This window comes from Streptomyces sp. NPDC050121 (genome assembly GCF_044460385.1).
Lineage (GTDB): Bacteria > Actinomycetota > Actinomycetes > Streptomycetales > Streptomycetaceae > Streptomyces > Streptomyces soliscabiei.
In genome coordinates, this window is sequence record NZ_JBITJV010000007.1 from 1 (window position 1) to 115,343 (window position 115,343).

The window sequence follows — 115,343 nt, forward strand, 5'->3', positions numbered from 1 at the left end:
TTCTGCGAGTTGCTCAGCGGCAGCGCGTTGACGCCGTCCGACTTGACGTCCTTCTTCAGGTACTGGGCGTAGGAGTTCCAGAAGTCGGAGTCGGAGCGCGGCAGGTCGATCCCGATGGCGGGACTGTCGCCGCCCGCGCTGTCGGACCCCCCGCTGTCGCGGTTGCACGCGGTGAGGAGGCTGAGGGCCGCGACGACGGCGCCGACTGCGGCGGCGGTGGAGCGGGTGCGAGCGAGCTTCATGGCCGGGTTATCTCCTTAGCCAGGGCTGGGAGTCGCGCGGGGTAATTCCTCCGATGTATCTCGGAACGCCGAGGACGTTACGACGGCGTTGCCCGCGCTGACAAGGGGTCGTCCTCAACCGAATCCTTGGGCTTCTTGGGGTGTTGTCACGGAGTCGCACTGCCCCTAAAGTCGCAGTTCTGTCATTCCTCCGACCTCCGATGAATGAGTGCTGTCAAGCCAAGAGAGGCACCCCTTGACCGCAACCCCCGCCCGGATCATCGCGGTGGACACCCACGACGTCCGCTTCCCGACCTCGCGGGAGCTGGACGGCTCCGACGCGATGAACCCGGATCCCGACTACTCCGCCGCCTACGTCGTGCTGCGGACCGACGCCGGCGACGGGCTCGAAGGCCATGGCTTCACCTTCACCATCGGACGCGGCAACGATGTGCAGGTCGCCGCGATCGAGGCCCTGCGTCCGCATGTCCTCGGGCGGTCGGTGGACGAACTGTGCGCCGACCCGGGCTCCCTGAGTCGCGACCTGATCGGCGACAGCCAACTGCGCTGGCTCGGCCCCGAGAAGGGGGTGATGCACATGGCTGTCGGCGCGGTGCTCAACGCGGTGTGGGACCTGGCCGCCAAACGCGCCGGACAGCCGCTGTGGCGGCTGCTCGCCCATGCCGACCCCGAGTGGCTGGTCTCCCAGGTCGACTTCCGTTACATCGCCGACGCCCTCACTCCGCAGGAGGCCCTCAGCCTGCTGCGGGACGGGCAAGGCGGGCTGGCCGAGCGCGAGAGGGCCCTGCTGGAGCGCGGCTACCCCGGCTACACCACCTCGCCGGGCTGGCTCGGCTACTCCGACGAAAAGCTCACCCGGCTCGCCAAGCAGGCCGTCGCCGACGGCTTCACCCAGATCAAGCTCAAGGTGGGCGCCGACCTCGACGACGACCTCCGCCGGCTGCGCACGGCCCGCGCCGCCGTCGGTCCCGGGGTACGTATCGCCGTCGACGCCAACCAGCGCTGGAACATCGGCGAGGCCGTCTCATGGACCCGCGCCCTCGCCGAGTTCGGGCCGTACTGGATCGAGGAACCCACCAGCCCCGACGACATCCTCGGGCACGCGGCCGTCCGTGAGGCGGTGGCGCCGGTGAAGGTCGCCACCGGCGAACACGTCCAGAATCGCGTCGTCTTCAAGCAGCTTCTGCAGGCCGGTGCCATCGACGTACTGCAGATCGACGCGGCCCGGGTCGGCGGTGTCAACGAGAACCTCGCGATCCTGCTGCTCGCGGCGAAGTTCGGGGTGCCGGTGTGCCCGCATGCCGGCGGTGTCGGCCTGTGCGAACTCGTCCAGCATCTGGCGATGTTCGACTACCTGGCCCTGTCCGGGACCACCGAGAACCGGGTCATCGAGTACGTCGACCACCTCCACGAACACTTCACCGCGCCGGTGGTGATGCGCGACGGCCACTACACGGCCCCGCTCACCCCCGGCTTCTCCGCCGCCATGCACCCCGAGTCCCTCGCCGAATTCCGTTACCCGGACGGCACGTTCTGGGCCGCCGACCTCGCGGTGCGGCCCGCGGGCGCCTGAGCGTGAGCTGCGGGCCGGATCTCAGCCGGGCGGGATCCGCTCCACGTAGTACTCCAGGTCCTCAGTCGTGGGCCTCAGCGGCCCGTCCCGCAGGGCGAGCGCCGTCGCTTCGGCGCGCGAGGCGCTGCCGGGCTTGCGGAGCAGGTGCTCGACATGGCTGTGCACGGTCCGCGGGCGGCCGGCTCGGTCACCGTCGGCTTCATCGCAAGCAAGGGCGCGACCAACACCGCACCGACCGCGTTCACCCTCAACGGAGCTCCCTGCGCCACCAGTTGACCCGGATCCTCACCCACTGGCGGGGGCGGTGGGCGCACCGCCCCCGCCAGTCACGAATGCCGACGGGCCGACGGCCCGACCGGGAAAAGCGTTTGTCGAGGTTCGGCCCTCGCGTTAGGTTCGTCGCACTCTGAAGAAACAGCTCTCTGGAACCAACGCCGCAGTACGGGAGCAGGTCCGCGCAGGGCGCGCGGGGCCATGGAGGGGCGGCAGCTTCTGTTGTCATGCCCTCCGGAGGATTGCTCCCATGAAGATCGGTCTCGGTCTCCCCGTCGACGACCCCGCCCTGCTGCTGAGTTGGGCCCGGCGCGCCGACGCGGGTCGCTTCACCTCGCTCGGCCTGCTCGACCGGCTCGTCTTTCACAACCCCGAACCCCTGGTCACCCTGGCGACCCTCGCCGGCGCGACCTCCCGTATCCGCGTGCAGACCGAGGTGCTGATCGCACCCGTGCACAACACCGCCCTGCTGGCCAAGCAGACCGCGACCCTGGACCGTATGTCCGGCGGCCGCTTCACGCTCGGCATCGGCGTCGGCGGTCGTGAGGACGACTGCCTGGCCGCCGGCATCGACGTCCACCGGCGAGGCCGCCGCCTCGACGAGCAGATGGCCCTGCTGCGCCGGACCTGGGCCGGACAGCCGTACGGCGAAGGCGTCGGGCCGATCGGGCCCGCCCCCCTCACGCCCGGCGGACCGGAGGTGCTGTTCGGCGGCTTCGCCCCGGCGGCCGTCGAACGCGTCGGCCGGTTCGGCGACGGCTTCCTCGGCGCCGCGTTGCCGCCGAAGCTGATGGACGGCCTGTTTCGTGATGTGGAGACGGTCTGGGAGAGGTACGGCCGGCCCGGCCGCCCGCGGCTCGTCGCCCAGGTCAATGTCGCGCTCGGGCCGCCGAGCACGGTGGAGGAGGCCCGGCGGCACCTCATCGACTACTACGCCTTCACCGGCCGCGCCGACTACATCGTGAACGGGCTGCTCACCACGGCTGGGGAGATCCGCGCGGCGGTCGAGGCCTTCACCGGCATCGGCGCCGACGAGGTCATGCTCTACTGCTGGTCCTCGGACCCCGACCAGGTGGACCGGCTGGCCGAGGCGCTCTCCGTTAGTGATTGAAGTCTCAAACGTGGGGTGTCGTGGGTAATGTGTGCTCATGTCCACGACGCCCCGCTGGCTCAACGCCGACGAACGACGAGCCTGGCTGGCCTACGTCGACTTCTCCACCCTGCTCGCCGACCACCTCAACCGGCAGTTGCGGCGCGACGCCGGGATGACACACGCCGACTACAGCGTGCTGGCCTATCTCTCCATGGCCCCCGACAGCACCCTCGGCATGTCGGAGCTCGCCGAGCGGCTGAAGATCACGCGCAGTCGGCTCACCCATGCGGTGAACCGGCTGCGCGAGGTCGGTCTGGTCGACCGCAGGGAGGACCCGGCCGACGGCCGCGGCCAGCTAGCCTTTCTCACCGGCGAGGGCAAGGCCCTGCTGGAGAAGGTCGCCCCCGGCCATGTGGAGGCCGTGCGCCGTGTGGTGTTCGACGTCCTCACCCCCGAACAGGTGCGCCAGTTCGCGGAGATCGGCGAGGCGATCAGCCAGGCCCTGCACCGAGCCGAGAGCACCCACGCCAACCCCACGGTGCTGCCCTGGCGCCGCCGGTAGCGCCTGCCCGGGCGGGCAGGACCTGTCCGGCGGCGCGGGTAGGGCTGGTTCGGCCGGGCTGGTTCGGTCGGGTGGGTAGGGCCGGTTCGACGGCGTGGATAGGGGCTGGTTCGGTCGGGCGGGGCAGGGCCGGGCGGGTAGGGCCGGTCCGGCGGGGTGGGCCGGTTCGGCCGGTCCGGGGGGCTGGGTCGTCCGGCCGGGGGGTCGGGTGGGACCGATCGGCGCAAGGAATCCGTGGGGGATCGAGAAGAACCGGCCGACCGTGCGTACCTGGGGGTACCGGGGGCCGCGCGCCCCTCCGACCACGCCACCGATCCTAGGGACGTACCTCGTGAACGCAACCGCCGCCATCGGCGTCACCGGCCTCGGCGTGATGGGCCGCAACCTCGCGCGCAACTTCGCCCGCAACGGTTACACCGTCGCCGTCCACAACCGCTCCGCCGGACGCACCCGCGCGCTTGTCGAGGAGTTCGGCCACGAGGGCGCCTTCGTCCCCGCCGAGTCGGCCGCGGACTTCGTGGCCGCGCTCGAACGGCCCCGCCGACTGATGATCATGGTGCAGGCGGGTGCGGTCACCGACGCGGTCATCGAGGAGTTCGCCCCGCTCCTGGAGCCCGGCGACATGATCATCGACGGCGGCAACGCCCACTACGCCGACACCCGCCGCCGCGAGGAGGCCCTACGCGAGCGCGGCCTTCACTTCGTCGGCGCCGGCGTCTCCGGCGGCGAGGAGGGCGCGCTGAACGGGCCGGCCGTCATGGTCGGCGGCTCGACCGAGTCGTACGACGTCCTCGGCCCCATGTTCGAGTCGATCAGCGCGAAGGTCGACGGCGAGCCGTGTGCCACGCACATCGGCACCGACGGCGCCGGACACTTCGTCAAGATGGTCCACAACGGCATCGAGTACGCCGACATGCAGCTCATCGCCGAGGCGTACGACCTGCTGCGCCAGGTCGCCGGCTACACCCCGGCCGAGATCGCCGACGTCTTCCGCACCTGGAACGAGGGCCGGCTCGGCTCCTACCTGATCGAGATCACCGCCGAGGTCCTCGCCCACACCGACGCCGTCACCGGCAAGCCGTTCGTCGACATCGTCGCCGACGCCGCCGGCCAGAAGGGCACCGGCCGCTGGACCGTGCAGACCGCCCTGGACCTGGGCTCCCCGGTCACCGCCATCGCGCAGGCCACCTTCGCCCGCGCCGCCTCCAGCCAGGCCGAACTGCGCGCCGCCTACGCAGGGCTCCCCGGCGGCACCACGCCCCCGCTCAGCCGCACCGAGGCCACGCGCTTCACCTCCCAGGTCGAGCACGCCCTGTACGCGTCGAAGGTCATCGCCTACGACCAGGGCTGGAAGATGATCCTGGACGCGGCCGGCGAGTTCGGCTGGAAGATCGACCTCGGCGCGGTCGCCCGGATCTGGCGCGGCGGCTGCATCATCCGCGCCTCGTTCCTCGACCGTATCCGCGCCGCGTACGCCGCCGACCCGGACCTGGTCAGCCTGCTCGGCGAGATGGAGTTCGCCATGGAGATCACCGACGCGCAGGTGCCCTGGCGGGAGACCGTGGCCTCCGCCGCCCGCCGAGGCATCCCCGTCCCGGCCTTCTCCGCCGCGCTCGCCCACTACGACACGCTGCGCGCCGGCCGTCTGCCCGCCGCGCTCCTGCAGGGCCAGCGCGACTACTTCGGCGCCCACACCTACCAGCGCACCGACCGCCCCGGCGCCTTCCACACCCACTGGGCGGAGGCCGGCCGCCCGGAGACGTCGGCCTGACGGATCCCGGAACGAGCGGGGGCGGGGCACTCCACGAGTGCCCCGCCCTTCCGCGCGATGTCGGCGACCGCCGGCCGCATGCCCGTCGGTCAGACGGCCGGCGCCGGGTACGTCGGGTACTCCACCCCGGAGACGTGCTGGACGACGCGGACGACCTGGCAGGAGTAGCCGAACTCGTTGTCGTACCAGAGGTAGAGGATCGCGTTGTCGCCGTCGACCTTGGTGGCGCCGGCGTCGATGATCGAGGCGTGGCGCGAGCCGATGAAGTCCATCGAGACGGCATCCGGTGCCGTGGTGAAGTCGATCTGGCGCTTCAGCGGCGAGGTCAGTGACACCTCGCGCAGGTACTCCAGGACCTCGTCGCGGCTCGTCTCCCGGCCCAGGCGCAGGCTGAGGATCGCGATCGACACGTCCGGCACCGGGACCCGGATCGAGCTGCCGGTGATCGGCGCCTTGAGGTCGGGCAGCGCCTTGGCGACGGCCGACGCGGCGCCGGTCTCGGTGATGACCATGTTCAGCGGCGCCGAACGACCGCGACGGTCCGCCTTGTGGTAATTGTCCAGCAGGTTCTGGTCGTTGGTGAACGAGTGGACGGTCTCCACGTGGCCGCGCAGCACGCCGTACTCGTCGGCCATCGCCTTCAGCGGCGGGACGATCGCGTTGGTGGTGCAGGACGCGCAGGACAGGATCCGCTCGTCCGGCTTGATGGTGTCGTGGTTGACGCCGTGCACGATGTTCGGCACGTCGCCCTTGCCGGGCGCGGTGAGCACGACCTTGTCGACACCCGGCCGGAGGTGCTTGGCGAGGCCCTCGCGGTCGCGCCACTTGCCGGTGTTGTCGATGAGGATGGCGTTGTTGATGCCGTATGCCGTGTAGTCGACCTCGGTCGGGTCGTCGGCGTAGATCACCGTGATCTCGTTGCCATTGGCGATGATCTTGTTGTTCGCCTCGTCGACCGTGATCGTGCCCTGGAACTGGCCGTGGACGGAGTCGCGGCGCAGCAGCGAGGCGCGCTTCACCAGGTCCTGGTCGCCGCCCCCGCGCACCACGACGGCGCGCAGCCGCAGGCCGTTGCCGGAGCCGGACTTCTCGATGAGCAGGCGGGCCACGAGGCGGCCGATGCGGCCGAAGCCGTAGAGCACGACGTCGCGCGGCTCACGACGGTCGATCTTGTTCGCGCCCGCGGCGCCGGCCACCGCCTCGGCGGTGAAGTCGACCACCGACAGGCCGCGGTCGTCGGCCCGGTAGGTCGCGGCGAGCATGCCGATGTCGATCTGCGACGGCCCGAGGTCGAGTGTGGTGAGGGCCTGGAGGAAGGGCAGCGTCTCGGTGACCGAGAGCTCCTCGCCCGCGATCTGCCGGGCGAACCGGTGGGTCTTGAGGATGCTGACCACCGACTTGTTCACCAGGGAGCGGCTGTGCAGCAGGATCGTCACGTCCCGCTCGCGGTGCAGCTTCCCGATCATCGGGATCATCGACTCCGCGATCTCCTCGCGGTTCTTCCAGTCAGTGAACGAATCGTCGTTGAGCGTCACGGGCCTATCTTTCGAGCTAGGTGGCGCTCATATGCTAACCCCCGGGTCATTCGATCATTCAAGCGGGCCGGTGCTCAGGTGTGCAGGACGGTCGGGGCGGGCGCCTCGGCGGGGGAATGGAGAGGCGTCCGCCCCGACCGCCGGTCAGGGGAGGGAGAGCGTCATGAGGGAAGCCGGGCCGACGGGTACAACGCCTCCCGAACGCGTACGCCTGCGCCATCGCGTGCAGGTGTCACCGCCGCCGCCCGGTGCGCGGCGGCGAACAGCGCCTGCTTGTCGCGGAAGAGTCGCAGGAGGCTCCGCACTCATCCGCATCGCTCAGACCTCTTCGGGAGCCTGGCGGCGGCGCGGGATGCCGAGGGCGCACAGCGCGCCGGCGAACACCACCGCGACGCCCACCCACACCGCGGGACGCAGCCCGTCCACGAACTCCTGCGGTCCCCGCGTGCTGCCGTGCGCCACGAACACCGTGCTCAGTACGGCGATTCCGAGCGCGCCGCCGATCTCGCGGACCGTGGTGTTGGCGCCGGACGCCTTGCCCGCGTGAGACTTGGCCACCGAGCCCAGCACCACCGCCGCCGTCGGCGCGAACACGAAGCCCATGCCGATGCCGGCCACGATCATCGGGCCCACCAGCGACGAGTACTCCGTGTCGACGCCGGCCGCCAGATTGATCCAGCCCAGGCCGACGCCCTGCAGGAACAGGCCGAGGGCCATCAGCCGGCCGCCGCCCACCTTGTCGGTGAGCAGACCCGCCACGGGGGCGACGAACATCGGCATCAGCGTCCAGGCCAGGGTGCGCACACCGGCCTCCAGCGGGGTGCGCGGCGGCACGATCTGGAGGTACTGGGCCAGCAGGAACAGGGAGCCGAAGACACCGAAGTACATGGTCGCCGACACGATGTTGGTGAGGGTGAAGGCCCGCACCTTGTAGAACGACAGCGGCAGCATCGGCTCGGCGACCCGGGACTCCCACACGACGAACACGGCCAGCAGTACCGCGCCCGCCACGAACGCGCCCAGCACCTTCGCCGAGGTCCAGCCGTCCGGCTCGCCGTGCACGATCGCCCACACCACCGCGCACAGACCGGCCGCCGCCAGCACCATGCCGACCAGGTCGAGGCGGACGCCGGGCAGGGAGCTCTCCCGCAGGGCGAACAGCACCAGCGGGATCGCGATCACACACACCGGCACGTTGATCCAGAAGATCCACCGCCAGTCCAGGCCGTCGACCACCGCGCCGCCCACCACCGGGCCCATCGCCACGGCCAGACCGCTCACACCGGACCACACGCCCAGTGCCATCCCGCGCAGCCGGTCCGGCACCGCGTGGGACAGCAGGGTCAGCGACAGCGGCATCACGGCCGCCGCGCCGAAGCCCTGGATCGTACGGAAGGTGATCAACTGGGCGCTGGTGTCGGACAGTCCGCAGCCGATGGAGGCCAGCGTGAAGACGGCGATGCCGACGACGAAGACCATCCGCCGCCCGAACCGGTCGCCGAGCGCGGCGCCGGTCATGAGCAGACAGGCGAAGCTCAGCACATAGGCGTTGACGAACCACTGCAGTTCCTGTGTGTTCGCCTCCAGGTCCACGGCCAGGGTGTGCAGGGCGGTGGAGACGACGAGGTTGTCGAGCGCGACCATGAACATCGGCACGCTCGCCGCGACGATCGCGAGCCAGAGGGGTATGCGCCGGCCCCCGGTGTCGGGGGCGGAGGCGGCCGGCTCGTCGAGGACCGGGCTTTCTTCGGACAGCGTCATGGCGGGGGACTCTCCTAGGGTCTTTCGTTTGGATCAGGCCGGATCAGGGAGCGGGGTCTGGTGCCGTGCATCGCAAGGCGGAGGAGGGAGTCAGGGCGGAGCCCTGGTGACCGACGACATCGCGGCGAGGTGCGATGCCAGGGCCCGCGAGCCCGGCATGATCCAAACGAGAGGCCCTGGGCGTGGGGTGTCAGGCACCGGTGCGTTCCTGCTCGGCGAGGCGGCGCCGGGCGTCCTTCCAGTCGATCGGCAGATCCGCGGCGGGGACCTGCCAGAACGTGAAGACCGAGTCCTTCATCGTGGGCCGCAGCCCGTTCATGATCGACCGGTGCGGCTCGGTTTTCGCGTACGTGTAGAGCGCGTCCTTGTCCTCCCAGGCCGACAGGGTCCAGAAGGTGCGCTTGAAGGGCTGGGCGATCAGGGAGGCGCCGTACGCGCCGGGCGCGCCGGACACCTGCTTCCACGCGGCCAGCGATTCAAGGAAGAAGCGCGGCACGTCGCTGAGCGAGCGGACCTCCAGCCGGGACGCCATGACGAACGCCTCGGTGTCGGGTGCGGGGGTGCTGACGGTGGTCCAGCGCAGGGTGGGCATGGCTGATGCCTTCTCTCCGGCGGCGCGAAGGAATATTGGATACCTCTACTATCTATGTTAGACAGTAGAGGTATCCAGTTTTCAAGTGCAAGGCCGAACGACCGAACCGGAGCCGAACCGCATGCGAATCTCCGAGTTGAGCCGCCGCAGTGGCGTCTCCGTGACGACGATCAAGTACTACCTCCGCGAGGGCCTGCTCCCGTCCGGCCGTCAGACGGCCGCCACCCAGGCCGAGTACGACGACCAGCACCTGCGCCGACTCCGCCTGATCCGAGCCCTGACCGGCGTACGCGGTCTGTCGGTCAGCACCACCCGGGAGGTGCTCGACGCCCTCGCGGAGTACACGGGGGACACCCACCGTCTGCTGGGCGTCGCCCTCGGCGCCATCCGAGTGGGCGAGGCGCCCTCCGACGACGCATCTGAGGCCGCCGAAGTCGAGGCAATGGTCAAGGAGTTGGACTGGCACGTGCACGCGTCGGCACCCGCCCGGGCCGCCCTCGCCGAGACCCTCGGCTCCCTGCGCGCCCTCGGTGTCCCGCTCGACTGGCGGACCCTCCTGCCGTACGCGCAGCTCGCCGAGCGCACCGCGGTCCTCGACCTCGACCAACTCACCGGCCTCGACGACCCGTTGGAGGCCGCCGAGCGCGCCCTCCTGCTGACCGTCCTCCTGGAGCCCGCCCTGATGGCACTCAGGCGCATGGCCCAGGAAAACGAATCAGCCCGCCGCCACGCTCCCTAGGGCGTGTTTCGGAAGTAGCGTCGTCCGCCCGGAGGGCGGGGCCCGTGGCGTCCGGTGCGGTGCATCGCAAGGCGGAGGGTCGTCCGCGTACTGGGCGTATGCGGACGATCCCGACAACGCGGCGAGGCGCCGTGCCAGGCGTCGCGGGCCAGACGGGACTTTCGAAACACGCCCTAGCGACCCAGCTCGCGCAGTAGTTGGGCGGCGGCCTCCTTGCCCGAGGAGAACGCGGCCTCGTGCGAGCCGATCTGGTCGTGGTACTGCTGCTTGGAGTGGAAGTACGAGCCGCACAGCTTGACCCGGGGGCCGTCGTTGACGTCGTAGATGGTCGCTTGCGCGTCGCGCATCGCCATGTCGATGACCGGGTGCTCGTAGTGGAAGGTCCGGATGACCGACTCCTCACGGATCGGCAGCGGATAGTCGAGCGTGACGAAGTAGTCGGTCGTCGACTCGAAGTCGTGCAGCTTGTTCATGTAGTAGACGACGTACGTGCGCGGCTCCCCGTCCAGCGTCACCTTGCCGTAGTTCCACGCCTCCCACCGCCTCTCGTCGACCGGCATCACCGAGGCGTCGGTGTGCAGAACGACCGTGGAGGCGTTGTAGCGCAGCTCCGCGAGCAGCTTCTGCTGGGCCGGGGTGGGGTTCTCCAGCAGCGTGCGGGTGGTGTCGGCGTGGGTGGCGACGATCGCGTGGTCGAAGCGCTCCTCACCGGACCCGGTGCGTACGACGACCCCGTCCTCGAGCTGCCGGATTCCGGTGACCGGCTCGGACAGTCGCACCTTCGGGTCGATGGCGGCGAGCACCTTGCGCACATAGGAGACCGAACCCCCCGTCACGGTCCGCCAGTCGACACGGCGGCCGCCCAGGCCGCCCTCGTCGTGGGCCATGAAGAAGGCGATCACGGTCGTGGCGGGCATCTCCCAGATCAGCTCGGCCGGCACCGACCACACCGCGCTGCACAGCAGGATGAAGTAGCCGTGGCGGAACTCCTGGCTGTAGCCGTTGCGGTCGAGGTACTCGCCCATCGGCATGTTCGTGCGCTTGCGGAAGAAGTCCCGGCGGCCCTCCTCGTGGAAGCGCCGGGCCTCGCGCCAGATGGTCTGGAAGTACTCGGGGTAGCGCGCGACCACCTCCTCCTCCGGCAGGTCCAGCTCGGCGCTGCCGTACTGGAAGACGGAGTCGAGGTCGAAGAAGTTGAAGCCGGTCGGCAACGGCTGGGTCGTCACGCCCAGTTCGTCGAAGAACCCCGTCAGGTTGGGGTAGCCGGGCCGGTTGTGGACGACGAACGCGGTGTCCAGACCGAGGAGTTGGCCCCCGTCCTCCACCTCCACGGTGCTGGCGTGGCCGCCGTAGCGGTCCTCACGCTCGAACAGGGTGATCTCGGCGTGCTCGCGCAGGACATACGCTGCGGAGAGGCCGGCGACGCCACCGCCGACGACGGCGATGCTGGGCTTGGTGGGGGACATCGAAGCTCCTTACGGGGGTCAGCCGGACAGTGTGACGGTGCTCAGCCCGCCGGGGCGGGACTCTTCGGTGGCGACGGCCACCACGTGGTGCGGGGTCGGGCGCACAAGGTCGAAATGCCAGCTCCCGACGGGAAGTTCGGGGTCGTGAAGGCGAATGCGGGGGCCGGACAGGCCGGTGAACGCGAACGAGGACAGCGGGCGGCGCAGCCCGGTGCCGAGCGCCTTGAGGTAGGCCTCCTTGAGCACCCAGTGCGCGGCGACCCGCGTCGCCCGGGCCTCGGGGTCCACCACCGCCGCCAGGTCGGCCTGCTCCCGCTCGGTGAAGTGCTGCGGCAGGTGTGCCACGGCGTCGGCGCCGGCGGGCGAGACCTCGGCGTCCACACCGCAGGCCCGGCCGTCCTCCGTGACCACGCAGGCGATCAGACCGTCGGTGTGGGAGAGGTTGAAGCGCAGGCCCGAGCCGGCCGGCAGCTCCAGCTCCGGCCTGCCGTCCTCGGTGGTGCGAAACCGCCAGGCGCCGACCGGCTGGCCGGAGCGGGCGCTGAGCGCGTGCCGCGCCAGCAGCCGCGCGGCGACCCGGCGCAGTCGACCGCGCGCGACCCGCGTGCGCTCGCAGCGCGCCCGCTCGCCGTCGCTGAGCAGGGCCGTGCCGCCGAGACGGGCCACGAACGCCGCGGCGGCCGGCTCCGGCAGCAACCAGAGATGTCGGTCCGTCATCTCAGCTGTGGGCCAGCGGGAACTGCCAGTACGAGAACAGCCGGTGCTCCCGGTACTGGTGGCGCAGCACCCGCATCACCTCGTCGATGTCCGCCTGGTCGGTGATCGACTCGTGCGGGCGCAGATGCCGGCGCAGCCGCTCCAACTGGAGCAGCAGCACGGCCGCGTTGGGCAGCGGGTCCTCCAGCACCTCGTGCGAGTGGACGTAGGTGAGCACGCAGGCCGCGGTGGTGTGCAGCAGGCAGTACTGCTTGGCCAGGTCGAAGAGCTCGGCGCTCTGGCCGTACTCGCGACCGAGCCGGGCCTGGAGCGCGGTGCGCTTCTCGGCCAACTCCTCTGCGTGGTCCAGCAGTTCCTGCGCCGCGTCGGCGGCGCGCAGCAGCCTGCCGCGCTCCTCCTCCTTGGCGTCCACGGCCAGCTCCCGCAACCGGGCGAGCCCGTCGGGGGCGGCGAGCAGCGCGTCGTCCGCGCCCCGGCTGAACAGTTCCTGCTTCCACGGCTCGTACACCGGCAGTGGCCGGTGCATGCCGAACAGGGTGGCGGCCCGCTCGGCGGCCCGCGCCCTGGTCGCCGCGTCGGCGCCCCTCGCGCCGTCCAGCAGCCCGCCCAGCTGCTGGCCGAGGTTGCGCAGGTTCACCACCGTGTTGCCGTCGGCGAAGTTGGCGACCAGCAGATCGCGCAGCTTCTTCTGGAAGATGCCGTAGCGCGGATGGCCGCGCAGGAAGAAGCGGGCGCCGAGCACCACGCTGAGCTGGGACACCGTGCGTTCCAGCAGGGTCGGCAGGAAGTACTTGGCGACGGAGGTCCACACGCTGGTCTGCTCGGGGGCCGCCTGGAGGCTGCGGACCGCCCCGAGGCTCACCGCGTCGCAGATCATCAGGTCCGCGAAGGCCTCCGTGAGCTGACGGCGGCTGTAGGGAATGTCGCTGACGGCCTGACCGAAGATCATCCGCTGCTCGGTGAAGTCCAGCGTGAGGCGCAGCGCCGTGTCGGCCGCCGACATCGCCAGGCCGTTGATGACCGCGCGGGCGGCCTGGGTGGCCTTCAGGGCGATCTCCAGGCCCTGGCCTTCCGCGCCGATCAGGTTCTCCGCCGGCACGAACGCGTCGTCGGCGCGCAGCCCGCTGATGTCCATCCCGCGCAGCCCGTGCAGCTGCTCGCGGGGCAGCTCCCGGATGGTGTCGGCGGGGGTGCGCGCCTTGTCCAGCACGAGGATGGAGAAGGCCCCGGGGCCGGGCCGGTCGCCGGTGCGCACGAACAGCGTCATCCGGTCGGCCATGGTGGCGGTGCCGATCAGCCACTTCTCGCCGCTGACGAGATAGCCGCCGTCCACCTTGCGCGCGGTCATGTCACTGGCCAGGAGATCGCTGCCGTGGGCGCGTTCGGACAGCCCCCAGGACATGCTGTGGCCGTCCTTCATGTCCGCGATCAGCCGGCGCTTCTGCTCGTCGGTGCCGCCGATCCACACCGGCATGAACGCGAGGTTGTTGATCACCATGGCGGTGGCGGTGGACGAGCAGCGGCGGGCGACGATCCGCGCCAGGTTGAACCCGGTCTCCACGTTCCCGGCCCTGCCGCCCTGGGCGCCGGGCAGCGAGTACTCCGGCACGCCCCACCGGCGCACCATGCTGACCAGCGCGAACGGGTACTCCTCCCGCTCGTCGTAGGCCATCACCTGGTCGAACGGCATCCGGCTGGCCGGATCGTGCGGATCACCGAGAAAGCTTTCCAACCGCGCTGCGAGCGCCGTCAGTTCGTTCTTTGGCATGGGTGCTCCTGTCAGGAGGTCTCGTGCCGCCGGGCGGCCAGGGCGACGGGCAGGGCGGTGAACATCCGGTTGTGCTCGCGCAGCGCCAGCACCGCGTCCAGCGCGGGCAGCAGCGCGGTGCCGCGCCGGCGCGGGTCGGTGCCGTCGGCACGGGCCAGGAGATAGCCGAGGGCCGCGCCCAGCCAGCCGGGGGAGCCCGGTGCCGCGCCGTACAGCGAGCGGTCCCGGTTCGCCCACCACAGGCGTAGGCAGGCGGCGGCGCCGTGCAGCCAGGCGTACCGCTCGGCGAGGTCCACCAGGTCGTTCGGGTCGGCGCCGCGGGCGGTGGCCCGCTCGGTCTGCACACCGAGCGCGGCCACCTGCCCGGCCAGTTCGGCGACCAGCCCCGCGGTGGGGCCGTCGTCCTCCCGCAGCACCTCGCCGACGGCCTCGGCCAGCTCTCCGAGACCGCCCAGCACCGGGTCGGCGCCGCGGGTGACGAGATCGAAGAGGGCCGGCCGGTACGGCGGGAGCGGGGCGCCCGGCGTGAAGACGCTCTCCAGCACGTCCGGCTTCACCTCCGTGCCGCCGGCCGACAGCGTGCGGATCTGCCCCGCGTAGGAACGCAGGTTGGCCAGCGGGCTGGCGTCGATGACCCGCACCACCTGGGCGTCGCGCTGCAGCTTCTGGAACAGCCCGGCGCCCGGCGCCCCGGCCCGCAGCACCGAACGCGTGGCGAGCACCGTCCCACAGCGCCGGACCAGCTCATCACTCGCCTCGGCCACCACGTGCTTGGCCGCCGGACCCCACACGCTGAAGGCCTCCGGCAGTGCGTGCACCCCACGGGCGGCGGCCAGCGCGACCGCGTCCACGGCGATCAGCGCGGCCGAGGCGGCCGCCAGATCCCGGCGCGCGTACGGCGTCTCGCACAGGACGGCCCGCCCGAACCGGCGCTCGACGGCGAAGTCCAGGGTCAGCCGCACCGCGGAGTCCGCGATGCCCAGCGAGCCGGCCATGCTCATCAGCCGGACCGCCTGCTGCGCCTTGATGGCGACCTCCAGGCCCTCGCCCGCCCTGCCGACCCGGGCTGCCTCCGGCACCGGCAGCCCGCTGAACCGCAGATGCGCGAAGTCCATGCCGCGCATCCCGCCGGTGCGCGGCGAGGGCACCCGGGTCAGGCCGCTGTTCTCCGCCGACTCGTCGACGTCCAGCAGGAACGAGGAGAAGGCGCCGGGCCCGCGCTCCCCGGTCCTGGCCACCACGTAGACGGCGGCGCAGCGCTGCCCGTTGCCGACCATCCACTTCTCGCCGTGCAGCGTCCCGTCGTCGGCCAGCCGTACCTCGCCCGCCAGCAGATCGCTGCCGTGCTCCGCCTCGGACAGCCCGAACGCCACCGCCCCGCCGTCGCGCAGGATCTTCGCGACCCGCTCGCGCTGCTCCGGGCTGCCGTGGATCTGCAGACAGCTCGCGGCGATGATGCTGAACATGGTGCCAGGCATGACGTTGACGTCCCGGCGGGATGCGGCCCGTACCAGGGCGATGCTGCGGTCGAACGTCTCGAAGGAACCGCCCCACTCCTGGGGCAGATAGGCGAGATGGAAGCCCGTCGCTCGCAGCGCCGCGCACAGCTCCTCGGGAAACGCGTCGGCCTCGTCGCGGGCCACCGCAGCCGCGAACCCGTACGGATTGTCGTCGTCGTACGGATCGCCCAGCGTCTCCTCCAGCGCCTCGGGCGTCAGCGCGCTCATCGGGCACCTGCCGGGGTCTGGCCCGCCGGGGTCTCCAGCGGAACCGGCCGGTAGTCGGCGCAGGCCGACGGGATGCCCACCCCGGCGACACGCAACTGGGCCAGCCGGGTGTGGAAGGCGGCGCCCCGCAGCAGGTGATGCGCCACGTCGGCGGCCCTGCGGTTGGCGGGGTTCTTCAGATAGCTGCCGGTCACCCAGTCGTTGAAGCCGCCCATCGCCGGGCCGCACCAGATCTGGTAGTCCATGCTCCGGTCCTCGTCACCGGTCACCGCCCAGCGTGAGGCCATGCCCAGATACCAGCGGAAGACGAGCGCCATCCGACGCTTGGGGTTGCCGGCGGCGCGGGTGAGCTGTTCGGGGTCGCGGCGCTCGAAGTAGCCCACGCACTCCTGCCACACCTCCTCCAGCGGACGCCGGAAGATCTGCTGCTCCAGCTTGGCCCGCTCGTCCGCCGGGATCGCCTCCAGGCTGTCGAAGGCCTGGTAGAGCTGGTACAGGCGGCGGGCGCGCATCGGGAACAGCGTGCCCTTCTTCAGCACCTGGAGCTCCACGCCCATCTCGAACATGTCGGCGGCCGGCGCCATGTCGCAGTCGGCGATGCCCGCCTCGGCCAGCTTCGCCCGCGCGGCCGGGGACGCCCCGGACTCCAGGCACGACTGGTTGACGGACCCGGTGACGACATAGGCGGCGCCCATCGAGAAGGCCGCGGCCACCGCGCCGGGGGTGCCCAGTCCGCCGGCCGCGCCGACCCTGACGGGCACCGGGTAGCGGTGCTCGCGCTGGACGGCGTCCCGCAGCCTGAGCAGGGTGGGCAGCAGCACCGGCAGCGGCCGACGGTCCGTGTGGCCGCCGGAGTCCGCTTCCACGGTGATGTCGTCGGCCAGCGGCACATGGTGGGCGAGCCCGGCCTGCTCCGCGGTGATCAGCCCTTCCGTCAGCAGCGCGCTCACGAGGGCCGCCGGCGCGGGGCGCATGAAACGCTCCGCGGTCTCGGGCCGCGACACCTTGGCGATCAGCCGGTTCCCGGCGATCACCCGGCCGTCGGCGCCCCGGGTCAGCCCGGCCAGCCGGTAGCGCACCACATGCTGGGTGAGATCCATGTAGGCGGACGCCTCGACGCAGCGCACACCGTGCGCGAGGAACAGCTCCACCGCCTCCCGCTCGAGTCGCTGCTCGCTCGGCGAGTGGATCAGGTTGACGGCGTACGGCAGGCCGGGGATCTCGGCGGCGAACCGGGTGAGCGCCTTCGCGATCGTCTCCGGCAGCAGGCCGGCCGCGCCGTAGGACGCCAGACACCCGGCCCGGGCCAGCGCGATCACGAGGTCCGCGGAGGCGATGCCGCCCGCCATGGCACCGGCCATGTACGGCTGGCTCACCCCGTGGGCGGCGAGGAAAGCGGCGGAGCCCAGGCGGTGCGGGGGCAGCGGCTGGACCGCGGCGAGCACCTCGGGTCCCGCTCCGCCGGCCACCGCGGCTCCGCCGGACACCACACCGGTTCCGCCCGGGGTCCGGACGACGAAGCAGGGGGCCTCCAGTTCGGCCAGAGCCTGGTAGACGCTCGCGGAGTCGGTGCTCGGGTACCCCTCCCCGGACCAGCGGAGCGGGGGCACGTGCATGGTCATGAAAACGCAGCTCCTTGTGCTGGACGGGCGTCCGGTCAGGCCTCGGCGGCGGAGTCGTCGGCGCAGGAGCGCACCTCGATCGCCACATCGGTGAGTTCGTAGATCCGCAGGCCGGGCTTCCACAGGTCGGCGTCGGCGATCAGCAGCACCCGGTCCGCCTCCCGGCGGACCTCCTTGATGTGCACGTCGAAGCGGAGCTCCCGGTCGTCGCGCAGGATCTGACCCCGGTACTTCCACTTCATCTCCACGTCGGTCGCCATGGCGAAGCGCGGGCGCTCGACGCCCTCGGCGAGACCGCGCTCCAGCACGAACAGCCGCATCGCCTGGAGCACCGCCTCGACGCCGAGCGAGCCGGGCATCACCGGGTCACGGTGGAAGTGGCAGTCGAAGTACCACTCGTCGGGGCGGATCTCCCGGTAGCCGGTCAGATAGCCGGCGCCGTGCCGGCCCCCGTCCTCGACCAGGTCGACACGGTCCACGAGCTGGAAGTGGCCGCCGGGCAGCCGCAGCCGGCCCAGCGCGGGATCGGTGAACACCGGGGCGTCCGAGGGCAGTTCGATCCGGCGCACCCGGTCGTCGGCCAACCGGCCGTGCTCCCGCTCCTGTTCGAGCCACGGTGCGACGTACGTGCCGCTGTCCAGGCCCACCTGGTTGGCCAGCGCGTCGTCGCTGAAGTAGCCGAAGAGCGACTCGCCGGTGTAGAAGACCTCGCCGTCGGCGGACAGTTCGTAGGAGAAGTTCTGCAGTACGGCCCCGGAGACCGCGCTCGTCATCAGCAGCCGGGAGTGGTGGCGGATGGTCTTGCCCCGCAGGTCCACGTCCTTGACGAGCGTGGCGCGGCCGTCGAGGTTGCGGATGGCGTACTCCTCCTGCGGCTGCTTGAGGGTGGCGCCGAGGTAGTAGCCGAGGAAGATGGCCGCCTGGAGCGAGGACTCCATGTACACGCAGTTGGGCATGTGCGGGTGGGAGTTGTGCAGGTAGTACCAGGCGTCGGCCGGCGAGTCGTACTCGGTCACCATCTCCGCTCCGGGGCGCAGATCGCCGCGGGTGCCGGTGAGGGACATGACCCGGTCGACGAACTGGAAGTCCCCGTTGGGGATGTAGGGCGCCCGGCGCGTGCGGTAGACCTCGAACTCGGGGCCCATCGCCATGTCCAGCTGCCCCTTGGCCGCGTGCGCCAGATGCAGCTCGTTGATCATCGCCGGCTCGCCGTCGCGGTTGCGGCGGCCGAGGAACCGCGGCACCCCGCCGGTCTCCGGCCGGTACGGCGTGCCCTCCTTCTCCTGGATCTTCAGGCCCAGGTTCTTCATCCGGACGACCGGCTTGTCGCCCAGGTAGATGAGGACGTCGGCGACCACGGTGGGCCGGGGCAGCAGGGTCAGCTCCATGACCTCGATCTCGTAGCGGATCTCCCGGTCGCGCGGGGTGATCTGACCGCGCACCTGGACGTCGATCCGCCGGTCGGTCACGGTCTGGAACCGGGCGTCGGGCAGGGTGAGGTGCATGCCCTGGTGCAGCAGGTAGATCTGGAGCAGCTGGACCGCTCCCTCGGCGACCAGGGACCCGGCGAGCACCGGGTCGTCGGGGAAGTGGCAGGTGAAGTACCAGGCATCCGGCTGCAGTTGCTTGGTCGCGCTGATCCTTCCGATGCCGCGCGGTCCGCCGGTGCGGTCGACGGTGACCTCGTCGATCATGCGCAGCATCTCGTGCGGGAGGCGCAGCGACGGGTTGACGCCCGGGTCCTGGGCGTGGTCCGGACCGAAGACGTCACCGGGGCGGCCCTGCGCGAGCAGTTCCAGGTCGGCCCGGGTGAGGTGGTTGTGGTCGGTGTAGGCCAGCGGCTTGAACGACGTCCTGGTGAGCGCGGCGCGTGCGGCCTTCTCCTTCGCTGTCATCACGACGCCCAGCGGCGTGGCCAGCTCCGCTTCGCTGAAGAAGCCGGCGCAGGCGTCCTTGAGTTCGAGGATCAGCTCGCCGTCGGCGTAGCAGAGGTAGCTGAAGAAGAAGAGCGTGGTGTCGCCGTTGTGGACGAAGCGGTCGATGGAGATGTCGTAGCGGAGGGTCTGTCCGGTGCGGGGCAGGTCGCCGTGGAAGATCAGGGAGCTGTCGAGCAGACGGTAGACGCGGTCGCCGCGGTTCTTGAAATCGATGCCGAGGTAGCTGACCAGGAGCAGGTCGCACTGTCCGGCCTCGACGGTCACCGCGGGCGGCACACCGCCGTCCACCGCGTACCAGGCATCCTCCGGCACGTCGTACTCGGTGGTGATCGTCGCGGGCTCGAAGACACCGGTCTCGCCCTTGAGGGCCGTGACCCGGGTGACGAAGTGGTACGGGGGCGCCGGGAGACGCACGCGTTTGCCGTAGCCGTCGATGGGCGCGAACTTCTCGCCGAAGACCTTGGCGATGGAGCCGGTCGCGAACTCCAGGAGGTCGGCCTCGTCCCAGATCTCGTCGCCGGTCCTGACCGGGGGAGCGGGGGGCTGCGGCGCCGGGGCGAGGGCCTTGGGCGCGGGGACGGGCGGGGCCGGAAGGGCGGCGGGCGGGGCCGGAAGGGCGGCGGGGGTGGCCGCGGCGGGCCCGATGGCCGGACGTCGTACGGGCGAGGCGGCCGGGGCCGCCTGGGCCGTCGGGGTGCCTCCCGCGTCGAGCAGGGCCTCGGCGCGGCTGAGGGTGGCCTGCTGGAGGACCCGCTGGGTCTCCATGACCACCGAGTGCGTGGTGACGATCTGCTCGCGCAGTTCACGGATGACGTCCGCGGTCGTCGTCGTGCCGGGCGCCGCGGCCGGCTGGGGCCGGGGCGCCCGGCGGGACGGGGCCGAGGGGCGGTCGGCCGGGGTGGCGGGCTCCTGCGGCGCCCAGGGCAGGAACGCGATCGGGTCACCGTCGAAGGTGAGGGTCTCGGGGTCGGCGAGCGTCGGGTCAGCGGGCATGGGCGCTGGCTCCTCCAACGGAACAGGAACAGGAACAGGAGAGACGGGCGGTACGGCAGGCCCGGCCGGGGCTTCGGGCAGGCCGGACAGGCCGGGTAGGGACGAGGCGGCTGCCGTCGTGGACCCGGCGGATGCCGCTGGTGCGGCGGACCGTGCGGCGGGGACCGGTGCCGCGGACCGCACGGCGAGCGAGGCCAGTTCCCTGGCCCCGCGGGCGACCCGGGCCGGAATGGGCTCGCCTCCGCCCACCCGGACCTGCCGGCGGCCCGGCGCCGCGGCCGGCTCGGGGCCGAGCAGCGCGGCCAGGTCGACGGGCAGACCGTGACCGACCAGCCGGGCCACCAGCTGGGCCACCGACCTGGCGGCGGAGCTGCCCCGCCGGTCCACGGGCACGGCCACGTGCGCCGCGTCGCCCAGTGTGTCCCGCACCCAGCGGGAGCAGGTCGCGCTGGGGCCGACCTCGATGAAGTAGCGGTAACCGGCGTCGTAGGCGGTGCGCACCAGACGGGGGAAGTCGATCGTGGACCGCAGGGTGTGCGCGATCCGCCGGGAGATCCGCTTGCGGTCCAGGCCGGGCAGCGCCTGGTAGTCGTAGGCGCTGAACAGCTCCAGATCGCCGAGGGAGCCGGTCGGGTAGTCGTTCAGGCCGGCCAGACCGTCGAGTTCGGCGTCCACGGCGGGGGCGTGCATCACGGCGTTGACCGGGGAGCGGGCCGCCGGGCAGCCCACGTCCTTGATGAGGGCGCGGCACTGGGCGGGATCGCCAGCGATCACCAGTTCGCCGGGCGTGTTGACATGCGTGAGGAACACCCGGTCGTACCGGGTGAGCGCCTCGCGCACCGTCTCCGCGTCGGCCAGCAGCACATGGCTGCCCCACACCTCCTGGTCCGGGATGTCCTCCGGCAGTCCCCACAGCTCACGCACCGTGCGGCGCGGACCGCACAGACGGTCGCGGAAGATCGGCGTATCGCTGATCAGGTTGTCGCGACGGCCCTCGGACAGCCAGCCGCCGGTGGCGAACAGCATGCTGGACTCGCCCAGGCTGTAGCCGAACCCGCCCTGGACGGGGACGCCGAGGACCTCACGGACCAACTCGGTGTACAGGATGGCGAAGCTGGTGCCGGTGGCGAGCATGAACGGGATGTCGTCGCCGAGCGCCGACTCGTGCTCCATCAGTTCGCGCCGTCCGGAAGCGGTCTGCGTCCGCGGGTACAGCAGACGCTCGCGCAGCAGCCGGGCGGGTTCGTCGGTGCGGGCCTCGAACCGGTCCAGCAGCCCGGGGAAGGCGCGGAAGAAGTCCCGCCCGAGGCCGGGGTAGGAGTTGAAGGCGCCCGGATAGACCAGCGCCACCTTTCCCTGCGGGCCGATCGGGCGGCCCGTGGCGAACGACCCGGCCGGCGTGGCCCACTCCTCGCCGCGCGCGAGCGCGGCGGGCAGACCGCGGGCCGCCAGCTCCACCTGGTGGGCGAGCTCGGCCCCGTCTCCGCCGACGAGCACGGCGCGCAGCGCCCCGCCCGGCAGCGCGGCGGCGGCCGTCCGGGCCAGTGCACCGGGATCGGCGCCCTCGGCCAGCAGTTTCCGGTGCTGCTCGACCGAGTCCAGCAGCCCGTCCACCGTGCCGGCGGACAGCGGCAGCACAACCGGGCCGCCGGCCCGCCGCCAGTCGGCCGTCACCGTGCGGCCCCTGGTGGCGTCGGCGGACAGCACCAGATGACCGTGGGCGCCGTCGGCTCCGATGACGTCGACCGCCGCGTACCGGCGGTCCTCGCCGTGCGCCCGCAGCCACGGCCGGGAGTACTCCGGGACATAGAGCGCCGACGCGGCGAAGACGTCGGTGAGTTCCGCCGCGGGCCGGCTCCAGCCGGGGACGCCGGGCAGATAGCCGTGATGCAGGCAGAGCACCGTGCGGATCAGGCCGGCCATGGCGGCCGCGCAGCCGGTGTCGCCGAGCTGCGCCTTGGCGCTCCCCAGGGCCGTACTGCCGGCGCCGGCCGGGTAGACGCGGGCCAGGGCGTCGAGTTCGGCCCGGTCCTGCTCGGCGGATCCGCCCGCGTGCGCCTCCAGGTAGCCGATGTCGGCCGCGGTCACCCCGGCCTCCGCGAGGGCGGCCTCGACGGCCTCGGCCATCGGCTCCACGGCGGCCTCCGGCACGGCGCCGTCGACGGGCATGGCGTGGCGCAGGGCCAGACCGTCGAGCCGGGCGTAGACCCGGCCGCCGGCGCCGGGGCGGGTGACCACCACGGCGCCCGCGCCGTCGCCGATCCGCCGCCCCGGGACGCCCTCGCCGAAGGACAGCCCGGCCTCGGCGACCGCCCCGGGACGCAGCAGGGACTGCTCGGCGGAGCCCGCCAGGTCGACCGCGCCGACCAGGACGGCTTCGATGCCCGGGTCGAGCAGCAGCAGCCGGGCGATCTCCAGCGCCTCGACCGTGCCCGCGGCATGCGCGGAGACGGTGAAGGACGGGCCGGTCAGATTCCACAGCGAGGAGATCTTGCTGGCCATCACGTTGCCGATGAAGCTGAGCACCTCGTTGGTGCTCACGGTGTCGGCCACCGCCTCCCGGGACAGCGCGGCCAGCGCGGCCCGCTGCTCCTCGGTCAGGTCGAGGCCGGCCCGCTCGAACTCACGGCGCAGGAAGTCGCCGAGGCCGTAGCGGGCGATCCTGGCGTGGGTGTAGGGCTCGATCTCCATGTTCACCACGACGGCGATCCGCCGCGGCGGGGGCGCCGACTGCCCCTCGGCGGGCGCCCGGCTGAACCCCGCGTCACGCAGCGCCTCGTCGGCCACCTTCACCACCAGTGCCTGCTGGAGGTTGTACATCCGCAGGTCGGCCGGGGGGATCCGGAGGTCCAGCGGGTCGATGCCGACCCCGTCCACGAAGCCGCCGACCGGCAGCGGGTCCGGTCCCGTACCGGCCCGGTCCAGGGAACCGCCGGGGGTCTGCTCCAGGCCGCGCCAGCGCCGCTCGGGCAGGTCGCGGAAGGCGTCGGCGCCGTCGTGGACGGAACCCTCGAAGGCCTCCAGCGACTCGAAGGAGCCGAAGTGGGCGCCGAGCCCGATGATGTCGAGGTCGGGGGCGGTCACCGGCGGACCGTCCGCCGCCTCCGGCCGCTCGGCGGGCGCGGAGAGCACGGCGTGCGCGTTGGCGCCGCCGAAGCCGAAGGCGGACACCCCGGCCCGGCGCGGCCCGGCTCCCTGCGGCCACTCCCGCCCGGTCCGCACCAGGACGTCGGCGCCGACCCGGCCGTCCTTGGAGGTGACGGGCTGCTCGACGCCGATGGTGGGCGGGATGTGGCCCTCGCCCATGGCGAGTACGACCTTGAGCAGGCCCGCGAGACCTGCGGCGGTGAGCAGATGCCCGATGTTTCCCTTGACGGAGCCGATCAGGGGCACCCGTCCCCGGTCGCCGAAGAAGGCGCTCACGGACTCGGCCTCGGTGCTGTCGCCGACCGGGGTTCCGGTGGCGTGGCACTCCACGTAGTCGATCTCGGCCGGGTCGAACCCGGCCTGCGCGTAGGCGAGTTCGTAGGCCTGGAGCTGGCCGGCCGCCTGCGGGACGAGGAGATGACGGCCGCTGCCGTCATTGGACAGGCCGACGCCGTCCACCACGGCGTGGATCCGGTCGCCGTCGCGCACCGCGTCCGCCAGCCGTTTCACCGCGAGCATGCCGGCGCCCTGACTGGTGACGATGCCGCCGGAACGGGTGTCGAAGGGCTGACTGAACCCGTCCTCCGGGTATGCGTGCAGATCCGAGAAGGACACGTGCAGCAGGCGCGGGTCCGGGGCGCAGACACCGCCCGCGAGCACCAGGTCGACGCGCCCGGTGTCCAGGTGATGGCAGGCCAGCTTCAGCGCGTACAGGGCGGAGGCGCAGGCGGCGTCGAGGGCGTACCGGGGGCCGCCGAGGCCGAGGGCGGCGGCCGCCACCCCGGCGGGCGATCCGCTGACGCGGGCGTTCTCCGGAAGCAGGGCGCTGCGGTCGACGAGCGCCTCGGGGCCCGCCAGCCCGTCCAGCGCGGGCAGCCCGGCCTGGCGCAGACCCGCCAGCACCGCTTCCTGGAACAGCGGCACGCTCCCCTCGGCCGAGACGGGGGTGGGCAGGGAGTAGTTGCCGAGGATCAGGCCGGTCCTGGCCAGCACCTCGGGCCGGTCGGCGTGACCGGAGTCGCGCAGCGCCTCCCGGGCCACATGGAGCGACCAGTGGAAGAGCCGGTCGAGCCGGGCCAGCCGGTCGGGGGCGATGAGATAGCCGGCCGGGTCGAAGGCGAAGTCGTCGATGAAGCCGCCCTGGTGGCAGTAGATGGGGTGGTCCGGGTCGGCGTCACGGGCGTTCGGCGCCGCGCCGAAGATCTCCTCGCCTCCTTCCCGGCGGCTGTCCACCCCGGCACGGAGGTTCCGCCAGAATCCGGCGGGCGAGGCGGCGCCCGGGAACAAGCAGGAGAGGCCGACGATGGCGTAGGTGTTCATGAGAGCTGGGATCCCTTCTGAGGGGACCGCCGGTCCGGACGGTGCGGGGGTGCGGCTGGGAGAGCCGTGCGGACCGGCGATCGCCTGCGTCTGTCGCTCCTGGACGGTCAGTCGTTGACGAACTTGGCCGCGAGCTGGGGAGCGGAGACCACCGAGACCCCGTCGAGACGGGCGAGGACCTGCCCGTCGGGAGTGCAGGCGGTGATGGTGAAGGAGGCCGTCGTCTCGTCGGAGGAGACGGGCTCCACCACGACCAGGAAGGGCTCGCCGTCGGGCAGCCGCCGGTGCAGCACGGCGCCCTCCACCGACAGCGGCAGCCCGGCCGCGTCACGGAAGAGGCTGCCCCACACCAGACCGGCCTGCAGCAGCAGGTCGGCGGTGCCGGGGACGTACCGGGAACTGTCGAAGGCACCTGCCGCCGGGTGGAGTTCGGGCAGGTCGCACTCCAGGACCAGCCGGGACCGCTCCTCGGTCAGCACCCGGCGCACGCCCCGCAGCGCGGGCCCGTGGAACAGGGTGCCGTCGTGGTAGAAGTCCGAGGCGTCCCGGCCGCCGCCCAGCCGGGGCAGCCCGGCGACCTCGGTCGCGACGGGCTCCGCGCCGGGCACGACCACCGCGCCGTAGCGGGGCCGTACGGTGCCGTCCTGCTCGATGCCGCGGATGTCGATCCGTACGGCGTCCCCGGCCGGCGTCATGGTCAGCTGCCACCGCTCCGGCCGGCCGGTGTCGAAGACGACGCCCTTGTAGACGGTGAAGTCCCGCACCACGGCGGCCGTCGTGCCGAACGTGCGCTCCACCGCGGCGAGCGCCCAGCCGAGCGGAATCGCCGCCGGCAGCACCGGAACCCCGCCGATCACATGGTCGGCGACCATGGGCTCGTGCTCCAGACCGGCCAGCGGCCGCTCCACGGTGACGGGCGCCGTCGGCAGCGCCGTCTCGCGCTCGGACAGCGGCGTGGTGGGACCGAGCACGGTCACCAGGTCGTGCGAGCGCTCGGCCGCGAACTGCTCGACGAACAGCCGGGCGCCGGTGTCCGAGGGGATCAGGACCAGACCGCGCTCGGCGAAGACGGCCTTCACCTCGGGCGAGACCATCCCGCTGTCCCACGCGCCCCAGTTGAGCGAGGTGACCCGGGCCGCCGGGTGGCGCCGCTTGAAGGACGCGGCCCAGGCGTTGAGCACCTCGTTGGCCATCGCGTAGTCCGACTGGCCGCGGTTGCCGAAGAAGCCGGCCACCGAGGAGAAGAGCACCACGTGCCGCAGGGCCTCGCCGGGCAGTGCGGCCGTGACCGCCTGCAGACCGTCCAGCTTGGGCGCGAAGACCCGCTCGATCTCGGACGCCTTCTTGTTGCCGATCAACTGGTCCGCGAGGACCCCGGCGCCGTGCACCAGACCGGTGACCCGCTCCCGGTACGGGGCGAGCGCGGCGGCGGTGGCGGCGGGATCGGTGATGTCCACCGCCAGGTACTCGGCCTGGCTGCCGGCCGCGCGGAGCTCCGCCAGCGTGGCGCGGATCTCCCGGGCGCCAATCACCGCCCGGTAGAGCTGCTCGACCCGCTTCGGAGTGGGCTTCTCCCCACGCTGGTGCAACTCGCCCGCCGCGGCGGCCTTGAGACCGGACTCGGCCACGCCGGTGGCCCAGGCCGGTTCGTCGTCGAGCGGCGTACGGCCCAGCAGGAGCAGTCCGGGCCGGTGACGCCGGGCCAGCTCGGCCACGCAGACGGCGGTGATGCCGCGTCCGCCGCCGGTGACCACCAGGAGATCCTGCTCGGTGAGCTCCGCCGCGGCCGTCTGAGTCGCGGGGTGCGTCGCGTCGCCCAGGGTGAGGGCGACCCGGCGGACGCCGTCGCGGCCGACCTGGACCGGCGAGGCCGCCGCGTCGTAGGCCTCCTCCAGGACCAGTTCGGCGGCCTCGGCGGCGCTGAGCGAGCAGGACAGGTCCAGGGCCCGGCAGAACAGCTCCGGCGCCTCGACCGCGAGGGTCTTCACCAGTCCGCCGACGCCGCCGGCGGGCACCGCGTCCTCGGCGACTCCGTCGAGTCCGAAGGAGCCGTCGAGCCGGGTCACGGTGACGAACGCGGCGCGCCGGCCGCTCGCCGCCGCCTCGCTGAGCGGTCCGACCAGGTGCCGGGCGATCAGGAGGGTGTGGGCCAGCCGGCGCACGCCCTCAGCCCAGGTGAGGCCCTCCGCGGCCCCGAAGCCGAGCACGAGATGGATCTCGTCCTTGCCCAACTGCTCGATACTGGAGGACAGTTCGGTGGTGCCCCAGCCGCCGAGGGCCACGTCCGCGGCCCCGCTCACGCGCTGCGGCACGCCCGGCAGCCGCAGCACACGCACCTGCCATCCGCTCTCGACGAGCCGGGCCGCCGAGGCCCGCGCCACCTCACTGCCGTCGTCGACGACGAGCGCGGCCGCGCCGTGCGGATAGGCGTCGACCAGCTGGTCCGGTGCCGGGAGCGCCACGAGGGAGGCCTGTCCGCGGCCGATTCCGGCGGGCGCGGGCGCATCGGAGGCGCGAGGCGCTTCGGACGCCTGGAGCGTAGGAGGCACGCTCTGCGGCTCGGCGGCGGGGCCGGAGAGTCCCGCGACGAAGCCGACGATGTCGTTCAGGGTGCGCAGTTCGGCGAGCTGTTCGGGGCCGACGGGGGTGGGGCTGGGGAAGCGTTCCTGCAGGACGCCCATGATCTCGACGCGTTTGATGGAGTCGATGCCGAGGTCCGCCTCGACGTCCATGCTCAGGTCGAGCATGTCGGCCGGGTAGCCCGTCTTGGCGGAGACGACATCGAGGAGGGCGCCGCACACGTCGTCGACGGTGGCGGTCGGGGCCGCCGGGGCGGCGTGCGCTGCGGGGGCGGCCACGACCTGCGCCGGGCCGGCGGCGGACGCGTCCGGGCCGCGCAGCTCCAGGACGAAACCGACGATCTCGTTCAGGGTGCGCAGCTCGGCGAGCTGCTCGGGGCCGACGGGGGTGGAACTCGGGAAGCGTTCCTGCAGGACGCCCATGATCTCGACGCGTTTGATGGAGTCGATGCCGAGGTCCGCCTCGACGTCCATGCCCAGGTCGAGCATGTCCGCCGGGTAGCCCGTCTTCTCCGACACGACGCCGAGGAGGGCGGCGGCGACGTCCTCGGTGCTGACGGCAGGGGCGGGCTCCGGGGCGGTGAGGGTCACGGCGGCGGCCGGGGTACGGGGGTTCACGCTGCCGAGGCTCAGCACGAAGCCGACGATCTCGCTGAGGGTACGCAGTTCGCCGAGCTGTTCGGGGCCGACGGGGGTGGGGCTGGGGAAGCGTTCCTGGAGGACGCCCATGATCTCGACGCGTTTGATGGAGTCGATGCCCAAGTCCGCCTCCACGTCCATGCCGAGTTCGAGCATCTCCGCCGGGTAGCCGGTCTTCTGCGCCACCACGTCGAGCAGCGCCGCCGCGACGTCGTCCTGCGAGGGGCCGTCGGCCGACGGCGCCTGCGACGGCGCGGGAGCGGCCGGCGCCGACGCCCGCGGGCTCACCGCGACGGGGGCCGGCGGAGTCTCGGGAAGCGCGGCGGGAGGCGCCGGGACCACCGGGGCGGGGGCCGGCTCAAGGGCCGCGGGAGCAGCGGCCGCGGCCGGGGGCAGCTCCACGGGCGCGGACACGGACAGGGCGGCCGGAGCGGCCGGAGCGGCAGGCGCCGGGCCTGCCGGAGCCGCGCTCCCCAACTCCATGGCGGCCAGGTCCCGCAGGATCTCGTTGGCCCGGACGTGGGTGCGCCCGATCGCCAGCCCGTGTTCCTTGACCGAGGACACGCCCGGGATCACCGCGTCGACGCGGCCCTGCTCATCGGCGCGCTCGAGCAGCCCCATCATGCGCTGCGCGCTGTCGAGCTGTCCCTGGAGGTAGTCGTCGTGGAGGGCGAGGTGATCGGCGATCAGCGCGGAGAGCCGGTCGTCGGCGGGGGCGGCAGCGGAGGCCGGGGCGGGGGAGGGATGTTCTTCGTGCACGGGCTCGCTCTCCAGGACGTCGGCGGGGACGGGCAGGGCGGCCGCGGGCGCCGTCTGTACGGCGCCGGCCACGGCACCCGAGGTCACGGCGGCGACCGGCGCGGGCAACGGCGCCTCGGCTCGCCGCAGGACCGCAGCGGGCTGCGGGGCGGAGGGTGCGAGGGCGGGCGCCGAGAGCACGCCCGCGAGCGGCCGCGACCCGTCGGCGCCGCCCGGCGGCGGACTCACCCGGTAGCCGTTCTCGATCGCGTCGCGGTACGCCGCCTTCCGCGTCTCGGGGACATGGTTGATGCCGTTGAGCGGGATGGTCATCCCCTTGACGGGTTCGACGCTCATCGGCTCGGCGGTGTAGCGGTCGTCGGTGGCCAACGGCAGGCCCAGCACGGCCAGTTGGGCCACCGCCCGCTTCAGCGTCAGGTCCGCGTCCGCGCCGCTGCCCGGGTCGAGCTGCACCGCGAAGTGCTCGCGCTCGCCGAGGATGCGCCGGACCAGCTTGGTGAGCACGCCCTTGGGGCCGAACTCGACGAACGTACGGAACCCGGCCGCGTACATCTCCTCGACCCGGTCGGCGAACTCGACCGGCTTGCCGATCTGCTCGACCAGCGTGCGCCGGTTGGCCTCGACGTCCGAACCGTAGGCGGCCCCGGGGGAGTTGGCGTAGACCGGTCGTCGGGGCTCATGTATCTGCGCCTCGGCAACCCGGCGTCCGAAGGCCTCCACGGCGTGGGCGACGAACGGGGTGTGGAAGGCCGCCGACACCGGCAGCCGCAGTGCGCGCACGCCTGCCGCCCCGGCCGCCTCCACGAACCGCTCCACCGCGTCGGTGGCGCCCCCGACCACGATCTGGTCCGCGGCGTTGCGGTTGCAGACGGTCAACCCGTCGTGTGCGGCGAGCAGTTCGGCGACCCGCTCCTCGGAGGCGGTGACGGCGGCCATGGCGCCGGCGTCGAAGCCGGCGGGCGCGTCGGCGGGCGGCGCCATCGCGGCGCCGCGGGCCCGGGCCAGCGCGAAGTAGGTGGCGTCGTCGAGGGCGCCGGCGGCCCACAGCGCGGCCAGTTCGCCGAAGCTGTGCCCGAGGAAACCCTCGGCGTCGAATCCGAGTTCGGTCAGATACCGGTACTGGCCGGCCGCCAGGGCGCCGATCGCGGGCTGGGCGTACTCGGTGCGGCGCAGCTCGCTCTCCTGGGCGGTGCGCGTCATCTCGTCGAACGCGGGGGGCGGGAACGCCACCCGGGACAGCGGGCGTTCGTGTTCCCCGAAGGCCGCGTTGGCCTCGTCGAAGGCCGCCCGCAGCGGGGGCAGCGCCAGCACCGCCGTCCGGCCGGGCTCGACGTACTGGCTGCCCTGGCCGGCGAAGAGCGCGGCCACCTTGCCGAGGGGTGCGTCGCAGGCGCGGAAGTAGACGCCCTTGGGATGCGACCAGGAGTCGGCCGAGGACCGGGTGCGCAGCTCGGCCAGGGCGAGGGCGCGCAGTTCGGTGAGTTCGGCGTCGGAGCGGGCGACGAGCGCGAGCCTGGGGTGACCGGCCGGGGCGGGGGCGGACGCGGGCTCCGCGCCCTCGTCGAGCTCCCTGATCAGACCATTTATGTCAGGTGCATGCCACACGTAAACCCGGCTCACAGGGAACATGACCTGCAGGTCGTCCCCGACCCCGTGCTCCTCCATCACCACATGGAAGTTGGTGCCGCCGAACCCGAACGCCGAGACGGCTGCCCGGCGCCGGGGCCGACGCGGGTCGCGGATCCAGGGGCGGGTGCGGGTGCTGACGTAGAACGGGCTGTTCTCCCAGTCCACCGACGGGTTCGGCCGCTCCACGTTGATCGTGGGCGGCAGGAGCCGGTGGTGCAGGGAGAGCGCCAGCTTGATCATTCCGGCCGCGCCGGCGGCTGCCTTGGTGTGGCCGATCTGCGACTTCACGCTGCCGACCGCCGCGAACTGCCGGTCCTGGCCGTCCTGGGAGACCACCGCGCTCAGCGCGGACAGCTCGGTCGCCTCGCCGACGGCCGTCCCCGTGCCGTGCGCCTCGAACAGCTCGATGGAGTCCGGGGAGACGTCGGCGTCCTCGTACGCGCGGCGCAGCGCGGCCATCTGGCCTTCCTTGCGCGGGGCGTAGATGGACTTGAAGCGGCCGTCGCTGGAGGAGCCGATGCCGCGGATGACGGCGTAGATCCGGTTGCCGTCCCGCTCGGCGTCCGACAGCCGGCGCAGGGCCAGCATGCCGATGCCCTCGCCGATGAGGGTGCCGTCGGCGTTCTCGTCGAACGGGCGGATGCCGCCGGTCTTGGAGAAGGCGGGCGTCTTGCTGAAGCACAGGTACATGAAGATGGTGTTCTCGGCGTCGCAGCCGCCCACCAGCATCGTGTCCGAACGCCGCTCCAGCAGGTCGCTGATCGCGCTCTTCACCGCGCCCAGCGAGCTCGCGCAGGCGGCGTCGATGGTCATGTTGGTGCCGCCCAGGTCCAGGCGGTTGGCGATCCGGCCGGCGACGACGTTGCCCAGCATGCCCGGGAAGGAGTTCTCCTCCCAGGGCGCGAAGGCCAGTTTGAACTTCTCCGCGATCTCCTCCGCGTCCCGCTCGGAGAGCCCGCAGGAGCGGACGACCTCCTTGAGGACGGGGGTCTGAAGCCGGTTCGACAGCGGCTGGGTGAGCTGGTTGGCGCCGGTCACGCCGAGGATCACACCGGTGCGCGAGGCGTCGTACCACTCCTGGTCGGAGCCCGCGTCCTTGAGCACGTCGCGGGCCACGACCAGGCTCAACAGCTGTAGGACGTCGGTGACTTCGAGGGTGTTCGGCGGCAGGCCGAACTCCAGCGGATTGAAGTCGACGGTCGGGATGAAGCCGCCGCGCCGGGAGTACGTCTTGTCGGGCGCGGTGGGATCGGGGTCGTAGTGCTCCGACACGTCCCAGTGCGTCGCGGGGACGTCCTCGATGCAGTCGGCGGCGGAGACCACGTTCGCCCAGAACTCGTGCAGGTCACGGGACTTGGGATACAGCGCGGACAGACCGACGATCGCGATGGGGTCCCGCGCGAGTCGGCGGTCGAGGTCAGAAGGGTGCGAAGCGTTCACGGCGAGGCTCTCTTGGTCGGACGGCGGGGCTTTGACAGCCCGGGTCGGTTCGGGGCCCTGGGGGTGACACGCGTGGAGGAGTCAGACAGTGTGCAGAAGAGGGACGATCACGTCGAAGGCGTCGGCGCGGCCCAGCATCGTGTAGTGGTCGCCGGGCGAGCTGTGCAGCGTCAGGCCGTGCGCGGCGAGCGGCTGCCAGCCGAGGTACGGGTCGTCCGGAACCAGGCTCCGCTCGGCCTTGACCAGCACGAGCGGGAGCGGAGCGGGGGCGGCTCGGTGCGGGGCCACCAGACGGTTGTTGCGCAGCAGCCCGTCCACGTAGGTGTCGTAGAGCTTGCGCAGGCCCGGCAGCGGGGTGTCCGGGAGCAGTGCCCCGGAGGCGACCGCCGTGTCGAGGACGACGGGGAGTCCGTCGTCGACGCCGCAGCCGGTGAGCCGGCCGGGCGGCAGGTCGACGGGGCGGCCCCGCTTCGCGCCCAGATACATGGCGAACCAGCCCAGGAGCAGGTCGGGTTCCAGCGAGTCGTCGGGCTGCTTGTACTCGTCGGTCGGGGCGATGCTGTCGAGCAGTACCAGGCGTTCGGGGCGTCGGTCGGCGGGCATCGCATGGATCATCGCGAGGGCCAGAGTGCCGCCGAAGGACCAGCCGGCCAGGGTGTACGGTCCGTCGGTCGGCCCGAGGGCGACGAGCAGCCGGTCGGCGAGGGCCTCCACGGTGGTCGCAGCCCGGCCCCCGGTCAGCGCGGCCTCCGCGTATTCGGCGACCGCGCTCAGGTCCAGCACGGTCAGCCCGTCGCCCTCCGGGAGCGCGTTCGCGAGGCCCCGGTACACCTGGGCCGCCAGCGCGCCGGGGTGGACGACGTACACGGTGCGCCGACCGGGCGCGGCGGCCCGGAACGACCGGGCGACCGGCGGCGCTGTCTCACGCGGCGGACGCACGCTGAGCGCTCTCCTCGGCCAGGTACGCTGCCAGATCCTTGACCGTCGGGTGGTACCACAGCGTCGTCGTGCTCAGCTCGAAACCGAGCCAGCTCTCCAACTCGCCCGCGAGGATGAGGGCTTCGGTGGAGTCGAGGTCCAGCTCGTCGAAGTAGACCTCGCGCGAGACCTCGGTGGCCGCCACGCCGAGTCGGTGGGCGATCTTCTCGATCAGCCAGCCCTCGGCTTCCGGTGCGGTGACTGCGGGCATGATGCGACGTCCCTTCCTTCGGGCACACCTCCGACAGGGATTGCCGGAGGGCGGATGGATGCTGGTGCAAACGGGGGTGGGTCCGGTGGGCGGCGGCGGACGGCGCGCCGACGGCGCCTCACCGCTCGCGTGTGCGCTGGGGACCGCCCGGATTTATCACCGGGACGACGCACACATGGCGTGAAAGCGGGGGGTCGAAAGTCCGGACCAGGCTAAATTTCGGGGATTTGAGCTATGCGCAAACTTTCCGGTGAACGCCGTGGGGGTGCGGCGACTAAAACTCGTCAGTAAGCCGTCGATCGTTCGGTCGTGCTCGATGGTGCAGACCTGCGAGTCCGCAGGTGTGGGGAGTGCCTCGGAGTGGCCGCCCGAAGCACGCAGGCCAAGTCTTGCCAGTTTTCGGAATCTTGAACAAGCACTCTTCCGAAGAGTGGAAAGAAATCGAGGTTTACGGGCGTAGACCTGGTGGGGGACTTGTGAAGGCAATAGGTGAAGCGGGGGTGAAGTGCCGGTCGGCACGGACGCATTACGCCCGATTTCCCACCTTTGCCACCCGTCGGAAGGCACCCGGCGTCATCTGGACGCGCCGTGCGAAGAACTTGCCGAAGTTGGTCACTTCGGAAAATCCGAGCTGTCGGGCGATGGCGCTGATCGGCAGGTCGGAGTGGACGAGCAGGTGGCGCGCTTCCAGTGCGACCCGGGCGTCGATGATGTCCTTGGTGGAGGTGCCGGCGACCTCGCGGCAGGCCCGGGCCAGGGCGCGCGTGCTGCAGTTGAGGGCGGTGGCGTAGTCCTCGACCAGCCGGCTGGAGCGGAAGGAGCGGTCCAGCTCCTGGCGGAAGCGCAGGAACAGATCGCCGTTGTCGCCGCTGACCGCCAGGCCGGCGTCGTGGCGCCGGCGGCACATCTGGTCGATGTGGAGCAGCACGACGGCCAGCAGATGCTTCAGCAACTCCTCGCCCAGCCCTTGGTCGGGCCGGTGGAACTCCTCCTCAAGGAGGCTCAGAACCCGCTGCAGCATGCCGAGTTCCTCGCCCTGGAGTTGCCAGTGCGAGGGCCGCAGCACATCGTCGAGCATCTGCATGTGGGCGCCCATCCGCAGCGGGAACGCCGTTTCGAACATGATGACGTCGGCGGTCATGCACGCGTCGGGGAGGAGCTGGATCACCTGGTTCGGCCGGGTCCACACCAGCGTCCCGGGCCGGCAGTCGAACTCCGTGGAGTCCACCGTGTAGATGCCCGTGCCCCGCCTGACCAGCATGATCTGGTGGAACTCGAGCCGGTGCGGCGTGGTCAGCAGTGGGGAGAGCGTGAGCAGTTCGTCCAAGGTCGTCGCCGTGATACCGAGACCGGGTCGGCAGACAGGTCTGTAGGGGACGACGGGGATCGGTAACGATGCGAAATCGACCATGAGCGTTCCGGAATCGACCTTTCAATGGCCACTTGAGGGTTCAATGATAGAGGTGGTCGCCCGATGCCAGATCACTCCTGGTGCATGTGTGTGCACGTATCTGTGCACGCACGTGTCAGCACGCACCCCAGAACTGAAGGTTGAAGGGACTCTGAACGGGATGACCACTCCCCACTCCGCCACTCCGGAGCGCTCAGTCGTGGACCGGACGCTCAGCATCCTCGGCGCCTTCGACCGGGACAACCGGACCCTGTCGCTCAGCGACCTCAGCCGCCGCTCGGGGCTGCCCGTCGCCACCGTTCACCGCATCGTCAACAAGCTGCACGGCTGGGGCGCCCTCGAACGGTGCGCCGAGGGCGGATACAGCATCGGCCTGCGCCTTTGGGAGACGGCCGTCCTGGCGCCGCGCTGCTCCTCCTTGGCGGAGACGGCGCAGCCACACCTCGTCGCGCTGCACGGGCAGACCTCGGCGGCGGCGACGATCGCCATCCGCGACGGCAAGGAGAGCGTGTGCCTGGCGTTCGTCTCCAACGACCCGGACGCGCCCTGCACGTACGGCACACCGGGCCGCCGGCTGCCGCTGAACGTCACCGCGGCGGGACTGGTCCTGCTCGCCTACGCGGGCAGCGCCGTGCAGAACGAGGTGTGCTCCGCCCCCTCGCGCACCCCGACGGGCTTCGCCCCCGGCACCCAGCAGCTCAAACAGAGCCTGGCCAAGATCCGCCGGGAGGGCTACGCCGTCGCCCACAGCACGCTGACCGAGGGCCGCAGCGGCCTCGCGGTCCCGATTCGTGACAGCCGCGGCACGGTGATCGCCACCGTCGGGGTCGTGGGCCCCGCCGACCTGATCCAGCCGGCGCGCGTGGCGGCCCCCGTGCGCGCCGCCGCCGTGATGATCCAGCGGTGTGTGCGCAGCGAGGGATTACGCATCACGGAGGTCGGTGCCTGAGCCGATTCCGGGCGGGCCGGGGACTCCACCCCAAGTGGACCCCCGGCCGGCCCCTCCGTGGATCGCGGGGACTCCGACGAGTAGCACTGTGACGACAAGCTCCCGCCGCGCACCCACCCGTACAGGCAGGTCGACGATGACGGACTCCCGAGCCGGCACACCGGCGGAGCGACCGCTCCAGGTGGAGACCTACGGAGCTACGGGGCATTCGCGCTGGGCTTCGGCATCTCCTTCCGGCAGGCCCTGGCCGCCGGCGTGATCGGCATCGTGTTCTCGTTCCTGCTCCGCGGCTTCATAGCGGTCGCCGGCAACCGCGGCTCCCCGCCCACCATGGTCCTCGGCCGCGCCGCCTAAGGCCTGCGCGGCAACCGCCTGCCCCCGGCGATCTCCTGGATGCTCACCGTCGGCTGGGAGACCGTCCCAGTCGCACTCGCCGCCATGGCCACAGCCACCGTCTTCGACCGCCTCGGCGGGGGTGGCGGCACCGGCCGCGCGTGCGCGTCACGACCGTCTCGGAACTGCTGCGCACCCCGGCGACCCGACTCCTCGGCCCCCACCAGGGGGATTGATCCCCCGCCCCTCGGGTACGCGAGGTCGGACCGCCGCTACCAGGGGAGCCTGTCATGGAGACACCCGCGCACGACCGCACGAACAACCCCGCCGCGCTGGCGCTGGACGCGCTGGCCCGCGACACCGAGGACACGGCGGCACTGGACACGCTCGCGCACTGCGACGTCCTGGTGCCCGTGCCCGACGACGCCACCGACGAGGACGTCACCGACCCGACCACGGTCGCCCTGCCCGTGCTGGAACAGACCGGCGGCGCGCCCGTCGTGCCGGTGTTCACCTCCGAACCCGAGATGGCGGACCTGCTCCCGGACGTCGCCCGCTACCGACTGGTGCCCCTCGGCGCGCTCGCCGCGCAGTGGCCCACCGGTGAGCTGTCCCTCGCCATAGACGCCGCCGGCGACCATCCGCTGACCCTCACCTCGGAAGGGGTCCGCACCCTGCTCGCCCGCTGACCCGTCGGAGGCGGTGTACGGGGCGTACCGCCCGCCTGATCGACAATGGCCGCATGATCTGGCTCTCCGGTCTGGCCGGCGGACTCGTGCTCGCGTTGGTCCTCGGCAGCATCCTGCGCACCCTCGTCGTACCGCGCGGCCTGTACTCCGTGGTCGTCTACCGGCTGTGGTGGACGCTGCGCCGGCTGCTGCACCTCGCGGCCCTGCGCCGCGGCTACGAGACCATCGACCAGCTGCAGGCCTGGCTCGCCCCGCTGATGCTGGTCGGCATGCTGACGATCTGGCTCGGCGGCGCCCTGACCGGCTACGCGCTGGTGCTCTACGCCCTGTCCCCGCTGTCCTGGACCACCGCCTTCCGCGAGGCCGGATCCAGCCTGCTGACCCTCGGCTTCGCCGGCGGCGCCCGTCTGCGGCTGTCGGCGCTCGACTTCGCCGCCGCGGCCACCGGACCGGTCGTCATCGCCCTGCAGATCGCCTACCTGCCCACCCTGTACGCCGCCTACAACCGCCGCGAACTCGAGGTCACGCTGCTGCAGTCCCGGGCCGGGGAGCCCGCCTGGGGTCCGGAGATCCTGGCCCGGCAGTGGCTCGTCGACACCGAGACCGCGCTGCCCGAGCTGTACCGGTCCTGGGAGCGGCTCGCCGCCGACATGGGGGAGAGCCACTCCACCTACCCCGTGCTGCTGGCGTTCCGCTCCCCGCGCCCGTACCGCAGCTGGCTGGTCGGACTGGTCGCCGTGATGGACGCGGCGGCCATACAGCTGGCGCTGTCACCGCGCAGCGCCCCACCTCAGGCCCGGCTCGTCCTGCGCGCCGGCTTCACCGCCCTGCGTGACATCGCCCGCGTCCTGCGCTTCCCCTTCGACTCCGACCCCGACCCGGACGCCCCGATCCGGCTCACCTTCGTCGAGTTCGAGGCGGCGGTGGCGATGCTGGAGACGACGGGCTTCAGCGCCGAACGCGGCACCGAGGAGGCCTGGCCGCACTTCCAGGGCTGGCGGGTCAACTACGAGGCGATCGCCTACGAGCTCTGCCGCCGCTGCGACGCCGTTCCCGCCCTGTGGACGGGCCCCCGGGACTTCCCGACGACCCCGATCCCCCCGCGCCGCCCGGCGGACCGAAGACCGGGCGAAAAGAGCGTCTAGCGGACAGGCGCGCCTCGGGCCCTAGCCCTGTTCCGGGGCGGCGCCCAGCATCCGGTCGAGTACTGCCCGCTGCAGCGGCAGCACCTCGGTGTGCAGGTTGCGGCCCTTGCGGGTGAGGGCGACATACACGCCGCGCCGGTCCTCCGCACAGACGGAACGCTCCACCAGGCCTTCCTTCTCCAGCCGGCCGATGAGGCGGGACAGCGCGCTCTGGCTGAGATGCACCCGGCCGACGAGGTTCTGCACCCGACACTGGTCGCCCTCGCGGGGCGCCTCCAAGGCGAGGATGTCGAGCACTTCGAAGTCGCTCGCACCGAGGCCGTGCGGATGCAGCGCGCGGTCGATCTCGCACATGGTGCGCGCGTGCACCGAAAGGATGTCCCGCCATCGTTCCTCGAGGCCCGCACCGGCCGTCTTCGCTGCCATACCCGCACGGTAACACCGTTCCGCGCATTCGTTTACAGTGCAACTAGTGCGGGTGCAAGCAGTTTTTCCGAGGCGTCCGGCGAGGGACCTGCGCCGAGGTACTGCGCCGGGCCCTACGACGGGTCCTGGAGCAGCCCCACGAGGTTGCCGTCCGTGTCCTTCACAAAGGCGATGAGCCGGCCGTTGCCCACGTCCTGGGCGTCCTGCAGCAGCTCCGCGCCCGCCGCCACCAGCGCGGCGAGCCGGTCGCGCAGGTCCGTGACGTGCCAGTACGGGACCGCTCCGGTCATTCCCTTGGCGTGTCCGTTCGGGTCGAGGCCGACGTCCTGCCCGGCGGCCTTGAAGCCGACGTAGTAGGGCGTGTCGGCGTACGGCTCGACCTCCAGCAGTGCGCTGAACAGGGCCTTCGCCTGGTCGAGGTCCTTGACGGGGTAGATGATCGTCTGCAGGCCGGCAGTCATGGCGTCCTCCTGAATGAGATGCGGTACGCGGTGTCCGCGTCCGTGTTCTCACGCTAGGCCGGGGGAGCGCGGGACGGCTTCTCCGATCCTGACCGTCCCGCCGACGCGCCGGAGCGCTGCGGTCAGCTCACGTCGAGTCCCGCTTCACCAGCTCCGTCGGCAGGATCACCGCCGCCGGGTCCTCGCCGCCTATCTGGGCGAGCAGCACCCGCACCATCTCGGCGCTGATGCGGTCGTAGGGCTGGCGGATCGTGGTGAGGGCGGGGACGGCCTCCGTCGCCGCGACGGAGTCGTCGAAGCCGCCCACGGACACGTCCTCGGGAACCCGGCGCCCCGCCTGGCGCAGCGCTGTCAGCGCACCCCGCGCCATCAGGTCGGAGGCGACGAACACGGCATCCATGTCCGGGGCCTGCACGAGGAGTCGTTCGGCCCCCGCCTTGCCGCTGGCCCGGCTGTAGTCCCCGGAGACCACGAGCCGCTCGTCGACCTCGAGGCCCGCCTCCATGAGCACCTCCTTGTAGCCGGCGAGCCGGTCCACCCCGCCCGGTGTGTCCAGCGGGCCGCTCACCATGCCGATCCGGCGCCGGCCCAGCGACACCAGATGGCGCACCATGTCACGGGCGCCGTCCCGGTCGTCCGCGGCCACATAGCTCACCTTGGAGCGCAGCCCCATCGGCTTGCCGCACTGCACGAGGGGCACCCCCGCCTCCCGCAGCTCCTCCGCGACCGGGTCGCCGGAGTGGCTGGAGACCAGCAGCACCCCGTCGACATGGCCCGCGGTGATGTACCGGGTGATGCGCCGCCGTTCGTCCTTGGTGCCCGCGAGCATCAGCAGCAGGGGGATGTCGTGCGCTGCCAGCGCCTGGGTGCAGCCGCTGAGCAGCACATTGAAGTTGGGGTCCTCGAAGAACCGCTCCTGAGGCTCTGTCAGCAGGAAGCCCACGGAGTCGGAACGGCCGGTGATCAGTGAGCGGGCGTGCCGGTTCACGACGTACCCCGTCCTGCGGATCGCGGCGTTGACCGCCTCCGCCGCCGACGGGCTGACATAGTGCCCGCCGTTGAGGACGCGCGAGACGGTGCCTCGTGAGACTCCTGCCTCGCGCGCCACGTCGTGGATGGTCGGCGGTTTGCGCCGACCCCCCGCACCATTGTTCATGGTCATGACTTTACGGCTCCGGACAGCAGATCCAGGCTCCAGAAGCGCTGAATGATCAGGAACAGCGCCACCAGCGGGAACACGGCCAGGAACGCGCCGGTGATCACCAGCGTGTAGAGCGCCGGGGTGTTGGCGCCCTGTTCGAGGAGCGTGAACAGGCCGAGCGTGATCGGGAACTTCTCGTCGTCGCTGAGCATGATGTACGGCAGCAGGAAGTTGTTCCAGATCGCCACGAACTGGAACAGGAACACCGTCACCATGCCGGGCACCATCATCGGCAGCGCGATCCGGGTGAAGATCCGCCACTCGCTCGCCCCGTCCATCCGGCCGGCCTCCACCACGTCGCTCGGTACGGCCGCGGCCGCGTAGATGCGCGCGAGGTAGACGCCGTACGGCGAGAGGATCTGCGGCAGCAGCACGGACCAGTAGGAGTCCGTGAGGTCCGCGTTCGCCATCAGCAGGTACTGCGGGACGGCGAGGATGATCGGCGGCATCAGCACGCCCGCGAGCAGCACGTTGAACATCGTCTCGCGGCCCCGGAAGCGGTACGTCGCCAGCGCGTAGCCGCTGAAGGCCGACACACACGTCGACAGCAGCGCGCCGAGGATCGCGTACAGGGCGGAGTTGCCCATCCACTGCCAGTAGATGCCGTCACGGTAGGCGTTGAGGTCCGTGAGGTTGTCGGCGAAGCCGGTGCCCGGCAGGAACGTGAAGGTGGAGAACAGCTCACTGCCCGACTTGGTGGCCGCGATCACCACCCACGCCACCGGCAGCAGGCAGTAGATCGCGCCCACCAGCAGCGTGATCGTCGGCACCAGCGCGATCCGGCTGCGCAGCGGCGGACGGCTGTGCGCCGTGCCCGTCGCGCCGGCCGCCGAAGGGGCTTTCTGTACGGCAAGAGAACTCATCGTGCTGCCTCCTGCTTGTTACGACGGTTGGCGGCCCGCAGAAAGCCGAACGACAGCACCAGCGTGGCGATCGCGATGATCACGGCCTCGGCGGCCGCCTGGTAGATGTCACCGGTGCCGAACGCGTCCCGGTACACCTTCATCAGCGGACTCCAGGTCGTGGACACGGAGTTGGTGAGCGGCTTCAGGGTGGTCGGCTCGTTGAACACCTGGAGTGTCGCGATGATCGAGAAGAAGAAGGTCAGCACCAGCGAGGGCGCCACCATCGGGATCTTGATCCTCAGCGCGATCTGCAGCGGGGTGGCGCCGTCCAGCTTCGCCGCCTCGTACACCTCGGCCGGGATGGCCTGCAGCGAGGTGTAGATGACGATCATGTTGAAGCCGGTGCCGCCCCAGACCGCGATGTTCGACAGGGCGAGGTACAGCGGACCGCCGTCCAGCAGGTCCGGCTGCGGCATGCCCAGCTTCTGAAGCACGTAGTAGAAGGGGCTGACGTCCGGCAGGTACAGGAAGCCCCACAGCAGCGCCGCCACCACGCCGGGGATGGCGTACGGCAGGAAGATCGCGAGCCGGGTGAAGGGCGCGAGGCGCACCTTGTCGGAGTCGAGCATCAGCGCGAACAGCAGCGCCAGGCCCAGCATCACCGGGACGACGATGCAGCCGTAACCGAGGACCCGCAGCGCGCCGTCGACCAGCTCGCTGTCGGTGAGGGCGTCGGTGTAGTTCTCGATGCCGGCCCAGACCTCCTTCCGCGCGCCCGACCCGAGGCCCAGGCCCAAGACGTGCACCTTGTGGAAGCTGAGCCAGACCGCGTACCCGATGGGCAGCGCGAAGAACAGGGCGAAGAGGACCGTCGCGGGGAGGAGGAAGAAGTAGGGGGCGCTTCGCTCTCGTTTGAGGGTGGTGGTGGGAGACGGGTGGGCATACGGGGCCCCCTTGACCCCGTACGACTTCCGGCGTGCGGTGGTCACTCGGAGACCTCGAAGCCCTGCTTCTTCATGTCGGCGACGGTGTCCGACTGCATCTTGTCCAGAGCGGCGGAGAAGTCCGACTTGTTCTTCGCGGCGGCGCCGAACGCGTCCTTGAAGGTCGTGTAGGCGACGTTCACGTTCGGGCCCCAGGCCGACGGCGCCGTCGTCTTCGCGATCTTGGCGGCGGTGGTGTAGAAGTCGGCCTGGTTGGAGAAGTAGGCCGGCGGGGTGGTGAAGGCGCCGCTGAGCTGGGCCGAGGTGGAGGCCGGGTAGATGCCGCTCTCCTTGGCCAGCGCGTTCAGGGCGTCGCCGTCGGTGTTCAGCCAGGCGGCGAACTTGGCGGCGGCCTCCTTGTGCTTGGAGTCCGTGGTCACGGCCGTGGAGGAGCCGCCCCAGCTGCCGGTGACGTTCTCGCCGTTCGACCACTGGGGGAGCGGGGCCATCGCCCACTTGCCCTTGGTGTCGGGCGCGGCCGTGGTCAGGGTGCCCGGCGCCCACACGGCGGAGACCCAGGCGATCTGCTTACCGGTGTTGAGCGCCTTGTTCCAGGCCGGGGTGTACATCGGCTGGTTGTCGATGGCGCCCTCCTTGACGAGGCCGCCCCAGAAGTCGGCGACCTTCTTGGTGGCCGTGTCGTTGACGCCGACCTTCCACTTGTCGCCGGAGGTGGTCCACCACTTGGCACCGGCCTGCTGGGCGAGGCCCGCGAAGAGACCGGAGTCGTTGGCGGAGAACGTGGTGAGGTCGAGGTCCGGCGCCTTCTTCTTCAGCGCGCGGGCCGTCTCGGCGAACTGCTCCCAGGTCTGCGGAACCGTCAGGCCGTACTTCTTGAAGAGGTCGGCGCGGTAGTAGAACATCATCGGGCCGATGTCCTGCGGCACCGCGTAGACGGCGTCCGTGCCCAGCGTCGTCTGCTGCCAGACACCGTCGGCGAACTTGGCTCTGGCGTCGCCGACGTTCTTTGCTATGTCCGCCAGCGCGTCATTGCTGACCAGCGTCGGCAGCGCCTGGTACTCGGCCTGGACCAGGTCCGGCGCCTTGCCCGCCTTGTGCGCGGTGAGGATCTTGGTGACCAGCGTGTCGCCGGACGCCTGCTTCTTCGCCGTGACGGTGATCTGGTCCTTCTTGCCCTGGCCCTTGTTCCACAGGTCCACGACCTTGTCCATGCCGGGCGTCCAGGTCCAGTACGTCAGCGAGACCGGACCGGACTCGGCCTTGCTGTCGTCGTCGGACGAGCCGCACGCGGCGAGCGCGGTGGCGCCGAGCGTGACGGCGATGGCGGAAGCTGCACCTCTGACAATGAGCCGCCGACGCTTCGTGTTGGGCATGGATCTCTCCCCTGACCTGGGTCCTGGTGTCTGTGAGCGTTCACAGTAGAGAAACATCATGGACACTTGTCAATGGTTGTTGCTGTGCGGTTATGTTGGGCCCGCACCGCCAAACTGATGTGTGCACGTTCCCATATGTTCGATCAAACGGGAGAAAATCCATGCCGGAGACCACCCCCAGGGGCCTCACCGGGCTCGCCTTCGGTGGGGACTACAACCCCGAACAGTGGCCGGAAACCGTCTGGCAGGACGACGTCCGGCTGATGCGGGAGGCCGGCGTCACCATGGTGAGCGTCGGGATCTTCTCCTGGGCCCTGCTGGAGCCCTCGCCCGGGGTGTACGACTTCGGTTGGCTGGACCGGATCATCGACCTGCTGCACGAGAACGGCATCCGTGTCGACCTGGGCACCCCCACCGTCGTCCCGCCGGTCTGGTTCTTCCGCAGCCACCCCGAGGCGCTGCCGGTGACGCCCGAGGGCGTCCGCTACGAGTTCGGCTCGCGCGGGGCCATCTGCCACAGCAACGCGGACTACCGCGCCGCGGCGGCGAACATCACCACCCGGCTCGCCGAGCGCTACGGCGACCACCCGGCGCTGGCGATGTGGCACGTGCACAACGAGTACGGCGTCCCCGTCTCGGCCTGCTACTGCGACTCCTGCGCCGCCCACTTCCGCCGTTGGCTGGCGACGACGTACGGCACGGTGGAGGCGGTCAACGAGGCCTGGGGCACCGCCTTCTGGGGCCAGCGCTACGCGGACTTCGAGGACATCAACCCGCCGCGCGCCACCCCGACCGTCGGCAACCCGGGCCAGGCCCTGGACTACAAGCGGTTCGCCGACGCCACCATGCGCGAGAACTTCTGCGCGGAGCGGGACGTCCTGCACCGCCTCGCGCCCGGCGTCCCGGTGACGACGAACTTCATGACCGCCCTCAGCCAGTGCGACTCCGTCGACTACTGGGCCTGGGGCCGCGAGGTCGACCTCGTCACCAACGACCACTACCTGATCACCGACGGCCGCCGCACCCACGTCAACCTCGCGATGGCCGCCGACCTCACCCGCTCCGTCGGCGCCGGCGCGCCCTGGATCCTGCTGGAGCACTCCACCTCGGGCATCAACTGGCAGCCGCGCAACCCGGCCAAGGCCCCCGGCCAGATGGCCCGTAACTCCCTCGCCCATGTGGCCCGCGGCTCCGAGGGCGCCATGTTCTTCCAGTGGCGGCAGTCCCGGCGCGGCGCCGAGAAGTTCCACTCGGCGATGGTGCCGCACGGCGGCACCGACACCCGCGTGTGGCGCGAGGTCGTCGAGCTCGGCGCCTCCCTCGACTCCCTCAGCGTGATCGGCGGCACCCGCACCGACGCCGACGTGGCGATGCTCTGGGACTGGCACTCCTGGTGGGCGCAGAACCTCGCCTGGCGCCCCAGCGAGGACGCCGACCCGCGCGAGCGCGCCGACGCCTTCTACGAGGTCCTCTACGACCGCCACCTCACCGTCGACTTCGCCCACCCCGAGGCCGACCTCGCGCAGTACCCGCTGGTCGTGGTCCCCGCCCTGTACCTGATGACCGAGGCGGCCGGGAACAACCTCAGGGAGTACGTCGAGAACGGCGGCACCCTCGTCGTGTCGTACTTCTCCGGCATCGTCGACGAGCACGACGCCGTCCACGAAGGCGCCTACCCCGGCGCGCTCCGGGACGTCCTCGGCCTCACCGTCGAGGAGTTCTCCCCGCTGCTCCAGGGCGAGGGCGTGCGCCTCACCGGCCCCGACGGCTCCGAGCTCGGCGGCGACGTGTGGACGGAGTTCGTCGTCCCGCAGGGCGCCGAGACCGTTTGGACCTACGCCGACGGCCTCACCGCCGGGCATCCGGCCGTCACCCGGCACCGCCTCGGCGAGGGCACCGCCTGGTACGTCTCCACCCGACTCGGCCACGAGGGCCTGGACGCGGTGCTCGGCTGGGCCGCCGAGGACGCGTCGATCGCCCCGCGCGCCGACCTGCCCCACGACGTCGAGGTCGTGCGCCGCTCCGGCGAGACGGGCAGCTACCTCTTCGCGATCAATCACACCGCCACCGACGCCAAGGTGTCGCTGGAGACCTCCGGCACCGAACTGCTGACGGGCGAACGCGCCGCCGGCCGCCTCGCGGTCCCGGCGGGAGCCGTCCGGGTCGTACGACTCGACGGCTGAGCCGACTCCCCCTTCGCCCGTGGAGCCGCGAGCCGCGGGCGAAGGGGGTCCCTCCCGCACGAGGGAACCCCACCCCCATCACGTCGAAGGGACGACGGACGACGATGTTCCATCCCAGACGCACCCTCAGGGCCCTGCTGCTGCCGCTCGCCGCGGGACTCGCCCTCACCGCCCTTCCCGCGCAGACCGCCCAGGCGGCGAGCACCCTCACCAACGGCGGCTTCGAGTCCGACGGCACCGGCACCGCGACACCGGCCGGCTGGTCCACATACTCGGCGGCCGGCCAGAACTCCGCCTCCTTCACCGAGGCCGGAGGCCACGGCGGCAGTTACCGCCTGTCCCACTGGGCGTCCACCGCCTACAAGGTGGAGACGTACCAGTACCTCTCGGGCCTGACCAACGGCTCCTACAAGCTGACCGCCTGGGTCCGCTCCGGCGGCGGCCAGAACGCGGCCTACATAGCCCTCAAGAACTGCGGCGGCCTGGACCAGCGCACCGACCTGCCGGTCTCGTCCAGCGGTTGGGTGCACATCGTCACTCCGGTCAGCGTGACCAACAACCAGTGCACCATCAGCATCAACAGTGACGCGAACGCGGGCAACTGGATCAATGTGGACGACCTGGCCTTCACGTCCGGCACGACCGGACTGTCGATCAAGGGCGCCGACATCTCCTCCCTCGCCAAGAGCGAGGCCAAGGGCGGTGTCTACAGGACCGCTTCGGGCGCCACCGGCGACGCGGTCACCATCCTGAAGAACGCCGGCATGAACTACGCGCGCCTGAAGGTCTGGGTCAACCCGGCCGACGGCTACAACAACAAGACGCGCGTCCTCGCCATGGCCAAGCGCGTCAAGGCCGCCGGGCAGAAGCTCCTGGTCGACTTCCACTACTCGGACACCTGGGCCGACCCGGGCGCCCAGTCCAAGCCGGCCGCCTGGGCGAGCCACTCGTACAGCCAGCTCAAGACGGACGTGTACAACCACACCTACGACGTGTTGAACGCGTTGAAGGCCCAGGGCACCACCGCCGACATGGTCCAGGTCGGCAACGAGATCAACGGCGGCATGCTGTGGTCCGAGGGCTCCACCGACAACTGGAGCCAGCTGGCCGGTCTGCTCAACTCCGGCTACAACGCCGTCAAGGCGGTCAGCTCCTCCACCACCGTCGCCCTGCACCTGGCCAAGGGCGGCGACCTGAGCGGCACCCGCTGGTGGTTCGACAACGCCGTCTCCAACGGAGTGAAGTTCGACTCGATCGGCCTGTCGTACTACGGCTACTGGCACGGCACCCTCGCCGACTTCCAGACCACCCTGGACGACGCGGCCTCCCGATACTCCAAGCCGGTGTTCGTAGCCGAGACGGCCTACCCGTTCCGTCTCGACAGCGACGACTCGCTCACCAACCAGATCGACCTGTCCTCCGAACTGGTCTCCGGCTACCCGGCGACCGCGGCCGGCCAGCTGGCCTGGATGAACGCCGTCGCGAACATCGTGGAGGCCGTCCCGAACGGCCGTGGCCTCGGCGTCTTCTACTGGGAGGCGACCTGGACGGCCGTCACCGGCAACGGCTGGGACCCGACCGACGCCGCCTCCGGCAACGGCTGGGAGAACCAGGCCCTGTTCGGCTACGACGACAAGGCCCTGTCCTCCATGTCCTGGTTCAGCCACCGCTGATCCCCGACCCCGTCGAGCAGGGGTCCGGCCGCGCCCCGCGGCCGGGCCCCCGCCCGTTTCGCGACACACTGTCGAAGCGGCACACCCGTTCGGCGGAGAGTGGTGGGGAACTTCGGGAAGAGGCGACAGAGGACAGAGAGATCACCTTCCGGAAAAGCCCGGCAAAAGACCACGGGTACGACCCGCCGCCCACTTTCCCGCCTGCGAGGATGACCGCCTCCTCAAGGAAGGGCGGACCCCTATGGACCGTCGGGCGCCTCTCGTCCCCCTCAGGTACATCACTCTCCCCGGTCACGGCCCCGAAGACGTCGTCGCCGACCCCAGAGGGCGGATCCTGACCGGGGTGTCGGACGGGAGGATCCTGCGCGTCGAGGGTCTCGAGGATCCGCCCACGGCCCGCGTCGAGCACATCGGCGAGATCGGCGGCCGTCCGCTCGGCCTCGAACTCCTCCCGGACGGCGACCTGTTGGTCTGCTGCGCCGACGGCGCCCTGCTGCGCGTCGACCCCGAGGGCGGTTCAGGCAACGTGCGGGTCCTGACCGAGTCGGCGGCGGGGGAGCGGCTGCGTTTCTGCAGCAATGTCGTCGCCCTGCCCGACGGAACCGTCTACTTCACCGTCTCCAGCCAGGTCCACCCCTTGGCGGACTGGATGGGCGACCTCGTCGAACACACCGGCACCGGACGTCTGTTACGCCTCGCCCCCGGTGCCCGTGAGGCCGAAGTCGCCCTGGAGGGTCTGCAGTTCGCCAACGGCCTCGCGCGCAGCGCCGACGACTCCTTCCTGATCGTCGCCGAGACCGGCGCCCGCCGCCTCACCCGCTACTGGCTCACCGGCCCCCGGGCCGGGCAGGCCGAACCCCTCGTCGAGCACCTGCCGGGGTTCCCGGACAACCTGTGGCGCGGCGCGCCCGACGGCCCCGTCTGGGTGGCGCTGGCCGGGCCGCGCGTCCCCCCGCTCGACCTTCTGCACCGGACCGGCCCCGCGGTCCGCGGGCGCGCCGCCCGGCTGGCCCTGAAAGCGCCGTACCGTCCCTCGGCGTGGGCCGGTGTGCTGGCGATCGATGACGAGGGCCGCATCCTGCACCACCTCACCCGCCGCCGCTCCGGATTCCGCATGGTCACGAGCGTCTGCGAGACCGGTGGCCGACTCGTCCTGGGCAGTCTCTGGGAGCGCGGCATCGCGGTCTGTGAGGCGCCCGTGTCCAAATGAGGCGGCGCTACGCTGGTGCCCGGCCGAGATCACCCCGACGAGGGGGGTGGTCCCGGACCGGGCAGGAGAGGTACGACATGACAACCCCGCAGGCCGAGAGCCTGCGCACCAGCGCACCGCGGCGCACCGCCGGGACGGGTCAGCTCCCGGTGGTCGCCGTCGTGTCGGCCGGCGGCGGCATCGGCGCCGCCGCCCGCTACGCGGCCTCCCTGTGGTGGCCCACCCCAACCGCTGGCTTCCCCTGGACCGTCTTCTGGGTGAACGTGATCGGCTGCGCGGTGATCGGCGTCTTCCTGGTCCTCGTCACCGAGGCCATGACCGCCCACCGGCTGGTGCGCCCCTTCTTCGGCACCGGCGTGCTCGGCGGCTTCACCACCTTCTCCACGTACGCCGTCGACCTTCAGAAGCTGTTCGACGGCGGTCGTCCCGGCACCGCCCTGGCCTATCTCGCGGGGACCCTGTGCGCGGCGCTCACAGCGGTGTGGCTCGCGGCCACGGCGACCCGCCGCACTCTGCAGTGGAGGCGACCATGACGAGACTCACCGGCGGCGCCCTGAGGCTGACCGTCTTCGTCGGCGAGAACGACACCTGGCACCGCAAGCCCCTCTACACGGAGATCGTGCACCGCGCCCACGCGGCCGGTCTCGCCGGGGCCAGCGTCTTCCGGGGCATCGAGGGGTTCGGGGCGTCGTCCCTCATCCACACCGCCCGGCTGCTCTCGCTCAGCGAGGACCTGCCGGTGGCGGTCGTCGTCGTGGACACCGAGGAACGGGTGCGGGCGTTCCTGCCCGAGCTCGACGAACTGGTCACGGAGGGCATGGTCACCCTCGATCCGTGCGAGGTGATCAGGTACGTCGGCCGGGGCGAGAAGCAGGGCGAGAAGCGGAGCCGAAGCCGGAGCGGGAGCCGGAGCGGGAATCCGGACGATTCGGGCACGGAGGGTAAGAAGTCGTTGTGAACTGGCTGGTCGTCGTCACCGGCGGCATGATCGGCGCCCCGCTGCGCTATCTGACCGACCGCGCGGTGCAGTCCCGGCACGACTCCGTCTTCCCCTGGGGCACCTTCGTCGTCAACATCACCGGCTGCCTGATCCTCGGCACGCTGACCGGCGCCGCCGGTGTCGGCCCCGACCTGCGGTTGTTTCTGGGGACCGGGCTGTGCGGGGCCCTGACGACGTACTCGACGTTCTCGTACGAGACGCTCCGGCTCACCGAGACCGGCGCGGGCCTGTATGCCGCCGCCAATGCCGTGGCGAGCGTCGTCGTCGGCCTCGGGGCCGCTTTCGCCGGGGTGGCGGTCGGCCAGTCGGTGTGGCCATGAGCGGCTGAGCCGGCTGCGGGCCTGGTAGGACTGTGTACGACACCGGAGCGTCTACAACGCTGTCGACCGATTCGTCTCCTCAGAACTGGATTCCATGAGCGCCATCTCCGTCGGCCAAGCCGTCGTCCTCGGAGCCGTCGAGGGAGTGACCGAGTTCCTCCCCGTCTCCTCGACCGGACATCTGAAGATCACCGAAGGCCTGATGCACATCCCGGTCGACGACGACGCCGTCGTCGGGTTCTCGGCCGTGATCCAGGTCGGGGCGATCGCCGCCGTGCTCGTGTACTTCCGCAAGGACATCGTGCGGATCGTGTCGGCCTGGTTCCGCGGACTGCGCCACCGCGAGGAGCGACAGCACCACGACTACAAGTTCGCCTGGTGGGTGATCTACGCGACCATCCCGATCGTCGTCGTGGGCCTCGCCGCCAAACCGCTCATCGAGGGCCCGCTGGCCTCGCTGTGGGTCGTCGCGGGCTCGCTGATCGTCGGCAGCGGCGTGATGTGGGCGGCCGACCAGATGGGCCGCCACAAGCGGGGCGAGGACGACACCTCGTTCAAGGACGCGATGCTGGTCGGCAGCTCCCAGATCCTCGCGCTGCTCTTCCCCGGTTTCTCCCGTTCCGGCGCCACCATGTCCACCGCGCTCATGCTCGACCTGGACCGGGTCGCCGCCACCCGGCTGTCGTTCTTCCTCGGCATCCCCGCCCTGACCGGCGCCGGAATCTACGAGCTGAAGGACGCCCTGGGCACCGGCGCGGGCGCGGCGCCCCTGGCCGTCGGCACGGCCGTGTCCTTCGTCGTCGCCTACGCCTCCATCGCCTGGCTGCTGAAGTTCGTCGCCAAGCACTCCTTCAACGCGTTCGTCGTCTACCGCATCGTCGTCGGCCTGGCCCTGTTCGGCCTGCTGGCCACCGGAGTCCTCGACAGCTGAGCCCCCACCAGGGCCACACCACCCGGCCCCCGATACGCCCCCCGCCCTGCCCAGCACCCACCGGTTCTGGTCAGCGGCGACCGGCCCTGAGCAGCGCCCACCGGCCCTGAGCAGTGCCCACCGCACCGGTTCTGGCCAACGGCGACCGGTGTTGAGCGGTGGCCCCCGCGCTAACCGGTGGCCACCGGTTCTGGCCGACGGCCACCCGTTCTGGGCAGGGGCCACCGGCGCTGTGCAGTGCCCGCCGGTCTGGGCAGCGGCGACCGGCCCTGAGCAGCGCCCACCGGGCCTGCCCAGCACCCACCGCGTTGAGCAGCGCCCGCCCCGGTCTGGTCAGCGGCGACCGGCCCTGAGCAGCGCCCACCGGCCCTGAGCAGTGCCCACCGCACCGGTTCTGGCCAACGGCGACCGGTGTTGAGCGGTGGCCCCCGCGCTGACCGGTGGCCACCGTAGTGCTCCGCGGCGAAAGTCCTTCAGGGGGCGGGAAGTTGTCTTTCAGGGATCCCGCTGCCTGAATTTTTTGTTTCTGGGCGTCTTGACAGCGGCCTTGGGCCACCCGGAGTATCACTCCCGTGAACCTGTCAGACAGCCAGACAGGTGGTCGGGGCCCGCGGCGCGTCAGCGCGATGGAAGCGGTCCTCACCCACCTCCGCGGCGCCATCGAGCGCGGCGAGTACGCCATCGGCGACAAGCTTCCCTCCGAGGCCGAGCTCTGCCGCACCCTCGAGGTGTCCCGGCCCGTCCTGCGGGAGGCGCTGCGCGCCCTGCAGACCATGGGCCTGACGGTCGCCAAGACCGGCAAGGGCACCTTCGTGATCGCGAACACCGTCGAGGACCCCACCTTCGGCGACTACGCGGCCAGCGACCTGCTCGAGGTGCGCCGCCACGTCGAGATCCCGGTCGCCGGGTACGCGGCGCTGCGCCGCACCCCGGAGAACCTGGACCACCTGGCCCATCTGCTCGACCGCATGGAGCGGGAGACGGACACCACCGCGTGGGTCGCGATGGACACCCTCTTCCACCTGGCCGTCGCCGAGGCCGCCCAGAACCCGGTCTTCCGCCGGGTCATCGAGGAGATCCGGGACGCACTGGCGCGTCAGTCGGCCTTCCTCAACGAGCTGGGCGGACGGCGCGAGCAGTCCAACCGCGAGCACCGGGCGATCGTCGAGGCGCTGATCGACGGTTCCGAGCCCGACGCGGTGGAGGCGATGAGCCACCACCTCGACCGCGTCGAGACGACCCTCACCGACATCGTGCGCGCCCCGCGCACGAACCCTCACCTGGAAGGCGGACCCGCGGCGTGAGCGACCAGCACCTCAAAGACGAGACGCGTACCTCCCCCCGTCACGTCGACGCCGGAGACGAGGGCTACAGCAAGTCGCTGAAGTCCCGTCACGTCAACATGATCGCCATCGGCGGCGCCATCGGCACCGGCCTCTTCCTGGGCGCCGGCGGCCGGCTCGCCGACGCCGGACCCTCCCTGTTCATCGCCTACGCGGTCTGCGGCGTCTTCGCCTTCCTCGTCGTGCGCGCCCTCGGCGAACTCGTCCTGTACCGCCCGTCCTCCGGCGCGTTCGTGTCCTACGCCCGCGAGTTCCTCGGCGAGAAGGGCGCGTACACGGCCGGCTGGATGTACTTCCTGAACTGGGCCACCACCGGCATCGCCGACATCACCGCGGTCGCCACCTACACCCACTACTGGGGCATGTTCTCCGACATCCCGCAGTGGGTGATCGCGCTGATCGCCCTGGCCGTGGTGCTCACCGTGAACCTGATCTCGGTGAAGATCTTCGGCGAACTGGAGTTCTGGTTCGCCATCGTGAAGGTCAGCGCACTGGTGATCTTCATGTGCATCGGCATCTTCCTGCTGGTCACCCAGCACCAGGTCGACGGCACCACCCCCGGCCCGTCCCTGATCACCGACAACGGCGGCGTCTTCCCCAACGGCCTGCTGCCCATGCTGCTGATCATCCAGGGCGTCGTCTTCGCCTACGCCTCGGTCGAACTGGTCGGCGTCGCCGCCGGTGAGACCGAGAACCCCGAGAAGATCATGCCGAAGGCGATCAACTCGATCATGTGGCGGGTCGGCCTGTTCTACGTCGGCTCGGTCGTCCTGCTGTCGATGCTGCTGCCGTGGAACAAGTACACGTCCGGCGAGAGCCCCTTCGTGACGGTCCTGTCCAACATAGGCATCCCGGCGGCGGGCGGCGTGATGAACCTGGTCGTGCTCACCGCGGCCATGTCCTCGCTCAACTCCGGCCTGTACTCCACCGGCCGCATCCTGCGCTCCATGGCGATGTCCGGCTCCGCCCCGAAGTTCACCTCGGTCATGAGCCGCAGCCAGGTCCCGTACGGCGGCATTCTGCTCACGAGCGGTATCTGTGTCCTGGGCGTCGGCCTGAACTTCGTCGTCCCGGCGGACGCCTTCGAGATCGTCCTCAACTTCGCGGCGATCGGCATCCTCTCCACCTGGGGCATGATCATGATCTGTCACTTCCTCTTCTGGCAGAAGACCCAGAAGGGCGAGCTGACCCGCCCGAGCTACCGGCTCCCGGGCTCCCCGTGGACCGAACTCGTGACCCTGGTCTTCCTCGTCTCGGTCCTCGTCCTCATGTACGCCGACGGCGGCGCGGGCCGCACCACGGTGCTGTGCCTGCCGCTGATCGTCGCGGCGCTCGTCGCCGGCTGGTACGCCATCCGCCGCAACCTCGCGCGCACCGCGGCCAAGGCCGACGCGTGAGTCCGGCGCCCGCCCACGACAACCCACAAGTGATCCAGGCAGTGATGTACAGCAGTTCCCTCGCGCACGCCCCCGCGATCCGTGAACCCCTCCACGCCCCCGTCGCCCACCTCGTGCGCGGCGGCGTGACGGAGGGGATCCACTACGGCTCCGTCGTCGTCCTCGGCACGAGCGGTCAGGTCGACTTCCAGCTCGGCGACATCGAGGCCGCGTTCTACCCGCGCTCGGCGCTCAAGCCCGTCCAGGCCGTCGCCATGCTGCGGGCCGGCCTGCCGCTCGACGGCGAGCTGCTCTCGCTCGCCGCCGCCAGCCACTCCGGCGAGGAACGCCACCTCGCCGGCACCCGGCGGATCCTCGAGCTGGCGGGCGTCACGGAGGAGGACCTGCGCAACGTCAAGGACATGCCGTACGACCCGGCGGTCCGCGACGCGTGGACACGCGAGGGCCGTGAGCCCTCCCGGCTGGCCCAGAACTGCTCCGGCAAGCACGCGGCCATGCTGTACACCTGCAAGCTCAACGGCTGGTCCCTCGACGGCTACCTCGAGCCGGAGCACCCGCTCCAGCAGGCGATCGCCGAGATCGTCGAGGACCTCACCGGGCAGCTGATCGCACGGGTCACCGTCGACGGGTGCGGCGCCCCTCTCTTCTCCGTCTCTCTGCACGGCCTCGCCAGGGCCGCCGCCCGCATCACCACCGCGGCCCCGGACACCCCGGAGGCGCGGGTGGCGGACGCCATGCGCGACCACGCCGAGATGGCCTCGGGCGCGGGCCGGGACGTCGCCGCCCTGATGCGGGCCGTCCCCGGCCTGCTCGCCAAGGACGGCTTCGAGGGCGTCGAGGTCGCCGCGCTCCCGGACGGCCGCGCCGTCGCAGTCAAGATCTCCGACGGCGCGAACCGCGCCCGCGTCCCGGTGACGGCGGCCGCCCTCGCCCGCGCAGGCGTGGACCCCGCCCTCCTCATCGAGTTCGCGGGCGAACCCCTCCTCGGCGGCGGCGAACCGGTCGGCTGCGTCCACCCGGTACGCGCGCTGGACCCGGTCACGGTACGGGCCTGCGCCTGACGGTTTCCGGCCGCCACCGTGGGTGTCGCGCGGCGCGGGAGGGCGCCGGTCGGGCCGTCCGTCCGGCACGGACCAGCAGACCGAGGCGGACGGCGTCCGTCCGGGCCGTCGGGCCGCCGCGACGCGGACCCGCTGGTCTGGCGCCCCCCGCCTGCCACCGCGCCGCCTGCCTGCCCGGCCCCCGGAGTACGGCACCCGGCCAGGCACCGGCCCCCGGTGGCCGCCGCTCCCGCGCGGCCCGGTCGTCGGGTGTCCTCCCGGCGCCCGGCTCCTGAACCCGCCGGTCCGGTCACCACCGGACCGGTGCCCGGTCGGCTCGGGCGGGCGTCATCCCGTACCGCCCGAGCCGACCGCCACCAACCCCCGGACGTCACCCGCTCCCCTCACCCTCACCCCTCAGAAAGAGGCCGCACCCTCATGACCGTCGCCGCCACCCGCAGTGAACACGATCTGCTCGGGGACCGGGACGTCCCCGCCGACGCGTACTGGGGTGTCCACACCCTGCGCGCCACGGAGAACTTCCCCATCACCGGGACGCCGATCTCCGCCTACCCCCACCTCATCGACGCCCTCGCCGCCGTCAAGGAGGCCGCGGCGCTCGCCAACCAGGAGCTCGGTCTGCTGGCGTCGGACAAGGCGGCCGCCATCGTCGCCGCCTGCCGTGAGATCCGGGCCGGGAAGCTGCACGACCAGTTCGTCGTCGACGTCGTCCAGGGCGGTGCCGGGACCTCGACCAACATGAACGCCAACGAGGTCGTCGCCAACCGTGCGCTGGAGCTGCTCGGCCACGCCAAGGGGGAGTACCGGTACCTGCACCCCAACGAGGACGTCAACCTCGGGCAGTCCACCAACGACGTGTACCCGACCGCCGTCAAGGTCGCGACCGTGTTCGCCGTGCGCGGGCTGCTCAAGGCGATGGCCGTGCTCCAGGACGCCTTCGGCCGCAAGGCGGTCGAGTTCCGGGACGTGCTGAAGATGGGCCGTACCCAACTCCAGGACGCGGTGCCGATGACCCTCGGCCAGGAGTTCTCGGCGTACGCCGTCATGCTCGACGAGGACCGCAGCCGCCTCGCCGAGGCCGTCGAGCTGATCCACGAGATCAACCTCGGCGCCACGGCCATCGGGACGGGACTCAACGCCCCGGCCGGATACGCCGAGTCGGCCCGCCGTCACCTCGCCGAGATCACCGGGCTGCCCCTCGTCACCGCCGCGAACCTCGTCGAAGCCACCCAGGACTGCGGTGCGTTCGTCCAGATGTCGGGGGTGCTCAAGCGCGTCGCCGTCAAGCTCTCCAAGAGCTGCAACGACCTGCGGCTGCTGTCCTCCGGGCCGCGCGCCGGCCTCGGCGAGATCAACCTGCCGCCGGTCCAGGCGGGTTCGTCGATCATGCCCGGCAAGGTCAACCCGGTGATCCCCGAGGTCGTCAACCAGGTCGCCTTCGAGGTGATCGGCAACGACGTCACCATCACCATGGCCGCCGAGGCAGGACAGCTCCAGCTCAACGCCTTCGAGCCGATCATCCTGCACTCCCTGTCGGAGTCCATCACCCACCTGCGCGCCGCCTGCCTCACCCTCGCCGAGCGCTGCGTGAACGGCATCACCGCCAACACCGAGGCGCTGCGCGCGAGCGTGGAGAACTCCATCGGCCTGGTCACCGCCCTCAACCCGCACATCGGGTACACGGCGGCCACCGACATCGCCAAGGAGGCCCTCGTCACCGGCCGCGGCGTCGCCGAACTCGTCCTGGAGAAGGGCCTGTTGCCCGCCGAGCGACTCGCCGATCTGCTGCGCCCCGAGGTCCTCGCCGGCAGCGGCTCGCCCCTCGGGTAACACCTTCTGGACCTGCGACGAACGCGCCAGGACCAGCACGGAGGCACAATGGTGATCATGACAACGACGTCGTCCCTGCCCTTCCAGCCGGTCCTGGAACGCATCGCCGAGGAGATGGAGCGCACCCCCGGCCGCGGGCGGCCCGCCGACTACATCCCGGCGCTCGCCGCCCGCGATCCGCGCAGCTTCGGCATGGCCGTCGCGGAACTGGACGGCACGGTGTACGGCGTGGGGGACTGGCGGGAGCCGTTCTCCACCCAGTCCCTCACCAAGGTCTTCACCCTCGCCCTCGACCTGGCCCGCGAGGGCGACGAGCTCTGGGAGCACGTGGGCCGCGAACCCTCCGGCAACCCCTTCAACTCCCTGGTCCAGCTGGAGTACGAGAACGGCATCCCGCGCAACCCGTTCATCAACGCGGGCGCGCTCGTCGTCACCGACCGCCTCCAGGCCCGTACCGGAGACGCCTGCGGCGAACTCCTGGATTTTCTGCGCGCAGAGAGCGGCAACCCCGCGCTCGACTTCGACGAGGCGGTCGCCGCCTCCGAGTCCGCGCACGGCGACCGCAACGCCGCCCTCGCCCATTTCATGGCGTCCTACGGCAACATCGACAACGACGTGCCGGTCCTCCTCGACCAGTACTTCCGTCAGTGCTCCCTGACCGCCTCCTGCGCCGACCTCGCCCTGGCCACCGGCTTCCTAGCCCGGCACGGCGTCCGCGCCGACGGCTCCCGGCTGCTCACCCGCAGCCAGGCCAAGCAGGTCAACGCGGTGATGCTGACCTGCGGGACGTACGACGCCGCCGGCGACTTCGCCTACCGCGTCGGACTGCCCGGCAAGAGCGGTGTGGGCGGCGGCATCATCGCCGTCGTGCCGGGCCGCTGCACGCTGTGCGTGTGGAGCCCGGGCCTGGACGAACGCGGCAACTCCGTGGCGGGAGTGGCAGCCCTGGACCGGTTCACGACCCTGACCGGGCTGTCGGTGTTCTGACCCCGGCGTATAGCCCGACTCGTCTGCCGCCATCTGTGGCTTTGCTTGGGAAAGGGCCTCTGACCCGCGTCGGAGGCCCTTTCCGGTCTTTCGGGGGTTTGCCGTGTTAGGCGGCGAAAAGTCCCTCGGAAGTCCCTCGGACAGGGCTGAAAGTCCCTGAAAAGTCCCTGGAGCGGAGGGGCGGACGACGCCTCTGAGCTGGTTCGGGTCGATGGGACATCACGCTGTCCCGCCCAGTGCCGGGACGACCACCGGTAGCAGAGCGACGAACACCGCCACCAGAAATGGTCTCTGGCCACGCCCGCGGACCAGGTGTCGGATGCCGCCCGTGACGGACACCGCGGCTGCCAGGAGAAGGTGCAGGCGTAGAGCGGCAGTGGGATCAGCGATCCAGGTCACTCATGCTGTGACCGGGGGCGATGACGGACACCCGTCTGCACGTGCTTCGACGTGGGAGGTGCACAAGCCCCTTGCGTGGGCGGGCACTTGGCCGCCGAGGGCCCTGCGTCAGAGCGGGAGGTCGTCGGGGAGTACCCGGAAACGCCTTGTAGCGGCCCAACGGGCGTATGGCCCGGAAGTCTCGTCGGTCGAGGTTGAGAATCGCGTTCGGGCCACGTGCCGCGAGGCTCAGCGTGGGCAGTGGCGGCGCCACGATGTGTCACTGGACTCGCCGCCCGTTGCCTGCCGGCGCACGGATGACGGGCCGTTCCGTCCGGTGCCCCGTACCCGGAGTGGGGGCGCCGGACGGAACTACGCCGTCGGGGAGGTGGGCACCGCTCAGGAGGTGAGCAGCGAGAGGTTCACTGTGTTGGCGATGGCCTGCATGCCCGCGCTGTTGGGGTGCAGATGGTCGCCGCTGTCGTAGGCGGGGAGCAGTTGCGCCGGGTTGGCCGGGTCCCGGAGTGCCGCGTCGAAGTCGATCACCGCGTCGAAGGCGCCGCTGGTGCGGATCCAGTTGTTGACCTGGGTGCGGATGGCGGCCTTGGCGGCGGTCTGCGTGGAGTTCGGCAGGATCGTGCCGCCGATGATCCGGACACCGGCCGTGTGCGCCTGGTTGATCATGGTCTGGTAGCCGGCGATGATCTGGTCGGCGGTGACGCTGGTGTTGTTGATGTCGTTGATGCCCTCCAGCACGATGGCGTTCTTCACGCCCGGCTGGGTCAGGACGTCGTGGGAGAACCGGGTCACGGCCGCGATGCCCGCGTCGACCACGCCGAGGCGCTGGCCGCCGGACTCGGCCTGCAGCCGCCGGGCGAGGTAGTCGGGCCAGCGCTGGTTGGCGTTGTCGGTGGCGCTGGAGCCGTCGGTGATGGAGTCGCCGATGGCCACGACGGTTCCCTTGGCCGTGGGTGACACGACGTCGAGTCCGGCGACGTAGAACCAGCGGGCCGTGGTGGTGGTGAAGTTCGGCGGGGCGCCCGCCGCCGCGGCTGCGCGAGCTGTTCGGCATCCGCACGCTGCACGAGTGGTGGCCGCTGGACGCCGGGGAGAGCGTCGCCTGCGAGGGCTTCCACGGGTCCCTGTGGTCCGAGGAGCTGGAGGCCGACGGCACCGCCGACGAGACCGTGCCGTACAAGGGCGGTGAACTCGACGGACTGCCCGCCGTCCTGCGCAAGGACCGGGCCTGGTACGTCTCCACGCTCCCCGAGCCGGACGCCCTGCGCGACCTGCTGGCCCGTATCGCGGCCGGCACGGGCGTGCGCCCGGTCCTCGACGGCCTCCCCGAGCAGGTCGAGGCGGTACGGCGGGGCGAGGTGCTGTTCGTGCTCAACCACGGCCGGGAACCGGTGACCGTGGAGGTACCCGGCACCCACCGCGACCTGCTGACCGGAACGGCCGTCACGGATCGGGTCACCCTCGGCCGCTACGACGCGGCGGTGCTCTGCCCATGACCGCGATCGACGGGCTCGTCCACGGCACCCGGGAGGCACACCCGGCCACCCACCGCGCCCTCGAACTGCGCGGCGCCGAGGACGACTCCGCGCACGGCCACCTCCACCACGCGCTCATCGCGGCCAGGCTCAGGGACCTCTACGAGGCGGACGCCGCGCACACCCTGCCCGCCGTACTGATCGAGATGCTTGTCCAGTCGACCCCCCACCGGCTGGTTCTCCTGCCCGCGCTGCCGCCCGAACTCCCGGCGGGCCGACTCACTAGCCTGCAGCCGACGCGCACCGTCCGTATCGAAGTCAGAACTTCTCCCGGCGCGGCCGAGCCGATCGATCTCGTCGCCGGAGAGGACCACGTCCTCAGCACGAGGGCGTGGTAGCAACCCCTGCATTTCCCCCCACCCATGGAAGGGACACCATGGACAGAAGTGGAATACGCAAGCTCACGATGGCGGTGCTCGCCCCGGTGATGGCTCTCGGTGCCACCGTCGGCCTGGCCTCCGCCCCTGCCTCCGCCGCCGTCTGGAACTCCTGCGACCAGTGGGGCAACACCAGCCTCGACGGCTACACGCTCTACAACAACATCTGGGGCTCCGGCGCCGGCGGCCAGTGCACCTGGGCCAACTCCGGGACCAACTGGGGTGTGTGGGCCGATCACCCCAACACCGGCGGCATCAAGTCGTACCCCAACTCGACGAAGACGATCAACAAGACGATCGACTCCCTCGGCTGGCTCACCAGCAACTACAACGTCAGCGTCCCGTCGTCCGGCGCGTACAACACGTCGTACGACATCTGGGACAACGACCACGACTACGAGATCATGCTCTGGGTCAACTACAACGGAGCGGTCGGCCCGATCGGCTCCTACCAGGGCAACGTCACGCTCGGCGGCCACAACTGGAACGTCTACAAGGGAAGCAACGGCTCCAACGAGGTCTTCTCGTTCCTGCGGACCTCCGACTCCACCTCCGGCACCGTGGACATCAAGCCGGTCCTCAACTGGATCGCCTACACCAAGGGCTGGATGCCCGGCAACGAGGTCATCGGCGACGTCCAGTTCGGCTATGAGATCACCTCGTCGGCCGGCGGACTCAACTTCAACACCAACAACCTGACCATCAACGGAGGCTGACCCCAGTGGCCTTGTAGGGCCCCGCCCCGCACGCGGGGCGGGGCCCATGTGGTCAGCAGGTCGAGTTGGTCTGGGGACCGAGTCTTGCGGGGGTGCGACAATGGCGGCCGCAGCGGCTAGGGATGGGGGCAGGGCTACCGTGCCGGACAACCGAGAGGGAACACCTTCGGCGGAGGAGCAGCGGGATCGCGGCGCGGGCCCCGTATCGGTGACGATCGCGTACATCGCCGAGTCCGCGGGCGTCTCGGTGCCCACGGTGTCGAAGGTGCTCAACGGCCGGTCGGGGGTGTCGGACGAGACGCGGGCCCGCGTCGAGGAACTGATCCAACAGTACGGTTACCGCAAGCCCCCCAAGAACCGCACCAACCTCGTGGAGCTGGTGTTCCGCGAGTTGGAGAGCATGTGGGCCGTGGAGATCATCCGCGGCGTCGAGCGCGTGGCCCGCAAGAACCGGGTCGGCGTACTGGTGTCGGAGTTCGGACTCCATGACACCTCGGGCATGACCATCGACGACACGGTCGGCCGACGCCCCCAGTGCGTGCTGTCAGTGGCGCAACTCTCCGAAGCGGAGCGGGAGCAGCTGACGGCGAAGGGCATCCCGTTCGTCGTCTTCGACCCGATCGACGAGTTGCCGGACGATGTTCCGTTCGTGGGTGCCACGAACTGGAGAGGCGGTCAGGCGGCGACCCGGCATCTGCTCGGCCTGGGGCACCGGCGCATCGCCATGATCAGCGGCCCGGACCACCCCTTCTGCCTCGCCCGGCTGTCCGGTCACGTGTCGGCTCTCGCGGAAGCCGGACTGCCGCTGGAATCCGACCTCGTGGTGAAGACCCAGCTCACGCGCGAGCACGGGTACACCGCGGCGCGGGAGCTGCTGTCCCGCCCCGATCGTCCCACCGCCGTGTTCACCGCCAACGACATGCAGGCGCTCGGCGTCTATCAGGCAGCGCGCGAGCTGGGCCTGCGCATCCCGCACGACCTCAGCGTCGTGGGCTTCGACGACGTACCGGCCGTGGCCTGGATGGATCCGCCCCTGACCACCGTCCACCAGCCGTTGGCCGAGATGGCGGCAGCCGCCACCGAGTTGGCGCTGGCGCTCGGCCGGGGTGAGCAGGTGCCGCAGGTGGGGTTGGAGATCGCCACCACTTTGACCGTCCGGGAGAGCACGGCTCCGCCGAAAGCGGAGTGAGTGACTGCGGAGCAGCCGTGCATCGCCTGGAACGCGGGGTCAGTGGCGCCCGGCGCCGATGTGCCCCCCGGAACCGGAGCCCGGAAAGGGCTCCAAATCCCGGGAGGCGCGGGGTTCATCCGGCGGTCAGAGTGGTCCACTTCTGGTTGGCACCGCCGTTGCAGTCCCACAGGTGGAGCTGCGTGCCGTCGGTCGTGGAGGAGCCCGGAATGTCGAGGCAGCGGCCGGAGGCGGGGTTGCGGTAGCCGCCGTTGTAGGGCTGCCAGACCTGGTTGGAGCCGCCGTGGCAGGACCAGATCTGCACCTTGGTGCCGTTGGCGGTGCCGCCGCCGGCGGCGTCGAGGCACTTGCCCATGGAGCGCAGGGTGCCGTCGGTGTAGGCGGACCAGAGCTGGTTGGCACTGCCGGTGCAGCCCCAGATCTGGGCCGCTGTCCCGTCGGCGGTGTTGGCACCGTTGACGTCCAGGCACTTGCCGCCGATGCCGGACTCCACGCGGGCGGGGGCGGGGGCGGGGTTCTTCAGCCACCCGGCGCTGTCCGCGGTCTGGACGCCGCGGTGGAAGGCGTCGGCCATCTTCTGGTAGCCCGAGTCGTTGGGATGCAGGGTGTCGGCCAGGTCCGCCGTGGTCAGGCTGCTCATGTCCACGTACGCGACGCGCTTGCCCGCGGCCTGCGCGTCGCTCACGATCCGGGGGATGGCCTGGTTGTACGCGGCCCTGTACTGCTCCTCCGAGCCGCTGGTGGACACGACCAGGGAGGCCACGAGGACGGTCGCGTCGGGGGCGGCGGCGGTGATCTGGTTGACCAGCGACTTCAGCCGGTCGGTGGCGGTGGAGACCTGGTAGCTCTCGTTGAGGTCGTTGGTGCCGAGATGCAGCGTCACGACGTTGGGCCGGTAGCGGGTCAGTGAGGCGTCGGCGAGTGCGGCGATCTGGTGGATCTTGTACCCGGAGTGGCCTTCGTTGTCGGGGTCCGACATCGAACCGGCCCGCCCCGTGCCCACAAAGTCCAGCGGATGGCCGTCTGCCGCAAGCCTGTTCCACAACGGAGCCCGGTAGCCGTTGCCCGTACTGCTTCCCACACCCCAGGTTATCGAGTCGCCCAACGGCATGACCCGCAAGGGCGTGGTCGAGGCGGCGGAGGCAGGGGCCACACCAGCTGCCGTCACCCCGAGTGCGGCGGCGACAAGCGTGACCAGGGGAACAAACCAGGATCTTTTCATGCAGGTGTCCTCTTCGGTGAGTGAGTGCTGAATCGACGGAACTGATCGCCGTATGTGTCGGTGACACGGGTGAGTTCGTCACCGGCACGAGAAGGCCGGGCCGCTGCCCGGTGTCACCCGTCCTGTGCGGGAGGCACCGGCGCGGTGGCGAGGACGCGGACGTCCCAGGCGCCGAGCTGCACGGGTGTCCCGGCCGGGACCACGCTGCCGTCCAGGGCGTCGGTCAGGTCAACCGGGGCTGGGGCGGTGGCCGGCTGCCAGCTCCAGTTGTGGACGACGTGGACGCGCCGGCCGTCGGGGGCGGTGCCGGTGGCGACGGTGACCGAGTCCGGCAGGCCCTGCCAGCCGCTGCGCGGGGAGGGCGCGAGCCACGCGGCGAGCGCGCGGGCCAGGTCGCGGCCGGGCACGGTGCCGACGCAGGTGACGCGGCCCGCGCCGTGGCGGCGGGTGGTGACGGCGGGCCAGCGTCCGAAGTGCGGGTGGTCGTACTCGGCCAGGACGTCGGCGTCCTCGACGGCCAGGCCCTCCACCCAGCGGGTGGCCACCGCCTCGCCCGGCAGCTGGAGCGGGCTGTCAGGCGCGGTGCGCAGCGGCAGGTCGGCGTGGAGGTTGCTGAACTCGTCGTACCGGACGCCCGCGGCCTGAACCAGCCGCGCCGGTGTCACCTCGTGGCGTGCCCGCGCCTCGTGGTCGCCGTAACCGGTGCGGGGGCCGAGGACGAGGTGGCCGCCCGCCGCCGCGTAGGCGCCGAGCCAGTCGAGCATCCCGTCGTCCGCCACGTACAGCGCGGGGGCGATGAGTACGGGATGCAGCTCGGCCGCCGACTCCGGGGCCAGTCCCGGGCGTTCGCCGCGCGGATCGTGCAACTGGCGGGCGTGCAGGATCCGCACCTGGCGCCCCGCCTCGAACGCACCCCGGTAGAACGGGTCGAAGACGCCCTCGTACGCACCCGCGTCCGGACCGCCGTCGGCACCGGCGAGCGGCGGGTGCTTGCGCATCAGCCACTTGCTCGGCGCCGAGTACACCATCGCGATGTCGGCGTCCGGTGTGATCCCGGCGACCAGGTCACCGGCCCGCTCGAACTCGGCGCCCAGCCGGGCGAGTTCACCGTAGACGCGACCCGGTCGTCCGCTGTGCGGGAGGATCCCGCCCCAGTACGTCTCGGCGCCGAAGTGCAGCGTGTGCCAGTGCCAGTACTCGATCATGCGGGCGCCGCGCGCGACCAGCGCCCACGCAGCCTGCCGCCACTGACCGTCGAAGGCGGGCCGGTTGTCCGAAGGGCCGCCGATGGCCTGGGCGTTGGTCTCCGTGATGAGGAACGGCTCCTGGCGGGAGGAGTAGATCCGGTCCGCGCTCTGGTGCAGGGCCCACGCCCCGTACGCCATCCACTGCTGCGGCAGCTTCTCGCGCGGCGGCTCGGGCATCGTGAGGCTGTCCTGCATGTCGTAGTACGGGTTGCCCGCGGTGACGTCCAGGCTGTCGGTGAGCTCGTCGTCCTCCAGGCCGGGAGAGCCGTAGGCGAGGCAGGTGGTGACGAACTGGCCGGGCCTCGCGTACTCGCGCACGATGCCGGCCTGCCGCGCGATGAACTCGGTGGTCTGGCGTACCTGGAACGCCTGCCAGGCCAGGTCGTACTGCGGCTGCGCGTTGCCCTCCGGCTTCCACAGGTCGGCCCAGGTGGACAGCCGGTGCGACCAGTACACCAGCCCCCACTCGCGGTTGAGGGTCTCGACGTCGCCGTACCGCTGCCGCAGGTCGTCGACGAACCGCTGGAAGACACCGTGGTTGTGCGGCAGTCGCGGGCCCGGCTCGTTGTCGACCTGGAAGCCGATCACCGCGGGATGGGCGGCGTAGCGGGCCACGACCGCGCGGATCACCCGCTCGGCGTGGAAGCGGAAGGCGGGGTGCGTGATGTCGACCTCCTGCCGGGCGCCCCACGCGGCGCGGCGCCCGGCGGCGTCCTCGGCGGCGATCTCCGGGTACTGCCGGGCCAGCCACGGCGGCACCGCGTAGGTGGGAGTGCCGAGCACGACCGAGATGCCGCGCTCGTGGGCGCCGTCGAGGACGGGTTGCAGCCAGTCGAGTTCGAAGCGACCGTTCTCCGGCTCCCAGGTGGACCACACCGACTCGCCGACCCGGATGACGGTGAACTTCGCCTCCGCCATGAGATCGAGGTCGGTCTTGAGCCGTTCGTACGGCTGGTACTCGTGGTAGTAAGCGGCGCCGAACAGGACGCGTGCGGGCAGATGAGTCATGCGGAGTCCTTGAGGAGGCGGAGGGTCCGGGGCAGGGGGTGGTGGCTGGCCGGTCGGAGGTCGAAACGGCTTACGACGGCTGTGCCGGACCGGTGCTCTGACGCACCGTCAACGTGGGTGCCAGCAGTACGCGTTCGTCTTCCGGTGCGGTGTCCTGTGACACGGCGTCCAAGCGGCGCAGTACCTGCTCGACCGCCATCCGGCCCAGTTCCGTGGCCGGTCCCGACACGGAGGTGAGGGCGGGCGTCTGCTGCTCGGCGAGCTGTTCCGGGCAGAGGGCGACCACCGAGGCGCTCTCGGGGACCGTCCGCCCGCCGGTGCGCAGCAGATCGAGCAGCGGGCCGATCGCCCCCTCGTTCTGTACGACGAACCCGGTGGTTGCCGGCCGCTCCGCGAAGACACGGTCGAGCACCTGGGCGGTGCTCGCGTACGTGCCCTCGCACGGGCGGTGCAGAAAGCGCAGGCCGCGTTCCGCGGCCCGTTCGGCGAACCCGGCGAGGGTGCGTTCGGCGTACCCGGCGTGCCGTTCGTAGATCCGGGAGCCGTAGCCGATGAAGGCGATGTCCCGATGGCCGAGATCGGCGAGATGGTCCGCGCACAGGCCCCCGGCGGTCGCGAAGTCGTGGTCCACGCAGGACAGTTGGCGCGTGTCGTCGGGCAGGCCGATGAGCGCGGCCTGCGTGCCCTGCTCCCGCAGCACCGGGATGCGCGGGTCGTCGAGCTCGACGTCCATGAGGATCACGCCGTCCGCGAGGCCGCTCGCCGCGACGCGCCGCACGCCCTCGGGGCCTTCGTCGCTCGTGATCAGCAGGACGTCGTACGCGTGACGGCGGGCGGTCGTGGTGACGGAGAGGGCGATCTCCATCATGACCGGGACGTACATGTCGGCGCGCAGCGGCATGACCAGGGCGATGATGTGCGAGCGGCGACCCGCCAGCGCCCTGGCGCCGGCGTTGGGGTGGTAGCCGAGCTCGGCCACGGAGCGCTGCACGCGGCGCCGGGTCGCCTCGGACACCGAGGTCCGGCCGTTGAGCACGTAGCTGACCGTGCTCGTCGAGACGCCCGCGCGCCGGGCCACGTCCGCGATGGTCACCATGGTGGCCTCTCGGCTTCCTTCCGGTCGAAGAGCGTCGAAGCGCTTCACCCCGCGACGCAAGGTAATGGGATGTTTCCAGGGAAACAAGGGTCCCAGCTAAAAGAAACTTTCATCAATTCGGGCATTGACATCCAATCAAAAGGGATGGCAGCGTCGAAGCGCTTCACCAGCTGTCTCTCCCGCTCATCGAGGGGTTCCTCCCGTGGGTTCTGCTGTCCAGTCCGAAGCCGACCGGCTGCCGTTCCGTGATCCCGCGCTCCCGTGGGACAAGCGCGTCGACGACCTGCTGCAACGGCTCACGCTCGACGAGAGGATCGCGCTGCTGCACCAGTACGCTCCGTCCGTCGAGCGCCTGGGCGTCGCCTCCTTCCGCACCGGCACGGAGGCCCTGCACGGCGTGGCCTGGCTCGGCGAGGCCACCGTCTTCCCGCAAGCGGTGGGGCTCGGCGCCACCTGGGACGAGGACCTCGTGCACGAGGTCGCCACGGCCGTGTCGGTGGAACTGCGCGCCTTCCACCGGCACCGCCCGCCCGCGACCGGCTCCGGCACCAACAGCCTGCAGGCGTGGGCGCCCGTGGTGAACCTGCTGCGCGATCCGCGCTGGGGCCGCAACGAGGAGGGCTACTCCGAGGACCCGCTGCACACCGGTCGGCTGGCCACGGCCTACTGCCGGGGCCTGGCCGGGGACCACCCGGACTATCTGCGCGCCGCACCGGTGCTCAAGCACTTCCTCGCCTACAACAACGAGGACGACCGCTGTGTCACCTCCTCCGGCGTCCGGCCCCGCGTGCTGCACGAGTACGACCTGGCAGCGTTCCGCCCGGCCGTCGCCGACGGCGCGGCCACCGGCGCGATGGCGGCGTACAACCTCGTCAACGGCCGCCCCTGCCACGTCAGCCCGCTCATCGAGACGGAACTACGGCGCTGGGCGCAGCCGACCGGCCACGAGCTGTTCGTGGTCAGCGACGCCGAGGCACCCTCCAACCTGGTCGACCCGGAGCACTACTTCGACGACCACGCCGCGGGCCACGCCGCCGCCCTGAAGGCCGGCATCGACAGCTTCACCGACCAGAACGAGGACAGCGCGACCGTGATCGGCCGGCTGCGCGAGGCGCTGGACCGCGGCCTGATCGACGAAGGCGACATCGACCGGGCCGCCCGGCGCCAGCTGCTGCTGCGCTTCCGGCTCGGCGAGTTCGACCCCGGCCTCGACCCGTACGCGAGCATCGGTGTCGAGGTGATCGACAGCCCGGAGCACCGTGCCCTCGCGCGGCGCGCCGCGACCGAGTCGGTGGTGCTGCTCAAGAACGAGGGACTGCTGCCCCTGGCCACGCGCAACGCACCCCGCGTCGCGGTCATCGGCCCTCTCGCCGACATGCTCTGCGAGGACTGGTACAGCGGCACCCTCCCCTACGGGGTCACCGCCGCGGCCGGGTTGCGTGCGGCCCTGGCGGAGCACGGCGGCGAGGTGGTGTGCGTCGAGGGCGTCGACCGTATCGGACTGCGCTCGCGCACCAACGGCCGTCTGCTGTGCGGGACTTCCTTCGACGTGGCCGACTGGGGCGGCGGTGCGCTCACCCTCCGGGACGCCGGCACCGGCCGTTACCTCAGCCTCAAGGACGACGGCTCACTCGCGGCGGACCAGGAACGGATCAAGAGCTGGTTCGTGTACGAAGCCTTCTTCCTGGAGCCCGTCCCCGGTGGCGATCCGGACACCGTGCTGCTGCGTAGCCGCCATACGGGCCGCTATGCCGCCGTCGACCCCGCCGACGGCCGGGTGACGGTGACGGCCGAAAGCCCCGAAACCGCCGAGCACTGGCGACGTGAGCTGGTGCGCGACGGTTTGGCCGAGGCCCGTGCCGCCGCCGAACGGGCCGATTCCGCGGTCGTCGTCCTCGGCAACCACCCGCTGATCAACGGCCGCGAGACCGAGGACCGCACGGACACCGCCCTGCCCGACGGACAGGAGGCGCTGCTTCGCGCGGTCTTCGCGATCCGCCCGCGGACGGCGCTGGTGGTGATGAGCAGCTACCCGTACGCCGTCGACTGGGCCGATGAACACCTGCCCGCCGTGGTGTGGACCTCCCACGGCGGGCAGGAGACAGGTCATGCGCTGGCAGCCGTGCTGCTCGGCGACGCCGAGCCCGCCGGTCGTCTGCCGCAGACCTGGTACCGGGGCGACGACCCGCTGCCGAAACCGCTGGACTACGACATCATCAAGGCCGGCTGGACCTACCAGTACCACCGGGCCGCACCGCTCTACCCCTTCGGCCGCGGGCTGTCCTACACCGACTTCGCCCACCGCGACCTGCGGCTGTCCCACTCGTCGATCGCCCAGGACGGCGAGGTCGAGATCACGGTGACAGTGGCCAACACCGGCGCACGGACCGGCAGCGAACTGGTCCAGCTCTACGCCCGTGCCCTGGACGCCCGTTACGAGGCACCCCGCCGGCGCCTCGCCGACTTCCGCAAGATCCGCCTGGAGCCGGGCGAGAGCCGGGAACTGACCTTCCGGCTGCCGGCCGAACGGCTCGCCCACTGGGACGTAGTCACCGGCGCCTTCACCGTCGACCCCGGCGACTACGAGATCACCATCGCCCGCTCCGCCGAACACCCGGCCCTGACCGCGCCGCTCACCGTGACCGGGACGGCCCCCGCGCCCCGCACGGTTCTCGACCGGCGCACCCTGGCCGTCGACTTCGACGATCACACGGACATCGAGATCGTCGACGCCACCCACACCAGCGGTGACGCCGTCACCACGGCCCGCCCGGACCGGCCCGCGACGCTGCTCTTCCGCGGCGTCGATCTCACCGGCGCCCTCCGGGTGGAGGCCGAGACCGCCCGCGAGGACGCGGAGGCCGGTGAGGCCCGGCTGGAACTGCGGGCCGGCGACCGGCTGCTGGGCGAGATCGGCGTGCCCGTCAGCGGTGACCGCCACACCTGGACGACCAGCGCGGCCGAGCTCGCCACCCCGCCCGACGGCGTCCACGACCTCACGCTGACGCTGCACGGCGCTTTCCGGCTGGCCGCCTTCAGCCTCGGCACATCCGACTGAGATCGCATCCCCACCCGTACCCGCACCAGCGCGACCTGCGGCCCGCCCGGGAACGGCGGGCCGCCAACCGTCCCGACCGGCGCGGCACCGCACCACACCCTGACACCGCCTCACCCAAAGGAAGCCCCATGCCGCTCACGGACTTCGGTCTGGACGAACTCGACGGCTACCGGCCCGAGTCGCCCGCCCCGAAGGACTTCGACGCCTTCTGGCAGCGAACCCTCGCAGAAGCCCGCTCGTACGACGAGGCGGTCAAGGTCGAGCGGGTCACCTCCCAGCACCGGCTGCGCACCGTCGAGGTCGACGACGTGCGCTTCCCCGGCTGGCGGGGTGAGCCGGTCGCCGCCTGGCTGCTGCGCCCACGTGACGCGGCCGGACCGCTGCCGGTCGTCGTCACCTACATCGGCTACTGCGGCGGACGCGGACTGCCCACCGAACACCTGTTCTGGCCCGCCGCCGGCTACGCCCAGCTCGTCGTCGACAGCCGCGGCCAGGGTCACGACACCCCGGACCGGGGTGAGGGCGACGGCACCCAGTGGGTCAACGGCTTCATGACCCGCGGCATCGACTCGCCCGACCACTACTACTACCGGCGGCTGATGACCGACTGCGTGCGCGCCGTCGACGCGGTCGCGCAACTGCCCGGACTCGACACCCGCCGGATCGTGCTGGCCGGCGGCAGCCAGGGGGGCGGCCTGGCACTCGCCGTCGCCGGCCTCACCGGGGACCGCGTCGCGGCGGTGATGCCGGACGTGCCGTTCCTGTGCCACTTCCGCCGAGCCGCGCAGATCAGCGGCGAGGGCCCGTACCCGGAGATCATGCAGTACCTGCGCTGGCACAGCCGCCACCGGGTGGAGGAGACCTTCGCCACCCTCGACTACTTCGACGGCGTCCACTTCGCCCAACGGGCCACCGCTCCGGCACTGTTCAGCGTCGGCCTGATGGACCCGGTCTGCCCGCCTTCCACGGTCTACGCCGCCTTCAACCACTACGCGGGCCAGGACCGCACCATGACCGTGTGGCCGTTCGCCGACCACAGCGGCGGCTGCGGCTCCACCCCGCCCACCCAACTGGCCTGGCTGCACCAGCACGACCTGGTACCGGAACTGTGAGCACCGTGTCCTCCGCACCCGGGCCCCCAACGGGCCCGTTCCCCGAACTGCCCGCGGGGTTCCGCTTCGGAGCCGCGACCGCCGCCTACCAGATCGAGGGCGCCCACGACCAGGACGGCCGCGGCCCGTCCATCTGGGACACCTTCAGCCACACCCCCGGCCGCACCCTCGGTGGCGCCACCGGCGATACCGCCTGCGACCACTACCACCGCTACCGCGAGGACGTAGGTCTGCTGCGCGGGCTCGGCGTCGACGGCTACCGGTTCTCGATCGCCTGGCCCCGCCTGCTGCCCCGGGGCACCGGGCCGGTCAACGCCAAGGGCCTGGACTTCTACGACCGGCTGATCGACGAACTGCTGGCCGCCGGTGTCGCACCCGCCGTCACGCTCTACCACTGGGACCTGCCTCAGGCACTGGAGGACCGTGGCGGCTGGCGTGTCAGGGAGACCGCCGAGGCGTTCGCGGAGTACGCGGCCCTCGCGGCCGGTCGCTACGGGGACCGGGTGGAGCGCTGGATCACCCTCAACGAGCCGTACTGCTCCGCCTTCGTCGGCTATGCCGAGGGGCGGCACGCGCCCGGAGCCGAAGAGGGGCGCGGCGCGCTGGCCGCCGCCCACCACCTGCTGGTCGCCCACGGCCTCGCGGTACGGGCGCTGCGCGCCGCGGGCGCCCGGAAGGTCGGAATCACCCTCAACCTCGACCGCATCCACGCCGCCTCCTCCCTCCCCGAGGACCAGGCCGCCCTGCGCCGGGCCGAGGTCCTCCACAACGAGGTCTGGACCGAGCCGCTCCTCGCTGGACGTTATCCCGCGCACGAGGAGCAGACCTGGGCCGGGCTCGCCGCCGGGCCCTGGCGGTTGCCCGGGGACCTGGAACTGATCGGCGCCCCCCTGGACTTCCTGGGCGTCAACTTCTACCGCCCCCTGACGGTCGCCGCCGCCCCGCACCGCGCGGCCGACCCCGAACTGCGCAGCGCAGTGGACATCGGCGTCACCGAGCTGGACCCGTACGGGACCCGGCACACCACCATGGGCTGGCCCGTCGTCCCGGAGGCGCTCACCGAGTTGCTCTGCGGACTGCACGCCCGCTACCCGAAGCTTCCAACGGTCTGGATCACCGAGAACGGCTCCGCCGAGGCCGACACCGTCGGCCCGGACGGCCAGGTCCACGACACCGCGCGGATCGACTACCTCGCGGACCATCTCGCCGCCGTGGCCGCCGCCGTCGCCGCCGGGGTCGACGTGCGCGGCTACTACGTCTGGTCGCTGCTGGACAACTACGAGTGGGCGCGCGGTTACAGCCAACGCTTCGGCCTCGTCCACGTCGACTACGGCACCCTGACCCGAACGCCCAAGGACAGTTACCACTGGTACCGACGGCTGATCACCGCGCACCGCGCGCGGACGGAGGAATCCACCCCATGAAGTTCACCGACGGCTACTGGCTGCTGCGTCCGGGCGTCACCGCGCGCTACGCCACCGAAGTGGCCGACGTCCGGGCCGACGAGCACCGGATGACCCTCTACGCGCCGGTGAAGCAGGTGTTCAGCCGCGGCGGCACGCTCAACAGCCCCCTGCTGACCGTCGAGTGCTGGTCGCCGGCGGAGGGCGTGATCGGGGTGCGCGCCACCCACCACGCCGGTTCGGTGCGGCGCGGGCCGCAGTTCGTGCTGCCGGGCGCGCAGCCGAACGCCGGAAAGGTGCACCGGGACGGCGCGGTGGTGGAGCTCAGCGCCGGTGAGCTGTCGCTTCGGGTGGACACCTCCCAGCCGTGGCACCTGGAGTTCACCGCCGGCGGACGGGTGCTGACCTCCGTGGGCGAGCGCGGCACCGGCTTCGTCACCCGCGCCGACGGCCGGCACTTCATGCTCGGGCAACTCTCACTGGACGTGGGGGAGTTGGTGTACGGGCTGGGGGAGCGGTTCACCCCGTTCGTCAAGAACGGGCAGGTGGTGGACATCTGGCAGGCCGACGGCGGCACCAGCAGCGAGCAGGCGTACAAGAACATCCCCTTCCACCTGACCAACCGCGGCTACGGCGTCTTCGTCAACCACCCGGGCAAGGTCAGTTATGAGGTCGGCTCCGAGTCGGTCGGCCAGGTCCAGTTCAGCGTCGAGGACCAGTCGCTGGAGTTCTTCGTCGTCCACGGCCCGACCCCGAAGCAGATCCTGGAGCGCTACACCGCGCTGACCGGACGTCCTGCCCTGCCTCCGGCCTGGGCGCTCGGCCTGTGGCTGACCACGTCCTTCACCACCGACTACGACGAGGCCACCGTCAACCGCTTCGTCGACGGCATGGCCGAGCGCGGCATCCCGCTGAGCGTCTTCCATTTCGACTGCTTCTGGATGCGCGCCTACCAGTGGTGCGACTTCCACTGGGACAGTGAAACCTTCCCCGACCCGGCCGGCATGCTGAGCAGGCTCAAGGAGCGGGGACTGAAGATCTCGGCCTGGATCAACCCGTACATCGCGCAGAAGTCGGCGTTGTTCGAGGAAGGCATGCGCGAGGGCCACCTGGTGCGGCGTCCGGACGGCAGCGTGTGGCAGTGGGACCTGTGGCAGCCCGGCATGGCGCTGGTGGACTTCACCGACCCGGCCGCGCGCGACTGGTACCTCGGCAAACTGAAGACGCTGCTCGACCAGGGCGTGGACTGCTTCAAGACCGACTTCGGCGAGCGCATCCCCACCGACGTCGTCTGGCACGACGGCTCCGACCCCGAGCGGATGCACAACTACTACACCCACCTCTACAACCAGGCCGTCTTCGAACTGCTGCGCGCCGAGCGCGGCGAGGGCGAGGCGCTGCTGTTCGCCCGCTCCGCCACGGTGGGCGGCCAGCAGTACCCGGTCCACTGGGGCGGCGACTGCGAGTCCCACTTCAAGGCCATGGCCGAGTCCCTGCGCGGCGGGCTCTCCCTCGGCCTGTCCGGCTTCGGCTTCTGGAGCCATGACATCGGCGGCTTCGAGGGCACCCCGACCCCGGCCGTGTTCAAGCGCTGGGTGCAGTTCGGGCTGCTCTCCTCGCACAGCCGGCTGCACGGCAGCAAGTCGTACCGCGTGCCGTGGGACTACGGCGAGGAAGCCGTCGACGTCACCCGCGAGTTCACCCTTCTCAAGCACCGCCTCGCCCCGTACCTCCAGCGCGCCGCGCAGCAGGCGCACACCACCGGTGTCCCGGTGATGCGCGCCATGGCGCTGGAGTTCCACGACGACCCCGCCGCCGCCACTCTCGACCGGCAGTACATGCTCGGCGACGACCTGCTCGTCGCCCCGGTCTTCACCGACGACGGCACGGTCGAGTACTACGTGCCGGAAGGCACGTGGACCAATGTGCTGACGGGCGCTCAGGTCACCGGTCCGCGCTGGGTCCGCGAGCAGCACGGCTTCCACACCCTGCCGCTGCTGGCCCGCCCGGACTCGGTCATCCCACTGGCCGCCGACGACCAGCACCCGGTCTCCGCCTGGGCGGACGGCGTCGAACTGCGGGTGCACGCCTTCGCCGACGGCGCCGACCACACCGTGGTGATCCCGGGCACCGACGGCCCCGGTGAGACGGCCCGCTTCCACCTGCGCCGCCAGGGCGGCCGACTGCACGTGACCACCGACAGCCCGCACCCGTGGCAGCTGCGGATCGGCGGCCCGGACGGAACCGTACACACCCGGCCCGCCGACACCCCGGAGGCGGACCTGCCGTACCCGGCCTGAACCGAACAGCCAGGACAGGGGCCCCGCGGGACGAGCACGTGAGCTGGGGTGACGCGCTCAGGGCGCGCCACCCCAGGGCCGGTCGTGGCCGCGGTGATCCGGTGCCCGTGCTCGGCCGCGCCCTGACGGGCGTCGCGCAGGACCACGCTCCTACCCTCGGGGCCGAGCCTGCTGTAGCTTCCCGTCGCGTAGCGGCCGGTGAGGTCGCCGGGCAGAACGAGATCAGCCGCGGCCGGAGGCAGCCTGTAGAGGCCCAGTCGCTCGCTCGGGTGAAATGTCCGTCGGGGTGCGTCTGCCTTGTGGTGTGGCACTGTGGGGTCGTCTCGCAAGGACGTGGACGCCACCCAGGCCCGCTAAAACCACGGGTGGCATCCGGCACCGACCTCCAATCGGTGCCAAGAGAAGCCTCCAGGATGGCCGTCCTGGAGGCCTTCGTATGCCTGGCTCCTCAGCGGAGGCAGGCGTCCCCATCGCGGTTCGACCGAGATCGACTCGGAGTACCGCCTGAGGAGTCGTGACCCGTCCGACACCGCTCCGACCTCGGCCGATTCGGGGTCAGACAGAGGGCGATTGCCTCTGACTGGCTCCGAGCAGCTCGGGTCGAATCAGAGCAGTTTCCTCTGACTGCCTCCGATCGTCTCTGCAACCCGTCCTAGCAGGTCACAGCTGGTCCGATCCAGCAAAGTCGCAGGTCAGAAAGGTGCTCCAGGAATACCCGCGGTTCAGCTCGTTCGGTCCAGGAACTCGGTCAGCAAGGGCAGCAGCAGGGACGTGCGCCGCATCAACGCCATGTGTGTGGTGGCCGGCAGCACGGCCAGCTGCGCCCCGGGGATCAGCCGGTGCATCTCGGCAGCGTGCTCGATCCGCACGAAGTCCGTGTCGCCGATCACCAGCAGCGTGGGCGCCCGAAGTCCGCGCAGGTCGTCGGCCGTCCAGGGCAGCGGGGAGTGGGCCGCCGCCGCGCACTTGGCGATGAAGTCCTGGAAGTGCTCCGGGTGCGGGGCGGCGGCCGCGTAGGCGTCGGTCATTTCCTGGAAGTTCTCCTGGCCGGGCAGTCGCGGCGAGGTGTAGTCGGGGGTGCGAACCTCCTCGTGGTAGCCCTCCTGGGTGTACTGGGTGGAGGCGAGCACCAGCCGTCCGACGCGCTCGGGGTGGGCGAGCGCGAGCTGTAGCGCGACCAGCCCGCCCAGGCTGAACCCGAGCACGTCGGCCCGCTCGATGCCGAGTTCGTCGAGCAGTGCCACCACGTCCGAGGCCAGGTTCTCCGGCGTCAGGGCACGGTCGGTGTCGGCGGTGTGGCCGTGGCCCTGGAGCTCTGGAGCCACGACGCGACGGCCAGCGGCCAGCGTGGGCAGCACGGCCGCGAAGGTCAGGCCGACCGTGAGGACGCCGCCGTGCAGCAGCACCAGCGCACGCCGCGAGTCGCCGTCGAAGCCATGGACCTCGTAGTACATCTCCAGGCCGTTGACCTTGGCGTAGTCGGAGCCGGTCGGCACGGTCACCACATCCGTTCGGTAGGAGTCGGTCACAGGGGAGACCGGCCGGACCCGCGGAACTCATCGTCGCGGCGACGAACTCACAAGCCGGTCACACGCAGGCCGCCGCCCGGAGGCCGGAACGTCGCTCTCCGGCCACCCGGCGTCGACACCATGACGGAGTGTTGGCCAAGGCATTCCCCATCGATCTCCGTCGCTGTCAGGTGCTGGGCCTGGCCGGCACGGCCTGTCTCACGCTCGGCGGCGAGACGGCCGGCGCGCTGCCCGCCCGCGAGCTCCTGGCCCCGGCGTCGGTGCACGCCGCGCTCGGTCTGGTCGGCGTGTACTGCGGACTGGTGCTGCTGACCGCGGCCTGGATCCTGCTCGGCCGTCTGGTGCGCAGCGCGGATCCGCCGACCCCACGCGCCCTCGTCCTGGTCCTGGTCGTCTGGGCCGCGCCCCTGCTCATCGCGCCGCCGCTGTTCAGCCGGGACGTGTACAGCTACCTGGCCCAGGGCGCCATGGTGGACGCGCACCTCGATGTGTACGCGCACGGTCCGGCCCGGCTCGGCGGTCCGCTCGCCGACGAGGTCTCCCCGCTGTGGCGGCACACCGCAGCCCCGTACGGCCCGGTCTTCCTCGCCCTCGCCGGCGCCCTGGCCGGCCTGACCCGGGGCGCCCTGTCCGCCGGGCTGCTCGGCATGCGATGCGTCGCGCTGTTCGGGGTGGCGCTGATGACCGCCGCCCTGCCCCGGCTCGCCCGGCACTGCGGTGCCGACCCGGCCGCCGCGCTCTGGCTCGGCATCCTCAACCCGCTGGTGCTGCTGCACCTGGTGGCCGGCGCCCACAACGACGCGATCATGCTGGGCCTGCTCGGCGTCGGCCTGGTCGCCGCGCTCGGCCGCCGCCCGGTGCCGGCCACCGTCCTGGTCACCCTCGCCGCCCTGGTCAAGGCGCCCGCGGCCCTGGGCCTCGTCGCCATCGTGGTCCTGCAGCTGCGCGCGGGCCGCCGCCCGGCTCCGACCCTGCTGACGACGGGGGCCGCGGCCGCCGCCACCACCGTCGCGGCGACGGCCGTCGCGGGCACCGGATACGGCTGGACAAGAGCCCTGGACACCCCGGTCTCCGCACAGAACTGGGCGCTCACCAGCCTGCTCGGCCGCGCCACCGGCGCCCTCCTCGAGCACCTCGGCAGCGATCTGGCGCCCCTGGCGATCCCCGTCTGGCATGTGCTGGGACTCGCGTCGACGGCCGTCGCCCTCGTCGTCATCTGGTGGCGGCTGCGGCCGCGCCCGGTGTACGCGCTCGGTCTGAGTCTCGCCACGTTGGCCGCGTTCGGCCCGGCGATCCGCCCCTGGTACGCGCTGTGGGGACTGTTCCTCATAGCCGCGGCCGCCCCCGACACGCTGATACGTCATCGGATGGCCGCCGTCGCCGGCGTCCTCGCCCTGGCCGTCCTGCCCGACGGCGACCCGGCCGACGCGGGACGCCTGGTGCTCGCCGTCTCCGGCGGGGCGCTCGCCCTGGTCGTCCTGTGGCAGGCCCATCTCGCGGCACGGACGCCGGCCGCCCTGGGGCGTCCGGCATGAGAGCGGTCGCCGTCCGGGCTGTGAAACCGCCCCGCACCGAACGAGGCCGTCTCCTGCTGCTCGTCGCCCTCGCCGTCGGCGTCGCCGTCTTCACCGCGACGGTCCCGCTGCTGCGGGACTGGTTCGATCTGCGCGTCTACTACGGCACCGTCAACAGCTGGATCCACGACGGCGGCCGCGTCTACGACTACCGCGTGCCGGGCACGTCGTACGGCTTCACCTACCCGCCGTTCGCGGCCGTCGTCATGCTGCCGATGGCGCTGATCGGCCTGCGCACCGCGATCCTCGCCGCCTTCCTGCTCAACCTGACGGCGCTGACCGTGGTCGTCCGCGTGCTGGTCGGACCGCAGTGGCGGCGCTACGGCTGGTACGGCGCCGGCCTTGCCGCCTGCGCCCTCGCACTGTTCGAACCGTTGCGCGACACGTTCAGCTTCGGGCAGGTCAACCTGCTGCTGCTGGCTCTCGTCCTGACCGATGCCTGGCTGCTGGCGACCGGCCGGACCCGCTGGGCAGGGGTCGGGATCGGCCTGGCGGCGGCGGTGAAGCTGACGCCCGCGCTCTTCATCGGCCTGCTGCTGGTCGCCCGCCGCCGACGGGAGGCCGCCGTGGCGACGGCCGTGGCAGCGGCCGCCACGGGGCTCGCGGCCCTGATCGCCCCGGACGCCTCGCGCTTCTACTGGACGTACGCCATGTGGGACACGAACCGGGTGGGCCGGCTCGACTACGTCTCCAACCAGTCGCTCCAGGGCGTGCTGGCCCGGCTGGGCGTGGAGAGCCGGGCCGTCTGGGCGGTGCTGGTCCTGGTGGTGCTGTGCTGGTGGGCGTGGCGGGCCCGGCGGGCGCCGGCCGTGGGCGACTGGCAGGCGGCCTTCGCCCTCACCGGCCTCACCGCCTGTCTGGTCAGCCCCGTCACCTGGGTACATCACCTGGTCTGGCTGCTGCCGTCGTTCGCCGTGCTGATCCGCGCGGGGCGCCCACGCGTGGCGGGCGCCCTGTACGCGGTGCTGTGCACCAGCGTGGTGTGGCTGTGGTTCCACGACGCGTCCGGGGTCGACGGGTTCCTCGGCAGCAACATCTACACGTGGATCACGCTCGGTCTGCTGGTGTGGCTGCCGGTCGGTCATCTCCCGCAGACGCGGCGATCCGCGAGCCGCAGCGCGAACACCACGGCGGCCCCGCCCAGTACGGCGGCACCCGCTACGCATGCGGCCTCCGACCAGCCGGGAGCGTCGTCGACCGCGGTCGCGGCGGCGACGGGCGCCGACACGGACGCCGGCGTCGGGCCCGGCCCCGGCTGAGGACGCGGGTGGGCCCGCAGCGCGTCCAGCGAGCCCACCGCGTCGACCCGCCCGGCGGCCGCGAACCCCCAGTCCAGCAGCTCGCGGGCCTCTTCGTAGACGGCGAACCCGTCGCCCGCCCGGGGGTTGAGCACCGTCACGACGAGGGTGCGTCCGCCCCGGCGGGCGGCGGCGACCAGGGTGTTGCCGGCGTTGCTGGTGTAGCCGTTCTTGATCCCGATCAGCCCCGGATACGGCTCGACGCCGTCCGCACCCGTCAACAGCCGGTTGGTGTTCGTGATCTCGTAGGCCGAGCCGTCGTCGCCCGGGAAGGCCGCCTCCGCGGTGCCGCAGTACCGGGCGAAGTCCGCGTTGCGCAGTCCCGCTCGCCCGAACACCGCCAGGTCGTACGCCGACGACACCTGGCCCGGGGTGTCGTATCCGTCGGGCGAGCGTACGTGTGTGTCCAGGGCGCCCAGGGACCGTGCCTTGTCCTGCATCCGGACGGCCGTGGCCTGCCAGCCGCCGCTGAGCGCCGCCAGGACGTGCACGGCGTCGTTGCCGGAGTTGAGGAACACCCCGCGCCACAGGTCGGCGACCTGGTACGTGTGTCCCTCGGCGACCCCGACGAGGCTGCTGCCGGGCCCGAGGTCCATGAGTTCCTCCTCGCCCACCCGGTGCCGGATCCCGCCGGGCAGGACCGGCAGCACCGTGAGGGCGAAGAGGGTCTTCAACGTGCTGGCCGGGGGCAGTTTGCGGTGCGCGTTCGACGCGGCGAGCACCGCGCCGCTCCGCGCGTCCGCCACCAGCCACGACAGGGCGGAGACGTCCGGGACCTCGGGGGCGCCCCGGTGGGGCCTGACCTGCGTGCCGGAGCGGTACAGCAGGGACGGCCGCGGCGTCTTCACCCGTGGCGCACCGGCGCCGGCGGCTCCGCCGGGCGCTCGGGGGTCCGGGCCGGTCCGAGCGGCGACCGCGGTGGGCCCGAGGAGCAGGGCGCCTGCCGCACAGAACGTGCAGGCCGCCACAGCGACCCGGGAAGAGAATCCGATCGTCATACGATCAACGTAGGAATGAAGGCGGCGTTCGCCGTGCTGCCCGTGCCGAGCGGGTACCCGTGAGCACCCGGATGCCGCACGTGCGGCGTCGGACGGCTTGAGGCGACGTCAGGCGGCCGGCAGTGTCGGCTGGATGCGGCGCAGGAAGGTCGCGTTGTCCGGGGTCGTACGCATCCGCTCCAGGAGCGTCTCCAGGTTCGCCTGGCCGTCCCGTGTCTGCAGAGCTCGGCGCAGGCCGCGCATGGCCGTCAACTCGCCGGGGGAGAGCAGGAGTTCCTCGCGGCGGGTGCCGGAGGTGTTGATGTCGACGGCCGGGAAGACGCGACGCGAGGCGGGCTCGCGGTCGAGGCGGAGCTCCATGTTGCCGGTGCTCTTCAGTTCCTCGAAGTAGAAGTCGTCGGCGCGGGAGCCGGTTTCGACGAGCGCGGTGGCGAGGACGGTGAGCGAGCCGCCTTCCTCGGCGCCGCCGGTGGCCGCACTCCCGCCTCGACGAGTCGCTTGGCACGCTCGATGACGAGTTCGGCCAGCGCGATGTGCTGCCTGGGCGTCCGGTCGAAGGTCGAGGCGTACACCTCGCCGCGCACGGAGCGCCGCATGTCGGTGACCTCCTCGGGCCGCTCGTCGAGCAGGACGACCATCAGCCGCGACTCGGGATGGTTGCCGGCGACGGCGGCGGCGAGCTGCTGGAGCAGCACGGTCTTGCCGGTCTTCGGCGGGGCGACGATCAGCCCGCGCTGGCCCTTGCCGACGGGCGCGATGAGATCGGCGACGCGCCCGGCGAGCCCGGCCGCCGGGTGTTCCAGGCGGAGCCGCTCGTGCGGGTGGACGGGGGTGAGGTCACGGAAGTGACGGCGGGCGGGCAGCGCGTCGGGCGTACGGCCGTTGACGCGGGCGACCTCGGTCAGCGCGCGCTGGGTGCCGCGCACCCCTTCGACGAGGTCGCCCTTGCGCAGGCCGTGACGGCGGATCAGCGCGGCCGGCACCTGGACATCGGCGGGCGTGGGCAGCCAGTCCGCGGAGCGCAGCTGCCCCTTCCCGCTCGCGTCGATGTCGAGGACACCGGCGGCGACCCGGGCCAAAGGCTGCTGTTGCACAGCGGGGTGTTCGAGAGTGGTGGTCATGAGTCGGTCCTTTCACGGACGGAAGGCGTGAGGCATGCGGAGCAGAGGGGGGCGGCCGCGAAGGGAGGGCGCACGGCGCACCTCGGGCGGCGGGGGACAGCACCTCGGTGACGGCGGAAACGAGCCGTTGGTGAGGTGGTGCGGGAAAGCCGTCGCACCGGCCGGAAAGGGCGGGTGATGCGGCGAACTGAAGAGGAACTGGCACCGGCGCCCGGACAGGGGGCGTACACAAGTGCTACCGGCACTGTAGCACAGCGGTCGATTCCGAGGCGTCAACGCGCGCACGGCATCGCTTGTTCCGCGCGGCACATACGGCCCGGGGCGCACACAGGAGAGGTCGGGGACAACTCGACCTCTTCGAGGTTTACCGTACATGTCCCCAGAGGGTAACGATCCGTCACAGCAAGGGACTTGACTGCTATATCTGCCCTATCTTCACGACATGTCCACGCCGCCTCAGCCTCCGCAGCAGCCGGAGCAGCCGTCCGAGGCGCCGGCCCAGCCGAGCGCGTACCCCTACCCGCATCCGCAGTCGCCGGCCCCCGGCGGGCCGCTGGGTTTCCCGCCCGCGGCGCCCGCGACCCCCGCCGGCCCGCACAGCGTCCATGCCCAGCCGACCCTGGTCGGGCAGCCCGTCCAGACCCAGCCCGGCAACCCGTACGCCCAGCCGGGCCCGTACCCCGTCGTCGGCCCGCCGCCCACGGGGGGTGGCGGCGCCGGGCGGGCGGTCCTGTGGGCCGTGGTCGGCGCGGTGGTGGCATCGGCCGCGTGGGCGGCCGGTGTCTTCCTGATCGGCGCCGGAGCCGATCCGGACCTGCGGGGCTACCCGGCGCCGGCCAACCTGTGCAACTCCACCGACTACTCGTCCTTCAAGGAGGAGTACCCGCAGAGCGACGGCGCCCCGACCCACAACAGCCTCAAGGACGACGCCCTCGACGAGGGGCTCTGCAACCTCAGCCTGAAGAAGACCGGGTCGAGCTACTCGGACGCGTACCTCTCCGTCCAACTGGACCGGCACAAGAAGACCGACCCCGGGCCCGAGTTCACCGCCACCTGGAAGAACTACGCGGACAGCCATACGGGTTACGACGTGGACGCCGTCACCGGCATAGGCGACGAGGCCTACCTCGTCAGCGACGACACCACGTCCGGCTCGTCCAGCGGTTCCCTCTACGCCACGCTCGCCGTGCGCGACGGCTGGGTGACCTACACGATGAGCTACAGCGCCTACTACTCCTCCTACAGCACCGACACCGATCCGCCGAAGCTCCAAGAGGTCTCCGACTGGCTGAAGGCGGATACGAAGACGACCCTGGGAGACCTGAAGGGCTGAGGCCGGACGGTCAGGAGGCGGCGGCCGACCGGGCCTCCGCCTCCTTCGCGATCTCCTCGAACCGCGCGCCCATGGCCGCCGCGAGAGCCTGCGCACCGGACAACGGGCGCACCATGACGGTGAGTTCGTCGATGAGTCCGTCCTCGTTCAGATGGATGAAGTCGCAGCCGGACAGCTGCCGTTCGCCCACCCGGGCCGTGAACACCAGCGCGTGGTCGCGGCCGTCGCCGCCGCCGAGTTCCCGCTCGTACCGGAAGTCCTCGAAGACCCGCACCACGGCGCGCAGGATCGCCGCGGTGATCGCCTTGCCCGGGTACGGCTTGAACACGACCGGGCTGGTGAACACCACGTCCTCGGCCAGCAGCGCCTCGACGGCGTCGAGATCGCCGGCCTCGACCGCCTCACGGAACGCGCGCATCGGATCACCCCATTTGGATAGTAAATTTGTTGAGTAGACGCAGATGAGAATAATCATCTGCTGCTACCGTGTCCATATGTCTCTCAAGTACGCCGTCCTGGCCGCCCTCCTGGACGGCGAGGCCTCGGGCTACGAACTGTCGAAGGCCTTCGACGCCTCCCTCGCGAACTTCTGGCCCGCGACCCCGCAGCAGCTCTACCGCGAACTGGAGCGCCTCGCGCAGGACGGCCTGATCGAAGCGCGCGTGGTGCGGCAGGAACGCCGGCCCAACAAGCGGATGTTCACCCTCACCGAGGCGGGCCGCGAGGACCTGAGCGCCTTCGCCGCCACCCCGCCCCGCCGGCCCACCGCCCTTCGCGACGAACTCCTCATCAAGATCCAGGCGGCGGACTCCGTCGACCCCGAGGTGACCCGCGCGCTCATCGAGGAACGCATGACCTGGTCGCGCGCCAAGCTCGACCGCTATGAGCGGCTGCGTGACCGCCTCCTCAGAGGGCGCACGGAGGAGGTGTATCTGAGCGAGGCCGACCGGATCGGCCCCTACCTGACCCTGATGGGCGGCATCGCCTTCGAGGAGACGAACCTGCGCTGGTGCGAGCGCGCCCTCGCGCTCCTGAAGCGGCGGACCGCCGTAGGGTGACGCAGATGTTCAGCCCCGAAGGCCCCACCCTGCGCGAACTCGCCGTCCAGGCCCTGTCGTCCGTCGAGCGCGGCTACGACCTCCTCGCCCCGAAGTTCGACCACACGCCGTTCCGCACCCCGGACTCCGTCCTGGACGCGGTCGCCTCGGCCCTGAAGGAGTCGGGGCCCTACGAGGACGGCCTCGACCTGTGCTGCGGCACGGGCGCCGGGGTCGACGTCCTGGCCACGGTGTGCCACGGCCGCGTGACCGGGATCGACTTCAGCGCGGGCATGCTCGACGAGGCACGCGGCCGGAGCCGCCCGGCGGGCCCGCGGGTGTCCTGGGTGCGTGCGGATGCCCGCGCCCTGCCGTTCACCGCCGGCTTCGACCTCGTCGTCAGCTTCGGCGCGTTCGGGCACTTCCTGCCCCGTGAGCTGCCGGGCCTGTTCGCCCAGGTGCACGGGGTGCTGCGGCCGGGCGGCTGCTTCGCGTTCCCCCTCGTCGCGCCGCCCCGGCCGTACTCTCCGGTCTACTGGATGCTCCTCGGCTTCGACACCGTGATGCGGGTGCGCAACGCCCTGTGGCGGCCGCCGTTCGTGATGTACTACCGCGCCTTCCGGCTCGGCGAGGTCCGGCGCGAACTGGAACACGCCGGGTTCCGCGTGGACCTCCGCGCCCTGCCCGAGTTCGGGACGAGGAGCGACGGAAGTCCACGCGTACGCATGGTCGAGGCGCGCCGGGCGGACTGAGGCCACGGCCCCCGCGCTGCCGCGACCGGCACCCGGGTGGTCACAGCACGCTGTACAGGGCGTCCACCAACGCCCTCTTGCGCGGGTCGTCGGCGATGTGCGGCCCCATACGGTTCATGACGTACCCCAGCGACACCCCCGCCTCCGGGTCTGCCAGCCCGCAGGAGCCGCCGAAGCCGTCGTGTCCGAACGCGCGCGGGTTGGGTCCGTACGATCCGTTCGGACCGCTGAGCCACAGCCCGAGCCCGATCTCGGTCTCGTGGTCGAACCCGGCCCCCAGCACGATGTCCCGGCAGCTGCCCTGCCCCTGCCGGACCCGCTCGGCCGCCTCCGCGGACAGGACGCGGCGGCCGCCGTACGCGCCACGGCCGGCGAAGATCCCGTACAGCGCGGCGACCGCCCGCGCCGTGCCGTGGCCGTTCGCGGCCGGGAGCTCCGCGGCCCGCCACCGCGGCGAGTTGGCCTCGGCCGCGCCGGCCAGGGGGTTGGCCAGAGCGGCCAGCGCCACGGGCGCCAACTGGCCGAAGACCGCGGCCTGTTCGGTGGACGAGGCGGTCGGCGGATGCACCAGTTCGGCCGCCCGGTCCGCCTCCTTCTCCGGCAGTCCGATCGTGAAGTCGAGGCCCAGCGGGCCGGTCACCTCCCGCTCCAGGAAGGCCCCCGGCAGCAGCCCCGAGACCCGCCGCACGACCTCGCCGACCAGGAAGCCGTAGGTGTGGGCGTGATAGCCGGACCGGGTGCCCGGCTCCCACCAGGGCTCGGTGGCCGCGAGGCGGGCGGTGGTCAGCTCCCAGTCGTAGAGCTGCTCGAGCGAGTGCGGCTCCCGCAGCCCTGCCAGGCCCGCGCGGTGGGAGAGCAGATGACGGACGAGGATCCGCTCCTTGCCCGCCGCGGCGAACTCCGGCCAGTAGGCGGCCACCGGCGCGTCGAGGTCGAGCAGCCCCCGGTCGGCGAGGATGTGCGCGCACAGCGCCGTCGGGCCCTTCGACGTGGACCAGACATTGACCAGCGTGTCCCGCTCCCACGCGCGCGTGCGCGCCGGATCGGCCCAGCCGCCCCACAGGTCGGCCACCGGCACGCCGTCGACCGTGACGCACACCGCGGCGCCCAGCTCGTCGCGGTCGCGGAAGTTCTCCTCGAAGGCGGTGCGCACCGCGGTGAACCGTGGATCGCAGTGGCCGTGAACCTGTGACACCTGCTCGGACATGGGGCCTCCGTGGTCCGCGGGACCCCGGACCGCGACGGTGCGGCCCGGGCCCCCCGAACGTACCGACTGGTCGGACGGGAGGGAAGCCCGCCCGGCGGGGTCACAGGAGGAAACGACGCCCCGCCGGTTCCCGGTGACCCTCGGCCGTATGCCAGTAGTCCCGTGTCTCTACCGCCAGACCGGCGTCGTCGAACCGGACGAAGACACAGCCGGCCAGCGTCACGGCCGCCCCGTCCTCCTCGGACAGCACCCGGAACTCGGCCACCGCCACGCCGTTCGCACCGACCGCCGGGGGCGAGAACCGCACGTCGACCACCCGCTCCGCCGCGAACGACCAGCGCAAGTACGCCGCCAACTCGTCCCGCCCCCGGTGCGGTTCTCGAAAGGGCATCGAGCGGTGGACGCAGGCCTCGGCGTACAGCTCCAGCAGTGCGTCCACGTCGTGCGCCGCCCAGGCCCGCTCCCACACCGCTGCGAACCGTTCGGCGGCGGCACGCGTCTCCACCGGCCGGCCGCTCAGACGTGCGTGCTCAGCCAGCGCAGCTTGGCCCGCTCGTGGTGGGGGCCGCCGCCCTCGTGGTCGTTGAAGTCGTACACCTCGATCGTCTTGTCCTCGTGCGCCCAGGCGTTGAAGGCGGCGAACACGGTCGACGGCGGGCAGGTCTGGTCCTCCAGGGCCGCCGAGAACAGGGCGGGAGCCGAGGCGCGGGACGCGAAGTGCACGCCGTCGAAGTACGCCAGCGTGCGCAGGGTGTCCTGGGTGCGGCCGCGATGCGTCTTGAGGAACAGGCCGATCTCACGGTACGGGTGACGGTCCGTCAGGATCGTGGCGCGCGGGAAGTCGCACAGGAACGGCACGTCCGGGGCGACCGCCGCCAGGTCGGGCACCAGTCCGCCGACGGCGATCGAGAGACCGCCGCCCTGGCTCCCGCCGAGCGCCACGGTCCGCGACGCGTCGGTCAGCGGGTGGGAGCGGGCCGCCTCGATCGCGCGCACCGCGTCCGTGATCACCCGGCGGTAGTAGTAGTTCTCGGGAGCGTCGATGCCCTGGGTCATGAAACCGGGGTAGGCGGGCGCGCTGCCCACCGGGTCCGCGGTCCCGCCCCCGCCGCCCCATACGCTGCCCTGGCCACGGGTGTCCATGACGAAGTACGCGCGGCCCGTCGACGCCCACAGCAGGTGCTCGTGCGGCAGACCGCGTCCGCCGCCGTAGCCGACGAACTCCACGACCAGGGGCAGCGGTTCCTCGGCCCCGGCGGGCACCATCAGCCAGCCCTTCACCGGGTGGCCGCCGAACCCGGCGAACGTCACGTCGAAGACCCGCACGGTGCTCAGGCCCGTGTCGACCGGCTCGAAACGGGCGTCCAGGTCGTGATCGCGGGCTTCCTGGAGGGTCTTGGACCAGAACGCGTCGAAGTCCTCCGGCTCGATGGATGCGCTGCGGTACTCGTGGAGCTCCTTGAGGGACAGGTCGAACAGGGGCATGAAGGACCGCCTTTTGTTAAGTGCCCGTACGAATACATCCACCCTATGTGGGCGGCGGAAGGCCTCGCCAGATCCTGGTCAGGAGCTTCAGGCGGGCCGGCGACGGGTCCACTGCGGCTCGGTACGGGTCCACTCCTGCTCCCACTCGTCCAGCCGGTGACGCATCGCCACCCGGCGGACCACGGCGTGCCCGAGCAGCACCGCGGCGCCCGTGCCGCCGGCCGCGCACGTGCCCATCGTCACGGCGTGCTGCCACACCATCGTGTCGTTCGGCGGCGGCGCGACGCTCCGTCCCCGGTCGTCGAACCACACCTCCACCACGTCGCCCTGGCGGGTGCCCGCGGGCACCCGGGCGGCCGCCGTCCGCACGTGTTCACCGGGCGGCGTCCAGCGCACGCTCACCCGGACCGTCTGCCGGCTGCCGCCCTCCACCGAGGGCACGGCATCGGGTGGACGGCCCACGACCTCGGCCCGCACCCGATGACGTTCGGCCCGCTGCCGGTCCGCGGCCGCCTGGGCGTCGCCATGTGCCCACCGGCCGGCGAGCACCCCGGCCAGCGGCACGGCGACCAGCAGGAGCACGGCGACGGCCAGCGCCGTCCACGCCTCCACGACGTCCGACCGGCGCCGCAGCGGATTGTGCCGCCAGCGCCAGCCCCGCACCCGGGTTCGCATGTCGACCTCCTCGCCGTCACGCGTACGAGTGCCCACATGAGTGTCGTACTCCGTTCGGAGTACATCGTTTCACGCATCGTTCACGACGGCTCCCTGGAGCCGGGAGAGCGTCAGCCGAACCGTTCGATGCGGATGCGGTCCACCGGCTGCCCGGCCTCCACCAGCAGCCGCGAGGCGTGCTCGGCGAACCCGTTGGAACCGCACACATACGCCTCCCAGCCGCCCTGCGGCGCCTGCGCGAGCAGCGGAGCCACCTGCTCGGCGGTGAGCCGGCCCACCGGAACGCCCGCCGGCGCGCTGCGGGTGAACACCGGCGTCGTCTCCGTGCCGTACTCGCGCGCGTAGATCAGTTCCTCGGGGCCGCGCGCGGACACCAGCAGCCGCAGCGGCACGTCGAGGCCGCGGGCTCGGTGGTGGCGGACCATCGACATCAGCGGGACGACCCCGGAGCCGGCGCCGATCAGCAGCGCGGGCCGGTCGCCGGGCCAGGCGAAGAAGCCGCTGAGCGGGCCGCGCACCTCGACCTCGTCACCCGGCTCGGCGACGGTGTGGAACCAGCCGGAGACCTCGCCGCCGTCCACATGGTCCAGGGTCAGCTCGATGTGGCCGGCGTCGTCGGGCGCGGAGGCGATCGAATAGTGCCGCTGAGCGGTGTAGCCGTCGTCGGCCGTGAGCCGCAGCATCAGGTGCTGGCCGGGCAGGTGCCCCGCCCAGGCCGGCACCGCGAACCGGAAGGTGGCCGCCCGCGGGGTCTCGCGGCGGATCTCGGTGAGCGTGGCCGTCTGCCACACGGCGGCGTCCCGGTTGCTCACGGCGATCCGGCCCGGCACGGCGAACCGCGTCGGGGGCGTGAAGGCAGGGGCGGTGAACGTCTCAGTCACCGGAGTACCTCTGCTCCTGCCAGGGGTTGCCCCGCGCGTGGTAGCCGTTCTGCTCCCAGAAACCCGGCTCGTCGTGGTCGAGGAGGCGCAGGCCCGCGATCCACTTGGCGCTCTTCCAGAAGTACAGGTGCGGCACCAGCAGCCGCGCCGGACCGCCGTGCTCGGCCGTGAGGGGCTTCCCGTCGTACTCCCAGGCGATCCAGGCCCGGCCGCCGGTGAGGTCGGACAGGGGGAGGTTCGTGGTGTACCCGGTGTGCGAGTAGGCGACGGCGTGGGTCGCCGACGCGGCGGGCCGGACGGCCGCCAGGAACGCGTCCAGGGACACGCCCGCGAACCGCACGCCGAACTTCGACCAGCTGGTCACACAGTGGATGTCGCCCTCGTACACGGACTCCGGCAGCGTGTGCGCCTCGTCCCAGTCCCAGGTGCGGGGCGCCGCCACCAGCCCGTCCACGCGGAAGGTCCAGTCGGCGGGCGCGAGGTCGGGTGTGACCTCGGCGGACAGCACGGGCCAGTCGTCGCCCGCGTCGTACTGGCCGGGGGGCAGCCCCGGATTGTGGAGGCGGGGGCGTCCGGCGAAGCCTCGGGTGACGTTCATACGGTTCCAGCGGGAATGCGGCGGCGGTTGGTTACGCAGTCAACCGTACGTGCACGTCGGGAGTGCTCCGCACCGGGTCCGCCCGCCGATCATCAAGCCCGTATGAACACTCCCGACGGCCGGGAATACCCCCTCGGCTCCCCGCTCTTGAACGTGTCGTCCCGGATCCAGCGATCCAGCGGTCCGGTGCCGGCGAAGGAGAGTGGGAGCAATGCCGAAGGCGTACGTCTTCACCCGGTACGGCGGCCCGGAGACCGAGGCGCTCGTCGACCTGGACCGGCCCCGTCCCGGGCCCGGCGAGGTGCTCGTCGCGGTGCGGGCGGCGGGAGTGAACCCCGTGGACTGGAAGCAGCGCACGGGCTACCGGCGCCCCGGCGAGACGGGTGAGCGGGTGTTCCCCTCGGTCCTGGGCAACGAGGCGGCCGGCGTCGTCGAGGAGATCGGCGAGGGCGTCACCGGGTTCGCGCCCGGCGACGCGGTGTTCGGCACGGCGGTCGCCGGCGCCTACGCCGAGTACGCCCTGCTGGCCGCCGGCATCACCGCCCACAAGCCTGCAGAGCTGTCCTTCACCGACGCGGCCACCCTCCCCGTGGCCGCCGCGACCGCCTACGACGGCGTTCACCAGCTCGCCCTGCCCAGCGGGGCGACGCTGCTGGTCACCGGCGCGGGCGGCGGGGTCGGGGCCGCCGTCGTGCAGATCGCGAGCGCCCTCGGGCTGCGGGTCGTGGGCGTCGCGAGCGAGGGCAAGAAGGACTTCCTGGAGTCGCTGGGCGCGGTGCACGTCCCGTCCGGCGAGGGCTGGGCGGACGCCGTGCGGTCGGCCGCCCCGGACGGCGTCGACGGCGTCTACGACCTGGTCGGCGGCGATGTGCTCCACGAGGCGGCCGGGCTGCTGCGGGACCGCTCCCGGCTGATCACCGCCGGCGCCCCGGCCGAGGAGGTCGAGCGGCTGGGCGGCGCCCGGGTGGCGCGCGCCCGCAACGCGGCCGTCCTGCAAGCGGTGGCCGACCTCGTCGTCCGCGGCGCGCTGAACCCGCACGTCACCCTGACCCTCCCGCTGGCACGGGCGGGCGAGGCCCTGCGCGAGGTGGAGAACGGCCACGCCCGCGGCAAGGTCGTCCTCGAGATCGGAGCGGCGATATGACCGTCCCCGATCCTTCAGGCATCCCGGATCCGAGGAGCGAGGAGCCGCGCGACGTTTCGGGCGCGGACCTCTGGCCCGTCCCTGCGCGGCACGGCGCCGAGCCCCGTGAGCCGCGCGGTCCGGAGAGCACCGAGCCCCGGCATGTCCTCGACCATCCCGCCCTCGCCTCCCTCACCGGGCCGCACGCCCGGTTCGCCGAGCGTCGGGGGCGCATCCTGCGCTACCCGGTCGACGTGTCGCCCTGGCTGGCGTTGCCGGAGGACCTGGACGCCGACGACTGGGCGGACCTCGCCGCGCTCGCCGGCCCCGGCGCGGAGGTCCCGCTGCTCGGCTTCCGCGGCGAGGTCCCGCCCGACTGGGAGATCACCTTCCACGGCGAGGGCGTACAGCTCGTCGACGACGGCCTGGCCGCCGCGCCCGACCCGGAGGCGATCCGCCTCGGCTCCGCCGACGTACCCGAGATCCTCGACCTGGTCGCCCGCACCCGGCCGGGCCCGTTCGAGTCCCGCACCATCGAACTCGGCACCTACCTGGGCATACGCCGCGACGGCGCCCTGATCGCCGTCGCCGGTGAACGTCTGCATCCGCCGGGCTGGACCGAGATCAGCGCGGTGTGCACCGACCCCGCCTTCCGTGGCCAGGGCCTGGCGACCCGGCTGATCCTCGCCGTCGCCCACGGCATCCGCGAACGCGGCGAAACCCCCTTCCTGCACACCGGCGCCGGCAACACGAACGCCATCCGCCTCTACGAGTCCCTGGGCTTTCGCGTGCGCCGCACCACCCAGTTCCTGGCAGCACGGGTGCCGGAGCGGCTGGGGGAGGGGCGGGAGGCGATGCCGGTGGCGTAGCCGGGGCGAGGAGAAGGGCTACGGGCCTGTGGGCGAGGAGAAGGGCTACGGGCCTGTGGTGGGGCGGGTCCATGCGTTGTACCGCGTCAGGTACTCCGCGAAGCGGGCCAGATCCTCCGGCGGCCACTGCGCCAGACGTTCACGGAACGCCGTGCGGCGGCTTTCGGTGACCTGGGCGAGGATGTGGCGGCCGACGTCGGTGAGGTGGAGTACCTGGACGCGGTGGTCCTCGGGGTCCTGGCGCCGTTCGATCAGGGCGGCGCGCTCCAGGGCGGCGACCTGGCGGCTCACCGTGGACTTGTCCAGGGCGTAGTGCGCGGCGAGGTCGGTGGCCCGGCAGCCGCCAACCTCCTCCAGGTGGCCGAGGAGCGTGTACGACACCAGCGACAGCTCGGGGTGCAGCCGGCCCGCCGACGCGCGGGCCCGCCGGGCGAAGACCGTCATCTCCCGCTGGATCGTCTCCACGGCCTCGGCTGCTTCCACTGGCTCTCCCTCACTCTCCTGGTTGCATAGTACAACCGGAGTCATTGGGGTAGGGTGGCCGTCCGGCTGCGGATGCTCCCAGTCGTGCGAGGCCGAGGAGGTGAGACCCATTACCGCTGTGTCAGGTCGGGTGCTCTCACCTCGTGTCGGCGTGGATCGCTGCCCGTAGGCGACCGCGAGAGCGCCCTTCGGCTTCCGAAAGGCTTCTCGGCTCCATGCCCTCTTCTTCTTCCGCCTCTTCTTCTTCGCCTTCCTCTTTCTCCTCCTCCCCTTTGTCCTCTTTGTCCTCGCCCTCTCCTTCAGAGCGTCAGCCGGCGCCCGCTTCCTCGGTCCGTGACGGCCTTGTCGCCGTTCTGCGGGCCGCTGGTTGCGTCTTCGCCGAGGACGAGGCCGAGTTGATCCTCGCCGCGGCCCGGACCCTGGATGAGGCCGCCGCCATGGCGGAGCGCCGTGCCTCGGGTCTGCCCCTCGAACACGTCGTGGGCTGGGCAGAGTTCCACGGTCTGCGCATCATCGTCGAGACGGGCGTCTTCGTGCCCCGCCGCCGCACCGAGTTCCTCGTCGACCAGGCCCTCGCCGCGGCGCCGCACGCCTGCGTCGTCGTCGACCTGTGCTGCGGCTCGGGCGCGGTCGGCGCCGCCCTCGCCGCCTCCCTGGACCAGGTCGAGCTGCACGCCGCCGACATCGACCCGGCGGCCGTGCGCTGTGCGCGGCGCAACGTCGCCGGGCACGGCGGACACGCCTACACCGGCGACCTGTTCGAGGCACTGCCCGCCCAACTCCGCGGGCGCGTCGACATCCTTGCCGCCAATGTGCCGTACGTCCCCACCGGCGAGGTCCCGCTGCTGCCGGCGGAGGCTCGTGAGCACGAGCCGCTCACCGCTCTCGACGGCGGCGGCGACGGGCTGGACGTGCTGCGCCGGGTGGCTGCCGAGGCGCCGCGGTGGCTCGCCCCCGGCGGCTGCCTCCTCATCGAGACCAGTGAGCGTCAGGCCCCGGCCGCCGTCGAGGCGTTCACCGATGCCGGCCTGGCGGTGCGTCTGGCGCAGGACGAGGAGCTGTACGCCCACGTGGTCGTCGGCACCAGGGTCAGGTAGCGGCGCCGCTGCCCGTGGGGCTGGGGGAGCGGTCCTCGCCGCGGTCCCACGGGCCGTGCCCCGGGAAGCCGCCGCGCCGGTGGCCCGGGCCATGGTCGTCGAAGGCGCCCGACAGGACGCGGTCGGCCGTGTTGGTGTCGCCGGACCGGGACCCGACGACGTACACCGTGTCACCCTTCTTCAGCGAGCCTGCCCCGGAGCTGGAGCCGCCGTCGGACCGGACGGAGGTGTCCGAAGGCACGGTCCACGTCCACGACGTGCCGTCCTCGCTCTTGACGGTGACACGGTCGTCGTTCACCTTCTGCACCGTGCCCCGCTGCCATACGCGGACGACCCACTTGCCGGTGTCGGGGTCCTTGACGGTCGCCTCACCGTGCACCGCGTCGCCGCCCATGCCGAACCACGGGCCACCGTGACCGTGCCGTCCGCCGGGGCCCTCGGAGGAGGAGGCGGACGGCGACGCGGAGGGTGAGCCGCCGTCCGAGCCGTTCGTCGCCGCGTACGCGACGGTGCCGCCGAGCGCCAGAACGGCGACGGTCGTGGCCGCGATCACCGCCCGCCCGCGGGCGGACCGCCGCTGCCACAGTGCGCGCAGGTGGGCGTGTTCGCGTTCCTCGTCGCCCGGTCCCGACAGCAGTTCGACCTCGTGCGGCTCTTCCGGGCCGTCCGGCTTCTGCGGCTCCTGCATCACGGCTCACTCTCCTCGGCCACGACGGCGGCACCACTGCCACGCCTCACTGTGATTGTCCGAGGTGCCCGATAAGGAACCGGTAACAGAAGCCTGTGAATCGCGGCGAAGGGCGGGCTAGGCGGTGGACCGCGCCCGTGCCACCAGCAGCGCCACGTCGTCGTGGTTGTCGGGGTGGTGCAGCGCGCTCAGCAGCAGGTCGCACAGCTCCTCCAGGGGGCGCGCGGGGTCGTCGAGCAGCGCCAGCAGCGCCTCCAGGCGCTCGTCGAGGGAGTGCACGCGGGTCTCGACGAGGCCGTCCGTGTACAGCACGAGCTGGTCGCCGGGCGCGAAGTCGACGTCGGTCGTGGAGAACGCCACCCCGCCCACGCCCAGTGGCGCCCCGGTGGGCAGGTCCAGCAGCTCCGGCGGCCGGCCCGGACGCACCCGGGCGGGCGGCAGATGTCCCGCGTTGGCGATCCGGCACTGCCCCAGCCGAGGGTCGTGGACTGCGTACACGCAGGTGGCGATGGAGTGGTCCAGGCCCTGGGTGATCCGGTCGAGGTGCTCGAGGAGGACCGCCGGGTCCAGGTCCAGGGAGGCCAGCGTGGTCGTCGCGGTGCGCAGCCGGCCCATCGTCGCGGCGGCGTCGATGCCGCTGCCCATGACGTCGCCGACGACGAGCGCCGTCTTGCCGTCCGGCAGCGGGATGACGTCGAACCAGTCGCCGCCGACCTCGGTGGTGGCCCCGGCCGGCTGGTAGCGGGAGGCGACCTCCAGGCCGCCGGTGACGGCCGGATGACTCGGCAGCAGGCTGCGCTGCAGGGTGAGCGCGGTGGTGCGGGCGTTCTGGTACCAGCGGGCGTTGTCGATCTGCACGGCGGCGCGCGCGGCCAGTTCGCGGGCGAGCAGCAGGTCGTCCCGGCCGAAGGGGAGCGGATGGTGGATCCGCTTCAGGTCGAGGGCGCCGAGCACCTCGCCCCGTGCGATGAGCGGCACGGCCAGATAGGAGTGGACACCCGCCCGGGCCAGCAGCTCGGCCGACTCGGGGGAGCGGGCGATGCGCGTGAGGTCCTCGTCCTTGACCTGCGCGACCATGACCGGCCGGCCGGTGCGCACGCACTCCGTGATGAGCCGCTGCGGCCCGTAGCGGGCGACCTGGCCGGGCGGGTCGGAGGCCTGCAGGGCGTCGGGTGCGTTGTACACCCGGACGGCCAGGGCGCGGATCACCGCGTCCTCCGCGGGGCCGAGGCTGGTGCGCCGGCCCGCCACCACGGCGTCGAGCAGTTCCACCGCGGCCACGTCCGCCAGCTCCGGTACGGCCACGTCGGCCAGTTCGCGGGCGGTGCGCTCCAGGTCCAGGGTGGTGCCGATCCGGGCCGAGGCGTCCGCGATCAGCGCCAGCCGGCGGCGCGCCGACTCCGCCTCGACGGCCGCCCGGTGCCGGTCGGTGACGTCGACGACGGAGGCGGCCACGCCCAGCACGGTGCCGCGGGCGTCCTCCAGGCGGTAGAGGGAGACCGACCAGGCGTGGTCCTCGTCGGGGTCGGCGGGGGTGCGGCCGACCGTGAACCGGTCGACGAGCGGCTTTCCGGTCCGCAGCACCTGGCGCGCCGCGGACTCCAGGAGCTCCGCATCCCCCCGGGGCAGCACCTCGGGGACCGTCCGCCCCAGGTGCTCCTCGGCGGGCACACCGTTGAGCCGTTCCATCGCGGAGTTGACCGAGACGTACCGCAGGTCGGTGTCCAGGACGGCGAGGCCGTTGGGTGACTGTTCGACCATCCGCTTGGACAGGGCCACGTCCCGCTCCAGTCGGCGCACCGTCGTGCGGTCGGCGGCGAGGCCCAGGGCGTACACATCGCCCCGGTCGTCCATGAGCCGCATGTTGCGGAACTCCACCAACCGGGTGGTGCCGTCCTTGCGCCGGATGGGGAACGCCCCCGCCCAGCTCCGGCCGGTGGCCATGACGTCCGCGAACAGTTTCACCACCAGGTCGACGTGCTGCTCGTTGACCATCACCCGGGCCGCGTAGCGCCCCAGCGCCTCCTGCGCCGAGTAGCCGAACAGCTCTTCGGCCTGCGGACTCCACAGCGCGATACGGCCCTCGGCGTCGAGTACCACCGAGGCCACGTTCAGCACGTCCAGCAGCCCGCTGGGGCCTGTTGGGCCGCCACCCTCGGCCGCGGACGATCCGCCTGCACTCATGCCACGCACCGCCTCCGGACATCGACGCGGCACGCCGTCCCCCGTGCCGACTCCCCCTGTTCTACCGCGCTCAACCCTTTTCTCCCACGTCTTGAGGGCCCTTCCCCATGCTCCTCCAGTACGGCTTCGCGCGCCGTTCTCCTCAGGGTCCGCCCCTGTCCATCGTATTGGTCTGTACATGACCACGGTGCCGGGCCAGACTGTCCGCCGAGCGCGCCCCACCCCCCGCTGCCGAGGAGACCCATGCCCCTGCGCCCTGCCCGCCTGCGCCGTCCCCTGTCCGGGACCGCACGTACCGCCCGCGCCGCCTTCCTCGCGCTGGCCGTCGCCACGGTCACCGCCCTCTCCGCGGCCCCGCCCGCAGCGGCCGCCGACACCTGGACCGAGGTCGGCTCCGACCGCGCCGACCCGCTGACCGAGAGTCAGGGACTGGCCTCGGTCGAGACCCCGGCGAACAGCGCCAACCGCTACACCGGCATCGGCACCATCCCGTTCTCCGTCTCCACCCGGGGCTGGAACCACGTCGGCGACCCCGACGCCTCCTACGACGGCTACTACGTCGAGCCCTACCAGAGCGACTCGGGCACCTCGAAGATGTACCGGGTGCAGGCGCCGGGCGGCGCCTGGTCGGAGTACGTCCACGCGCTCGGCTCGGGCGAGGCCCTCAACAACTCCTGGGTGGCGATCACCCCGGACAGCAAGTGGATGCTGTCGGGCGAGTGGGGCACCATGACCCGGTTCCTCGTCTTCCCGACGCCCGGCGCCAACGCCGCCACTTCGCCCTCGGCGAACCTGCCCCAGGTGTCGACCGTCCGCCTCGACCACGCCGTCCGTGACGTCCAGGGCTGCGACTTCACCGGTCCGACCACCCTGCTGTGCTCCTCCGACGACCCGGCCGGCACCCTCTTCGGCATCACCAAGCCGCTCCTGCGGATCGACCTGTCCGCCGAGCCGAACGGCACGGCCGACGTCACCGGTCAGGTGACGGCCCTGCGCCAGCTGCCGCTGCGCAGCTCCTGCTCCGGCACGTTCGAGGCCGAGGGTGTCGACTACGACCGCCGCAGCGGCACCCTGCGCGTGATCGTCGTCTCGCCCGGCTTCTGCGTGCTGACCGACAGTAAGACGTACCGCTTCACGCGGAGCTGAGCCCAGCGGCCGGTGGCGGCGGCCGCCGTCGCTGGTCCCGCTCGGAAAGTGGTGCTTTTCTGGGGATGTGGCGCGGTTCGCGGGGAACCCGCACTGCCGCGCCACCGCCACGAGAGGAGCGATCACGATGGATCGCGAACGATCGCACGAGGAGTCCGTCTCCGTCGAGATCAGCGGATGCAACAAGGAGGACGCCCGGATCGTGTTCGACACGCTCAACGCGTGCTTCGAGTCGGACCGTGGCGCCGACGAGGTGCCGCAGCAACTGCACGAGACGCGCCCGATGGTGTGGCTCGGCACCTTCGAGGTCACCGAGGCGCACGACTGCGCCCGCCCGGCCCGGCTCTCGTCCTCCGTCGAGGCCGATGCGCAGGGCAGCTACTGGGCGATCGAGCGGCTCCGTTCGACGCTGGACTCGGTGTTCGCGGTACGCGACCTCTCCTCGGCCTCCGGGGACCAGGAGCGGGAGCTGCACGTACGGCTCGAAAGCCGGTGAGGCGGTGACCTGCGGCACATGAGCCGGAGTCTATTGTGCAACTAGTTGCATAAACCGGGTGCGGTCCTCTAGAACTGGAGGGACTACCGCCGCGCACGGAGGCCTGCCCTGCCATGAGCCGTTATCCGCACCTGCTGAGCCCGCTCGATCTGGGCTTCACCACGCTGCCCAACCGCGTCCTGATGGGCTCGATGCACGTCGGCCTGGAGGAGGCCGAGCGCGGCTTCGAACGCATGGCCGCCTTCTACGCCGCCCGCGCCCGCGGCGGAGTGGGCCTCATCGTCACCGGCGGCATCGCCCCCAACGACGAGGGACGGCCGTACGAGGGCGGCGCCAAGCTCACCACGGACGCGGAGGCCGACCAGCACCGGCAGATCACCGACGCCGTGCACCGCGAGGGCGGCCGCATCGCGATGCAGATCCTGCACTTCGGCCGCTACGCCTACCACCGGGACCTGGTCGCCCCGAGCCCCCTCCAGGCCCCCATCAGTCCCTTCCCGCCCCGCGAGCTCACCGACGCCGACGTCGAACGGACGATCGACGACTATGCCCGCGCCGCCCGCCTCGCCCGGCAGGCCGGCTACGACGGCGTCGAGATCATGGGCTCCGAGGGCTATCTCATCAACGAGTTCATCGCCGCGCGCACCAACCACCGCACCGACCGCTGGGGCGGCGCGTACCAGAACCGGATGCGGTTCCCCGTCGAGATCGTCCGCAGGGTGCGCGAGGCGGTCGGCGAGGACTTCATCGTCGTCTACCGGCTGTCCATGCTGGACCTGGTGCCCGGCGGGTCCACCCTCGACGAGGTCGTCACCCTCGCCCGGGCCGTCGAGGCGGCCGGCGCGACCATCATCAACACCGGCATCGGCTGGCACGAGGCCCGCATCCCCACCATCGCGACCTCCGTGCCGCGCGGCGCCTACACGTGGGTGACGAAGAAGCTGATGGGCGCGGTGAGCATCCCGCTCGTCACCACCAACCGCATCAACACCCCCGAGGTCGCCGAGGAGTTGCTCGCCGACGGCTGCGCGGACATGATCTCCATGGCCCGGCCGATGCTGGCCGACCCCGACTTCGTGAACAAGGCCGCCGCCGGCACGCCCGAGGCGATCAACACCTGCATCGGCTGCAACCAGGCCTGCCTCGACCACACCTTCAGCGGCAAGATCACCTCCTGCCTGGTCAACCCGCGCGCCTGCCACGAGACCGAGCTGGTCCTCGCTCCGACCCGGCTGCGCAAGCGCGTCGCGGTGGTGGGCGCGGGCCCGGCAGGCCTCGCCTGCGCCGTCAGCGCCGCAGAACGCGGTCATGCGGTGACGTTGTTCGACGCCGCGAGCGAGATCGGCGGCCAGCTCAACGTCGCCCGCAAGGTCCCGGGCAAGCAGGAGTTCGACGAGACGCTGCGCTACTTCCGCCACCAGCTCGACGCGCACGGCGTGGACGTACGCCTCGACACCCCTGTCACGGCAGGCGACGTGGAGTCCTACGACGAGGTCGTCGTCGCCACCGGCGTCAGCCCCCGCACCCCCGACATCCCCGGCGTCGACCACCCGAGCGTCGTCGGCTACCTCGACGTCCTGCGCGACGGCGCGCCCGTCGGCGACCGCGTCGCGATCCTCGGCGCGGGCGGCATCGGCTTCGACGTCGCCGAGTTCCTCACCGACGGCGGCGACAAGGCGAGCGAGGACCCGGCGACGTACTTCCGCCAGTGGGGCGTCGACATGGACTACCGGGCCCCCGGCGGTCTCGTCGCCCCCGAGCGCCCCGCTCCGCCGCGCACCGTCCACCTGCTCCAGCGCAAGACGACCAAGGTCGGCGCGGGTCTCGGCAAGACCACCGGCTGGATCCACCGCACGGAGCTCAAGCACCGCGGCGTCACCATGGTCCCGGGCGTGCGCTACGACCGGATCGACGACGCAGGACTGCATGTCACCGTCGGCGAGCAGAGCACGGTCCTGGAGGTCGACACCATCGTGCTGTGCACCGGCCAGGACCCGCGCCGGGACCTGTACGAGGCGCTGATCGCCGCCGGCGTCAACGCGCACCTCATCGGCGGCGCCGACGTCGCCGCCGAACTGGACGCCAAGCGCGCCATCCAGCAGGGCACCGAGCTGGCGGCGGCGCTGTAGGGGGCGGGAGGCGGTTGGCGGGAGGCGGCTGTGGGGACGCGGGCCGTTCGGCCGCGTCCCTAGGATGACCACATGTCACTCCCGCACGCGATCCTCACCGCCCTGCTCGAGAGGCCCTCGTCCGGGCTGGATCTGACCCGCCGCTTCGACAAGTCGATCGGCTACTTCTGGTCGGCGACGCACCAGCAGATCTACCGCGAGCTGGGAAAACTGGAGGCCGAGGGCCACATCAGGGCGCTGCCCACCGAGCAGCCCGCCCGCGGGCAGAAGAAGGCCTACGAGGTCCTGCCCGCGGGCCGCGCCGAACTCGCGCGGTGGACGGCGGCCACCCAGGACCCGAAGCCGCACCGCGACGCCCTGCTGCTGCGGCTGCGTGCCGCTGCCGTCGTCGGCACCGCGGGCCTGGAAGCCGACCTGCGCCGCCATCTCAAGCTGCACCGGCGGCAGTTGACCGAGTACGAGGAGATCGAGAAGCGCGACTTCCCGCCCGGCCCAGGCAGCGCCCAGGCCAGGCTCCAGCACCTGGTCCTGCGTGCGGGCATCGAACTGGAGACCTTCTGGACCCAGTGGCTCACCGAGGCACTCCAGGAGCTGCCCGCCGCGGAGGAAACAGCGGGCCAGGACAAGGACAAGGACCCGGACGAGGAGCCGGACCAGGCCCAGGCCCAGACCCAGGCCCAGGCCCAGGCCCAGGACCAGGAACAGGGCGGATTGCCTCCCGGAGCCGGTAGAGCCGGAGCCGCTGGGGCTAGAGCCGGTAGGGCTTCGAGCGGCGGCGCAGGAACCAGGCCAGCGCGATGACGCCGCCGCCCACCAGCGCGCCGCCCACCCCCATGGTGACGGGACCGTAGTCGCGGGCCGCGCCGCCGAGGCCGCCCATGACCCCGCGCGAGGGCGAGGCGGTCGCGGAGATCGTCGGGGCGGACGGGGCCGAGACGATCACGGACTGGGTGCCCGCGGTGACGCCGCTGGAGCACATGACGACCACGGTGTACGTGCCCGGGGAGACGCCGGACCAGGCGGCGGACTGGCTTGCCGTCGTCCCGGACAGCGCCACCTGACGTCCCTGGGCGAAGCTCCCCTGGCTGCTGGTGAGCAGCGCGGCCGTGCCCCAGCTCCCGTTGAGCTGGGTGCAGGCGCTGGTCACCACCGAGACCGTGGAGCCGGTCGTGCTGACGGAGATGCCCGAAACCCGGGCGACGGCCGGTCCGGGGGCCAGGGCGAGGGGGAGCGCGGCGGCTGCCACGGTCAGTCCTGAGCGGGCGAGAAAGCGGGAAACGCGCATCGGATGTCCTCCGGCGGCGGCACGGTTGGCGGTACATCCCTTGCGCCGCCGAGGGTCGGGTACGCCCGTGCTGCCTCAGAGGCAGCCAACGGGCCCCGGGCCCGCCCCGCATCCGGACCGCCCCCGGGCAGGTGACGGATTCCTTCGGACGGCCCATGCGCCGAGCGGTCGGCGGGGCTCGCCCGTCGTCACCGTCCGCTCCGTCGAGAACGCGCCCCACGTGCCGTCCGGCAGCCGCGCCCGCAGCCGCACCCGGTGACCGATCCCCGCCTCCCGCCCCGCGTAGAAGCTGTACGTGGTGGACGGTGTGAGGCGGACGACGTCCAGCATGTGCGCGGAGCCGGGCACGCCCCGACCTTTGTGCGGCCCCGGTACACCTCGTACCCGCTGACCGCGGGGTTCGCGGCGACCGCGTTCCACATGACGTGCACACTCGTCGCGCTCCCGGCCTGCGCGGTCGAGAGGGCGGGAGCCTCCGTACGGGACGCCATTGGTGACCGCTTCCGGAGGTTACGTATGCTGAAGTTCCTTGCGGCTGAACTCTCCCTGAGGGCTGAGGAGTTCATGCCCGTGGCGCGGACCGCTGTCGTCGCAGATCCCGCGCCGGCAAAGTGGCCGGGGGCCCGGGGCCGAGACGGCGCCCGGGCCCCCGGCCCCTGTTGCCCGCTCCCTACCGCTGTCGGCCCGTCAGAAACCGCACCCGTACACCGCACCCGCACGCCGTGCGTGATCAGCCGTGCGCCGCCGGCCGTGCACCGTACGGCCCCCTCGAAGTGGCCTCGTGATGCGGTCGGCACCAAATTGTTCTGAGTGTCCGTCAATGTCCCACGAGAGGGTCCCATATCGTGCGCGCCCAGTCGCTGACCCTGGCCGCGGCCGGCCTTGCCCTGCTGGCCCCGACCACCCCCACCGCCGCCGCGCGCCCGTCCCTGGGTGCTGCCGGACCACCGGTGCTCCGGCAGGAAGGCACCGTCCGCGCCGCCGACCTGTTGTCCCGGGTCCGTGACTGCGCTCCCGTCTCCCGCGGCCGCTACCGCACCGACGAGGGCACGCCCGCCACGATCCCGGTGTGCGGCACCGACGAGGCGGTGTTCTGGACGGCCGACATGGACATCGACTGCGACGGCCGCCCGGGCACGCAGTGCAACAGCGGCACCGACCCGCTGTTCTCCGACACCACGGCCTACCAGCAGTCCGACGGCCGCTGTCTGAGCGCCGAGACGCTGCCTTACATCGTGGTGCCGGGGGTGAGCGACATCTGGAACCACCGGGACCACGGGGTGCGCGGGGGATCCGTCGCGGCCGTCGTCTACCGGGACCGGGTGCAGTACGCGGTCGTCGGCGACACGGGACCGCGCGAGATCATCGGCGAGGCGTCCTACGCCACCGCCAAGGCACTCGGCATCCGGCCCGACCCCCGCGGCGGCGGCACGCCTTCCGGCGTCACGTACATCGTCTTCAAGAACTCCCTGGCGACCCCCATCGAGAGCCACGCGTCCGCGGTGGCCGTGGGGGAGCGGCTGGCGCGGCTGTTCGTGCGGGGGGCGGCCGTGAACGAGGAAACGCCGACGCAGCCTCAGGAGCAGCCGGAAGCGTCGGAGGGCCTGGAGTGGTCGGCTGCGGCGCGAAGGGCGGCGGGGGCGGCGTCGACCGGTACGGCAGCCGCCCAAGGGGTGGTCGCCCAGAAGGAGTTGGCCAAGTCGCCGGAGTCGGAGGCGTCGGCGGCGTCGGCGGACGGCGAGGCTCAGGAGGGCTCGGAGGTTTCGGAAACCCTGCAGACCCCTGAGACCTCGCAGGGGCAGGAGCATGCAGGGGACCAGGAGGGCCCGGACGCCGCGTCCGCTGACGACGGGAGCGCGTAAGCGAAGGGGGCGGCCCGTTCGCGTCGAGCGTCCGAACGGTGGCCGCCGAGGCCGCCGGCGATCGCCGGTGATCGACGGCCGAGGCGGGCCGCCCGCGCGTCGGACCGCCGACCATCCGCCGGCCCGCGCGGCCTGGCTCCCTACCTACGACGAGGCCGAGCCGGTGTTCGCCCGGGCCCTCGCCGGCCGGGCCGGGCTGCCGGTCGGCGATTCCCGGCCGGCCGTCCAGGCGGCGTCGGAGGGGGTCACACCTTCCGGTAGGTGTACGCGTCCGCGGCGGCCGCTGCCACCGCGTCGAGGTCGGCTCCCGTGGCCGCCGTCACCACCGCGGCCACCGCGCCCTCGACGAACGGGGCGTCCACCAGGCGGGCGGTGTCGGGGAGTTCGTCGCCTTCCGCGATCAGCGCCTTGACCGTGAGGACGGCGCTGCCGAGGTCGGTGAGGACCGCGACCCCGGCCCCCCGGTCCACCGAGGCGGCAGCAGCGGTGATCAGCTCGGCGCTCGTGCCCAGCTCGCCGCGCTCCGTACCACCCGCCGCGGCGACCGGCACGGCCGCGCCGCCGCCCGCCAGCCGCCGGGCCAGCTCGGCCACGGCCGAGGCCACCTCCGCGCTGTGCGACACCAGGACGATACCGACCAGTTTCTCGTCGCTCACCGCGCCTCACTCCCCGCACCGTCGGCTTCGACGAGGGCGGCGATGAGCAGCGCCGCCGAGGTGGCGCCCGGATCCTGGTGGCCGATGCTGCGTTCGCCGAGGTAGCTGGCCCGGCCCTTGCGGGCCTGCAGTGGTGTCGTCGCCTTTGCGCCCTGTTCGGCGGCGGTCCGGGCGGCGCGGAAGCCGTCGGAGAGGGCCTCCACGGCCGGCACCAGGGCATCGATCATGGTCTTGTCGCCGGGCGCGGCGCCGCCCAGCTGCATCACGGCGTCCACGCCCACCCGCAGCGCCGCGGTGAACTGCGCCTCGTCCACCTCGGCCGCGTCCCCGAGCGCCTTCCCGGTCCGGCGCAGCAGCGTGCCGTACAGCGGCCCCGAGGCCCCGCCCACCTTAGAGATCAGTTGGCGTCCGGCGAGGACCAGCACGGCGCCTGGAGTCTGGGGCGCCTCCTGCTCCAGTGCCGCGGTCAGCGCGGTGAAGCCGCGCCGCATGTTGCTGCCGTGATCGGCGTCCCCGATGGGCGAGTCGAGGGCCGTGAGCCGGTCCGCCTCGCGGTCGACGGCCGCGGCGGTCGCCGTCATCCAATGGCGGAAGAAGTCGGCGTCTAGCACTGGATCTCCTTGCGTGGTCGGTACGGTCGCAGCGCCGGCCCCTGGCTCAGACACCCCAGCGCAGCCCGGGAGTCCTCACCGGCGCGTTCCACAGCCGCAGCAGTTCCTCGTCGATCTGGCACAGGGTCACCGAGACGCCCGCCATGTCGAGGGACGTCACGTAGTTGCCGACGAGCGTATGGGCGACGGCCACCCCCCGCTGCGCCAGCACGCGCTGCACCTCGGCGTTGAACCCGTACAGCTCCAGCAGCGGCGTCGCGCCCATGCCGTTGACCAGCACAAGGACGGGGTTGCGGGGTGTCATGTCCTCCAGGATCGCGTGGACCGAGAAGTCGGCGATCTCCCCGGACGTCATCATCGCCCGCCGTTCCCGGCCGGGCTCCCCGTGGATCCCGACGCCCAGTTCCAGATCGCCGTCCGGCAGGTCGAAGGTCGGGCCGCCCTTGGCCGGTGTCGTGCACGCGCTGAGCGCCACGCCGAAGCTGCGGGAGTTCTCGTTCACCTGCCGGGCGAGCGCCTCGACCCGCTCCAGCGGCTGCCCCTCCTCGGCCGCGGCCCCCGCGATCTTCTCGACGAACAGCGTCGCGCCCGTACCGCGCCGCCCGGCCGTGTAGAGACTGTCGGTGACGGCCACGTCGTCATTGACCAGTACCTTCGCGATCTGGATGCCCTCGTCCTCGGCCAACTCGGCCGCCATGTCGAAGTTGAGCACGTCGCCGGTGTAGTTCTTGACGATGAACAGCACACCCGCCCCGCTGTTCACGGCTGCCGCCGCCCGCAACATCTGGTCCGGCACCGGCGACGTGAACACCTCGCCGGGGCAGGCCGCCGAGAGCATCCCGGGTCCGACGAACCCGCCGTGCAGCGGCTCGTGCCCCGAGCCGCCACCGGACACCAGCGCCACCTTCCCGGCCACCGGGGCGTCCCGCCGCACGATCACCCGGTTCTCGACGTCGACGGTCAGCTCTGGGTGAGCGGCCTCCATTCCGCGCAGCGCGTCCGCGACCACGGTCTCCGGAACGTTGATCAGCATCCTCACGGATACCTCCTGATGAGATTGACGGATCGGCTCATGACCTCTGTATGTGCGGGTCACATCGGGCTTGGTCAATTATCGGTCCGGGCGGGTGACGGCGCTCGGGGACGGGCTGTGGAGGTACTGATGATGCCTTCGTGCTGCCTTCGCGCTGTCTACGTGCTGTCAGACGATCGTTCTGGCCCCCCCCAGAGCCGGAACGCCGTGTTCGTTCACCGGATGTGGTGGGTCTCCCAGAAGGGGCCGAGGTCCCGACCGGTCATGGACTGGGCGGCCTTCTTGAAGTCGGCGGTGGTGGAGACGCCGTACCAGTGGTCTTGGGCGTACCGCTTGAGGAGTCGTGCCATGGTGTCGGCGCCGAGGGTGCGCTCCAGATCGGCCAGGGCGCAGGGCCCGGCGGTGTAGACGAGGTGGTATTCGCCGCGGTGCTGCGACCAGTAGGCCATCGAGGAGGTCAGCAGCGCTGTGCTGTCGTCGGGCCAGTAGACGTCCGACCAGCAGTCGCGGGTGTCCCAGCCGTAGAAGCGGGCGTTGGCGTACTGGGCGAAGCTCTCGTCCAGCCACGGTGAGGTGTACTCGTCGTTGCCGACGATGCCGTACCACCACTGGTGCGCCACTTCGTGGACGACGGCGCCGCCCTCCTCGGTGGTGCCGAGCAGGACGAGGCCGGGGTACTCCATGCCGCCGCCGAACTGGCGGGTCATCACGAGGTCGATCTCGCCGTACGGGTAGCGGCCGAACTCCCGGCCGAACCGGTCGATCGCGGCGACGGCGTCCGCGCGGTTGAGACGCACGCCCGCGGCCGGGGTGTCGGACGCCCAGTACGACTTCACGCGCACGCCTTTGGGCGTGGTCTGCATCGCCGTGCGGAAGGGGCCCGCGGCCCACGCGAAGTCGCGCACCCGGTCCGCGACGCTGAGGGTGACCGTACGGCCGGGCCGGCCGGGCAGGGTCCGGGTACGACCGGTCGCGGGCACCTTCAGGGCCGACGGGTGATCGAGACGGACCCGGAAGTCGCTCGTCAGGGCGTAGAAGCTCTCACCGACCGCCACATACGGGTCGAGGTGCCACCCCTTCGCGTCGTGCACGGCGAGCACCGGCAGCGCGTTGCCGAGGAAGCGGTAGGCGCCTTCGCGGCCGAAGCGGGCATTGCGGTCGGGCACGGCGATGGAGACGTCGAAGGCGACCGACGTCCGCTCGCCGCGCGCGAGCGGCTTCGGCAGGGCGATGCGCAGGGCCGTGCAATCCACGGTGAGCGAGCCCGGCGCGCCGCCGCCTACTCGCGACACGATGACACGGGCAGGCGTGTCGGGCGTGCCGCACCCGTCCTCGCCGTTGCCCCACAGCCGCAGGTACACCTCGCGCAGCGGCCGGTCGGACGCGTTACGGAACGATACCCGCTGCCGTCCGCTCCAGTGGCTGCCGTCGGCGTCGGAGCGCAGAACCACGTCGTAACGGGCGCGATCGGGCGTCGCCGCGGCCCTGGACACCCCCGACCGGGCCGCCGCGCCGACATCACCCACTCCGGCGCCGACCGCCACGAGCAGCATGAGCAGTACGACGAACAGACGACGAGCGGGCATGGGCGACCACACGGGTAACGGTGACATGCCAGCCGATACTGCCACAACGCACCGACGACGGAACAGAATTGGGCGGACCGTCAGGTGGTGATGACCTTGGGGCAGGTGTAGAAGCGGATGCCTTCGGGGCCGTGGATGGGGGAGTCGCCGATGAGGGAGTCCTTCCAGCCGCCGCAGGAGTAGTAGGACATCGGCACGGGGACAGGGACGTTGATACCGATCATGCCGATGTGGATGTTGCGCTGGAAGCGGCGTGCGGCTTCGCCGGCGGCGGTCAAGAGGGCGGTGCCGTTGCCATAGGGGTTGGCGTTGATGAGGGCGATCGCCTCGTCGAGGGTTTCCACGCGGAGGACGGCCAGGACGGGGCCGAAGAGCTCTTCGGTGTAGGCGTCCATGGTGGTGGTGACGTGGTCCAGGAGGGGTGGGACCGGTGAAGAACCCTTCTTCGTGGCCGTTGATCCTCAGGCCGCGGCCGTCGACGACGAGGGTGGCGCCCTGTGCGTGGGCGGTGCCGACGGCGTTCTCGACACGTTCCTGCGCGGCCTTGGTGACCAGGGGGCCCATGTCGGTGCCGGGGGCGTCGCCGGGGCCGCCCTTGATCTCGCGGGCCTTGCGCTCCAGCACCTCCACGAGCCCGGTAGACCGCGACCGCGCCGAGGAAGACACCCGTTTCGGGGCGTGCCAACAGGCTTAGAGCGAGGGGGCGTTGCACGGTCCGGCCGTCGGTCTGCTTCGGGCCGGAGGCCGCCGGTGTGGTCACCGTCGGCGCAGCCTGCTGAGTGGCTATGGAGCCGCCCACGAGGGATGTCAACAGGTATGTCAGGACGTCCAACAAAAGCGCGCCGCGCGGATCCTCCGGGGTCAGGCCCCGCCTTCGACAGGCGCGCGGGTCACGCGTGCGGTCGGCGAAGGGCGCGGGCTGCCAGCGCCTCCAGCAGGAGATCGACCGCCTCCTCGAAGGAACTGTTTCCCATGGTGTGCAGTTCCTGGCGCACGGTGGTCAGTGCGGGATACGAAGCGGGGTCCAGCCCCTGGTAGACCTCGCGCCATGCGCGGAGGTCGGCTTCGCGCTGCTGTCGCGGGAGCGCATGGAACGCGGCGTCCATGGCGGCATGGCTGAGCACGGTGTCGATGAACGTCAGGTACAGGCGCGTGGCCTCGGCCGGTTCGAAGCCCGCGGACAGCAGCAGGCCGACGCCGGTCTCCACGGCGCGGATCTCGTTCTCGCGCCGGGTCACCCGGTACGAGGCGAAGGCCGCCGCGCGCGGATGGGCGAGGTATCCGGCGCGGACCCGCAGGGCCATCTCGCGCAGGTCGGCCACCCAGTCGCCCGTCGAGGCGAACCCCGCCATGGCATCGCCGATGATGCGGTCGGCGATGGCGAGCACCAGATCGTCGGTGCCGTGGAAGTAGCGGTAGAGGGCGGTGGGGTCGCAGCCCAGGGCGGTGCCGAGCCGGCGCACGCTGAGCGCCTCCGGACCGTGCTCACCGATCAGCCTGAGCGCGGTCTCCACGATCAGGTCCTCCGACAGCAGGACCCCCGATCGGGTGGGCCGTCGGCGGCTGCGCTCCTGCGGGACTCGGGTGGTCATGCCGGGGCTCCTGTCGCTTCGGACCGCCATCGGACCGCTTCGGGCGGCTTCGGACATCTTGGGACTGCTCGGGATCGCCGGGACCGTGGGCGCCGCAGGGGCCGTGGGGACCGCGGGACCGCGTACCCGCAGTGAAGAGGCCCCGGACGCCTTATGTCAACAGGATTGACGCAACGCGAAGGCCAGGTGTTTCATCACAGTCCCGCGCGGCTCTTCCCGCCTCCCCTCCCTGCGAGGAGCCTTCCATGTCATCCACACCACTGCGCCGCTCCCTCGGCGTCATCGACGGTGTCGCCATCGCCGCCTCCAGCACCGCCGCCACCACCAGCATCGCCATCGGCATGGGCACGATCGCCACCATCGTGGGTCTGCAGGCCCCGGCTCTGCTGCTCCTCGCCTTCCTGCCCGTGCTGGGCATCGCCACCGCCTACGCCCGGCTCAACCGCTCGGAACCCAACTGCGGCAACGGCTACACCTGGGTCGGCAAGACCCTCGGGCCGTGGCCCGGCTTCCTGACCGGGTGGGTCACCATCGTCGGCTCGGTCATCTTCTGCGCCTACACCAGCGCGGTCATGGGCTCCGTCGTCCTGATCTTCGCCAACAAGGCCGGCCTGCACTCCGTGGCGGGCATCGCCCTCGATCCGTCGTCCACCGGCGTCAGCACGGCCGTCGGGCTGGTGCTTCTGCTCGGCCTCACCGCTCTCGCCGTCACCGGCACCCGCGCCACCACCCGCTTCCAGTTCGTGCTGCTGGTCTTCGAGTACGCCGTGCTGCTGGGCTTCTGCGGCTGGGCCCTGATCACCGGCAAGCAGTCCTTCTCCCTCTCCTGGTTCAACCCCTTCGAGATCACGGACGGCACCACCTTCGCCCAGGGCATGGTCCTCGCCGTGTTCTTCTTCTGGGGCTGGGACGCGGCGTTCAGCGTCAACGAGGAGACGAAGAGTCCGGGCGACGCGGCCCGCGGCGGTCTGATCGCCCTGTCCGCGATGCTCGGACTGTTCCTCTTCGCCTCGGTCGCCTTCCAGCGGGAGATGAGCCTGCCCGAACTCATCAAGAACGGCCCGCAGGCCCTGCCGTACCTCGGTGAGAAGCTGGCCGCCGAGCCCTGGGCCACCCTGCCCGTGGTCGCCCTGATGTGTTCGGCCGCCGCCTCGGTCCAGTCCACGCTGATCCCCACGGCGCGCGGGCTGCTCGCGATGGGCCGGGACCGCACCATGGGTCCGGTGTGGACCCGGGTGCATCGCCGGTACGGCACCCCTGCCGCCGGAACCGTCGCCGTGCTGTCGATCGCCTTCGTGATCGCCCTGCTGGCCGTCGCCATCCCGCGGCTGAGCGACATGCTGCTGGCCGCCGTCAACTCCATCGGCCTGCTCGTCGCCCTCTACTACGGCCTCACCGCTCTCGCGTGCGCCGTCCGCTTCTGGCCCGACCGCCGCGAGGGGTTCCGTACGGCGTTGCTCGCCGTGGGCGTGCCGGCCGTGTCCGGTCTGGTGCTGCTCGGTCTCGGCTGCTATCTCGGTTACTCCTACCTGACCAAGAGCGACCACTTCGAACTGAGCCCCGACAACGGGTGGTTCATGTTCTCCCTGCCCGCCGTCATCGTCCTCGCCGGGCTCGGGATGGCCGCGATGGCCAAGTACGTCCGCCGGTCGCCGTACTTCAGCACCGGACGCGGCACCGACGCCGAGGCGATCGCCCTCCCCATGGACCGCGCGGCCGTCTGAGCGCCCGTCCGCCCCGACCCGTTCCCCGGCCCCACTCGCACCCCCACCACGGAGTCAGCTCCCATGTCGCAGTCGCAGGCCACCGGCCCCGCCGATCTCGTCCTCACCGGAGGGCCCGTCCACACCGTCGATCCCGCCCGCAGCCGGGCCACCGCCGTGGCCGTGCACGGCGGGCGGATCACGGCCGTCGGCCACGACGAGGTGCACGCACTGATCGGGCCGGGCACGGAGGTCGTCGACCTCGCCGGGAAACTGCTGCTGCCCGGCTTCCAGGACGCCCACGTCCACCCCCAGGGCGCAGGTCTGGAACTCGGCCTGTGCCATCTCGCCGACACCGTCGACCCCGCCGAGTACCTGCGGCGGATCCGGGCGTACGCCGACGACCACCCGGACGCCGAATGGATCACCGGCGGCGGCTGGTCCCTGGAGGCGTTCCCCGGCGGTGCCCCCACCGCCGCAGCCCTGGACGCGATCGTCCCCGACCGGCCCGTCTTCCTGCCCAACCGCGACCACCACGGCGCGTGGGTCAACACCCGGGCGCTGGAGCGGGCCGGCATCGACGCCCGCACCCCCGACCCCGCCGACGGCCGCATCGAACGCGACGCCGACGGCAACCCGACCGGCATGCTCCAGGAGGGCGCCGTCCATCTGGTGGGGCGGCTCGTGCCCACCCCCACGCCCGAGGATCAACTGGCCGCCCTGCTGCGCGCCCAGGCCGTGCTGCACTCCCACGGTGTCACCGCCTGGCAGGACGCCATCGTCGGCGCCTACGCCAACATGACCGACCCCGCGCCCTCCTACCGGGCGGCACTGGACCGGGGACTGCTCACCGCCCGCGTCGTCGGCGCGCTGTGGTGGGACCGCGAACGCGGCGCCGAGCAGATCCCCGAACTCGCGGCGCGACGCGAGGAGTTGAGCGGTGACCGGTTCCGCGCCGGCACGGTGAAGATCATGCAGGACGGCATCGCCGAGAACCACACCGCGGCGATGCTCGACCCCTATCTCACCGGCTGCGGCTGCTCCTCGGGAGGCAGCGGCATCAGCTTCGTCGAACCCGGCGAGCTGAGGAAGTACGTCACCGAACTCGACGCGCTCGGCTTCCAGGTCCACTTCCACGCCCTCGGCGACCGCGCGGTGCGCGAGGCGCTCGACGCCGTCGAGGCCGCCCGCACCGCCAACGGCCACCGCGACACCCGCCACCACCTGGCACACCTCCAGGTCGTCCACTCCGACGACGTACGACGCTTCCGGGCGCTCGGCGCCACCGCCAACCTGCAGATGCTGTGGGCCGCCCACGAACCCCAGATGGACGAACTCACCCTGCCGTTCCTGGGCCCCGAACGCGGCGCCCGGCAGTACCCCTTCGGCGACCTGCTGCGCGCGGGGGCGACCCTCGCCGCGGGCAGCGACTGGCCGGTCAGCAGCCCCGACCCGCTCCAGGCCATCCACGTCGCCGTCAACCGGGTCTCCCCGGGCGCACCCGAGGGCACCCCCGAGTTCCTGCCCGGACAGCGCCTCGACCTCGGCGCCGCCCTCGCCGCATACACGGCGGGCAGCGCCTACGTGAACCACCTCGACGCTCTCACCGGCAGCATCACCGTCGGCAAGGCCGCCGACCTGGTCGTCCTCGACCGGGACCTGTTCACGGGCCCGCCCGAGGAGATCGCCGCCACCCGGGTCCTGCAGACCTTCGTGGCGGGGGAACGCGTCCACACGGCTCCCGACGCCTGACGCCAGGCGCGGCCGGAAGCACCAACCGACCCGCGACACCGGCATCGGGCACGACCTCGCGGCTGACGGACCGCCCGGCGGGTGGACGCCACCGCGCCCACCCGCCGTCGTACGGACTACTCGCCCTTCGGCGCCGCCTGCTGGACGACCTCGAAGGACCACAGCGTGGCGGCGGAAGCCGCGGGCTTGGGGCGGTCCCCCTCCGCGCCGCCCCGGTGCGCCCCCTGCATCGGGCCGTCCCGCCACGCCTGGAACGACTCCTCGTCACGCCACCGCGTGTAGACGAGGTAGGTGTCGGTGCCCTCGACCGGACGGAGAAGCTCGAACCACTCGAAGCCGTCGGAGTTCTCCACGGCGCCGGCGCGTGCGGCGAACCGCTTCTCGAGGGTCTCCCGCTGCTCCGCCGGGACGGTCAGTACGTTGATCTTGACTACGCTCATGGTCCCATCCTGCCTGCCACCACCGCCCCTCCCGCGCACCACCCCGCGCGGGAGAGAAGAAGGAGAAGAAGCGAGAGGGGGGAGAGAGGGGGGAGAGGGGGGAGGGAGAGGGAGAGGGGGACCGGGGACGCCTTATGGGTCATCAGCAACTGCGGGGCGGGCCACCGCAGCAGATGCTGGTGGCGAGGGCGAGCTCCGGGTCAGGAGGCCAGCGTGGGACGTCTCGACGGACGCGTGGCGATCGTCACCGGCGGAGCCCGTGGCATCGGCGCCGCCGTGGCACGGCTGCTCGTGACGGAGGGCGCCCACGTCGTCGTCGCCGACACCCTCGAAGCCGAGGGCCGCGGCCTGGTCGCGCAGCTCGGCGGACGGTCCCGCTTCCAGCCCCTGGACGTCAGCAGCGAGGGCGGCTGGCAGCGGACGGCAGCCGAGACCGAACGGGAGCTGGGGCCGGTCTCCGTGCTGGTGAACAACACGGGGATCATGGAGTGGGGAACGATGGAGGAACAGACCCTCGCCTCGTTCCGCCGCGTCATCGACGTCAACCTCAAGGGTGCCTGGCTGGCATGCGCGCCGTCGCGCCCTCGCTGCGCCGCGCGGGCGGCGGGGTGATCGTGAACATGTCCTCCCTCGCCGGGCTGATCGCCTACGCCGGCATCGGAGCGTATGTGGCCGGCAAGTGGGGGCTGCGCGGGCTGACGAAGACCGCCGCGCTGGAACTGGCCCCCGACGGGGTCCGCGTCTGCTCCGTTCACCCCGGCGCCATCCGCACCGGCATGACCGCCACCTTCTCGACGGGGGCACGAGTTCGTTCTGGACGGCGCAATCCTCGCAGGGCCGCCCGCCGTCCTGACCCCCGCCGAACAGGGCCCGGCGTGACCGGCCGGGTGCGGGAACCGCGGATGCGGGCGCCGCTCGCGGGCGGGCGGACGCTCCGACGGGTGCGCGGTCCGCTGGCCGTCGTGGTCCTAGGTCGTGGCCGCCGGATGTGTACAGATGCGGAAACAGCCATACCGGTGCCGGATCAAGGGCAGGTGACACCATGCGCGTGATGTTCACCGCCATCCTGCTGATCATCGCCGTCGGCCTCGCCTACCTCGCCGCCCTCGGACTGATGCAGCGATGACGCGAACTCCTCCCGGCCCGAGGCCTCGGGGCGCGGACGCGTGCGGGGATTCGTGCGGGACAACGGGCTCGGGCTGTTCTTCACCGTCACGTTCCTGTTCGCCCTCGTCGGGCAGGCGATCGCCGGTCACGCCGACTTCAACAACCAGCTGGCCGTGGAACAGCTCCAGCAGATCAGCTTCGCCGAGTACCTGACGACGTCCGACTTCGCGGTCGACGTGGCGGAGAACTGGCAGTCGGAGTACCTGCAGTTCTTCCTCTACGTCGGCGCGACGGTCTGGCTGCTGCAGCGCGGCTCGCCCGAGTCGAAGAAGCTGGACAAGGCCGACGCCGAGTCCGACAAGGAACAGCGGGTCGACGAGCACGCCGAGGAGAACTCGCCGAAGTGGGCCGCGGCCCCGGGGTGGCGGCGCGTGGTGTACTCGCACTCGCTGCTGCTGGTCATGGGGACGATCTTCGTGCTGTGCCGGCTGGTTCAGTCGATCAGGATGCGGCCGCCTTCAACGAGCAGCGGCTGCGGCAGCTCCAGGCCCCCATGAGCTGGTCGCGGTACCTGGGCTCGGCCGACTTCTGGAACCGTACGCTGCAGAACTGGCAGTCCGAACTGCTGGCCGTCGCCTCGATGGCGGTGTTGTCGATCTACCTGCGGCCGCGGGGCTCACCGGAGTCGAAGCCGGTCGGAGCCGCCCACGACGCCACCGGCGTGGAGGGCTGACCCCCGTGGACGTGTCGTGTCGACCCCCGGATGCGGGGCACTCGGGGGCTGGCGGGCCCCGCTTCCGGGGCCGTCGCGCTGAGGCTGGAGGCGAATGACATGGGTCATGGTGGAAACGTCATCGACGAGCTGGTGACCGATCACCGAGAGGTGGAGGAGCTCTTCGGACGGATCGAGGCGCTGCCGTCCGGCGCCAAGAACCGCAAGCTGTACGCGGACCAGGCCACGATGGAGCTGGTCCGGCACTCGGTGGCCGAGGAGGAGTACCTCTACCCGGCCGTACGCGAGCACCTGCCCGGCGGCGCGGCCCTGGCCGACAAGGAACTCGCGGACCATGCGCGGGCCGAGCAGATCATGAAGGACCTGGAAGCCCGCGAGCCGGACGATCCCGAGTTCGACCGGCTCATCGGCATGCTGATGCGGGAGATCCGCGAGCACCTGGTCGACGAGGAACAGAACCTGTTCCCCAGGCTGCTCGCGACATGCCCGGCGGACGCCCTCGACGACCTCGGCGACAAGGTCCGCAGGGCGAAGAAGACCGCCCCGACGCGTCCCCACCCGGCCGCCCCGGACAAGCCCCCGGCCAACAAGCTGCTGTCCCCGGGCGCGGGCCTGGTCGACCGGCTCCGCGACACCCTGACAGGCCGAGGCAAACACGCCTGACCCCGCCCCGCCCCGGCCAGGTCGGCGCTGTCGTCGGCCGGGTACCTGGCTGGATCGTCGGGGCTTCAGGCCATGAGGGCCTGGCCTCGGCCGAGGCGGGCGAGGAGCTGGGGGTGGTGGAGGGCGGCCACGGGGGCGACGAGGTCGGGATGACGCAGAAGCGCCGCGGCCTGGCGGTCCCGGTTGTCGGGGGAGACCAGGCGACGGAAGTCCGGCGGCGCACCGCGCGTGTGGTCGCCTCCGGTGAGACCGGCCACCGCTCCCGCGGCGAGTCCGGCATCGGTGAGCAGGCAGGCCGCCCAACTCGCCACGACCTCGTCCACCCAGCTGCGCCAGGCCGAGTCGTCCCCGTCCCCGTTCCCGTCGGCGTCCGGGTCCGCCGGGCCGCTGGTCCAGTCCAGCCGGGCCGAGCCGCCGGGGCCCACCAAGCCGACCAGTGCGGCGTCCGTGGTGGTCGGATAGCGCAGCCAGGCCGCGACGGTCACCGCCTGGCGGGCCTGCGCCTCGCACAGGGCGTGGGCGAGCGCGCCGCCGCTGGCCGGATAGGCCCGGGTCAGCCATTCGGTGGTGGCGGCGATGAGCGGGGAGAGGTCTGCGAGCACGGGGCCGTCCGGGATCTTCGGCGAAGCGACGAGTGACGAGGCAACGAGGTGACGAGGTGACGAAGCGACGAGGTGACGAAGCGGCGAGGTGACGAAGCGACGAGGTGACGAAGCGGCGAGGTGCGAGCCATCGTGCTTCGGGGTCTCCTGAACCGTAGCCTGCGGCTCCCCGGGAGGACACGGTCCGGGTCTCACCGTCGACGTGGTCTCAGCCACAGTTCCCGGCGACGGGCGACGGCGAGGGGTCGCGCCGGGGCGCCGGTGGTGATACTGGCGCGGTGCCGTCGACACCACAGCCACAGGACCTGGCCACCCCGCACCCCATAACGCCTGACGCGCCGGACGCGATAGCGCGCCCGCTGCTCACCCAGTCCTGGCTCGACCTCGCCTTCCTCCACTGGGCCGCGGACCCGGCCGATGTGGCGGGGTTGCTGCCGCCCGGCACGGTCCCGGACAGCCTGGACGGCGTCACCTACGTCGGTCTGGTCGCGTTCCGGATGCACCGCGTGGGCTGGTTCCGTCTCCCGGGTGTCCCCTACCTGGGGTCCTTCCCCGAGACGAACGTCCGTCTCTACTCGGTGGACGCACAGGGGCGGCGCGGCGTGGTATTCCGGTCGCTGGACGCCTCCCGCCTGCTGCCGGTGGCCGTGGCGCGGATCGGTTTCCGGATGCCGTACGTGTGGTCCCGTATGGCGATCGACGCCGACGGCGACACCGTCACGTACACCAGTCGCCGCCGCTGGCCCGGCCCCCGCGGTGCCCGCAGCCGGCTCACCGTGCGGGTGGGCGAGCGGATCTCGCGACCCACCGCGTTGGAGCACTTCCTGACCGCACGCTGGGGTATGCACAGCGCCTTCTTCGGCCGGCCGATGTACCTGCCCAACGCCCATCCGCGCTGGCCGCTGCACCGGGCGGAACTCGTGGAGTGCCAGGAGGACCTGGTGGTGGCGGCCGGTCTGCCGAAGCCGGTGGGGGAGCCGGTGAGCGTCCTTTGCTCGCCTGGCGTCCCGGCCCGCTTCGACCGCCCCGCCCGTCCGAACCGCCCGGCCGGCATTCCGACCCCCTGACTGGCATTCCGCTCCCTGACCGGTCCGCTCACGGACGGACGGAACGGATCAGGCGAACATCACCGACACGTTGCCGATGCCGCCGAGCGCGCCTCGACGTGCCGACCGGAGTCGACGAACGGCGCGCCGGTCATCGTGCCGAACAGGAGCACCGGCGGCCGGCCCGGCTCCTGCGGGGCGGCTCCCGCGACGGACACCGGCGGCCGTCCGCATGAGGTCGGCTACTGGTCGGGGGCTGCCAGGCCCGGGCCCGGGTCCGGCTCGGGGTTGAACACCGGGTGGTAGCTCTCGGGCGGCGCGAGATAGGCGGCGGCCGGCAGCCCGCCGGTGTCGATCACGATCTGGTCCACGGCGATCGCCGGGTCGACCATGAACACCCGCAGGACATGCTCGCCGGGTTCGCCGACGGTCACCGTCGTGGTGAGCTTCTCGATGCCCTCCTCCACGTTGCGCGCCCAGGCGTCACCGCGGTTGCCGGTGGCGACGGCCTGCCCCGACAGGACG

General features: G+C 71.7%; 89 protein-coding genes and 12 pseudogenes (1 of these 101 running past the window's edge). 50 read left to right on the forward strand and 51 right to left on the reverse strand.

What is annotated here, in order from left to right; genetic code table 11:
• Positions 1–242: pseudogene (locus ACIBTS_RS12775) on the reverse strand (sugar ABC transporter substrate-binding protein); the annotation flags it as partial.
• A gap of 235 nt (positions 243–477) precedes the next feature.
• Between ACIBTS_RS12775 and ACIBTS_RS12780 the strand changes: the two are divergent.
• On the forward strand, positions 478–1,815 hold the full coding sequence (locus ACIBTS_RS12780; RefSeq protein WP_399318899.1) for an enolase C-terminal domain-like protein: 1,338 nt from the start codon (positions 478–480) through the stop codon (positions 1,813–1,815).
• A gap of 21 nt (positions 1,816–1,836) precedes the next feature.
• Here ACIBTS_RS12780 and ACIBTS_RS12785 read toward each other — a convergent pair whose 3' ends face one another.
• Positions 1,837–1,980: a hypothetical protein gene (locus ACIBTS_RS12785; RefSeq protein WP_399318901.1), complete on the reverse strand. Its 144-nt coding sequence runs from the start codon at positions 1,978–1,980 to the stop codon at positions 1,837–1,839.
• Between ACIBTS_RS12785 and ACIBTS_RS12790 the strand changes: the two genes are divergently transcribed.
• From ACIBTS_RS12790 to gndA, 4 genes are all read left to right on the forward strand, one after another.
• Positions 1,969–2,091 (forward strand): hypothetical protein, encoded by a 123-nt coding sequence (locus ACIBTS_RS12790; protein WP_399319313.1) that lies wholly within the window; start codon positions 1,969–1,971, stop codon positions 2,089–2,091. The two genes, ACIBTS_RS12785 and ACIBTS_RS12790, sit on opposite strands and share 12 nt — an antisense overlap.
• 247 nt (positions 2,092–2,338) lie before the next feature.
• Entirely contained in the window at positions 2,339–3,199 is an 861-nt protein-coding gene (locus tag ACIBTS_RS12795) for an LLM class flavin-dependent oxidoreductase (RefSeq protein ID WP_399318903.1), read from the forward strand.
• Positions 3,200–3,236: 37 nt separating this feature from the next.
• Positions 3,237–3,743 carry a MarR family winged helix-turn-helix transcriptional regulator gene (locus tag ACIBTS_RS12800; RefSeq protein ID WP_319677441.1) on the forward strand — a complete coding sequence of 169 codons (507 nt, stop codon included), beginning with the start codon at positions 3,237–3,239 and terminating at the stop codon, positions 3,741–3,743.
• 331 nt (positions 3,744–4,074) lie between these two features.
• A complete protein-coding gene (gndA, locus tag ACIBTS_RS12805; protein ID WP_079664357.1) occupies positions 4,075–5,514 on the forward strand; it encodes an NADP-dependent phosphogluconate dehydrogenase in 1,440 nt (479 codons plus the stop codon).
• 89 nt (positions 5,515–5,603) lie between these two features.
• Here gndA and ACIBTS_RS12810 read toward each other — a convergent pair whose 3' ends face one another.
• The 3 genes from ACIBTS_RS12810 to ACIBTS_RS12820 all read right to left on the reverse strand — a co-directional run bounded on the left by ACIBTS_RS12810 (position 5,604) and on the right by ACIBTS_RS12820 (position 9,402).
• Entirely contained in the window at positions 5,604–7,049 is a 1,446-nt protein-coding gene (locus tag ACIBTS_RS12810; RefSeq protein ID WP_399318905.1) for a glyceraldehyde-3-phosphate dehydrogenase, read from the reverse strand.
• A 318-nt stretch (positions 7,050–7,367) separates the two neighbouring features.
• Positions 7,368–8,810, reverse strand: coding sequence for an MFS transporter (locus tag ACIBTS_RS12815; RefSeq protein WP_399318907.1), 1,443 nt, complete (start codon positions 8,808–8,810; stop codon positions 7,368–7,370).
• A gap of 190 nt (positions 8,811–9,000) precedes the next feature.
• Positions 9,001–9,402: a DUF3291 domain-containing protein gene (locus tag ACIBTS_RS12820; protein ID WP_399318909.1), complete on the reverse strand. Its 402-nt coding sequence runs from the start codon at positions 9,400–9,402 to the stop codon at positions 9,001–9,003.
• A 121-nt stretch (positions 9,403–9,523) separates the two neighbouring features.
• Between ACIBTS_RS12820 and ACIBTS_RS12825 the strand changes: the two genes are divergently transcribed.
• The gene (locus tag ACIBTS_RS12825) at positions 9,524–10,141 is read left to right on the forward strand and encodes a MerR family transcriptional regulator (RefSeq protein WP_399318910.1); all 618 of its coding nucleotides are present in this window, start codon (positions 9,524–9,526) and stop codon (positions 10,139–10,141) included.
• A gap of 173 nt (positions 10,142–10,314) precedes the next feature.
• Here the strand turns inward: ACIBTS_RS12825 and ACIBTS_RS12830 are convergent, their stop codons facing one another.
• The 10 genes from ACIBTS_RS12830 to ACIBTS_RS12875 form a co-directional block, all read right to left on the reverse strand.
• The gene (locus tag ACIBTS_RS12830; RefSeq protein WP_399318912.1) at positions 10,315–11,607 is read right to left on the reverse strand and encodes an NAD(P)/FAD-dependent oxidoreductase; all 1,293 of its coding nucleotides are present in this window, start codon (positions 11,605–11,607) and stop codon (positions 10,315–10,317) included.
• Between the two features lie 18 nt (positions 11,608–11,625).
• Entirely contained in the window at positions 11,626–12,324 is a 699-nt protein-coding gene (locus tag ACIBTS_RS12835) for a 4'-phosphopantetheinyl transferase family protein (protein ID WP_399318914.1), read from the reverse strand.
• A gap of 1 nt (position 12,325) precedes the next feature.
• Entirely contained in the window at positions 12,326–14,092 is a 1,767-nt protein-coding gene (locus ACIBTS_RS12840) for an acyl-CoA dehydrogenase family protein (protein WP_399318916.1), read from the reverse strand.
• An 11-nt stretch (positions 14,093–14,103) separates the two neighbouring features.
• A complete protein-coding gene (locus tag ACIBTS_RS12845) occupies positions 14,104–15,819 on the reverse strand; it encodes an acyl-CoA dehydrogenase family protein (protein WP_399318918.1) in 1,716 nt (571 codons plus the stop codon).
• Positions 15,816–17,441 carry a PfaD family polyunsaturated fatty acid/polyketide biosynthesis protein gene (locus ACIBTS_RS12850; protein WP_399318920.1) on the reverse strand — a complete coding sequence of 542 codons (1,626 nt, stop codon included), beginning with the start codon at positions 17,439–17,441 and terminating at the stop codon, positions 15,816–15,818. Before ACIBTS_RS12850 ends, ACIBTS_RS12845 begins: the two co-directional genes overlap by 4 nt.
• Positions 17,442–17,476: 35 nt before the next feature.
• Positions 17,477–24,838: a beta-ketoacyl synthase N-terminal-like domain-containing protein gene (locus ACIBTS_RS12855; protein ID WP_399318922.1), complete on the reverse strand. Its 7,362-nt coding sequence runs from the start codon at positions 24,836–24,838 to the stop codon at positions 17,477–17,479.
• A gap of 107 nt (positions 24,839–24,945) precedes the next feature.
• Entirely contained in the window at positions 24,946–31,884 is a 6,939-nt protein-coding gene (locus ACIBTS_RS12860) for an SDR family NAD(P)-dependent oxidoreductase (RefSeq protein ID WP_399318924.1), read from the reverse strand.
• A gap of 81 nt (positions 31,885–31,965) precedes the next feature.
• Positions 31,966–32,823, reverse strand: coding sequence for a thioesterase domain-containing protein (locus ACIBTS_RS12865; RefSeq protein ID WP_399318925.1), 858 nt, complete (start codon positions 32,821–32,823; stop codon positions 31,966–31,968).
• Positions 32,807–33,073, reverse strand: a complete 267-nt coding sequence (locus ACIBTS_RS12870) for an acyl carrier protein (protein ID WP_399318927.1) — start codon at positions 33,071–33,073, stop codon at positions 32,807–32,809. Before ACIBTS_RS12870 ends, ACIBTS_RS12865 begins: the two co-directional genes overlap by 17 nt.
• A 526-nt stretch (positions 33,074–33,599) precedes the next feature.
• On the reverse strand, positions 33,600–34,400 hold the full coding sequence (locus ACIBTS_RS12875) for an AraC family transcriptional regulator (protein WP_399318929.1): 801 nt from the start codon (positions 34,398–34,400) through the stop codon (positions 33,600–33,602).
• Positions 34,401–34,644: 244 nt separating this feature from the next.
• Here ACIBTS_RS12875 and ACIBTS_RS12880 point away from each other — a divergent pair, with 244 nt between their 5' ends.
• The 4 genes and pseudogenes from ACIBTS_RS12880 to ACIBTS_RS12895 all read left to right on the forward strand — a co-directional run bounded on the left by ACIBTS_RS12880 (position 34,645) and on the right by ACIBTS_RS12895 (position 37,600).
• Positions 34,645–35,433 carry an IclR family transcriptional regulator gene (locus ACIBTS_RS12880; RefSeq protein WP_399318931.1) on the forward strand — a complete coding sequence of 263 codons (789 nt, stop codon included), beginning with the start codon at positions 34,645–34,647 and terminating at the stop codon, positions 35,431–35,433.
• A 195-nt stretch (positions 35,434–35,628) separates the two neighbouring features.
• Positions 35,629–35,919 (forward strand): annotated as a pseudogene (locus tag ACIBTS_RS12885) (cytosine permease); the annotation flags it as partial.
• Positions 35,920–36,056: 137 nt separating this feature from the next.
• On the forward strand, positions 36,057–36,455 hold the full coding sequence (locus ACIBTS_RS12890; protein WP_334582511.1) for an SseB family protein: 399 nt from the start codon (positions 36,057–36,059) through the stop codon (positions 36,453–36,455).
• A gap of 53 nt (positions 36,456–36,508) precedes the next feature.
• Complete coding sequence (locus tag ACIBTS_RS12895; protein WP_399318933.1) at positions 36,509–37,600, forward strand: hypothetical protein; 1,092 nt, start codon at positions 36,509–36,511, stop codon at positions 37,598–37,600.
• 21 nt (positions 37,601–37,621) lie between these two features.
• Here the strand turns inward: ACIBTS_RS12895 and ACIBTS_RS12900 are convergent, their stop codons facing one another.
• The 6 genes from ACIBTS_RS12900 to ACIBTS_RS12925 all read right to left on the reverse strand — a co-directional run bounded on the left by ACIBTS_RS12900 (position 37,622) and on the right by ACIBTS_RS12925 (position 42,850).
• The gene (locus ACIBTS_RS12900) at positions 37,622–38,026 is read right to left on the reverse strand and encodes a MarR family transcriptional regulator (protein WP_319676054.1); all 405 of its coding nucleotides are present in this window, start codon (positions 38,024–38,026) and stop codon (positions 37,622–37,624) included.
• Positions 38,027–38,139: 113 nt separating this feature from the next.
• Positions 38,140–38,487 carry a VOC family protein gene (locus tag ACIBTS_RS12905; RefSeq protein WP_399318935.1) on the reverse strand — a complete coding sequence of 116 codons (348 nt, stop codon included), beginning with the start codon at positions 38,485–38,487 and terminating at the stop codon, positions 38,140–38,142.
• 127 nt (positions 38,488–38,614) lie between these two features.
• Entirely contained in the window at positions 38,615–39,649 is a 1,035-nt protein-coding gene (locus ACIBTS_RS12910; RefSeq protein WP_399318936.1) for a LacI family DNA-binding transcriptional regulator, read from the reverse strand.
• Positions 39,646–40,551 carry a carbohydrate ABC transporter permease gene (locus tag ACIBTS_RS12915; protein ID WP_399318938.1) on the reverse strand — a complete coding sequence of 302 codons (906 nt, stop codon included), beginning with the start codon at positions 40,549–40,551 and terminating at the stop codon, positions 39,646–39,648. The genes ACIBTS_RS12910 and ACIBTS_RS12915 overlap by 4 nt, the downstream gene beginning before the upstream one ends.
• Entirely contained in the window at positions 40,548–41,522 is a 975-nt protein-coding gene (locus ACIBTS_RS12920; RefSeq protein WP_399318940.1) for a carbohydrate ABC transporter permease, read from the reverse strand. The genes ACIBTS_RS12915 and ACIBTS_RS12920 overlap by 4 nt, the downstream gene beginning before the upstream one ends.
• Complete coding sequence (locus tag ACIBTS_RS12925; RefSeq protein ID WP_319676058.1) at positions 41,519–42,850, reverse strand: extracellular solute-binding protein; 1,332 nt, start codon at positions 42,848–42,850, stop codon at positions 41,519–41,521. Before ACIBTS_RS12925 ends, ACIBTS_RS12920 begins: the two co-directional genes overlap by 4 nt.
• A gap of 161 nt (positions 42,851–43,011) precedes the next feature.
• Here ACIBTS_RS12925 and ACIBTS_RS12930 point away from each other — a divergent pair, with 161 nt between their 5' ends.
• The 12 genes from ACIBTS_RS12930 (at position 43,012) to ACIBTS_RS12985 (ending at position 56,785) form a co-directional block, all read left to right on the forward strand.
• Positions 43,012–45,033 (forward strand): beta-galactosidase, encoded by a 2,022-nt coding sequence (locus tag ACIBTS_RS12930; protein WP_399318942.1) that lies wholly within the window; start codon positions 43,012–43,014, stop codon positions 45,031–45,033.
• Between the two features lie 104 nt (positions 45,034–45,137).
• The gene (locus ACIBTS_RS12935) at positions 45,138–46,706 is read left to right on the forward strand and encodes an arabinogalactan endo-beta-1,4-galactanase (protein ID WP_399318943.1); all 1,569 of its coding nucleotides are present in this window, start codon (positions 45,138–45,140) and stop codon (positions 46,704–46,706) included.
• A gap of 241 nt (positions 46,707–46,947) precedes the next feature.
• Positions 46,948–47,916, forward strand: a complete 969-nt coding sequence (locus ACIBTS_RS12940) for an SMP-30/gluconolactonase/LRE family protein (RefSeq protein ID WP_399318945.1) — start codon at positions 46,948–46,950, stop codon at positions 47,914–47,916.
• A 77-nt stretch (positions 47,917–47,993) separates the two neighbouring features.
• Positions 47,994–48,449 carry a fluoride efflux transporter CrcB gene (gene crcB / locus ACIBTS_RS12945; RefSeq protein ID WP_399318947.1) on the forward strand — a complete coding sequence of 152 codons (456 nt, stop codon included), beginning with the start codon at positions 47,994–47,996 and terminating at the stop codon, positions 48,447–48,449.
• A complete protein-coding gene (locus ACIBTS_RS12950; RefSeq protein WP_319676063.1) occupies positions 48,446–48,874 on the forward strand; it encodes a DUF190 domain-containing protein in 429 nt (142 codons plus the stop codon). Before crcB (ACIBTS_RS12945) ends, ACIBTS_RS12950 begins: the two co-directional genes overlap by 4 nt.
• Complete coding sequence (crcB, locus tag ACIBTS_RS12955) at positions 48,871–49,236, forward strand: fluoride efflux transporter CrcB (RefSeq protein ID WP_399318950.1); 366 nt, start codon at positions 48,871–48,873, stop codon at positions 49,234–49,236. Before ACIBTS_RS12950 ends, crcB (ACIBTS_RS12955) begins: the two co-directional genes overlap by 4 nt.
• A gap of 94 nt (positions 49,237–49,330) precedes the next feature.
• The gene (locus tag ACIBTS_RS12960; protein WP_079664389.1) at positions 49,331–50,167 is read left to right on the forward strand and encodes an undecaprenyl-diphosphate phosphatase; all 837 of its coding nucleotides are present in this window, start codon (positions 49,331–49,333) and stop codon (positions 50,165–50,167) included.
• A gap of 626 nt (positions 50,168–50,793) precedes the next feature.
• Complete coding sequence (locus tag ACIBTS_RS12965) at positions 50,794–51,471, forward strand: FadR/GntR family transcriptional regulator (RefSeq protein WP_079664390.1); 678 nt, start codon at positions 50,794–50,796, stop codon at positions 51,469–51,471.
• Positions 51,468–52,907, forward strand: a complete 1,440-nt coding sequence (locus tag ACIBTS_RS12970) for an amino acid permease (protein ID WP_319673511.1) — start codon at positions 51,468–51,470, stop codon at positions 52,905–52,907. Before ACIBTS_RS12965 ends, ACIBTS_RS12970 begins: the two co-directional genes overlap by 4 nt.
• A 44-nt stretch (positions 52,908–52,951) precedes the next feature.
• On the forward strand, positions 52,952–53,968 hold the full coding sequence (locus tag ACIBTS_RS12975) for an asparaginase (protein ID WP_399319290.1): 1,017 nt from the start codon (positions 52,952–52,954) through the stop codon (positions 53,966–53,968).
• Positions 53,969–54,385: 417 nt separating this feature from the next.
• Positions 54,386–55,798, forward strand: coding sequence for an aspartate ammonia-lyase (gene aspA, locus ACIBTS_RS12980; protein WP_399318953.1), 1,413 nt, complete (start codon positions 54,386–54,388; stop codon positions 55,796–55,798).
• Positions 55,799–55,846: 48 nt separating this feature from the next.
• Positions 55,847–56,785, forward strand: a complete 939-nt coding sequence (locus ACIBTS_RS12985) for a glutaminase (protein WP_399318955.1) — start codon at positions 55,847–55,849, stop codon at positions 56,783–56,785.
• Between the two features lie 507 nt (positions 56,786–57,292).
• On the opposite strand, the pseudogene ACIBTS_RS12990 reads toward ACIBTS_RS12985, so the two are convergent.
• Both ACIBTS_RS12990 and ACIBTS_RS12995 read right to left on the reverse strand, forming a co-directional pair.
• Positions 57,293–57,392 (reverse strand): annotated as a pseudogene (locus ACIBTS_RS12990) (VapC toxin family PIN domain ribonuclease); the annotation flags it as partial.
• Positions 57,393–57,562: 170 nt separating this feature from the next.
• Positions 57,563–58,141, reverse strand: a complete 579-nt coding sequence (locus ACIBTS_RS12995) for an SGNH/GDSL hydrolase family protein (protein ID WP_399318957.1) — start codon at positions 58,139–58,141, stop codon at positions 57,563–57,565.
• A gap of 71 nt (positions 58,142–58,212) precedes the next feature.
• Between ACIBTS_RS12995 and ACIBTS_RS13000 the strand changes: the two are divergent.
• From ACIBTS_RS13000 to ACIBTS_RS13015, 4 genes and pseudogenes are all read left to right on the forward strand, one after another.
• Positions 58,213–58,677 (forward strand): annotated as a pseudogene (locus ACIBTS_RS13000) (Beta-galactosidase C-terminal domain); the annotation flags it as partial.
• Positions 58,678–58,697: 20 nt separating this feature from the next.
• Positions 58,698–59,054 (forward strand): annotated as a pseudogene (locus ACIBTS_RS13005) (hypothetical protein); the annotation flags it as partial.
• 38 nt (positions 59,055–59,092) lie between these two features.
• Complete coding sequence (locus tag ACIBTS_RS13010; protein WP_399318959.1) at positions 59,093–59,809, forward strand: hypothetical protein; 717 nt, start codon at positions 59,093–59,095, stop codon at positions 59,807–59,809.
• Positions 59,810–60,017: 208 nt separating this feature from the next.
• Complete coding sequence (locus ACIBTS_RS13015; protein WP_399319292.1) at positions 60,018–60,998, forward strand: LacI family DNA-binding transcriptional regulator; 981 nt, start codon at positions 60,018–60,020, stop codon at positions 60,996–60,998.
• Between the two features lie 115 nt (positions 60,999–61,113).
• On the opposite strand, the gene ACIBTS_RS13020 is transcribed toward ACIBTS_RS13015, so the two are convergent.
• The 3 genes from ACIBTS_RS13020 to ACIBTS_RS13030 all read right to left on the reverse strand — a co-directional run bounded on the left by ACIBTS_RS13020 (position 61,114) and on the right by ACIBTS_RS13030 (position 65,571).
• Complete coding sequence (locus ACIBTS_RS13020) at positions 61,114–62,220, reverse strand: ricin-type beta-trefoil lectin domain protein (protein WP_399318960.1); 1,107 nt, start codon at positions 62,218–62,220, stop codon at positions 61,114–61,116.
• Positions 62,221–62,333: 113 nt separating this feature from the next.
• Positions 62,334–64,475: a beta-galactosidase gene (locus ACIBTS_RS13025; RefSeq protein WP_399318961.1), complete on the reverse strand. Its 2,142-nt coding sequence runs from the start codon at positions 64,473–64,475 to the stop codon at positions 62,334–62,336.
• Positions 64,476–64,545: 70 nt separating this feature from the next.
• Entirely contained in the window at positions 64,546–65,571 is a 1,026-nt protein-coding gene (locus ACIBTS_RS13030; RefSeq protein WP_399318962.1) for a LacI family DNA-binding transcriptional regulator, read from the reverse strand.
• A gap of 202 nt (positions 65,572–65,773) precedes the next feature.
• Here ACIBTS_RS13030 and ACIBTS_RS13035 point away from each other — a divergent pair, with 202 nt between their 5' ends.
• The 4 genes from ACIBTS_RS13035 (at position 65,774) to yicI (ending at position 73,444) form a co-directional block, all read left to right on the forward strand.
• Positions 65,774–68,629 (forward strand): glycoside hydrolase family 3 C-terminal domain-containing protein, encoded by a 2,856-nt coding sequence (locus ACIBTS_RS13035; RefSeq protein WP_399318964.1) that lies wholly within the window; start codon positions 65,774–65,776, stop codon positions 68,627–68,629.
• A 128-nt stretch (positions 68,630–68,757) separates the two neighbouring features.
• Positions 68,758–69,741, forward strand: coding sequence for an acetylxylan esterase (locus tag ACIBTS_RS13040; protein ID WP_399318966.1), 984 nt, complete (start codon positions 68,758–68,760; stop codon positions 69,739–69,741).
• 5 nt (positions 69,742–69,746) lie between these two features.
• Positions 69,747–71,165 (forward strand): GH1 family beta-glucosidase, encoded by a 1,419-nt coding sequence (locus ACIBTS_RS13045; protein ID WP_399318968.1) that lies wholly within the window; start codon positions 69,747–69,749, stop codon positions 71,163–71,165.
• Entirely contained in the window at positions 71,162–73,444 is a 2,283-nt protein-coding gene (gene yicI, locus ACIBTS_RS13050; RefSeq protein WP_399318970.1) for an alpha-xylosidase, read from the forward strand. The genes ACIBTS_RS13045 and yicI overlap by 4 nt, the downstream gene beginning before the upstream one ends.
• Positions 73,445–74,166: 722 nt before the next feature.
• Here the strand turns inward: yicI and ACIBTS_RS13055 are convergent.
• A complete protein-coding gene (locus ACIBTS_RS13055) occupies positions 74,167–74,973 on the reverse strand; it encodes an alpha/beta fold hydrolase (protein WP_399318972.1) in 807 nt (268 codons plus the stop codon).
• A 29-nt stretch (positions 74,974–75,002) separates the two neighbouring features.
• Here ACIBTS_RS13055 and mptB point away from each other — a divergent pair, with 29 nt between their 5' ends.
• Both mptB and ACIBTS_RS13065 read left to right on the forward strand, forming a co-directional pair.
• Entirely contained in the window at positions 75,003–76,508 is a 1,506-nt protein-coding gene (gene mptB, locus ACIBTS_RS13060) for a polyprenol phosphomannose-dependent alpha 1,6 mannosyltransferase MptB (protein ID WP_399319294.1), read from the forward strand.
• A gap of 254 nt (positions 76,509–76,762) precedes the next feature.
• Positions 76,763–77,356 (forward strand): annotated as a pseudogene (locus ACIBTS_RS13065) (glycosyltransferase family 87 protein); the annotation flags it as partial.
• A gap of 272 nt (positions 77,357–77,628) precedes the next feature.
• Here the strand turns inward: ACIBTS_RS13065 and ACIBTS_RS13070 are convergent.
• Together ACIBTS_RS13070 and ACIBTS_RS13075 are read right to left on the reverse strand one after the other, a co-directional pair.
• Complete coding sequence (locus tag ACIBTS_RS13070) at positions 77,629–78,843, reverse strand: D-alanyl-D-alanine carboxypeptidase family protein (RefSeq protein ID WP_399318974.1); 1,215 nt, start codon at positions 78,841–78,843, stop codon at positions 77,629–77,631.
• A 108-nt stretch (positions 78,844–78,951) separates the two neighbouring features.
• Positions 78,952–79,964, reverse strand: a pseudogene (locus tag ACIBTS_RS13075) (transcription termination factor Rho).
• A 442-nt stretch (positions 79,965–80,406) separates the two neighbouring features.
• Between ACIBTS_RS13075 and ACIBTS_RS13080 the strand changes: the two are divergent.
• On the forward strand, positions 80,407–81,297 hold the full coding sequence (locus ACIBTS_RS13080; RefSeq protein ID WP_399318976.1) for a hypothetical protein: 891 nt from the start codon (positions 80,407–80,409) through the stop codon (positions 81,295–81,297).
• Between the two features lie 10 nt (positions 81,298–81,307).
• On the opposite strand, the gene ACIBTS_RS13085 is transcribed toward ACIBTS_RS13080, so the two are convergent.
• Entirely contained in the window at positions 81,308–81,715 is a 408-nt protein-coding gene (locus ACIBTS_RS13085) for a nuclear transport factor 2 family protein (protein WP_079664397.1), read from the reverse strand.
• A 76-nt stretch (positions 81,716–81,791) separates the two neighbouring features.
• On the opposite strand from ACIBTS_RS13085, the gene ACIBTS_RS13090 reads away from it, so the two are divergent.
• Together ACIBTS_RS13090 and ACIBTS_RS13095 are read left to right on the forward strand one after the other, a co-directional pair.
• Complete coding sequence (locus tag ACIBTS_RS13090; protein WP_399318978.1) at positions 81,792–82,355, forward strand: PadR family transcriptional regulator; 564 nt, start codon at positions 81,792–81,794, stop codon at positions 82,353–82,355.
• A gap of 5 nt (positions 82,356–82,360) precedes the next feature.
• Positions 82,361–83,086, forward strand: a complete 726-nt coding sequence (locus tag ACIBTS_RS13095) for a class I SAM-dependent methyltransferase (protein ID WP_319673503.1) — start codon at positions 82,361–82,363, stop codon at positions 83,084–83,086.
• Positions 83,087–83,126: 40 nt separating this feature from the next.
• Here ACIBTS_RS13095 and ACIBTS_RS13100 read toward each other — a convergent pair whose 3' ends face one another.
• The 6 genes from ACIBTS_RS13100 to ACIBTS_RS13125 form a co-directional block, all read right to left on the reverse strand.
• The gene (locus ACIBTS_RS13100; RefSeq protein ID WP_399318980.1) at positions 83,127–84,293 is read right to left on the reverse strand and encodes a serine hydrolase domain-containing protein; all 1,167 of its coding nucleotides are present in this window, start codon (positions 84,291–84,293) and stop codon (positions 83,127–83,129) included.
• A 100-nt stretch (positions 84,294–84,393) separates the two neighbouring features.
• Entirely contained in the window at positions 84,394–84,798 is a 405-nt protein-coding gene (locus ACIBTS_RS13105) for a nuclear transport factor 2 family protein (protein ID WP_399318982.1), read from the reverse strand.
• Positions 84,799–84,809: 11 nt separating this feature from the next.
• Positions 84,810–85,778, reverse strand: coding sequence for an acetylxylan esterase (locus ACIBTS_RS13110; RefSeq protein WP_399318984.1), 969 nt, complete (start codon positions 85,776–85,778; stop codon positions 84,810–84,812).
• 87 nt (positions 85,779–85,865) lie between these two features.
• Positions 85,866–86,453, reverse strand: coding sequence for a hypothetical protein (locus ACIBTS_RS13115; RefSeq protein WP_399319296.1), 588 nt, complete (start codon positions 86,451–86,453; stop codon positions 85,866–85,868).
• A 110-nt stretch (positions 86,454–86,563) separates the two neighbouring features.
• Positions 86,564–87,334: a ferredoxin reductase gene (locus ACIBTS_RS13120; protein WP_399318986.1), complete on the reverse strand. Its 771-nt coding sequence runs from the start codon at positions 87,332–87,334 to the stop codon at positions 86,564–86,566.
• Positions 87,327–87,932 (reverse strand): sulfite oxidase-like oxidoreductase, encoded by a 606-nt coding sequence (locus ACIBTS_RS13125; protein WP_399318988.1) that lies wholly within the window; start codon positions 87,930–87,932, stop codon positions 87,327–87,329. Before ACIBTS_RS13125 ends, ACIBTS_RS13120 begins: the two co-directional genes overlap by 8 nt.
• Positions 87,933–88,143: 211 nt before the next feature.
• Here ACIBTS_RS13125 and ACIBTS_RS13130 point away from each other — a divergent pair, with 211 nt between their 5' ends.
• Both ACIBTS_RS13130 and ACIBTS_RS13135 read left to right on the forward strand, forming a co-directional pair.
• Positions 88,144–89,076 (forward strand): NADP-dependent oxidoreductase, encoded by a 933-nt coding sequence (locus ACIBTS_RS13130; RefSeq protein WP_399318990.1) that lies wholly within the window; start codon positions 88,144–88,146, stop codon positions 89,074–89,076.
• Positions 89,073–89,924: a GNAT family N-acetyltransferase gene (locus ACIBTS_RS13135; protein WP_399318991.1), complete on the forward strand. Its 852-nt coding sequence runs from the start codon at positions 89,073–89,075 to the stop codon at positions 89,922–89,924. Before ACIBTS_RS13130 ends, ACIBTS_RS13135 begins: the two co-directional genes overlap by 4 nt.
• Positions 89,925–89,969: 45 nt before the next feature.
• Here the strand turns inward: ACIBTS_RS13135 and ACIBTS_RS13140 are convergent, their stop codons facing one another.
• Positions 89,970–90,407 (reverse strand): MarR family winged helix-turn-helix transcriptional regulator, encoded by a 438-nt coding sequence (locus ACIBTS_RS13140; protein WP_399318993.1) that lies wholly within the window; start codon positions 90,405–90,407, stop codon positions 89,970–89,972.
• A 215-nt stretch (positions 90,408–90,622) separates the two neighbouring features.
• On the opposite strand from ACIBTS_RS13140, the gene ACIBTS_RS13145 reads away from it, so the two are divergent.
• Entirely contained in the window at positions 90,623–91,504 is an 882-nt protein-coding gene (locus ACIBTS_RS13145) for a putative protein N(5)-glutamine methyltransferase (RefSeq protein WP_399318995.1), read from the forward strand.
• Here ACIBTS_RS13145 and ACIBTS_RS13150 read toward each other — a convergent pair.
• Together ACIBTS_RS13150 and ACIBTS_RS13155 are read right to left on the reverse strand one after the other, a co-directional pair.
• Positions 91,497–92,192, reverse strand: coding sequence for a hypothetical protein (locus ACIBTS_RS13150; protein WP_399318996.1), 696 nt, complete (start codon positions 92,190–92,192; stop codon positions 91,497–91,499). The two genes, ACIBTS_RS13145 and ACIBTS_RS13150, sit on opposite strands and share 8 nt — an antisense overlap.
• A gap of 117 nt (positions 92,193–92,309) precedes the next feature.
• Positions 92,310–94,376, reverse strand: a complete 2,067-nt coding sequence (locus ACIBTS_RS13155) for a SpoIIE family protein phosphatase (RefSeq protein WP_399318997.1) — start codon at positions 94,374–94,376, stop codon at positions 92,310–92,312.
• Positions 94,377–94,619: 243 nt separating this feature from the next.
• Here ACIBTS_RS13155 and ACIBTS_RS13160 point away from each other — a divergent pair, with 243 nt between their 5' ends.
• The 4 genes and pseudogenes from ACIBTS_RS13160 to ACIBTS_RS13175 all read left to right on the forward strand — a co-directional run.
• Positions 94,620–95,522 (forward strand): hypothetical protein, encoded by a 903-nt coding sequence (locus ACIBTS_RS13160; RefSeq protein WP_399318999.1) that lies wholly within the window; start codon positions 94,620–94,622, stop codon positions 95,520–95,522.
• Positions 95,523–95,649: 127 nt separating this feature from the next.
• Positions 95,650–96,018: a hypothetical protein gene (locus tag ACIBTS_RS13165; RefSeq protein WP_399319001.1), complete on the forward strand. Its 369-nt coding sequence runs from the start codon at positions 95,650–95,652 to the stop codon at positions 96,016–96,018.
• Positions 96,019–96,131: 113 nt separating this feature from the next.
• Entirely contained in the window at positions 96,132–98,147 is a 2,016-nt protein-coding gene (locus ACIBTS_RS13170) for an FAD-dependent oxidoreductase (RefSeq protein WP_399319003.1), read from the forward strand.
• Between the two features lie 72 nt (positions 98,148–98,219).
• A pseudogene (locus tag ACIBTS_RS13175) lies at positions 98,220–98,744 on the forward strand (PadR family transcriptional regulator); the annotation flags it as partial.
• Positions 98,745–98,895: 151 nt separating this feature from the next.
• Here ACIBTS_RS13175 and ACIBTS_RS13180 read toward each other — a convergent pair.
• Positions 98,896–99,432 (reverse strand): hypothetical protein, encoded by a 537-nt coding sequence (locus tag ACIBTS_RS13180; protein ID WP_399319004.1) that lies wholly within the window; start codon positions 99,430–99,432, stop codon positions 98,896–98,898.
• A 75-nt stretch (positions 99,433–99,507) separates the two neighbouring features.
• Positions 99,508–99,780, reverse strand: coding sequence for a hypothetical protein (locus tag ACIBTS_RS13185; RefSeq protein ID WP_399319006.1), 273 nt, complete (start codon positions 99,778–99,780; stop codon positions 99,508–99,510).
• Positions 99,781–100,277: 497 nt separating this feature from the next.
• On the opposite strand from ACIBTS_RS13185, the pseudogene ACIBTS_RS13190 reads away from it, so the two are divergent.
• Positions 100,278–100,982, forward strand: a pseudogene (locus ACIBTS_RS13190) (glycoside hydrolase family 75 protein); the annotation flags it as partial.
• A 557-nt stretch (positions 100,983–101,539) separates the two neighbouring features.
• Here the strand turns inward: ACIBTS_RS13190 and dhaM are convergent.
• From dhaM to ACIBTS_RS13225, 7 genes and pseudogenes are all read right to left on the reverse strand, one after another.
• The gene (dhaM, locus tag ACIBTS_RS13195; RefSeq protein WP_319673221.1) at positions 101,540–101,950 is read right to left on the reverse strand and encodes a dihydroxyacetone kinase phosphoryl donor subunit DhaM; all 411 of its coding nucleotides are present in this window, start codon (positions 101,948–101,950) and stop codon (positions 101,540–101,542) included.
• Complete coding sequence (gene dhaL / locus ACIBTS_RS13200) at positions 101,947–102,561, reverse strand: dihydroxyacetone kinase subunit DhaL (protein WP_399319008.1); 615 nt, start codon at positions 102,559–102,561, stop codon at positions 101,947–101,949. The genes dhaM and dhaL overlap by 4 nt, the downstream gene beginning before the upstream one ends.
• 46 nt (positions 102,562–102,607) lie before the next feature.
• Positions 102,608–103,600: a dihydroxyacetone kinase subunit DhaK gene (dhaK, locus tag ACIBTS_RS13205; protein WP_399319009.1), complete on the reverse strand. Its 993-nt coding sequence runs from the start codon at positions 103,598–103,600 to the stop codon at positions 102,608–102,610.
• A 209-nt stretch (positions 103,601–103,809) separates the two neighbouring features.
• The gene (locus tag ACIBTS_RS13210; protein WP_399319299.1) at positions 103,810–105,180 is read right to left on the reverse strand and encodes a M1 family metallopeptidase; all 1,371 of its coding nucleotides are present in this window, start codon (positions 105,178–105,180) and stop codon (positions 103,810–103,812) included.
• A gap of 80 nt (positions 105,181–105,260) precedes the next feature.
• Positions 105,261–105,819 (reverse strand): annotated as a pseudogene (locus ACIBTS_RS13215) (aldehyde dehydrogenase family protein); the annotation flags it as partial.
• Positions 105,818–105,967: pseudogene (locus ACIBTS_RS13220) on the reverse strand (ABC transporter permease); the annotation flags it as partial. The pseudogenes ACIBTS_RS13220 and ACIBTS_RS13215, both read right to left, overlap by 2 nt.
• Positions 105,968–106,070: 103 nt before the next feature.
• Positions 106,071–106,772 carry a TetR/AcrR family transcriptional regulator gene (locus ACIBTS_RS13225; protein WP_399319011.1) on the reverse strand — a complete coding sequence of 234 codons (702 nt, stop codon included), beginning with the start codon at positions 106,770–106,772 and terminating at the stop codon, positions 106,071–106,073.
• 245 nt (positions 106,773–107,017) lie between these two features.
• On the opposite strand from ACIBTS_RS13225, the gene ACIBTS_RS13230 reads away from it, so the two are divergent.
• Positions 107,018–108,496 carry an APC family permease gene (locus tag ACIBTS_RS13230; protein ID WP_399319012.1) on the forward strand — a complete coding sequence of 493 codons (1,479 nt, stop codon included), beginning with the start codon at positions 107,018–107,020 and terminating at the stop codon, positions 108,494–108,496.
• 63 nt (positions 108,497–108,559) lie between these two features.
• Complete coding sequence (locus ACIBTS_RS13235) at positions 108,560–110,227, forward strand: amidohydrolase (RefSeq protein WP_399319014.1); 1,668 nt, start codon at positions 108,560–108,562, stop codon at positions 110,225–110,227.
• A 116-nt stretch (positions 110,228–110,343) separates the two neighbouring features.
• On the opposite strand, the gene ACIBTS_RS13240 is transcribed toward ACIBTS_RS13235, so the two are convergent.
• A complete protein-coding gene (locus tag ACIBTS_RS13240; protein ID WP_099938044.1) occupies positions 110,344–110,667 on the reverse strand; it encodes an antibiotic biosynthesis monooxygenase in 324 nt (107 codons plus the stop codon).
• 234 nt (positions 110,668–110,901) lie between these two features.
• Between ACIBTS_RS13240 and ACIBTS_RS13245 the strand changes: the two are divergent.
• The 4 genes and pseudogenes from ACIBTS_RS13245 (at position 110,902) to ACIBTS_RS13260 (ending at position 113,170) form a co-directional block, all read left to right on the forward strand.
• Positions 110,902–111,719: pseudogene (locus ACIBTS_RS13245) on the forward strand (SDR family NAD(P)-dependent oxidoreductase).
• A 126-nt stretch (positions 111,720–111,845) separates the two neighbouring features.
• Positions 111,846–112,331, forward strand: coding sequence for a DUF6766 family protein (locus ACIBTS_RS13250; RefSeq protein WP_399319016.1), 486 nt, complete (start codon positions 111,846–111,848; stop codon positions 112,329–112,331).
• On the forward strand, positions 112,328–112,507 hold the full coding sequence (locus ACIBTS_RS13255) for a DUF6766 family protein (protein ID WP_399319018.1): 180 nt from the start codon (positions 112,328–112,330) through the stop codon (positions 112,505–112,507). The genes ACIBTS_RS13250 and ACIBTS_RS13255 overlap by 4 nt, the downstream gene beginning before the upstream one ends.
• A 99-nt stretch (positions 112,508–112,606) precedes the next feature.
• Positions 112,607–113,170, forward strand: coding sequence for a hemerythrin domain-containing protein (locus tag ACIBTS_RS13260; RefSeq protein WP_319673232.1), 564 nt, complete (start codon positions 112,607–112,609; stop codon positions 113,168–113,170).
• A 65-nt stretch (positions 113,171–113,235) separates the two neighbouring features.
• On the opposite strand, the gene ACIBTS_RS13265 is transcribed toward ACIBTS_RS13260, so the two are convergent.
• A complete protein-coding gene (locus tag ACIBTS_RS13265) occupies positions 113,236–113,772 on the reverse strand; it encodes a hypothetical protein (RefSeq protein WP_399319021.1) in 537 nt (178 codons plus the stop codon).
• Positions 113,773–114,050: 278 nt separating this feature from the next.
• Here ACIBTS_RS13265 and ACIBTS_RS13270 point away from each other — a divergent pair, with 278 nt between their 5' ends.
• Complete coding sequence (locus ACIBTS_RS13270) at positions 114,051–114,839, forward strand: YqjF family protein (protein WP_399319023.1); 789 nt, start codon at positions 114,051–114,053, stop codon at positions 114,837–114,839.
• Positions 114,840–115,060: 221 nt separating this feature from the next.
• Here ACIBTS_RS13270 and ACIBTS_RS13275 read toward each other — a convergent pair whose 3' ends face one another.
• Positions 115,061–115,343: the 3' portion of a glycosyl hydrolase 115 family protein gene (locus ACIBTS_RS13275; protein ID WP_399319301.1), read on the reverse strand. Its footprint extends 2,639 nt past the window's final position; 283 of the gene's 2,922 nt are visible here — the last part of the coding sequence; the start codon falls outside the window, past its right edge; the stop codon is at positions 115,061–115,063.

Excerpts from the sequence above, each read along its gene's own strand:
- ACIBTS_RS12985 (WP_399318955.1), top strand. The coding sequence starts at position 55,847 with ATGGTGATCATGACAACGACGTCGTCCCTGCCCTTCCAGCCGGTCCTG.
- ACIBTS_RS12925 (WP_319676058.1), bottom strand. The coding sequence starts at position 42,850 with ATGCCCAACACGAAGCGTCGGCGGCTCATTGTCAGAGGTGCAGCTTCC.
- ACIBTS_RS13210 (WP_399319299.1), bottom strand. The coding sequence starts at position 105,180 with ATGCCCGCTCGTCGTCTGTTCGTCGTACTGCTCATGCTGCTCGTGGCG.
- ACIBTS_RS13155 (WP_399318997.1), bottom strand. The coding sequence starts at position 94,376 with ATGAGTGCAGGCGGATCGTCCGCGGCCGAGGGTGGCGGCCCAACAGGC.
- ACIBTS_RS12890 (WP_334582511.1), top strand. The coding sequence starts at position 36,057 with ATGGAGACACCCGCGCACGACCGCACGAACAACCCCGCCGCGCTGGCG.
- ACIBTS_RS12915 (WP_399318938.1), bottom strand. The coding sequence starts at position 40,551 with ATGAGTTCTCTTGCCGTACAGAAAGCCCCTTCGGCGGCCGGCGCGACG.
- ACIBTS_RS12900 (WP_319676054.1), bottom strand. The coding sequence starts at position 38,026 with ATGGCAGCGAAGACGGCCGGTGCGGGCCTCGAGGAACGATGGCGGGAC.
- ACIBTS_RS12870 (WP_399318927.1), bottom strand. The coding sequence starts at position 33,073 with ATGCCCGCAGTCACCGCACCGGAAGCCGAGGGCTGGCTGATCGAGAAG.
- ACIBTS_RS12975 (WP_399319290.1), top strand. The coding sequence starts at position 52,952 with ATGTACAGCAGTTCCCTCGCGCACGCCCCCGCGATCCGTGAACCCCTC.
- ACIBTS_RS12815 (WP_399318907.1), bottom strand. The coding sequence starts at position 8,810 with ATGACGCTGTCCGAAGAAAGCCCGGTCCTCGACGAGCCGGCCGCCTCC.
- ACIBTS_RS12795 (WP_399318903.1), top strand. The coding sequence starts at position 2,339 with ATGAAGATCGGTCTCGGTCTCCCCGTCGACGACCCCGCCCTGCTGCTG.
- ACIBTS_RS12940 (WP_399318945.1), top strand. The coding sequence starts at position 46,948 with ATGGACCGTCGGGCGCCTCTCGTCCCCCTCAGGTACATCACTCTCCCC.
- ACIBTS_RS13145 (WP_399318995.1), top strand. The coding sequence starts at position 90,623 with ATGCCCTCTTCTTCTTCCGCCTCTTCTTCTTCGCCTTCCTCTTTCTCC.
- ACIBTS_RS12825 (WP_399318910.1), top strand. The coding sequence starts at position 9,524 with ATGCGAATCTCCGAGTTGAGCCGCCGCAGTGGCGTCTCCGTGACGACG.
- ACIBTS_RS12950 (WP_319676063.1), top strand. The coding sequence starts at position 48,446 with ATGACGAGACTCACCGGCGGCGCCCTGAGGCTGACCGTCTTCGTCGGC.
- ACIBTS_RS13180 (WP_399319004.1), bottom strand. The coding sequence starts at position 99,432 with ATGCGCGTTTCCCGCTTTCTCGCCCGCTCAGGACTGACCGTGGCAGCC.
- ACIBTS_RS13115 (WP_399319296.1), bottom strand. The coding sequence starts at position 86,453 with ATGCGAACCCGGGTGCGGGGCTGGCGCTGGCGGCACAATCCGCTGCGG.
- ACIBTS_RS13260 (WP_319673232.1), top strand. The coding sequence starts at position 112,607 with ATGGGTCATGGTGGAAACGTCATCGACGAGCTGGTGACCGATCACCGA.
- ACIBTS_RS13095 (WP_319673503.1), top strand. The coding sequence starts at position 82,361 with ATGTTCAGCCCCGAAGGCCCCACCCTGCGCGAACTCGCCGTCCAGGCC.
- ACIBTS_RS13070 (WP_399318974.1), bottom strand. The coding sequence starts at position 78,843 with ATGACGATCGGATTCTCTTCCCGGGTCGCTGTGGCGGCCTGCACGTTC.
- ACIBTS_RS13170 (WP_399319003.1), top strand. The coding sequence starts at position 96,132 with ATGAGCCGTTATCCGCACCTGCTGAGCCCGCTCGATCTGGGCTTCACC.
- ACIBTS_RS13230 (WP_399319012.1), top strand. The coding sequence starts at position 107,018 with ATGTCATCCACACCACTGCGCCGCTCCCTCGGCGTCATCGACGGTGTC.
- crcB (WP_399318947.1), top strand. The coding sequence starts at position 47,994 with ATGACAACCCCGCAGGCCGAGAGCCTGCGCACCAGCGCACCGCGGCGC.
- ACIBTS_RS13080 (WP_399318976.1), top strand. The coding sequence starts at position 80,407 with ATGTCCACGCCGCCTCAGCCTCCGCAGCAGCCGGAGCAGCCGTCCGAG.
- ACIBTS_RS12910 (WP_399318936.1), bottom strand. The coding sequence starts at position 39,649 with ATGACCATGAACAATGGTGCGGGGGGTCGGCGCAAACCGCCGACCATC.
- ACIBTS_RS13255 (WP_399319018.1), top strand. The coding sequence starts at position 112,328 with ATGAGCTGGTCGCGGTACCTGGGCTCGGCCGACTTCTGGAACCGTACG.
- ACIBTS_RS12790 (WP_399319313.1), top strand. The coding sequence starts at position 1,969 with ATGGCTGTGCACGGTCCGCGGGCGGCCGGCTCGGTCACCGTCGGCTTC.
- ACIBTS_RS12960 (WP_079664389.1), top strand. The coding sequence starts at position 49,331 with ATGAGCGCCATCTCCGTCGGCCAAGCCGTCGTCCTCGGAGCCGTCGAG.
- aspA (WP_399318953.1), top strand. The coding sequence starts at position 54,386 with ATGACCGTCGCCGCCACCCGCAGTGAACACGATCTGCTCGGGGACCGG.
- ACIBTS_RS12835 (WP_399318914.1), bottom strand. The coding sequence starts at position 12,324 with ATGACGGACCGACATCTCTGGTTGCTGCCGGAGCCGGCCGCCGCGGCG.
- ACIBTS_RS12930 (WP_399318942.1), top strand. The coding sequence starts at position 43,012 with ATGCCGGAGACCACCCCCAGGGGCCTCACCGGGCTCGCCTTCGGTGGG.
- ACIBTS_RS12965 (WP_079664390.1), top strand. The coding sequence starts at position 50,794 with ATGGAAGCGGTCCTCACCCACCTCCGCGGCGCCATCGAGCGCGGCGAG.
- ACIBTS_RS13165 (WP_399319001.1), top strand. The coding sequence starts at position 95,650 with ATGGATCGCGAACGATCGCACGAGGAGTCCGTCTCCGTCGAGATCAGC.
- ACIBTS_RS13130 (WP_399318990.1), top strand. The coding sequence starts at position 88,144 with ATGCCGAAGGCGTACGTCTTCACCCGGTACGGCGGCCCGGAGACCGAG.
- ACIBTS_RS13020 (WP_399318960.1), bottom strand. The coding sequence starts at position 62,220 with ATGAAAAGATCCTGGTTTGTTCCCCTGGTCACGCTTGTCGCCGCCGCA.
- yicI (WP_399318970.1), top strand. The coding sequence starts at position 71,162 with ATGAAGTTCACCGACGGCTACTGGCTGCTGCGTCCGGGCGTCACCGCG.
- ACIBTS_RS12935 (WP_399318943.1), top strand. The coding sequence starts at position 45,138 with ATGTTCCATCCCAGACGCACCCTCAGGGCCCTGCTGCTGCCGCTCGCC.
- ACIBTS_RS12855 (WP_399318922.1), bottom strand. The coding sequence starts at position 24,838 with ATGAACACCTACGCCATCGTCGGCCTCTCCTGCTTGTTCCCGGGCGCC.
- ACIBTS_RS13235 (WP_399319014.1), top strand. The coding sequence starts at position 108,560 with ATGTCGCAGTCGCAGGCCACCGGCCCCGCCGATCTCGTCCTCACCGGA.
- ACIBTS_RS13110 (WP_399318984.1), bottom strand. The coding sequence starts at position 85,778 with ATGCCCCTGTTCGACCTGTCCCTCAAGGAGCTCCACGAGTACCGCAGC.
- ACIBTS_RS12830 (WP_399318912.1), bottom strand. The coding sequence starts at position 11,607 with ATGTCCCCCACCAAGCCCAGCATCGCCGTCGTCGGCGGTGGCGTCGCC.
- ACIBTS_RS13090 (WP_399318978.1), top strand. The coding sequence starts at position 81,792 with ATGTCTCTCAAGTACGCCGTCCTGGCCGCCCTCCTGGACGGCGAGGCC.
- ACIBTS_RS13030 (WP_399318962.1), bottom strand. The coding sequence starts at position 65,571 with ATGGTGACCATCGCGGACGTGGCCCGGCGCGCGGGCGTCTCGACGAGC.
- ACIBTS_RS13135 (WP_399318991.1), top strand. The coding sequence starts at position 89,073 with ATGACCGTCCCCGATCCTTCAGGCATCCCGGATCCGAGGAGCGAGGAG.
- ACIBTS_RS13085 (WP_079664397.1), bottom strand. The coding sequence starts at position 81,715 with ATGCGCGCGTTCCGTGAGGCGGTCGAGGCCGGCGATCTCGACGCCGTC.
- ACIBTS_RS12840 (WP_399318916.1), bottom strand. The coding sequence starts at position 14,092 with ATGCCAAAGAACGAACTGACGGCGCTCGCAGCGCGGTTGGAAAGCTTT.
- ACIBTS_RS12905 (WP_399318935.1), bottom strand. The coding sequence starts at position 38,487 with ATGACTGCCGGCCTGCAGACGATCATCTACCCCGTCAAGGACCTCGAC.
- ACIBTS_RS13010 (WP_399318959.1), top strand. The coding sequence starts at position 59,093 with ATGGACAGAAGTGGAATACGCAAGCTCACGATGGCGGTGCTCGCCCCG.
- ACIBTS_RS13150 (WP_399318996.1), bottom strand. The coding sequence starts at position 92,192 with ATGCAGGAGCCGCAGAAGCCGGACGGCCCGGAAGAGCCGCACGAGGTC.
- ACIBTS_RS13240 (WP_099938044.1), bottom strand. The coding sequence starts at position 110,667 with ATGAGCGTAGTCAAGATCAACGTACTGACCGTCCCGGCGGAGCAGCGG.
- ACIBTS_RS13225 (WP_399319011.1), bottom strand. The coding sequence starts at position 106,772 with ATGACCACCCGAGTCCCGCAGGAGCGCAGCCGCCGACGGCCCACCCGA.
- ACIBTS_RS12845 (WP_399318918.1), bottom strand. The coding sequence starts at position 15,819 with ATGAGCGCGCTGACGCCCGAGGCGCTGGAGGAGACGCTGGGCGATCCG.
- ACIBTS_RS12880 (WP_399318931.1), top strand. The coding sequence starts at position 34,645 with ATGACCACTCCCCACTCCGCCACTCCGGAGCGCTCAGTCGTGGACCGG.
- ACIBTS_RS12895 (WP_399318933.1), top strand. The coding sequence starts at position 36,509 with ATGATCTGGCTCTCCGGTCTGGCCGGCGGACTCGTGCTCGCGTTGGTC.
- ACIBTS_RS13100 (WP_399318980.1), bottom strand. The coding sequence starts at position 84,293 with ATGTCCGAGCAGGTGTCACAGGTTCACGGCCACTGCGATCCACGGTTC.
- ACIBTS_RS13125 (WP_399318988.1), bottom strand. The coding sequence starts at position 87,932 with ATGAACGTCACCCGAGGCTTCGCCGGACGCCCCCGCCTCCACAATCCG.
- ACIBTS_RS12850 (WP_399318920.1), bottom strand. The coding sequence starts at position 17,441 with ATGACCATGCACGTGCCCCCGCTCCGCTGGTCCGGGGAGGGGTACCCG.
- ACIBTS_RS12820 (WP_399318909.1), bottom strand. The coding sequence starts at position 9,402 with ATGCCCACCCTGCGCTGGACCACCGTCAGCACCCCCGCACCCGACACC.
- ACIBTS_RS13025 (WP_399318961.1), bottom strand. The coding sequence starts at position 64,475 with ATGACTCATCTGCCCGCACGCGTCCTGTTCGGCGCCGCTTACTACCAC.
- ACIBTS_RS13160 (WP_399318999.1), top strand. The coding sequence starts at position 94,620 with ATGCCCCTGCGCCCTGCCCGCCTGCGCCGTCCCCTGTCCGGGACCGCA.
- ACIBTS_RS12800 (WP_319677441.1), top strand. The coding sequence starts at position 3,237 with ATGTCCACGACGCCCCGCTGGCTCAACGCCGACGAACGACGAGCCTGG.
- ACIBTS_RS13040 (WP_399318966.1), top strand. The coding sequence starts at position 68,758 with ATGCCGCTCACGGACTTCGGTCTGGACGAACTCGACGGCTACCGGCCC.